The following is a 115,343-nucleotide window of genomic DNA, read 5'->3' on the forward strand; positions in this document are numbered from 1 at the left end:
TTATCAAAGATTGATGGGGTTGCCCAACATTCCCGATATTGCATTGATGGGATATTCTTTAGGTGGGGATGTTATCCTGCGATTTTTGCAGGAATTTCCTCAATACATTGCCCGAACGAAAGGGTTGGTGCTGGTTGATCCCTCCCCACCGCAGACCGGACGACGCAAGATGGTTCCGGAATTGGCCCGGTTGATGGATCATGCGACACTGTATGGAATGATGAATGAAGAAGGACTGCCCGGTGAATTTGCCGAAATTGCTAAAATGAGGCTCAAGCTCAACCCCGAACTGGTCCAGTGTCAATATCATGGAGAGGTGCCATCGGTGGTGCTGAATCTTGTGTGTGATCAACTCAACCAGCTTTTCTCTGCCTGAATCTCCATGTTTTATCTGGATCATGCCGCGACAACTCCTGTATTTCCAGAAGTGTTGACAGCGGCCCTTCCTTATCTGAATACTGAGTTTTTCAATCCTTCATCCTTGTATTCCCCGGGAGTCAAGGTTTCAAGATTCGTGAAAACGGCCCGGGAACGGATAGCCCATTATTTTGGAGTTTCCCCTGGAAATGTCGTTTTTTGTTCAGGCGCAACAGAAAGTAATTTCATGGCGTTCATGAGCACGGCTTTCTCGTCCAGGCTTTCAGGTCAGGAAATTGTGATTTCTGCCATAGAACACCCTTCTGTCACCAAAGCCGCAGAATTTCTGAAATCACGGGGCTTTGAAATCAAAATTTTACCAATTGATCATTCGGGAACCGTTGATCTGAGCCAATTATTGTCGGTTCTTTCCAGCGAAACACGTTTGGTGTCCTGCATGGCTGTGAATAATGAAATCGGGACATTGCAACCGTTGGAGCTGTTGGGGAAAGCGATTAAACAATACAATCCCAAAATAATGTTTCATGTCGACGCGACTCAGGCTGTCGGGAAAATACCGCTATCAATACGACTGGCTGAAATTGATATGCTGTCACTCAGTGGGCATAAACTGGGTGCGCCCAAAGGAATTGGCGCATTGATCATGCGTCGGGATTTGCCTGTGCAACCGCTCATGGAAGGTGGTGGTCAGGAAAATGGCTGGCGTGGCGGAACAGAAAATGTTTTTGGCATTGTCGCTCTGGAAAAAGCGCTGACAATCATGGAGCAAAACAGGCAAAAAACAAGCACTCAAATGATTCATTACAAACAGAAATGGCTGGATTTTCTGGGAGAACAACATCCGGACTTGTATATCTATACCACGGACTATGTTCAACCGTTCTATCTCAATTTTGGAATTCCACAGGTTCCCGCGGAAGTGTTTCTGCATCACCTTGAAGCAAAAGGAATCTTTGTTTCAACGGGTTCAGCCTGTTCCTCACGAAAATCCAAAGTGTCTCCCGTTTGGGAATTAGTGGGAGTTCCACAGAAAAAAGCCAAAACCATGATCAGACTGAGCTTCGGCTATGAAAATCTGGAAGAGGATCAGGAACTTTTGTTTAAAATATTTTCAGAAGTGATTCGGGATTTGCGCACTTAACACAGTGCAGGATACTATCAGGCGTCTTGCTTGATATACAATGGCTGAATGGCTGAAAGTGGTGGCGCTCCTGAAATTTCATACTGCTGTTTCCCCAATAGTGACAGCATATACGCATCAGGCACAGGATATTGGAGCATCGCTGAAACAGGAGGATTTTTTATTGTAAGGCTGTTGGTTGCAATACTGTAAAAAATGGCAGGATATTCCTCAGATTCAGACACAGCATCCAGGCTTTTCAGGCCAATGTCTGTCTGTTGCGTCAGTTGACCGTTGTCCCTGATAAAACGCGCATGAAACACTTCTTTGGCATGGCAATTCAGAAATGCATCACAGGTTGGTGACGACATCAGCGATGCCAGTACCTGCAAGGAGTTTATGCCAATCAACGGTTTGTGGTTGACCATTGCCAGTGTTTTGGCGGCAGTCATGCCGATGCGAACGCCAGTGTATGAACCCGGACCTGTGGCTGTAACAATCAGATCCATCTGTTGAATAGCCATTTTCAGATTCTGAAACAGCTCATCCAATGCCTGAAAAATAATTTTTGAACTTCTTTTTTTGCATTTGGAATAATAGTTTGCCAGAAGCATGTCATCGCTGACAATACAGATCCCCAGATAATCAAACGCCGTATTAATTGCCAGAATATTCATCAGAACCGTTGTCCGAGGGGGTTGTGTCTTGTCGTAATGACTGAAAAATTTCGCCAAATCCGGCATGACTGCTTTCAAGTGTGAGTTGACGTCCGTGTCCATGGAATGAAAAATTGAGCCAAAGTACAGGGTCATCCATCAGAAATGGAAATAACAGATCAGGCCATTCTACAAGAGTGATTCCGTCTGACGCGATCAGATCTTCCCGGTCAAAATCATCCAGTTGAGGATGAGGTGAAGACGATAATCGGTAGAGATCCACATGAAACACAGGATATCGGCCTGAGTACACATTGACAATGGTGTAGGTGGGTGAAATCACCACATCCGGATTCACAGACAAAGTTTGACAGATACTTTTACATATTGTTGTTTTTCCAGAACCCATCTCCCCCTTTAGCAAAAGCACATCGCCAGGTTTGAGACATGAGCCGATACATTGTCCAGCCTGCCACGTCTCTTCAGGGGTTTTCAATAACATTGTATAGCTTTCCATGAACCGATGCCTCAAGGATTATTAACTTTTCATAATGTTTCACATGGTCTGGATGATCAATGGGATATCCGGAATCTGACATGGGAAATCGGGCGGGGTGACAGGATCAAAATCATTTGTGACCAGCCTGAACAAGCACGCGTATTATGGAAATTGCTTGAACTAAAGCTCAAGCCAAAAGACGGTTGGATTGAGGCCTCGTCTTCGTTCTCTATTTATTCAGATCAACTCTTGATCTCTCGGGTAAATTTTGAAAAAAACATGTATCAGAACCTGGAATCTCGTCGCTTTTCAGATCAGGTATGGGTTCATGATCGTCGACACCACGTGCATGGAATGCTGGAATTTATGGAGATTGAAATCCCCTACAGAAGATGTCCGTTAGCCGAAGTGCCTGAACAGGTTTTATGGAGATTCATCGCGGTGTTGTTCATTGTGACATCCACAAAAATACTGCTTGGGCAAACCCTTGTCACACGAACTGACCCGCTGATTATGACGCTTCTGGAACAATGGAGTCCGCATTTTCAGGGAAGTCTGGTGTTTTTTGGAAATTCAGGGACAGTGCTTCCTTTTTGCAAAACAGTCCTGAAAATTTCCGCATCCGGTTTGCCGCACATCGAATCCGTATGAGAAATTTTGTCACTTCCCCTTGGAAAAATTTTTCTAAAATGTAACAAACAAACTGGAAGGTAAATCCATACCGGACATACATGCCTTCATGCCCCTGACTGGCTCATGAAATTATACTGTTTTCCGGAATATGAATGTGATCCGGAAAATTTTAACAATTAGAGACTTAGGCCTGAAATGTTTCAGTTTTTTCGTATTCTCGTGAGTTTTCTTCTGTTTACAGGAATTGTGGGAAACCTTGTAATGGCGAATTCTCTCGCCAATAGTACCTTGGCCTCCCAGGGAGTTCTTGATTTGACCGGATATGATTTTGATCAGTCGGGCTTACTGAAATTCAAGGGCGAATGGGAGTTTTACTGGAATCAACTTCTGTCACCTGAAGATTTCCTAAACTCATCGCCTGTAAAAACAGGATGGATGCATCTTCCCGGAATCTGGAATGATTACGAACTGGACGGAAAAAAGCTTTCCGGACTGGGATACGCAACCTACCGATTGAAAATCAAAGTATCCTCGACAGAGCCTGTTTATGCTGTGAAAATGCTATCTGTGGCAACCGCCTATAAATTATGGGTCAATGGAAAACTCATGGCTTCGGCCGGAGAAACCGGCATCTCCAAAGAAACAATGAAGCCCAAATATCTCCCGCAATCCAAAGCCTTTGCGACGGATACGAATGAGATCGAACTGGTATTGCAGGTATCCAATTTTTACCATCTGAAAGGTGGGGTTTGGGAAACTGTCAGTTTTGGACTGGCATCGCATATTGAAAAATTCAAATTCGGTCAACTCACCACAGATCTATTTTTGTTTGGCAGCATCTTTGTCATGTCCCTGTACCATTTCGGGTTGTACGCTTTGCGCAGAAAAGAGCTGTCAACCCTGTATTTTGGCTTGTTCTGCTTAATGATTTCAATTCGTACCATTATCATGGGTGAGCGATTTCTGGTTATTTCCCTGCCTGATCTTTCCTGGTTTATCACCGCCAAACTTGAGTATGTGTCATTTTTTCTGGCTGTTCCTCTTTTTTCTATGTTTATTCAGTTTTTATATCCAGAGGATTTCCCCCAAAAAATATTAAGGGTTATTCAGGGAATCGGTTTTCTGGCATCATTCCTTGTTTTGGTAACCCCGCCGATTCTCTTCACGCAACTCACTATATCGTATCAGATATTCACTCTGGTTACCTGTCTGATCAGTATTTATGTGCTGGTCCGTGCTGTGACTAAAAAACGTGAGGGTGCGCGTATTTTTGTAGGTGGATTTCTGATCATGTTCTGCGCGATCATCAATGATATTCTGCATCACAATCAGATCATTTCATCCGATGACATGACACCTCTCGGATTGTTCGTTTTCATATTTTCCCAGTCTTTCCTGCTTTCACTGAGGTTTTCCCAGGCATTTTTCACCGTGGAAGAGCAATCCCAACGATTGATGGTTCTGGATAAATTGAAAGATGACTTTCTGGCCAACACATCCCATGAATTACGAACTCCGCTCAATGGTATCATTGGTTTGGGGGAGTCGATTCTGGATGGAGCCAAAGGCCCTGTTTCTCCGGGGCTGGCTCATGACATCCATATCATTGTCCAGAGCGGCAAAAGATTGTCCAATCTGGTCAATGACATTCTGGATTTTTCCAAAATGAAACATTCGGAACTTCAACTTCAACTGAAACCTGAAAATATCAAACAAACCATTGAACTGGTACTGACCATTTCCAAGACGCTGGTGGGAACCAAACCCCTACGACTCTCCAGCAAAATGCCTGAAGATATGCCGTTGGTTCTGGCTGATCATAATCGGTTGCAGCAAATTTTGTACAATTTGATTGGGAACGCAATCAAGTTCACCCACGAAGGGCAGGTCGAAGTGAATGTCAGAGTAGAACAACAGTTTGTTCATATTGATATTGTGGACTCGGGAATTGGAATTCCCGCAAATAAACTGGACCAGATCTTTATCTCCTTTGAACAGGTAGATGGTTCAACCGCGCGCGAATATGGCGGCACAGGACTGGGACTTTCCATCACTAAACAACTGGTTGAAGCCCATGGTGGAAAAATTTCTGTAACCAGCAAAATGGGTGAAGGTTCAGTTTTTTCGTTTTACCTGCCTGTCACCTCAGAACAGGAAGTCCAGGATACATCCTATTCGGATCTCACCAGGGAAAAGTATCAGATGCCTGATACCGTCTTGATTGATGAAATGGATGAGATTCCGAATGCATCCGGTTTGAAACAAAAAACGATCCTGGTTGTTGATGATGAGCCTGTGAACCTGCAAGTGCTCAAAAATTTGCTGACCCTCAGGAATTTCAGGGTGCTCACGGCACAGGATGGTTTTAGCGCACTTGAACTCATTGAAAAACAACTCCCGGATCTGGTCATACTTGATGTCATGATGCCACGGATGAGCGGTTATGAAGTGTGTGAGAAAATCAGGGAAACACATCAATCCTCAACACTGCCAATCGTCATGCTCACTGCCAAGAATCAGGTCAATGATCTGGTTCAGGGATTAAACAGCGGTGCGAATGATTATCTCAACAAACCTTTTTTTAAGGAAGAATTGCTTGCAAGGGTGGACACACATCTGGAGTTATCAGAAATCAACACTGCCTTTTTGCAGGCCAACCACCGGTTGAAATTGCTGTTGCAGGGCACTCGAGAAATCGCTGAAGCCAATGATAAATTTCACACAATGATCAATGCCGCGAATTCCATATTGTCTGAATTGCCTGTTTTGGAGAACGCCACAGCCCATCTTTATTTTGGAGAGAATAATCTTTCTTCCGGGAATCAATATACTTATTTCGGGTTTCCATTGAATTATGAACCATTCCCTCATGTAAAAATGGATTCTATTAAAGAAACAAAGCACCTGAATTGTTCTGCCATGCCGGCATTAATTCAGGAATCTTTTGATTCGGGAAACACACAAACATTTCTGCATGAACAAACACTGTATATTCCGCTAGGACATCGGGACCATCATCTGGGTGCGATCATGATTGAAGGCATTGATCATCACCTTATCCATGACGACTTGAAGGAATTTATTGACACCTTGGCCTATTCGCTGTCTGTCGCATTGGAAGACCTGAGTTTTGTGGTTGAACTGGAAAAGAAAGTTCTGGATCGAACACGACAACTGAATGAATCGCTCCATCAGGTTGAACAGCAAAATACGACGCTGTTGGCGAGCAACCGCAAACTTGAAGACCTCAACCAGACCAAGGAACAACTTCTCAAGCGTCTGAGTGAACTTTACAACACACAATTGGCTGATTTAACCGATGTTTTGGACCTGATTCAGATTGGTAACGGGGATCTCAAAGCCATGGTCCGTCAGGCCATCAGGGATGCGCATGAAATCAAGCAGTCATTGCGTCCTGTCACGTCACTGTATGTGTCAGAACAGGCGATCAGGAGTAAAAAAGTGCTCCTGGCTGAAACAGATAAAAAACAACAGATGCTTGCGAAAATGGCATTGGGTGGCACCGGAGTGGAACTGGATATAGTTTCAACGATTGAGCAGGGCAAAGAACAACTGGAGGCTTCCGTCTATGATATTCTGTGTATTAATTCAGAACTGATTGAACTGTCTGAAATCGCGCATCAATGTTCTCCAAATACAAAATCAGTGTTCATGACATCAGAAAGCGCCTCCACTTATTTACAGATATTGGATCGGTATCCGTTTCTTTCCAATATCGTATCTCGCAACGAGGAGGACCGAACCTTCACGCTGAAAAACATTTTCACAACGGTTAGCAAACTGATCAGTCAAGATCTGTTTGGCTTTGAAAAATATCTGAGTTGGGGTGTGGATGCCCAGCAGTATCCTGTGATCAACAGTGATTCACGACATAAACTTACAGATGGAATGGAAGACTATTTTAACCATTTGGGTGTGCGCAAAATGATCCTTAACAAATGCGTCATGGTGGCAGAAGAACTGTTGATGAACGCAATCTATGACGCACCTTCCGATGCTATGGGCAAAGCCCTGTATAATCATTTGCCGAGAACAGTGCCTGTCGAATTGAAACCGGAAGAACAAGGCCTGTTTCGGTATGCCTGTGATGGTTTGCTGCTTTCCGTCTCTGTTGAGGATCCCTTTGGCGGACTGGGCCGACAAACGATTCTGGAATATCTGAAAAGCTGTTATGAAGGTCGTGCGGGCTCACTCAACAAAGATAAAGGCGGAGCAGGAAGAGGTCTGTTTCAGATCATTGAAGCGTCTGATCTCGTTGTGATCAATGTCAAACAAGGTGTCAAAACTGAAGTGATTTCAATTTTTAATCTGGATCCCGGAAAATCAAAGAATGAAAAAAATACATCCCTTCATTATTTCTATGCGTAATGAAATCAATGTGAATAACTGTTCTTTTTAAGCCATTTCAGCGGATTCAAGGCGATTCCATCTACATGAAGTTCAAAATGTATCTGAAACTGCCGGGTTACAGAGTCCTCACCAGCCTGCCCCAGCAAATCGGCCTCATCGACAAAAGAACCTTTAACCACATCGGTATTTTTAAGTCCGCCATAAATGGAATAGGTTTCTTTGCCGTGATCAATAATGACCAGTTTACCAGGCTCCGAGACAACGTCAGCAAATACCACTTTGCCCGGTGCGACCGCAAAGACCGGGGCATCTGCCGCTGTCAAAACCATGATTCCATGGGATTGATTCATTCGGGCCTGAGGGTGTTTTCCGGCAGTGCCATACAATTGAATCAAACGACCTTCAACTGGTGGCGGAAGACGGCCCTTCAAGGGATAAAGTCCTTTGGTTTTGTTCAGGTTTTTTGCGAGTTTAATCTGTTTTTCAAGATATTCCGTGTCACGCTGGAGTTGAGACAGATTGGAAAGAATGTCTTTCAGGTATTCTTCATAAATCTGTGAATCTTCTTGCAAAACTTGCAATTGCTGAGAGCTCCAGAGTTTGGTGTTCAATCCTGCGGTATTCTGCTTCAGAATGGATTCAATGCGTTGGATTTCTGCTTTGAAAAGCTCCCGGATTGCATGATTCAATGCTGGATTAGGCGAAAAGACAATGCTTCCCGGTTTTGAAAGAATCTGATAATTCAGAGACAATTGTGCGGAACGTGTAGGTGGATCAAGAGACAAGGAGAGACCGGGAATAATCACTGCGCCCGAAGAAAGGGCGTTTATCTGGGCCTGCCCGGTTTTATATAAGTCATGGTTTTGGTTGAGATGATTTTCAATCTCCTGTTTTCGGAGAATCATTGTCTGAATTGTTTCTTTCTTGATTTTCAATTGTGAGCGCAACTCTTTCGTTACATCATCACTTGCCGCGGAACAATTCATGGTTGTGACTGAAAACAACAGGTAGAGAATCAGCAACGGATGACATTTTTTAATCAGGAATAAAGAATATTTCATGAAAGTTGACCGTCATCAGGTTCGCGAAATCGTGGACCAAACAGATATTTTGCAATTGATCCAGGACAAAGGTGTTGCTTTAAAAAGATCAGGCAGCAGTTTCATGGGCTTATGTCCGTTTCATTCTGAAAAAAGCCCCTCCTTTTCGGTTCATCCTCAAAAGGGGTTTTTCCATTGCTTTGGCTGTAGTGCCAGTGGCGATGCCATTGAGTTTCTCAAAAAACACGATCGTCTGACCTTTATGGAGGCCGTCAAGGAACTGGCTGACCGTGCGGGAATTACCCTTGAACTGTCGCAGGAGGCTTCCAGCAACCAGGATCATGGTTTCAGGTGTTTAGGTCTGACCGCTGAATTTTATCGCAATCAGCTTCAACTCCCTCAAGGTGACAATGCCCGACAATATCTGCAATCACGGCAGGTATCTGAAGCACTTCAACAGCACTTTATGTTGGGGTACGCGCCCTCCGGATGGCAGACGTTGATTCAGCATCTTCAAGCAAACAAAATTCAGCCACAGGATATGCTCCAGACAGGAATTGCAAAAACTTCTCCCAAGGGCGGTGGCAATTATGATTATTTCCGGGACCGACTGATATTCCCCATCCGTGATATCAAGGGACGTTGTATTGGATTTGGTGGCAGAATCATGGTGCAGGACCCTAAACAGGCCAAATACCTGAACTCGCCCGACAGTCGCTATTATAATAAAAGTCAGGTGCTGTATGGTGTGTTTGAAGGTCTGGAAAGTATCCGCAGGAAAAAAGAAATGATTTTTGTAGAAGGCTACATGGACGTCATTCGCATGCATGCGTTTGGCTACACCCACGCCGTTGGTATCTGCGGAACCGCCCTGACCTCTGATCACCTGCGTATGATACAACGTTATGTGGATCAGATCATCGTGTTGTTAGATGGAGATCAGGCCGGAAAAAACGCGGCATTACGGAGTATGCCTCTTCTGCTGGCATCGCCCTTGAGAACCAGAGTCGTGGTATTGCCTGAGAAAGAAGATCCTGACAGTTTTTTATTGAAATATGACAAATCCGCTCTGGAGCGTTTATTGGACCAGGCTGAACCCGCTTTGGATTTTTTAGTGCAACAAACGCTTGCCAAACATGGCATGGATGTGCAAGGACGTACTAGAGCTCTTGAAGAACTGGTGCCCGTAATGAACCAGATTCCGCATGAACTGGCGAGGCAGAATGCCCTGGTAGGGCTGGCGGAGCGATTGAAGATTTCTGTACAAAGTATCATGAAACGATCTGAACCTTTGCAATCGGAAAAAAATTATGGTATCGTTCTCGGTTTATCTTCGCAGGAAGAGGATTTGACAGAAAAAAGGCTGTTGCACGCGTTGTTGTCAGAACGTTCATTGATCCATGTGGCTCGACAACACTTAAAGCCTTCCGAATTCCAGACCACTATTTTTCAGTCAATTTATACAGAATTACTCAATCTACCGGAACAACAATTTCTGGAGCAATCTATTCAATCATTTGAAAAAATGATTCCCAAACTGTATTCCAAATTGTTAGAAGTGTATTTAGAAAATTTTTTGAAAGAAAATCCTGAAGCGCAATTCAGAAAAGATCTACGCAACATGAAGGAACGTCCATTGCGAAAATTGTATGATATCAGAATCAATTCTGCTGATGTCGTTGAACGTTTGAGCGCACGTAAGGATCTGGAAGAACAATTACAAAAACTCAATGAGTTATTTCCATCACGCTAAGTTTGTTAACATAGGATTTCTGTTATGAAACCAATTATCGTAGAACAGACTGAGGTCACTCAAGATCAGGCACGGCTGATTAAAGAGCTCATCGCTGAAGGCCGTGAAAAAGGCTTTGTAACCCTGGATGACATCAATTCCTATCTCAGCAATGAAATTCCTTCTCAGGAAAAACTGGAACGAATTTTCAGTATCTTAGCCGAGATTGATATTGAAATTGTTGATTCCAATAAAAAGATCAACCTGGGAAACATGGACAGCCCCGTAGATCAAGAAACGGATCTGATTGAGAAGGAAGAACTCGATCTGGCCCCCGGTATTGACACGTCAACCGATGATCCTGTGCGGATGTACCTTCGCGAAATGGGCAGTATTGAGCTGTTGACCCGAGAAGGTGAAGTCGAGGTTGCGCAGGAAATTGAGGAAGGACAATACGAGCTGATTAAAATATTCGCACGTTCCAACCTTATCCTGAATTATCTGTTCGATTTATGCAAAAAACTTAAGCACAATCAGGTGAAAGCACGTCACATTGTTTCTGGTCTTGATGAAGAGGACAATCTGATTGAGGACGAAGAAGCCGCAACAGTGCGTGTGATTGAATTGCTCGATAAGTGTCAGGAAGAATATGACAACATTCAGAAAATTCTTGCCAAAGTTACCGCCAGAGGCGTGTCGGAAAAACAAAAAGCCGAAATTGATCAATTATACCGGCAGATCGAGGAGATCATCAGAAACATCAATTTTAATTCCCGGCAGATTGAGAGCATGTGCAATGTCATGTTCAAACATAAAGATAAAATTGATCTGACCATCAAACAGCTCAATAAGTACATTCACGACCTGAAAATTCCGCTGGAGGAAGCGGACGAGCTTTTTTCACAGTGGAAAAACGCCAAAGGTGTCAAAAACAAGGAAAAAATCGCCCTCGACATACAAGAGGTTGCCAAAAGGCGATTTAATATTGTGCGCCGTACTTATGAAAAAATTGAAGCATGCCGTAACCGGAAAAGTTTTATGATGGAACGGACAGCGTTGACCTGGGAAGCGTTCCAAAAGGAAGTGGCCTTTCTGCGAAGGGCAGAGCGACGTGTTAAAATCGCGAAAAGCAAGCTGGTTGAAGCCAATTTGAGGTTGGTGATCAGTATCGCCAAAAAATACACAAACCGGGGGCTTCAATTTCTGGATCTGATTCAGGAAGGGAACATTGGTCTGATGAAAGCCGTGGACAAATTTGAATATCGTCGTGGATATAAATTTTCCACCTACGCGACCTGGTGGATTCGACAATCCATCACTAGGGCCATTGCGGATCAGGCTCGAACCATCCGGATTCCTGTCCACATGATTGAGACCATCAATAAATTATCCAGAACATCACGGGCACTGATTCAGGAATTTGGACGTGAAGCAACACCGGAAGAATTGGCTGAACACATGCAAATGCCGCTGAACAAAGTACGAAAAGTGCTTAAAATCGCCAAAGAACCCATTTCGCTGGACACACCGATCGGAGATGATGATGATTCACAGTTGAAGGATTTTATCGCTGATGAAAAAGCTACAAATCCCGGTGATGTGGCCGCTTATGGAAACTTGAGCGAATTGACGCGCTTCGCCTTGGGAACGCTCACGCCTCGTGAAGAAAAAGTGTTGCGGATGCGCTTTGGGATTGATGAAAACAAAGATCACACGCTGGAAGAAGTCGGGCAGGATTTTGATGTCACCCGGGAGCGAATTCGGCAGATTGAAGCAAAGGCACTTCGTAAACTCAGACACCCCACAAGAAGCAAATTGCTTCGTTCTTTCTATGATGGGAATTAACAGACGGGCCCCAAGGCCCGTTTTTCAAATTACCATTCCTTAACAGCCCACCCAATTGGTGATCCTTCGGGAGAAAATTCAAACGCCGCGGTTTGATATTTTTTCTGCATGATTTCTTTTTTCAGATTTTTCAGAGTATTCATCGGCATTTCAACCAGCAGCGCATTCACCAGACTGGTTGGAATACTGCCGCCGGGGACAGTATGCAGTCTCCATGTGATTTCAGTTTGTCCATCACCAACATCCAGGATTCGATAATACCCTTGAGAAAAGGGCACACGAACATTATCGCTGTCAGAAGAGGGGTATTCGTACTTGGCATCAGCCTCTGTTGAGACAATAATCGCTTTGGTTTCCGCTTCCTGTGTAATCACCGAATGAATCACAACATCCCTGTCATCCACAGGCCAAGGCAAATCACTCACCTGATAAATATAACGCTCGGTAAAGCTGAGCAATTTGATCAGTTTTGCTTCCGCGCATTTATCAATCCATTTTGTATAAGAAGGTGTGTCATCCAGCATGGCGAGAACGCTCGCAACCGAGGTTTTCAAAGTAACAACCCCCTTAAACTCGTCATAATCAGACCCCGGAACCTTTTGCACAAAGACCTTGATTCCATCTTTCTCATCTTTCAACTCCCATTCCGCACGAACAACCTGCCCCCACAATCCGCTTAACAGCAGACTGATCAACAAGACCAGCAACCCGGTCCGCACATGCTGTTTCAATGGATGAGTCAAACTAATGGCTTTTGCTTTCATACTCCCCCTTCTGAAAGGATTAAAAAATCTGTTTTTTGGGATACAAATTGTTTGTTAGCGTTTTCCTCTCTGTTTGACAAGATAGAGAATGTTGAAAACGTCACAAAATCTGGAACTTGATAGTGCTTGTGGATTTTTCATCAGAAAACAGATTTTTATGGATGAGGACTTTCCATTTTCCAGATCTGAAGTTCTTGTCTCACTGTCAGAAAATCTGCATCACGACCAACCACCAGTATCTGGTTGTATCCGGAGTTGAGATGGATTCGGGTGGAAAAGGGTAGGGTTTTAACAGCGGATTGCGCCGCGGAATAATAAATTTTCTTTGAGTTGACCAAAACATACACATCCTTGACCGCAGAATCATCCTCAAGCTGTCCCTTGAGCACAACTGTTGCCTCATCGGTGGCAGGCAGCAGCAATTCCTCCTGACGATCTGTCATCAACTGACCGGAAATCACAGGTGATTCAAAACCATGAGCATCAGGGAGTTTCTCCCCGAAAGCATATTCAACACGCATCTGATTGCCGACAGACGATGCTGTCGCAACTTCTATCTGTAGTTTATGTTGCACAGGCACATGGGGGGGGAGCTTTATCAATAGGGCTTGAGCTTCACCATGTGAAAGATGCTCCAATCGTTTTTCCAGCGTCTCATCCGCAGACCCGGTTGATCTAAGAAAGAGGCTGACATTTACATTGTCCGCATCGGCGCCTTTATTCATTATTTTAAATTCCAAAGCTGTCGTTTCATCAGCCTGAATGATGCCATCACTGTTTCCCTGACTGTTTAGTGTGCCATCATCGAAACCGGTGAGGGTTATTTGATAATGGGGCTTTCCCGGGATATTGAATTTCAAGAAATGTTGTGTTTCTGATAGTTCTTTCAAATCATGATTCAATAACATGAAACGGATTGATTCAAAATGATGAATCAGTTCAGGATCTACAGAAAATGTATATTGCCGCTTGAGGGTTTGTTGCGGTCCAATCAAACCCACTGGAAATTCAAGTTGATCAAACGCCGGATTACGGCTTTCAGTTTTAACCAGTAACCGATGAATCGGAGTGGTCTCCTTGTTGGTTACCGATACCGACACTTGTAACACTGATTGCCTGGAAATGATTTTATCAATAGATTGCCATTCCTGTTCAGGGGAATCAGGTCGCCACTTCAGTTCTGTTGCGAATGAAACAGCAGGCCTTGAGACAGGTTCTGATGCGATTGACCAGTCCGTATCCTTTGAAGAAAGGGATTGAATAATCAAATCCTGTTGCCGTTGTTGCTCATCCCCCGCAACCTCTAGCGATGTTTCCAGCAAGGATTTCTGAGGATCATGCAATTTGATGGCGGCAGCCAATATTCTTTCAGCCAGTTGCACATAAGCATCGTTTTCAAGCTCGTCAATAGAAAGTCGGATTGTGTCCGAATTGGCAGGTGTTGCATCATAACTGCTGTCAATGTATTGCAGAACCATGTCTGGCATGACTGGTTTTAATTCCGGAATCACAGAGGCGTTGGCTGGTGTGCGGGGCGTCAGTCGAAGGGGTGTGAATGTTACTGGCGACATTAAAATATGGGGTGTGACACCAATGGTTTGTATCGAAAGATTCCCGGGGGTCAGATAATGGGCAATTGTCAGTTTCAAGGCTGCTTCAGGGGTTAGTTCCCACACCGACTGCACAGAGCCCTTGCCAAAAGTGGTATCACCGATCAGCACCGCACGATGATTATTTTTCAATGCCGCTGATACAATTTCAGAGGCTGAGGCACTGCCATGATTGATGAGGATCACCAATGGTAAACGGGTTAACTCCTTATGAACAATGGGGCGATGCGCATAATAAATCTGGGGATCAGCATTACGACTGTTGACAGAGACAATCATCATTTTTTCAGGCAAGAACATATCACTTACCTGTATGGCCTGCTCCAACAAGCCTCCGGGATTGTTCCTCAGATCCAGTATGATTCCACGGATGTCTGGATTTTCTGACAAATGCTTTTTAAGCTCATGAGCAGTGCTGTCCTGAAAATTTTTGATTCGGGCATAGCTTAAATCTCCCGCAGGAGTGGGAATTGTCAATGCGTCAACACTGTTCAGTTTGATGGTTTCCCGTTTCAACTCAAAAACCAGAGCTTGGGGATGCCCCTTCCGCAGTATGTCCAGAACAATCGTGCTTTCTGGTGGACCACGGAGCAACTCAATCACTCTTGCCATACTCATATTGTCGGTATGCTCTCCGTTGATCCGGATAATATGGTCATAAGGCAATATGCCGGCTCGTGCGGCAGGACTCCGGGCAATTGGAGTGGTCACAATGAGGTGATTCTCTCTTAATTCCAGAACAATCCCAATACCCGCAAATTCGCCATCCGTATTGATTTTGAATTCCTGATAAATATCGTTAACCAACAGTGCTGAATAAGGATCCAGCGACTGAAGAATACCATTGATCAGCATGGACTCCACATCTGCCTGCTCCGCTCCCCAGGATTGTAATAATCCAAGAACCTGCTGTGCAAGGCGATGCACATCTTCCAGCGTCCGCAATGGGGTTGGCGGAAAAACATGCTGGTTGTTGCCAAAACGGAGAACCAGTGAATGTTGCTCCTGTTCCCCGGTCCATTCAAACAGCAATTCAGGAATCGTTCGTTCCAATTGCATGAGCCCTCCCTGAAGCATCACCGCAGGCATCAATTTTTGTGGTGACACATAATCAAGCTGTGTCCGCAATAGGGTTTCAGACAGAAGTTCTGAAGTGATATGCGATGATGATGGTTCTTGCGGGAGTTTAGAGGGGGCCGGTGTCAGGCATCCCTGATGCATGAAAATCACCAGTAAAAAAAAGAACAAACGGTACATATTATCTGATTTCAGGCAACAGGATTGATATTGAGTGAACCTGGAATGGTCTGATTCCGGCCTTTTGATTTTGCTTCATAAAGAGCTGTATCTGCGCTTTTGAGCAAACTATCGATCGTGAGATCCGAAGCTATATCATCTTGTACGGACGTCAGGCCAATGCTTGTGGTTATTTTTATTTGTTCCCGTTCAAAAATAAAAGTTGTGGACTCAACATCGCGGCGGATACGCTCCGCAATCACAAAAGACTCCAAAGGATTCATGTTTTGTATCAGAATCACAAACTCTTCACCTCCATAACGGGCCACGATGTCATGCTGTCGCAAATTTTTTCTAAGAATGGAGGCAAACAGTGTAAGAACATAATCACCACATTGATGGCCATACTTATCGTTGATGTGTTTAAAATGATCAATATCCAGCATCAACAAACTCAGTGATTTGGGATTACGTTTGATATAGGATACTTCCTGTATCAAGCGGTCTGTCAGATACCGTCTGTTGTAAATTCCGGTCAATGGATCTGTGATGGCCTGTTCCTGTAAAGCCAGCCTGGTCTGTTCCAAATCATGGTTTGCCCGGGTCAAGGTCTCATTCAGTCTTACCAGTTCCATATTTTTTTCCGCCAGTGAATCAAAGGCACGTTTCAACCGGATCATAACATGAACTTTGGCACGAAGTTCTGTATTGCTAAAAGGCTTGACAATATAGTCTTCTCCACCAATTGCTAGCCCTGTTGCCAGTGCTTCATCCGTTTTGAATTTTGCGGTCACAAACACAACAGGAATATAAGGAATATCGTTTCGCTGTTTGATGATACGGCAGACCTCAAATCCATCCATTTCGGGTATCTGGACATCCAGAAGGATCACATCGGGGTTCAGAATCGCAAGTTGATCCAATGCCTTACGCGGTTTTTGGAAGGTTATGATTTCATGATGATCTCGTGCCAGGATTTGAGATGCGACAAACAAATTGTCTTCTGAGTCATCAATAATAAGAACTTTACCCATAAGTGGCTCACAATTTATGCAACAAGATAAAATAGCATTTTTTCGTCCTGATTCAGTCAGAAGAATTCCAGACAAAATAATTACCCAACTAGAAGACAAACAATCAAACCTAATGAATGTTCGTTATGATGAATTGAGAGATATCTATAAAAAAAGACGATTCTGGCTACTGGTCTCTGTAGTTTTGAGCGCCTGGCTGTTTTTTCCTGTACTTTTCTGGTTCTGGTATCGTCGCCGTCTCAAGGAATGGAAGGCTGTTAAGTCGTTGGAGAAGCAGATGAAAAACTTTAAACAACAACGTACCTCCAAATTTTTCTGGCAAAAATGGATTCATAAAAAAAACAGGGTTCGGTCCTCCAGTTTTGAAGAACTGATCCGTTTTTACAAAACACTCATTGAAACAGCTCGCCAGTATAATTTAAGAATCGATTTGTTTGATTACCTGTTAGATCGTAAAAACAGGCAGTTGGATCCACCCTTCAGGGTAGAAGAACTGGAACAAATTGAGTTGACTTTTCAAAGGATCTACGATGAGTTGCGTAGTGCCCTGAATTTGCTGGATATTGCTGAGAGAAATCCTGACGTTGATTTGGTTTCATTGCTGAAAGACAAGTATGAATCCAGCCATGAATCTGCGGATTATATCGCCCAAACTGCTGATTTAGCAGGTTCTGGAGAACTGATTCAGGAATTACTGCTATTAGAGACAGAATTACATCGAGAAATGAAAAATCTGGCACAATGATTTTAAGCTGAGATATTCTCGTCATCGCCACCATGTCTGCTTATCTTTCTGAGTTGATTCCAGCATCTGAATTGTCTTCTGAAACAATACGCTAGAATTCCATAGAACATTTAGGCAAGGATATTTTTCTTGACTCGTCCTTTTTGTGATGTTAATCAAGTTAGCACTCTCACTCAGTGAGTGCTATCACCCTTCTTGAGGGGAAGTTTCAGTGAAATTGATCAAAGAGGCACATGGCAAAGGGGATGGCATCTGACATTGATGAGCGAACGGAAAAAGTACTACGGGGGCTTGTTGACAGTTATATCCTGACATCAGAACCTGTTGGTTCCCGGACATTGTCAAAAAGCCTGGATATAGCGCTTTCACCGGCAACAATCCGAAATATCATGGCTGATCTGTCAGAGTTAGGGTATTTGAAGCAACATCACACTTCCGGTGGTAGAATTCCCACAGACAAGGCCTATCGGTTGTATGTGGATTCAATGATTGTCGCGAATGACCTTCCCAGAGGGATTCAGGATCGTATTAGGGATTTATCCTTGCAGGGGTCTGCCAAGGTTGAGGATCTGCTGGTCAGCACCACCAGAATTCTTGCGGGGTTGACGCAGTTTGTGTGTGTTATTTCCGCGCCAAAAGCAGAATCCAGCTTGTTACAGCGGATCGAGTTCATCAAGATCAGTTCACAGAAAATTCTGGTCATATTGATCACAAAGTCAGGAATTATTCGTAATAAAATTATTGATTCGCCAGATGCCCTGTCGCAGGATTTTCTTAATTCAGTTGCGATGTTTCTCAATGAGCAGTTCCATAACAAATCTCTGGTTCAGATACGTAACAGTATTCTGGAAAAAATGATTGAGGATAAGGAACGTTATGACCGCTTGTTGGCCCAGGCTGTCCGTCTGGGAAAGAAAGCCTTTGAGGTGGAAGACAGTCCTCAGGTTTTTCTGGAAGGACAGATGAACTTGCTTCTCAATGAAAAATTACAGCGTCGCGAAACCATAAAATCGGTGCTCGACGCATTCGACCACCAGACCGTCGTGATGGATTTGCTCGAATCGACATTACATGCGGATGGTATCCAGATTTATATTGGTATGGAAAACCATTTTGAGGAATTCAAGGATTACTCATTGATCACTGCCGGATATGGTGGTGACAATAACGTGCTTGGATTTGTGGGAGTTGTAGGACCTACATGCATGGATTATCAACGGATTATTCCAGTAGTGGATTATACCGCGAAAATCCTGTCTCGTACTATTTCAGAACGATCATACGAATAAAGGAGGTATGAAAGAAAATACTGAAAATGAGAACAACAGGGATTCTATGGAATCCGGTGATGTTTCCGTGGAATCACCTAAGGAGCGCACAGAAGACTTGCTGGATGACGAAGAAGCACAGGTTTCCGTGGAAAAACCTGAAAGCGTTTCAACAGTGGAAGAACCCTTGATTTCCATGGTAGAAAGACTACAGGATGCTGAAATGCGTGCCAATGACATGCAGGATCGATATTTGAGGCTTAATGCAGAATTTGAAAACTTCAAAAAACGCATTGCAAAAGAAAATGCTGACAAGCTTAAATATTATCATTCCAGCCTGATCAAGGATTTGTTGCCATCCATCGACAGCCTTGAACATGCGATTGAACATGCCAAAAAGAATGATACCAATGCTACGGCTATCCTGGAAGGCATACAAATGGTTTATAACATGATTCAGGATGTTCTGGGGAAGTTTGGTGTTTCCCGTGTAGAAGCCAAAGGGGAACTGTTTGATCCCAACAGGCACCAGGCGATTGGAATGGTGGAGACAGAGGAAGTGCCGGACAATCATGTGCTCGATATGTATCAACTTGGATATTTTTTGCATGACAGAATTGTTCGACCAGCCATGGTTCGCGTTGCTAAAAAAGTTGAAAAAACCTCAAATGAATAAAAACCTCAATTAATATAAGGAGTATGAAATGGGACGAGTAATTGGAATTGATCTGGGAACAACAAACTCATGTGTGGCTGTTATGGAAGGTGGCGACCCTAAAGTAATCCAAAACGCTGAAGGCATGCGAACCACACCATCCATGGTGGCGTTCAATGATTCCGGAGACCGTCTGGTTGGCCAGGTTGCAAAACGTCAGGCCATCACAAACCCTGAACGTACCATTTTTTCCGTCAAACGATTGATGGGACAGGTGATCCAGACAGAGCAGGTTCAGCGCATGAAAAAAATCGCACCCTATAAAATTGTGGGTGGTGCTCATGATCAGGCCTGCGTGGAATCTGACGGTAAAAAATATTCACCTCCTGAAATTTCAGCATTTATCCTGCAAAAAATGAAACAAACGGCAGAAGATTACCTGGGTGAAACAGTAACAGACGCTGTAGTTACCGTCCCAGCTTACTTCAACGACAGCCAGCGACAAGCAACCAAAGACGCCGGCAAGATTGCCGGACTGAATGTTTTAAGAATCATCAACGAGCCAACCGCTGCGGCCTTGGCCTATGGACTGGATAAAAAACGTGATGAAAAAATTGCCGTTTTTGACTTGGGCGGTGGAACTTTTGATATCTCTATTTTAGAGATAGGCGATGGCGTGTTCGAAGTAAAATCAACCAATGGAGATACATTCCTTGGAGGAGATGATTTCGACACAACAATCATTGAGTTTCTTGCCAGCGAATTCAAAAAAGACCAGGGGATTGATCTGCGCCAGGACAAGATGGCCCTACAACGCCTCAAGGAAGCTGCAGAAAAAGCCAAACATGAATTATCTGCCAGCATGGAAACAGAGATCAACCTGCCATTCATCACCGCAGATGCTTCCGGCCCCAAACACCTTAACATAAAATTAAGCCGGGCTAAATATGAGCAGATGGTGGACAGTCTGGTACAGCGATGCCTTGAGCCTTGCCGTAACGCTCTCAAAGACGCTGGATGCACCGCAAATGATATCGATGAAGTGATTCTTGTGGGTGGTATGACCCGTATGCCAAAAATTCAGCAGATTGTTAAAGAGTTCTTTGGTAAAGAGCCTCACAAGGGTGTTAATCCCGATGAGGTTGTGGCTATCGGAGCAGCAATACAGGGTGGTGTTCTGAAAGGCGAAGTTAAAGATGTCCTGCTGCTGGATGTAACGCCTCTGTCTCTTGGTATTGAAACGCTGGGTGGTGTCATGACCCGACTGATTGAACGAAACACCACAATACCGACAAGGAAAAGTCAGACATTTTCAACAGCAACTGACAATCAACCAGCAGTCAGCATTCACGTGCTTCAGGGCGAACGTGAAATGGCCGCAGACAATAAAACGCTTGGCAGATTTGAGTTGGTGGGTATTCCTCCCGCACCACGCGGTATGCCTCAAATTGAAGTTACCTTTGATATTGATGCCAACGGAATTGTGAGCGTCAGTGCCAAAGACCTGGGGACCGGGAAAGAGCAACAAATACGCATTACAGCATCCAGCGGATTGACTGACGAAGAAGTCAAACGAATGGTAGATGAGGCGGAACGCTTTGCCGATGACGATAAAAAACGTCGTGAATCTGTCGAGACAAGAAACCAGGCAGAATCGCTCATTTATGGAACAGAAAAATCATTAAAAGATGTCGAAGATAAAGTATCATCTGAGGATAAAAATAAAATCACAGCAGCCATTGCGCAGCTCAAAAAGAGCCTTGAAGGTGGTGATATCGAGGTAATCAAAGCGGATATGGACGCCTTAACTCAAGCTTCCCATAAACTTGCGGAAATCCTCTATAGTCAGGCATCCAGTTCAGCAGAAAATACAGGGCCGGGAGCGGGTGCAGGTCCTTCCTCATCGTCAGGATCTGGTAAACAAGATGATGACATCATTGATGCTGATTTTGAAGAAGTGAAAAAATAAATCAGACATACTTCAGCGAATTTCCCCGTGTTTTTTGTGAGCAGTGCATTTAATTATGCATCATGCACTGAAAAACGTGGGGTTTTCTGTTTTTATAGTGTGGAAGTTATAAGGAGCAATATTGTCTGAAGTATTTTTGCGGAAGAATACTACAATTTCTTTTGCTAAGAGAGGATTGTAAATTATAAAAACGAGATATATAGTGCAACCTTTGTTGTGCAGTCCTGAAAATATGAATGTTTTTACAAGGAGATGGGTTTGGCAAAGCGAGATTATTATGAAATCTTGGGTGTTTCTCGTACTACATCTCAGGAAGAATTAAAAAAAGCATATCGAAAAATCGCGCTGAAATACCATCCCGATCGAAATCCGGGAGACAAAGCCGCGGAAGATAAGTTCAAGGAAGCCACAGAAGCTTATGAAGTGTTAAGCAATCAGGAAAAACGGGCTCGATATGATAAATTCGGTCACGCAGCCGAAGGCATGGGCGAAGGCTTCGCTGGTGCGGGTGGTGGCTTTGGCGATATTTTTGGTGATATATTCAGCGAATTTTTCGGAGGTACAGGCGGTCGTGGTCGTCGTGGCTCAACCCGTGGTGAACGTGGCTCTGACCTGCAATACAATATGGAGGTCAGTTTTGAAGAGGCTGCTTTTGGCCATTCCACCGAGATTGAGGTTCCACGCCTTGAAACCTGTGATTCATGCGGTGGACTTGGCGCACGATCTGAAAGGGATATTGAAGTCTGCTCAGTGTGTCATGGAACCGGACAACAGCGAATCCAGCAAGGATTTTTCAGTGTTTCCACGACATGCAGTCGTTGCGGCGGCAATGGCCGAATCGTCAAAAACCCCTGTCCCAAATGTTATGGAAAAACGAGGATCACAAAAACCAAGCGGATTCGAGTCAATATTCCGGCTGGAATAGATACTGGATCCAGAATCAAGTTATCCGGTGAGGGTGAACATGGTGTAAATGGCGGACCTCCAGGAGATTTGTACATTGTGATCCATGTCAAGGCTCATTCAATTTTTGAACGAGAAGGTGCCGATCTATTTTGTGAAGTTCCAGTCAGTTTTGCCCAAGCCGCATTAGGCACTGAAATTGATGTCCCAACGCTGGAAGGCAAAGCCCGCTTAAAAATCCCATCCGGCACCCAAACTCACAAAGTTTTCCGAATGAGAGGAAAAGGCGTGGCTTACCTTAGAGGAAATGGTCGAGGAGATCTGCATGTAAGAGTGGTTATTGAAACGCCCTCCACTCTGACCTCCCGACAAAGAGAACTGCTGGAAGAATTTGAAAAAGAAAGCATGGATGGAAACCATCCATTGAGAGATAAATTCCTCAACAAAATAAAAGGTTTGTTTATGTGACCCTGCATTTCATCGTTTTTCTTTCCTCCCCTGTTTCACTTTCTGATTTTCCTGTTTTTGAACAATCCCCTCAAAAACAGGAAAATACATGAATACTGAAATTAAATCTTGCCTCTCAACAGGATGTATCCTATTTTACCCCCTTATTTCCATAGGGTAAATGCTGTATTTTTTAATTGATGGGCATTTTTATGCTTGTTGATAATATGATGCGGATTTTTCAACCCCCTATTATGCTCGGATTCATCACGATTGTATGATAATCCGTTTTTCAGGCAGTTTTTCATCATGTTTTTATGAAAAACTGGTTGTCAGTAGAACAGAAATGACCACGTCAACTTAGTCAGTTAACCATTTGAATGGAGGTTGCCTTGAATATTCTTGTTTTGATCAAGCAGGTAATTGATGTTGAGTTAAGTATCCGTGTTAAAGATGGATCCATCGTTGAAGATGGTCTGCAATATGTAATCGGAGGATGGGACGAAATAGCTGTAGAAGCAGCGTTACAAATATCCGAATCTGCTGGTGGCGAAGTGACATTACTCACAATTGGTCCAGAACGCGCGGCTGAAGCATTGAGAAAAGGACTGGCGATGGGCGCCCACCAGGCGATTCATATTAAGGATGACGCATTTAACGGATCCGATTCTTTTGTCTATGCCCAGGCAATAAAGAAAGCCATTAGTGGCAAATCATACGATCTGATTATTGCTGGAAAGCAGTCTCAAGATACAGATTCCGGATTAACTGGCGGCATGCTGGCTGAGTTTCTCGGATTGCCTCAAGTGACCAACGTTGCCAAAATCGACAAAATCTCTTCAGACAAGCTTGAACTTCGCCGCACTGGTGATAACGGTCAGGAAGTTATTGAACTGACATTGCCTGCGGTGATCACAGTAAGTGATAGTCTGTATGAGCCAAGGTTGGCATCGATGCGCGGAATTATGCAGGCCAGAAAAAAACCTTTAGAGGAACTGACTGCAGCGGCAATCGGTTTATCGGCTGGAGAGTGTGGAAAAGCTGGTGCCCAAACAATCGTTATCAGTTTTATGGAACCGGAGTCACGTAAGGAAGGCAAAAAATTTGAAGGTGATGAAGCTGATACTGTTAAACAGGTCGTGAATTTACTGGTCAATGAAGTAAAGATGTTTTCCTGAAACCATTGTTGTTATAAAACAAACATTGCATAGCGGTTTATTTGGAGGTCAATATTATGGCAAAAATATTAGTTGTTGCAGAAGTAAAAGGTGGCCAGGTTAAAAAACCTTCCCTGGAATTGCTATCGTTTGCAAAATCCAAAGGTTTGGAAGTTGATGCGGTAGTGATGGGTAGTGGTGTGGCAAAACTGGCAGACACACTTGCGGGTCAGGGAGCTAACAAAGTTTATGTGGCGGATGATGCGTCTTTAGCGTTATACAGCACATTGCCCTATACAAGTGCTGTTGTTGACGCAGTGAAACAATCTGGTGCTACACAAGTTTGGCTGACATCTTCAGAATCAGGAAAGGATCTAACGCCTCGTGTGGCTGCAAGATTAGGAGTTGGGGCTTTGCCTGATGTGAAAAAACTTGAAATCAATGGTGATGATGTTGTTGCGTATCGCCCTGCTATGGCAACAAAAGTGATCCAAAAGGTAACATTTTCCAAACCAGGAATACGTGTAATCAGTGTTCGAGGCGGGTCGTTTGATGTGGCTCCTGCTGAAAGTAAGGCAGCAACTGTTGTTAATTTGAGCATCCCTCAGGCAGACAACCGTGTTCGTGTTAAGGAAGTTGTGACTGAAAGTGGCGGCCAGGTTGAATTAACAGAGGCGAATGTGATTGTGTCTGTTGGCCGTGGCGTAAAAGGAACTGAAGGTGTTGAGTTTGTGAAACCTCTCTCCAGTCTGTTAGGTGCCGCATTTGGCGCATCACGAGCTGTTTGTGACGCAGGTTGGATGCCCCATTCAGCCCAGGTTGGCCAAACCGGTAAAGTAGTCGCTCCGTCTGTATATTTTGCGGTTGGAATTTCAGGAGCCATTCAACATCTTGCTGGTATGAGTGGATCCAAGGTCATTGTTGCGGTGAACAAAGATCCTGAAGCCCCAATTTTTAAAGTGGCTGATTACGGTATCGTTGGAGATTTGTTCAAGGCTGTCCCTGTACTCATTGAAGAAATCAAAAAAGCTAAAGGATAATTAATTCAGCCAATTAAAACCATAGAGGGCCTATGAATCCTGTTTTAATAAGTTTAATGCTGTTGTTGTCAGTAGCAGTAACTTTATATGCTATTTATATGAAGATGGCTGTGCTAAAAGCGGCTCAACCTGAAAATCGTTTTGACCAGATTCCTTTAAGAATCAAAGAATTGGTGAAAATTGGTTTTGCTCAGCAACGATTGATTGGACGTAAACATGAGCGTTCCTCAGGAGCAATGCATACCTTCATTTTCTGGGGGTTTCTTGTTCTTGGAACACGATCATTGTCATTGCTAGGAGAAGGATTTGTTCATGGATTTCAGGATTATATGCCCTTGCTTGGTTCTGATTGGCTATTAGGTTATGTCTATACTTTTATAAAGGATGTCTTTGAAGGTATTGTTTTTTTAATGATCCTTTTTGCTTTTTACCGAAGATTTATTTTAAGGCCTGCACGGTTGCATAATAGTTTCGAAGCAATTCTTGTTTTATGCTTTATCGGCAGTTTGATGATAACAGATCTCCTGTATGATGGAGCTAAATTCAATCTGATTCAGCATTATGGACAGCACAGCATCCATTACCTCCAAAGTCCAATATACGGAACAGAAGCTGACTGGGCCCCCGTTGCCCGTTTATTTGGTTCATTAATTTCCGGTTGGGGAGAAACCATCAATGCTGGAATTTACTTTTTCTCCTACTGGATCCATGTTGGAGTATTGCTGATATTTTTGCCATTTTTGCCTGGTTCAAAGCACATGCATGTGATCAGTGCATTGCCTAATGTTTTTTTCCGCTCTCTGGGCTATCCTCATACCCCTGTTAAATTACTTGATTGTGAAGATGAATCGGCTTGGGAAAATCAATCGTTGGGAATGACCCGAATCGAGCAGTTGAGCTGGAAACAGGTACTCGATCTTTATACTTGTACGGAATGCGGACGTTGTAAGGATGTTTGCCCAACCTACGTAACGCATAAGCCATTAACACTCAAAGACATGAATGATAGCCTGAAACATCATCTTGTGGATGAAGCAGAACACATCGTGTCCCATGGGAAAAGCAGTGATGCAAAAGAGTTGGTCGGCGACGTGATTCATCCTGATACATTATGGGCCTGCACCACTTGCAGAGCTTGTGAGGAGGTTTGCCCTGTAATGATTGAGCATGTACCAAGAATCATTGCAATGAGACAGGCTCAAACATTGCTATTTGAAGCTCAACCTGCTGAGATCAACACAGCCTACAAGGGCCTCGAAAGAAACTATAATCCTTGGGGAATTGGTTATGACAAACGCGCAAAATGGGCTGAAGGTTTGGATATTCCCTTAATGTCTCAGACCAAAGCTGAAGATATTGATATCCTGATGTGGGTAGGTTGTGCAGGTTCATTTGATGACCGAAACCAGAAAATCGCCCAGGCTACCGCAAAATTACTGAAACATGCGGGGCTGAAATTTGCGATTCTGGGAAGCGAGGAAAAATGTACTGGTGACTTGGCACGACGCTCTGGCAATGAAATGCTGTATCAAATGCTTGCTGGAGAAAACATTGAAGTATTGAATCAGTATAAGATCAAAAAAATCGTGACTTCTTGCCCTCACTGTTTAAATGCTTTGAAAAATGAATACCCCCAGTTAGGTGGCACTTACGAAGTGTACCATCATTCTCAATTGATAGCACAATTGATCGAGGAGAAAAAACTGAAGGTTCAATTTCATATGAGTGAAAAAATAACATACCATGATCCCTGTTACCTGGGACGTTACAATCAGGAATATGACGCACCAAGAAACATTCTGAAAGCCGTAACAAAGGCAGCACCCATTGAGATGAGACGCAGTCGGAATGAAAGTTTCTGTTGTGGTGCAGGGGGCGCACGTATGTGGTTGGAAGAAACAATTGGAACCCGAGTGAATGAAGAACGTGTAATGCAAGTTGCGGAAACTGGTGCGACAACTGTAGCTACTGGTTGTCCGTTTTGTATGACCATGATCAAAGATGGCATTGCCTCAACTGGACATGAGGAGAAAATAAATGTCCAGGATATCGCTGAGTTGGTACTTGCTTCTGTAGAAGAATAATAGCTCCTCATTAAAGGGTCATTCAGGAAAAAACGAGTCCTATTGGAGGTATCGAACAGATCTTCCGATGGGGACCCTTTCATCAAATTCCTGCCGTGTTTCCCCCTGATCAGGATTATCCGTTGAGTGAAGTGACTTCACAATTTTTGATACCTTTATTGAAAGTCTATGTCCAAACTAGTCGATTCAGTTGAACAATTGATAAAACCAGCAATTGAACAGGCCGGTTTTGAACTAATCGAAATTGAGTACAAAAAGGAAGGAAGTCAGTGGTTTCTCAGAATTTATATTGATCATCCTGAGGGTATCAGCCTGGATCATTGTGTTTCAGTGACTAGCATCTGCGGAAACCTGATGGATACGATGGATAGCATTCCAGATGAATATATTATGGAGGTTTCTTCGCCGGGGTTATTCCGTGTGTTGAACAAACCTTCTCATTATGAAAGTGTGTCAGGACAAAGGATAAAAATTAAGCTTTTCCAGCCGATTGATGGGAAAAAACAATATTTAGGGAAATTGTTGTTTGTTGATGGGGATGGAGTCAAAATTCATGATGAACAAAGCGACAAAGATCTTGTTATTCCTTATCGTTGTATCTCCAGATCCAATCTGGAACCTGAATTAAAGTTCTAAAAACATTTGATTAAAGAGGTTTGCTTTGAAAGACAATTTAATTGAAATCATTAATGATGTTTCAAAGGAAAAAGGTTTGGACCGTGATAAACTCATCCACTTGGTTGAGGAAGCAATTGTTCAGGCTGCGAAGAAAAAATTACCTTATCAAGTTATCGAAGGTCATCTGAATCCGAAAACTGGTCAAATTGAATTATTTCAGTATAAAGAAGTGGTTGATGACTTGGATGATCCAAACAATGAAATTTCACTGGAAGAAGCCTTGGAAATGGATCCCTCAGCCGTTTTGGGGGACGAAGTTGAATATGAAATTGAAGAAAAAGAATTTTTAAGGATTGCACAATCTGCAAGACAGTTGATTTTCAAAAGAATCAAAGAAGCGGAACGAGAGAACATTGTTGAAACTTTTCTGAGTAAAAAAGGTGAAATTCTGACGGGAACTGTTGTTCGGACAGAATCGAACGGTCGGGTTGCCATTAATTTCATGAACAAAACAGAAGCTTATCTGTTTCCTAAAGAACAAATTCCTGGTGAAGTTTTTCGATATGGAGATCATATCCGTGTTTACTTAATGGATATCAACAATGATCCACAAAAAACATCTCAACTCTCCATTTCAAGAACACATCCAGGACTGCTTATCAAACTTTTTGAAATGGAAGTTCCAGAAATTTTTGATGGTATAGTCAAAATAGTGACCGCTGCCAGAGAACCAGGAAAACGGGCCAAAATATCTGTTTATACGAATGATCCTGATGTAGATCCTGTCGGAGCGTGTGTTGGAATGAAAGGAAATCGGGTTCAAGTGATTGTCAATGAACTACAGGGAGAAAAAATTGACATCATCCGTTGGAGTGATGATTTAAACGAATATCTACAAAATGCGTTGAATCCAGCAGAAATCACTAAAATGGAAATGAAGGAAAACGGAGATATCAATGTATGGGTCGAAGCGGATCAATTATCTCTGGCCATTGGAAAGCAAGGACAAAATGTTCGCTTGGCATCAAAACTTATTGGCAAAAAAATTAATGTATCGTCTGTGAATGACCATCAAGGAGCTTCGATTGAAGAACAACTAGCTTATGAACTGGTAAAGCAGAAGGAAATGAATGAGTTGGCTGCTGAGATGAAAAGTGAAGAAAAATTGTCAGAAATTTCTGCAGAATCAGGAAAATAATATCCTGCATTTTTACTTAATTAAAGATAGCAAATCGTTGATCAGACATGATTAACATCACATTTATGAGGAAAAGTTTATGACAAAGATGAGAGTGTTTGAACTGGCTAAGGAACTTAATCTGCCAGCCAAACAGCTACTCCTGCGAATTCAGAAAATGGGGTATGACGTTTCAAGTAACTTTAACGTATTGTCTGAGGAACATATTCAGGAAATTCAGGACAGGTTACAAAAAAAATCACAGGCCTCCGGGGGCGCAACCACACCAACTTCAAGTGGGGGAAGGATTACATCTTCTCGTAGCAGTGAATCGTCAAACAGCGACACTTTGGCAAAACATCCAAGAAGAATCAGAAAATCGTCACGTACTGATGAAGAATCTCATGAAACTGATTCTCAGAATACTGAGGAATTGCTGGGTGTGGCTGTTGAAACTAGTGAACCCTTCATCGAAGATACCACCACAAAAACAGAAGAACCGGTTTCTCCTACTGAATCGTCTGAAGCAATAGTTCCTGTTGAGAAAAATCCTCCACCAGAGCAAGCGACGCCAGTTTCAGAACTATCCCCTGTAGACAATACTATTGAAATAGTTCAAGAAGTAGTTCAGCCTGAAACGATTTCTGTTAGCAAAATACAAGAAATCGATAGTACAAAATCCCTTGATGAACAGAAAAAAAAGAAACCTAAGGGAAAAACACTCATTGAAGAAGAATTATTAGACAATGAACTTCTTGACAGTAAAAAGAACAAAATTCTTCCCAAAGAATTTAAAAAAGATAAAAAACCAGCATTTATTGATCCCAGAGCAAAAGACATACGCATTAAAACTTTTCAGGAAGAAGAAGAGTTTGTTGTAAGGCGTAAAGCAAACAAGTTTGATCGTAAGAGACAGAAGGAGGTTATCGAGCCTGAAGTCACCAAACATGTTTTCAATCCAAGAAAAAAGAATGTTAAGGTTGGAAACAATATTGTGGTGTCTGAATTTGCGGGAATGATTGGTATTAAAGTTCAGGAAATCATAAAAAAACTTTTTTTAATGGGAATTCCAGCGACTATCAACCAGAGTATTCCCGGAGAAACAGCCGCTTTGATTGCCACCGAGTTTAACATTGATGTAGAAGTTGAAACGTTCAATCTGGAAGATGCCCTGGAAGATCCCTCACAGGAAAATTTGGTAGAATGTCCTCGAGCACCCATTGTTACAGTGATGGGACATGTGGATCATGGGAAAACATCATTGCTTGATAAAATCAGATCCAGTCGCGTGACGCTGGGTGAAGCCGGCGGCATCACTCAACACATTGGAGCATATCACGTAGCCACAGAAGTTGGAAATATCACTTTTCTGGATACACCTGGACACGAGGCTTTCACAGCAATGCGGGCACGGGGAGCCAATGTTACAGATATTGTTATTCTTGTTGTTGCCGCGGATGATGGCGTTCAACCTCAAACAATTGAAGCCATTCATCATGCTCAAGCTGCTGAAGTACCAATCATTGTTGCTGTGAATAAGATTGATCGCCCGCAGGCTAATCCTGCAAGAATTCGGCAGGAATTGCTGGAACATGGCTTGATCGCTGAGGAATTAGGTGGAGAAACAATTTTTGTTCATGTCTCTGCAAAAAGCGGTGAAGGCATGGATCATCTACTGGAAATGATCCAGATTCAGGCGGAAGTCCTGGAACTGAAAGCACCAATAGATGGAGATGCACGAGGAATTATTGTTGAATCAAAAGTCAGCAAGGGACGTGGTCCTGTTGGAACAGTGCTTGTTACATCCGGTACACTCAAGGTGGGTGATTATTTTGTGGTGGGGCAAACCTTTGGCCGGATACGCGCAATGTTCAATGATCAGGGAAAATCACTGAAAAATGCAGTGCCGGCAATACCCGTTGAAATTGTCGGTTTTAATGAAGTGCCAGAAACCGGTGAAAAATTCTTTGTGTTAACCGACGAAAAAAGAACACGTCAAATTGCTGAGGAAAGGGCAAAGAAAACCAAGGAAAGTGTCGCCGTTCAACAACAAAAAATGCATTTAGACACCTTGTTTAGCAAAATAGGTGCTGACGCACATGTTGAACTGAAAATCCTGATAAAAGCCGATGTTCAAGGCTCCTCTGAAGCTTTGCAAAGTTCCTTGAAACAATTGGGGAATGAGCATGTTTCGGTAAGATTTATTCACAGCGCGGTTGGAAGCATCACTGAAACAGATGTTGTCCTGGCCGCAGCTTCGGATGCCATTATCATTGGCTTCAATGTCCGGCCTGACAGTAAAGCCAGAGAAGTGATCTCCCGGGAAGGTGTTGATGTAAGGCTTTATAGTATTATCTATGATGCCATTGATGAGATCAAAGCCGCACTCGAAGGTTTACTAAAACCCATTATCCGGGAAGAAGTTATTGGTCATTGTGTTGTCAGAAAAGTATACACGCTTGCCAAACAGAATATTATTTTGGGATGCTATGTGACTGATGGAAAAGTGATCCGTGGTGCTCATGCAAGGTTGATTCGAAATAATATAATTTTGCACGATGGAGCAATCAACTCGCTAAGACGTTTCAAGGATGAAGTGAAAGAAGTTCTGAATAATTATGAATGCGGTATGACCTTTTCCTATGAAGACGTAAAAGAAGAAGATACTTTCGAAATCTATCAAAAAGTAGAAGAAGCCGCAAAATTATAGTTCTGAGTTGAAAGGCCAATCATGAGAAGTCATCGCGTTGGAAGTATGAGCGCTATGGTTCATAAAAAGCTTTCGGAAATATTATTTCGAAAAAGCAAAGATCCGCGTTTTCAGCGAGTGACCATCAGCAGAGTTGAAATGGATATGGACAGCACTTATGCCAAAATCTATATTGCGATGTTTCCGCCCGAACATGTTGAGGATGTTGTTATATCCTTAAATAAAGCAGCAGGATTTTTCAGTTCTCATTTGGGAAAGACACTCCATACCAGACACACACCCAAACTGGTATTTGTTTATGACCATGGTTTTGATGATTCAATGCAAATTGATTCGATCCTCAGGGAAAATCACTTGAATGACCAGGGAAAATCACAGGAAAATCAGGAGCAAGAATAGCTTTGCTGATTATTAATATTGATAAACCGGTAGGTTGGACATCCACGGATGTTGTACGTTTTTCAAAAAAGCAATTGAATGAAAAAAAAGCAGGTCATTTAGGAACACTCGACCCGATGGCGAGTGGTGTATTGCCTGTTTTTTTAGGAAAATCAACTAAACTGATTCATTTGTTTGAAAATATTGGAAAAACATACGAGGCTACATTTCGTTTGGGTATCAGGACAGATACTTTTGATGCTACAGGGATAACAGTAGAAGAAAAAGATCCTTCACACATAACACTTGAACAGTTGAAAACTGTTATCAAGAAATATGAGGGAATCAATGCGCAATTGACCCCAATTTATTCAGCCGTCAAATTTCAAGGCGTTCCAGCATATCGGCTGGCTCGAGCTGGAAAAGAAGTTCACAGGAAACAGCGTCAAATCATCATTGATGAATTAACACTTCTCGATACTGGTATGTTTCCAGAAATACGGTTACGAATACAGTGTTCTAAAGGAACATATATTCGTACTCTGGCAGATGATATGGGACTGGATCTTGGTGTTGGTGCACATATGACACAATTGCGGAGAATCGCATGTGGCTCAGTGTTTACCATGGAAAATATCAGCAGTATTGACGCATTGCGTGATAAACAAAATTTATTGCGGCTTGATCCGCTAGATCTTCTTTCTCATTTACCAACCTTGTCTGTAAATGAGGATGAAATCGCTTGTTTAAGTCATGGCCAAGCCATCTCTGCGCATGAAATCCAATCGGATCTCATGACAGAGAATCAACAGGTCAAGGTGATTGATAAAAATAAGCGTCTGGTTGCTATTGGATGTATCACAATTAGTGAAGGCATAAAATTTAATCCTTTCAAAGTTTTCATATAGGAGCAACATGCTGACCAATGAAGAAAAAAAACTTATAGTTCAAAAATATGGCAAAGATGAAAAAGACACAGGCTCACCTGAAGTACAGATTGCTATCTTGACAGCCCGTATCAATTATTTGACAGGCCATTTTAAACAACAACCTAAAGATTTTGATTCAAGACGAGGCCTGCTCAAATTGGTTGGGCAGCGAAGAAGTTTGCTTGAATATCTGAAAAAAGGCAGTGTTGATCGTTACAGTACCCTGATTGAACAATTAGGGATTCGTAAATAAACAGCACTGTGCGGTAATCTCCGTAAAGTGTTTTGGTTTTGCTGATAAGTCCGGATCAGCGTTTATCTCAAGGAGTATGATTTCATGAATATTATTGAAACGGAATTTGCGGGAACAACCTTGTCTCTGGAAACGGGGAGAATGGCAAAGCAAACCAATGGTTCAGTATTGGTTAAATATGGTGAGACAACAGTACTGGTAACAGCGACTGCTGAAAAAGGAAATGGTTCCCAATCTGATTTCTTCCCACTATCGGTACATTTTGTTCAAAAAATGTATGCAGCAGGTAGAATTCCCGGGGGGTTCTTTAAAAGAGAAGGGCGCTTGTCCGATCAAGAAACGTTAACCTCACGTTTTATTGATCGACCCTTGAGACCGTTATTTGATCCAGCTTTTTTTGCGGAAACAGTCGTGGTTGCGACTGTCTTAAGCTATGATGATCAGAACGCTCCTGATGTTGCCGCATTGGTTGGTGCCTCTGCCGCCCTACTGATTTCAGATATTCCTTATTATAAACCAGTGGCAGGTATTCGGGTTGGATATGTTGAAGGTAACTTTGTCGCCAATCCAACATCAGAGCAATTATTCATCAGTGAGTTGGATATTTTTATGGCAGGCTCTCGTGATGCGATTATCATGGTAGAAGGGGATGCCAAGCAAGTGAGTGAATCATTGGTGCTGGATGCCATATTATTTGGCCACGCACAAATACAACCACTGATTGACGCTCAGATGGAGCTTGCAAAGATCTGTGGAAAACAAAAACGAGTGCTTGAGCCTAAATCTGTAGATGTCGGTTTAAAGACAACCGTTACAGAGTTTGCGATTGAAAAGATCCGCAATGCACTTGCCATTAAAGAAAAACAGGAACGTTATGCCGCAGTAGATGCTGTTGTTGCAGAAACACTGACTCATGTGCTCGGCGAATCAAGAGACGATGCCTCTGTTAAAAACATCAAAGGTTTGATTGAAGATCTGAAAAGCCAAGAAATGCGTGGTAAAATTTTGCATGAGCAAATTCGCATTGACGGACGAGGCCCCAGAGACATCAGAAAAATCACATGTGAAACCGGTGTCTTGCCACGAGTCCATGGATCCGCATTGTTTACGCGAGGAGAAACACAGGCTCTGGTTGTCACTACGTTGGGAACAAAAGAAGATGAACAGATGATCGACAGTTTGTCTGGGGTTACATATAAAAATTTTATGCTGCATTATAATTTTCCGGGTTTTTCAGTTGGTGAAGCAAAAGCACCAAGAGGCCCAGGAAGACGCGAAATTGGCCATGGCTTTTTGGCAGAACGCGGATTGGCAACCTCCATTCCTCCACGTGAAAAATTTCCATATACCATTCGCCTTGTGTCAGAAATTCTTGAATCGAATGGTTCCTCTTCAATGGCCACAGTGTGTGGAGGTTCCTTATCAATGATGGATGCAGGAATCCCCATCTCAGTACCGACAGCCGGGATTGCAATGGGATTGATCAAGGAAGGTGACAATACTGTTGTGCTTTCAGATATCTTGGGGGATGAAGATCATCTGGGTGATATGGACTTTAAAGTCGTAGGAACTGAACAAGGGATCACCGCATTGCAAATGGATATCAAAATTGAAGGACTGGACAAGGCTACAATTTCGTCAGCATTGGAACAAGCCCGTGAAGGTCGACTTCATATTCTTGGTATCATGAATGAGGCTATTCATCAGCCCCGAGCAGGACTTTCCAGTTATGCCCCTCGTTTTGTGACACATAAAATTTCACGAGAACAAATTGGTAGTATCATTGGTCCTGGTGGAAAAATCATCAAAGGCATCGTTGAGAAAACAGGTGCTAAAATATCTGTGGATGATGATGGGGTTGTGCATATCTCCTCCAAAGATCATACAGCGGTAGATTCAGCTCTGGAAGAAGTCTTGGCACTGACGCGTTCAGTAAAAATCGGAGAGGTTTATACTGGACCTGTGAAGCGTGTTACTGATTTTGGTCTTTTCGTTGAGATATTTACTGGCACGGAAGGTCTGGTTCATATTTCAAATCTTGCTGAAGGCAGGGTACGTTCAGCTTCAGACATTGCTAAATTGGGCGACAGCGTTACCGTTAAAGCTATTGGCTTTGATAAACGTGGCAAGCTTCAACTGAGCATGAAAGACGTCTAGTCTTTTAATGGAGAAACTATACCGGTTGTATGGTTTCTCCTTCATACGCTGGATGATAATTCACTTAAAATATCAAAAGTTCTTTCCCAATTTTCATCGCCTTGATTCAGGGCAATCGTTCCATGCAGAATACCATATCGTTTTTGAAATGGATCATGCACATAACGTTCTTTGAAAATCATGATGGAATTTAGAATATCCCCATAATTTTTCCCTGCAAGCAGGCAGTAAAGCATTTTAACATTAAAAGGCGCCTCGCTACGTGCTAATTGTACCAATCCATCAAGGGTTGGTGAAAATTCCAGGTCACTTCCATTGCTGATATTCTTAAGCAGTAAAACCATATCTACATTAGTGGTATAACCTTCCTGCAACATCCTGGTAGCATTGATTTTGAATTTTTCAGCCAGATCAGCAGAGTTTTCATTATAGATCTCCCACAACAATTTGTTACACCCCATGGTTTCCAGTTGCTGATCATCCAAAGTCTTGACCCACTTTACTTTAAGCCAGTTGCCAAACAGTTGATAGGATCCATTGGTATTTTGCTTGAACTGCATAATGCCATTGTTGTATTGCTGTGCATAGGTTTGTGCCATTTTCTCAGAGACACTGACTATGACACGGATTGGCACATCAAAATCGACTCGGCCCTTTAAAACCAGCATTGCGCCATTTTCATCCAGTGAATGAGGAGAAAATTGTTCATATGTGGCGCCAACCCCCCGCATTGTTCGGACAGTCATGGTGACACCAGGAATCATTTCAATGGAGTTTCTTGTGCGAACACTCATGCTCACCATCTGATAAGGTGGATTAAAAAGATAGCTTTCCAGGAACAACGTAAAAAAAGCAGATCTGATATATTGAGGATGTCTTTGGATTCAACGACATGAGGGATCAGGATATTTTTCAAATTCATGATAAACCTGTGTTTTTCATCCATTGAGGGTCGTGGATGAATTAACGGATTGAATCATTTGGTTCGTGTTCCAACCTTACAAACATCAAAATCATGTCAAATACAGGTATTCCGAAAAATCAGACCGAGACTACACTGAACGAGAGGAGATGCAAGAAATTTATTATTTTTCTAAATTCAGGCATCCTGATGTTTCCTTGGCTGGAATCGCAAAAAATCGTATTTTATATTTCTGCTTTGAAAAATTTGTCATGAATAACGGACATCCCTAAAAAAGATTGGAAAAGATGTACCGGAATTGTTATTGAATTTTATAAGGCATCTCGCTTCATGTTTTTTGTGCATAATTGAACTATCCGGTTGAATCAGTCCCTCAAGGAGAACAATGAATTCTGCTCTAATAAAAAGAAGATGGATGGCACTCATCCTGGGATTACAGATCCTCATATTACCTGGATGTGCTGAAGACGAAGGCAGCACAACATGTAAGGACAGACTCAACCAAAAACAGTATTCCAGTGTTGCGAACGACAGGCGTTGTTCTAATTATGAACGGGCAAGCGGATACCTGGGCATGGCTGGTTTTGGATTTGCCCCTTTTCTGGATGCTCGTGGAAACCAGAATTTTAGCAGGATCATGGGCTTGAGTGAATACGATGGTGTCCACAAGGATCTGGATGGATGGAAAAGCGATACTGGCGTGTTAAGACCGTATGAAGAAGCCATGTGTCTGGTCGGTCCTCAAAAACTGGTTGATTCCTTGGTAGATCAGGAAAAATGTTCTGTTTCAGGATATCGAAAAAATGAGACATCTCGATCCAGGTTAGATATTGAAATTTTTATTTTTGGAATTCTGGGGGAACTGGCCTTAAGAACTTTTGGTGAACTGGATAGAGATCGCAACGGTGAAATATCATCCACTGAACTTGGCATCTTCCGTGAGGCTACCGCTAATATTGACCTGGAAACCGCTAATACGGCCGTTTTCAGTTCGGATACAACCATATTTCAGGCACTAACAGACAGCTCTGTTTATATGGTTAAACTGGGAGCCTCCTTTTTTGGATTACTGCCCAAATGCCAGGATATGAACAATAGTTTTTCCGGGATTTTACCATCAAATTTTGACAAGGACGGGTCTTCCTTCACATGCCTTAATCTATTGTTAAGCGAATTGGTTCCAATTGTTAAAATTGATGAAGTCACCCGGATTTTCACTCAAGAATCCGGTCAAAAACTTTCCAGTGTATTTGCCCTGACCTCAACATACGCAGAAAGAGCCGCACTGATGCGCGAAGATCTCATTACTCTGGGATTCACACCTGAAAAAGACTTCCTGGATTTGATGGATTCTGTCGTCAGTGATATGGATAATGGTGGAGAATGCCTTAGCGAAGATAACCTGGGGATTTTCAGTGTGCTTTCAGAAATGGGCAAGACCGCGGCAACAGGCAGTGATGCTTTGAAAGAAAAGAATCTTCTGAAACTTACAACGCTAAAAGGGTTACGTAGTGTGATCGATGTCCAGCAACTTATAGACAATAGCTGTCCTAAGCTGTTTCAAAATTTTTGTGACACGATCACACACGTTCGAATGATTTATAAAAAAAGTGATGGAAGTTATACTGATTTCTATCCTGACGCCATTGAAGACCGCATACGTATTCCGCTCAATGTATTTGGAAAACTTTCAAAGGGCGAACCTGTAAAAGACGATGAGATCATCACGTTCCAGGAATTGATGTGTTTCGATTCAGATGCATTCTTAAATAATCTTGAATAATCTCGCACAGGTCAGTCTGTCGCTTTTTTCATTCGGGCTGCCGCACTTTGCCGCTCCGTAATAGGAAGAATCCTCTTCCGTAGACGAATGTTTTTAGGCGTGACTTCAACCATTTCGTCTTCCTTGATGAATTCAATCGCCCATTCCAGCGTTATGGGCAGCACAGGGGTCAGAATCACATGTTCATCTTTTCCAGTGGCTCGCATGTTGGTGAGTTTTTTGCCTTTGCAAGGATTGACATTCAAATCTGAATCGCGGTTATGCTCTCCAATAATCATGCCCTCATACACAAGCTCACCCGGTGTCACAAACAGAATTCCCCGTGGCTCCAGATTGAATAACGCATAGGCAATCGCCTCGCCCTGACGGTCTGAAATGATAGAGCCAGCAATCCTGGTGGTAAAATTCCCTCGAAATGGTTCATATCCGACAAACATGGTATTCAACAAGCCAGTACCTCGGGTATCTGTCAGAAATTCATTTCTAAATCCAATCAATCCTCTGGCGGGAATATTAAACTGAGCCCGGATGCGTCCTGTGCCATGATTGACCAGATTTACCATGCGTCCTTTGCGGAAAGCCAATTTTTCGGTAATAACCCCGAGATAGGCATCATCACAATCAATATATACTTCTTCAATAGGCTCTAGTATTTGTCCATTTTCTTTTCGATAAATCACCTCAGGACGTCCGACAGTCAGTTCATAACCTTCACGACGCATGGTTTCGATCAGAATAGCCATTTGCAGTTCACCACGCCCTTTTACCAGAAAGGCTTCCGCGTTTTCCGTTTCTTCAATTTCCAGTGACACATTCTTGAGGGTTTCTTTATGAAGTCGATCCCTGATGCGGGTGATTTGGGTATATTTGCCTTCACGACCTGCAAATGGCGACGTATTGATGGTAAACCTCATGGAAACAGTTGGCTTGTCAACTGTGATTCGTGGCAACGCTTTTGGTTGTTCTGCCGTACAAACGGTGTCGCCGATATGAATATCTTCAATCCCGGATAAAATTAAAATGTCTCCAGGTTGAACGTCTTCGACCTCAGCCATTTTAATACCTTCATATGTTTGTAATTTCGACACTCTCAAAGAGATCTGTTTTTTTTCTGAAATGCACACCATGGATTCATTTTTATGGATGTGTCCATTGATTACCCGACCGATAGCCAATCGGCCCAAATATTCAGAATAACCCAAATCGGATACCAACATCTGGAATGGTGCCTCTGAATCATAGGAGGGCGGAGGAATCCTCTGGCAAATGGTTTCAAAGAGCGGGATCAAATTATTTGAGTCATCTTCCATCCGGTGTTTGGCCATGCCATCGCGTCCTATGGCATAGAGGACAGGGAAATCAATCTGATCTTCACGTGCATCGAGATCAATAAACAAATCATAAACTTCATCCAGGACTTCCTGAATTCTGGCATCTTTCCGATCAACCTTATTTATGATCGTGATCAGACTCAAATTGAGTTCCAAGGCTTTTTTCAGAACAAATCGAGTCTGGGGTAACGGTCCTTCTGAAGCATCAACCAACAAAATAGCGCCGTCTACCATACGGAGAGCACGTTCCACTTCTCCACCGAAATCCGCATGCCCGGGAGTATCCAGAATATTGATTTTAATATCATTCCACCAGACCGAACAGTTCTTTGCGGAAATAGTAATGCCCCGTTCCCGTTCCAGATCCATATTATCCATCACACGTTCATTGACTTCCTGGTTGTCTCGAAAGGTACCACTTTGTTTGAATATCTGGTCGACCAGTGTGGTTTTTCCATGGTCTACGTGGGCAATGATTGCGATATTTCTTAATTTTTCATTTCGGGTGATCATATATCCTTAGCTTTAAGTTTTGGAAAAAACGTATGTATCTTGGCCAAATTATTCTGAAACATTCCAGTTGAGACCAGTTTTCACAAACGTGCAGGCGCATCATATGACCAAAGGCAAATCATCGTCAAGGCCACATCCCTGTAAAATCATGAATTATCGATTCTGAAGCATAAAATTGAGGGAGGAAATGAGAATACTCTGGAGCAAAATTTTGAGACACTGAACAGGATGGTAAGAAGAAAAATCGGGGTAAAACGACACTGAATTACTGAACCGGCACCAACAAGACTTCATCGTTGCTGGTGCCGTCACCTATCTGCCAATTAGGCTGTCAGATGCTGTTCTATCCAGTCTTTCAGATTCTGGTCCTTCTCCAGTTCTTTCTGCAGAAGTTCCGCCAGGGATTGATGCTGTTCATTCATGCTGTTGATGAATGATTGCGTCAAATAGGAAAGTTGCTTTTCATCAATCTTTCCTTGTGAATATTGGACGGCTTCCAGGATCATCAGACGAAAATGCTTGGTATGATGATGTTTGTAATGCTCAAGCGACATCTGCCCATCCACCATAGTGAAACTAACTGGATATTCCTTGGGATGCAGCATGACAAAAAAGAAATGCCACACCACAATGGCCAGTGTTGCCAGAATCGCTTCATAGAAATGAACAATTTCGCTGATTTTTATGACCCATGAATAGGGAATCCATTGGCTGAACAAGGTCGGATTCCACAGAATGATACCGGTCAATCCCATGATCATCGTTCCCCAAATGAGTGCCCAATATTCTGCTTTTTCCATATAATCAAAGTTGCCATACTCCGGCGGTTTCTTTTTCAAATGCAAGTAATACAACATATTATTCAGAAAATCGGTCATATCACTCACAAGGGGGAGCAACTGACGAAGTCCTTGTCTTCCGCGTGGTGTAAACAGCATATAAGCAATATGGTAAAATCCCAGCAAGAGCATGACGACACCCGCAATGCGGTGTACCTCCTTGCGAATCGGTTCAGCCAACCCAAACCATTGAAAGATCCAGTTTTCTGGAAATTTCAGTGTAAACCCGGTGAAGACCAGGACAAAGAAAGACAGCACCAGGAGCAGATGCTGAATAATTTCATTTCGATTAAAACGGGCAATTCTAATTTTGAGTTTGTCCCGTTTGCGTTTTTCTCTGATTTCATGAATAAAAATAATCATATTGTGCAACAGCATCCCGCCAATGACCACAAAGATCATCGAAACATAGAGTTGCCTCACCCAGTATTCAAGTGTCTCCGAGGCCGGTGATTCAGTTTTGTGAGAATAATTTCTGGAAAATTCCACGGTGGCGTCCTTGTGGCAATTTTGACATGTCTGCGTGACATTCATAGGACTGACACTGGAATCCTTATGCTCTTTGGGTAAAATTTTATGTGGATTGTGGCAATCAATACAATAAGCCGCGGATTTGTCGCCTCGTGTTGTGGCCAAGCCATGGTAACTGTCCTGATATTGAACAGCGGTACTGTTGAGCCCATATCTTGACAACAGTTGCGGATTTTTATGACAGTTGATACAGGTCTCTTCCTGAATTTTTTTCACTTCCGCCCCTCGTGAAGCGGTATTGAGTTCCTGTATCTCGTGCTCATTGTGGCAATCATTACAGACTGGAGCATGACGGTCTCCTTTTTTTGCTCTGATCCAGTGAATCGAGGCCTGATACTCTTCCGTAATTTTCTGATGACATTCCCCGCAAGTATCGGGAACATTAACGCTGGCAATTGAAGAACCTGGTTGAACGCGGTTTTTGATATCATGGACACCATGACATTTCACACAGGTAGGTGCTTTCAACTCGCCTTTGTCATTCAGATCCGCTTTTGCCATCAACATGCCGTGGATCGATTGGTCATAGTTTTTACAGCATGCTTTGGACAGCGAATAGCGTTGAATGATAGCGGGATCCTCATGGCATTTGCTGCAAGTCCGGGCAAGATGATTTGGCGAAACAGGGCTTTCAGGATTCTTTACATCCAGAATTTTATGGACACCATGGCAACTGGTGCAGAGAGCAGCATCACCGATGCCCTCCATCAATGAAATTCCATGAACACTGTCTTTATGTTCCAGCGCGGCATTTTTGTGGCACATATCACAGTTGGATTTTTGTAAAAAGGTCAGATCCTTTTCATGTTCCTTCAGATTTTCAGTGATATAGATATGACAATCCACACAGGCTAATTTACTGTGTGGTGTATCTGCCAACTCGGCATGATAATCCTTTTTGTCATGGCACTCAGTACATTTCTCATCAGGAATATAGGGCAACGAATGATAGTTCTGCGTCAACATCATATTCTCGTGACAGGACGAGCAGTAATTCTCGAAATGATCCTCTACCTCTTCGTTGAGCTCAATGTCATGTGCGTTATGGCACGTAGCGCAGTTAGGAATATCTTCATCCGTAAAAGAAGCCATGCGCCGATGAATGTCAGTCTGGGTTTGTGTCACCTCATCTTCATGACATTCCTCACAATTCGCAGGTTCCAGAGGGGTATCTTCATCGTGGTCCGTGTCACCATCCAAGTGACATTCCAGACAAGCAACATCTTCATGAACCGCCGAAATCTTCTCAATTTTTTCATGACATTCCATGCATTTATGAGATTCCCCCTTCAGATCTTCTGCCCAAAGGACGGCTGGAGACAAACACAAAAACACAAACAGGATCACAAAATTTTTCTTGGACACAAAACTTCTCAGCGGATGTTAGAACCTATAAAATACGATAAACAGGATTTCAGGACCGGAAATAACAAAACAGAAGGGGAAGAGCAAGAGTTGTATTTGGCGCAGATGGATCGTTGCGATCTCTATGCTTTATCTTCGTAGGCCTGCTGCTATGTAGAGAAAAGGTCGGATTATTATTATCTTGATATGTCACCTATTCCCTAATAGGTGAGCCTCACCTTCATTTATCACTTATCATCTGTAGCTCTTTATTACTCGACAGTGGTAAGTTCTCAGCTTTCCGTTCTCAGTTTTTTGAAATGATTGAAATTATTATGATTTTTATATAAGTCTAAAAGTTTCTTTGAAAGTTTGATGTTTAGGAAATTTTTAATTTCAATGACTTACAAAAAGCTGAAGGCTGATAACTGAAAATTTACAACTCTTGAGTTTATTAGCAAGTCCTGAAAAAAGGCCATTCCTTTTAAATTGACTCAAATTATACAAAAATATGAAATACTGTAAATTTATTGTAAGTGTTGGAATTATACTGTTGATGCTGTCATCAACGGTGTGGGCTTCAGACAACCAGGTCTGCCTTGACTGTCATGAAGGTGATGACTCCGATGTTTTTCTCCTGCCCTTTGAACGACCTGCCGCGGCGGCAATGAACAAAGAGAAGACCGATGATGAAGAAGCACCTGAAATTATTCTCTCAAAATTCACCGAATCGGTTCATGGCAAAAAACAATGTATCGATTGCCATACAGACGCCACCGAAGATCATGAGGAAAATGATGAACCGCTGAAAAAAGTGGATTGTGCGGAATGTCATAAAAAAGAACTGGTAAAATTTAAAGAGAGTGTTCATGGCGAAGCGGCACTCAAACGCAAAGATCGATTCGCACCAACCTGTTATTCTTGTCACGGAAATCATTACACCCTTCCCAGCACCTCTCCACGATCATCAACCTATGTCATGAACATTCCAGCGACGTGTGGAAACTGTCACAAGGAAGGGACTCCCATGACAGAATCGCATGAGTTTGAACAAAGCAACGTGTTCGAAAATTACTCCATGTCACTTCATGGGACGGGATTGTTCAAACGTGGATTAACGATTACAGCGGTTTGTACCAATTGTCATGGCACCCATGACATCATGAATCACAAGGATCCCAAATCGAAAATCGGTAAAAAGAACATTGTCGCGACCTGCCTGCAATGTCATGGACAGATTGAAAAGGTTCACGACAAGATTATTAAGGGACAACTATGGGAACATGAACCTGGCAAAATTCCAGTGTGTGTGGAGTGCCATTCGCCTCACAAAGTCCGTAATGTTGTCTATGAAGATCCCATTACTGATAAAACATGTCTGTCCTGTCACTCCGATCCTAACCTTCAAATGACTAGAAGTGGTCGGACTATATCTCTGTATACCGATGAATCCCAGTTAAAGAAATCCGTCCATTTCGAGCAGTCGTGTGTGAAGTGCCATTTCGATGTCAATCCTGCCCGTGATCCGGTCTGCAAAGAATCAAAATCTGTGGATTGTTCCGTTTGTCATGCTGAACCTGTGAAGAATTATTCTGAAGGAATTCACGGAAAGCTTTTGGCAGATAAGGATAAGGATGCCCCCTATTGTACCGACTGTCATGGTACTCATGGGGTTCTATCGAAACATAACCCGAATTCACCCACTTTTCCCGAGAAGGTTCCTGAATTATGTGGTGGATGTCATAAGATGGGACAAAAGGCCGCTAATAGAAATCATTCCACTGAGACAGATATACTTGGAAACTACACGGCCAGTATTCACGGAAAGGGATTGTTTGAAAGCGGGCTGCTCGTAACAGCTACGTGTCAGAGTTGTCATACTTCCCACAAAGAACTTCCGGCGGATGATCCTCAATCGACGGTTAATCCGAAAAACGTGGCTGCAACTTGCGCGAATTGCCATTACAGAATCAATGAACGACTCAAGGATAGTGTGCATAGTCCGGATGTCACTAAAACAGACGCCCAATTGCCTACCTGCAATGACTGTCACTCTTCACATACGATCAAGCGAACGAATCTTGATGATTTCAGGCTTGGAATCATGAATGAATGTGGTCAGTGTCATGAAGCTCTGACAAAGAGTTATCTGGAATCTTATCATGGCAAAGTTTCAAAACTGGGAATCGGGAGAGCCGCCAAATGTAATGATTGTCACGGTTCCCATAACATGTATCCGAAGTCAGATCCGCGTTCAACGCTTCATCGTGATAATATCGTGGTAACTTGTCAGAAATGTCATCCACACGCTAACGAAAATTTTGCCAGTTATCTCCCTCACGCAACCCATGATGATAAGGAAAAACATCCGGAACTCTATTATTCCTATTGGTTTATGACGATTCTTCTGGGTGGAACAATGATCTTCTTTGGTCTCCATACCTTGCTTTGGGGAATTCGGTCAGTAATTCATGGCGCAACACATCGTCGAAGAAAAGAAGACCACGATCCAAAAATGAAAGGGAAATTCGTTCGTAGATTCAAACCAATACAAATGGTGCTGCATTTATTAATAATCATCAGTTTCCTGAGTCTCGCAGTCACAGGAATGACGTTGAAATTTTATGATATCCCGTTTTTCGCAAGTATATCACACATGCTTGGCGGACCAATTACGACTGGGATCATTCACAGAATCGGAGCCTTCATCACTCTGATCTACGCGGCTATCCATCTGTATATGATTATCAGAGGTTTTATTCGCCGTGAATTTACCGTGAAAGGTCTTCTCAAAGAGGAATACACGATGGTGCCGTTGATGCGTGACTTGCGAGAGATGAAAGCAAACATCCTCTGGTTCATTGGCCTCGGCAAGAAACCAGAGTTTGGGCATTGGACCTATTGGGAAAAATTTGATTACCTTGCCGTATTCTGGGGAATCGCCGTCATTGGTTCAACCGGTTTGGTATTGTGGTTTCCAGAAGTGGCAACCATCCTTCTTCCTGGCTGGATGATCAATGTCGCGACGATCATTCACAGTGATGAAGCGTTACTCGCCAGTGCGTTTATATTCACCATTCATTTCTTTAACTCCCATTTCCGACCAGGAAAATTCCCAATGGATCCTGTTATTTTTACAGGAGTTGTGCCTCTGGAAGAGTTTATAGAGGAACGTCCACGTGAATACCAACAAATGGTTGAAAAGGGTGAACTGGATAAAAATATCACTGGCTCATTGCCAAAATGGTATTTAAATATGGCCCATGTTGCGGGGCTTACGTTCCTGACAATCGGCATTGTTACGGTTATAGCTATTATCTATTCTTTGTTGCATTGATTGAGGGAAGAAATCCCGGTTTGACCGCAATGGCGTCGAACAGGCGATCTCCATGAAATAATATTCCAAGGAACGGCAAAAGAATAAGTTGTAAAAAGGTGCAGGCGAACAAAACGTTCGCCTCTACAGTATGGGCGTTGGCAGTGGTGAATCTTGAGTTCGTTCGACGCAATGGGATAGAATGTTGCGGAAACGTTCAAATGATAGGCTGTGGGGTATAATTGCGGGCGTGGGGGTATTGATTCATCAATTGTTCAACCTGATCAGCAAAGTGCATGACCTGTTGAGAAGAGGAAGCTACAAAATTCCGGGGATTATTCAAAATAGCCTGAATTTCACCCAGCGATAGCGGAAGTCGCGGGTCATTTGCCAGGCGTTCCGGCAAAGGATTATGCGTCATTTCACCGCGTCGCAGGGCATCAACCACCGCAATCGCGTTTTCTTTGATGGCTTCATGCGCTAATTCGCGTCCGCATCCTTTCTGCACGCAGGCCATCAAAATAGATGTTGTGGCCAGAAATGGCAAATGATAGGCCAGTTCCTGGGCAATGACCTGTTCATAAAAACCCATTTCCTTGAGAATGGTCATGAATGTTTCCAACTCTCCATCCATCGCAAACATGGCCCCGGGGAGCGCGACCCGACGTACCACAGAACAGGAAACATCGCCTTCGTTCCATTGATCGCCACTCAGCCCCATCAGCATGTTGACATAACCATTCAAAATACTGTGGAAACCATTGATGCGTTCAGAACTGCGTGAATTCATTTTATGCGGCATGGCGGAAGATCCCACCTGACCTTTCTGGAACCCTTCGGTAGCCAGACTTTGCCCGGCCATCAACCTGAGTGTTTTTGCAAAACTGGAAATTCCGCTACTGAGATGAAACAAACCGTGAACCGTTGCTTCATCCAGACTGCGTGGATAAACCTGCCCAACCGCGTTAAAACTGTTCTGAAATCCCAGATGCTTGCGAATATCCGATTCCAACTGGCGCAAGGCTGTTTCATTATCCTGAAGCAGAATGCGCTGGTCCAGTTGGGAACCCACCGCACCCTGGATGCCTCTTAACGGATACTGGGCCATCAGGCTTTCCAGTTGCCGAAAGGCCACCAGCATTTCCTCACCGAACATCGCCAGCCGTTTCCCCAGGGTGATGGGTTGAGCTGGTACATTGTGGGTGCGTCCCACCATCATCAGGTCACGGGTTTTCTTGCTCCACTCTGCCAGCATTCCCAACGCCGCAATATATTTGACACGGATAATTTCAAGAGACCGGAAAACCTGCAACTGCTCCACATTATCGGTCAAATCACGGCTCGTCATGCCTTTGTGAATGTGCTCATATCCCGCCAATTCACAAAATTCTTCAATCCGGGATTTGACATCATGCCGCAGAACTCGTTCTCGTTCGTTGATCCGGTCAATACGAATGTCATGCTTCACCCGTTCATAGGCCTCAATGGCTTCCTGTGGAATATCAATTCCCAACGATTTCTGAGCTTTCATCACCGCGATCCAGAGCTCCCGTTCCAGCAAAACACGACCTTCCTGTGACCAGATGTGGCACATTTGAGGACTGGCATAACGAGAAGCAAGAATATCAGGAATCACAGGTTTGGCAGAAGACATGGCTAAAACCCCACTCGATTGCGCGCCCGGTCAAGAACAATTCTGGCCACTTGACGTGCCTTGTCTCTTCCTTGTTCGAGAATACCGTCCAGACGCGACTGGTTGTTGATTAAATTGAAATAAATATCACGGGCCGGTCCCAACTCCCGATTGATGACTTCAAAACAAGCCTGTTTGGCTTCGCCGTATCCCATGTTGCCGTTGCGATAGCGTTGTGCGAGCGCTTCCTGTTCTGATTTATCAGCAAACAGTTTGAACAGGCCAAACACATTACAGGTTTCAGGATCTTTGGGTTCTTCGACTGATTTTGAATCGGTCACAATTTTCATGACCGTTTTCCGTAATTGTTTTTCTGTGGAAAACAGAGGAATCGTGTTGTCGTATGATTTGCTCATCTTGCGGCCATCCAGGCCGGGAATCGTGGCGACATTGTCTTCAATCAGCGGTTCAGGGATCACAAAGGTTTCGCCGAAAATATGATTGAAACGCAGGGCAATATCACGCGTGATTTCCAGATGCTGTTTCTGGTCTTTTCCCACAGGCACCAGTTGTGACTCATACAGAAGAATATCTGCGGCCATCAATACCGGATAAGAAAACAGGCCATGTGTTGCTTCTTTGTTGTTGGCAATCGAATCTTTATAGGCATGGGATCGTTCCAGCAACCCCATCGACGTCACACAAGACAGCAACCAGGTCAGTTCCGTCACTTCCGGCACATCCGACTGACGAAAAAGTACATGCGTGTCAATGTCCATTCCCAATGCGGTGAAAACCGCCACCAGTTCATAGGTGTGAGCCTTCATCTTGACTGGATCATGCAAACTTGTCAGCGCATGGTAATCTGCGATGAAATAAAAAGCTTCGTGGGATTGTTGGAGTTTGAGAGCGGGCTTGAGCATACCCAGGTAATTCCCCAGATGAGGATTACCTGTGGGTTTGATGCCCGTGAGCGCACGGTGACGTTTCATCAGGAGGCAGGAATGATGTTGATGAATTTGCGGTCATTTTGTTTACGGGTGAATTCTACCACACCGTCTGCCAGTGCAAACAAGGTAAAATCACGTCCGGTTCCTACATTTTTACCAGCATGGAACGTAGATCCCACCTGTCGAACAAGAATGGTTCCCGCTTTCACGGTTTGTCCTCCAAAACGTTTTATTCCACGGCGTTTGCCGGCGGTGTCGCGTCCGTTACGACTGCTTCCACCTGCTTTTTTATGAGCCATAACACCTCTATTTACTCGATTGAATTATGCTTGAATAGATTCAACTTTAACGATTGTTTTTTGCTGGCGATGTCCACCGTGTTTACGATATCTTTTACGGCGTCTTCGTTTAAAGATCCGTATTTTGTCGTCCTGTGTGTGTTCTACGATAGTTCCTTTAACAGACACGCCGTCCAACACTGGGTGTCCGACTTTAATGGCACCGCTGTCATTGAGCAGAAGAACCTGGTTGTTTTCATAGGCACTTCCCGGCTCGGCCTGAATTCTGTCCACTTCGACAGTTACTCCGGCTTCAACCTGAACCTGACGTCCCCCTGCATGAATAATTGCGTACATGATGTGACTCCTGAACCTTGAACAAAAGTAAGAAAAGGAGTTGATAAGATCAACTTACCTGATATGAGAAACCAAGCTTGATACACTGACAAACTGGACATGACAAGTTTTTTGTTCACTATTTTTTAAAGATGATTTTATGAAATTTTCCAGAATGAATTCCTTCCTGGCTCCCTTAAAAAATCCCGATGAAGATTATTTGCATCCCTGGATTTCCACGCTCGCTTATGAGCAGATCCAGCAGGTTCGCAAGGAACGGATACCGTGGCTCAAACGCAAAAGTTCTGAACTTTTTTCTGAAGCACTCGAAAGTCTGCCATCTCTTCAAACACAACATTTTTCCATGAATCAGGATGTGGTCACAATTGGACATTCAGCGGAACTTTCCGCCTATGAAAAGGATGTAGTGATTCAGGCGTTAAAAACAATGATGCCATGGAGAAAGGGGCCTTTTGAAATTTTTGGTACTTATATTGATTCAGAATGGCAGAGTTACCGTAAATGGAACAGGGTTTTACCCCATATTGGCGATTTGAAGGATAAAATCATTGCGGATATCGGCTGTAACAATGGCTATTACATGTTCCGTATGCTGGAACACCAGCCGAGGCTTGTGATAGGGATGGACCCCAACGCCCGGTATTGGTTCATGTTTCACCTTCTTCAGCACTTTGCCAGGCAGGACACCCTGCGTTTTGAATTGCTCGGAATTGAACACATGGGATTGTTCCCGGAATTTTTTGACGTTGTTTTTTGCATGGGGATTCTTTACCACCACCCAGACCCCATTGGCATGCTTCAGCGTATTTTGTCCTCACTCAAACCCGGAGGCCTTTTGATCGTTGAGTCACAGGGGATTCCTGGAACAGAAACCATCGCGCTGTTTCCTGAAAACCGTTACGCCAAGGTTCCCGGAACCTGGTTTGTTCCGACAGCTTCCTGCCTGAAAAACTGGATTCACCGGGCAGGATTTCGACATGTAGAACTGTTTGATCAGCACGACATGACTGCGGAAGAACAACGTAAAACCGAATGGGCGCCCTATGAAAGCCTGGAAGATTTTCTGGACCCGGAAAATCCCTTGCAAACGGTTGAAGGTTATCCGGCTCCACTGAGATTTTATGTCAAAGCCATAAAACCGATGCGGCCCTAAACCGATCTTCCTGAAAAAAGACCAATAGTTTTGGGCTTTGTCGGCTCAAAGCTCAAAGCGCTGAAAGAACTCTGAGATCATCACCATGCTTTTTTGTCACCCATTTGTAAAGACCACCTGATGAGGTATTGTCTCTTTGCACTTTTGTGTTAAAACTCTCATAAACAAATTCCGGTTCCTGACAGGCAACGTCAGAATAACGCAACATCTGGAATCTTCCGCCAACTTTTTCAATCAATTTTGTGCAATACAAGCCTCTTGATCTGACACAACAGTTGATACGGCTCAACACCATCAATCCTCCGGGCAAAGAGCGGGAATGCGCTCGCTTTCTGGGGGAGTTGCTGGGCAAGAATGGATTCCGCGTCAGGTATTATGAATATGAAGATTCCAGAACTTCTCTGGTCGCTTCTCTGGACGGAGAAGATGAAACTCCGCCGATTTGTTTTACCGGCCATCTGGACACGGTTCCTCTCGGAGAAAAAATCTGGCAGAAACATGCCTTGAGTGCTGAAACTGATGGTGACCGGGTCTTTGGACGCGGTACTACCGATATGAAAGGTGGCATAGCCGCCATGACTCTGGCCGCGTTACGACTTGCAAGGAACAAACAGCTCAGATCCGGCATGATGCTGGTATTCACCGCCAGTGAGGAAACAGGATGTGAAGGCGCTGACTATCTGGCAAACAAGCTTAGAGTGTTGGAAGAACCTGGAGCGATTGTGGTGGGCGAACCTACAGGTAATCTGCCGTTGATCGGTCACAAAGGCGGACTCTGGATTGAAGTCTGCGCTACCGGGGTGACAGCCCATGCGTCTATCCCACACCACGGGGTCAATGCCATCTATAAAGCCGCCGAAGCCATTCGTCAGCTCCAGCAATTTGATTTTGAGGTTCCAGCCCATCCGGTGCTTGGGGCGCCTACGCTGAATGTGGGTACGATCTCAGGGGGGCTCAATATGAACTCTGTGCCTGATCGGGCTACTTTGGGCATCGACATCCGGACTATTCCTGGGCAAACGCCGGAGAGTATTCTTGAAAAATTAAGAGCAACTCTGGGACCGGATATCATGATTCGGAAATTGCATCATGCCGATAGTATTTACACAGAACCTCAACAGGAATGGATGCAGTCCGTGTTTTCCATCATGAAAAACTATCTCCCTGCCGTTGATGAAACCAAAGCCGCGCCTTATGTGACAGATGCTTCCATTTTTAAACCCGCCCTGGCCTATCCTCCCACTGTGATTTTGGGACCGGGAGAAATTGAGATGGCCCACAAAACCGATGAATACTGCCATATCTCCAAAATTGAGATGGCTGTGGATGCCTATTTTGATATTCTTCGTGACTGGTGCCTCTAAGTCTCTGTCCCATAATGATAGCTTGAATTTATGACTATTCCGCGATACTTTCCGGAAAAGTCATGACTATTTCGGAATTTTTGTCGAAATAGTCACATCCACATTTCGTCCACTGTTTGGAACAATCATTATGGAAAGAGCACTGACGCCATATCTTAAAGAATACATGGACCGCAAAATCATTCTGTTAACGGGACCACGCCAATCCGGTAAAACCACCATTTCTAAAATGATCACTCCAGACTATGACTACTTGAACCATGACAATCATGAGCATCGATTGCTGATCCGTGAAAAGGCCTGGGATCGTAGCAAGGAACTGATCATCCTGGATGAACTGCACAAGATGAAAGATTGGAAAAGCTGGTTGAAGGGGATTTATGATACGGAAGGACTGACTCCCAAAATTCTGGTGACCGGTAGTGCTAAACTGGATACCTACCGAAAAATGGGAGATTCGTTGGCGGGACGTTATTTTCAATATCGTCTTCATCCCCTGGATATTCGGGAGATCAGTCAGATTGAAGGGAAGCAGGACCGAACCCTGACTCAGCAAATGATTCGCACGGGAGGTTTTCCTGAGCCCTTTCTTGAAGGCACTGAAACTTTTTACAATCGCTGGAAGCGATCCCATTCGGATATCATCCTGCGTCAGGATATGCTGGAACTGGAAAGTCTGCAAAATATCAGCACCATTGAAACCCTGATCCAGTTGTTGCGACAAAGGGTGGGGTCTCCTGTTTCATGGAATTCCCTGGCCAGAGATTTGGGGTGCAGTGACAAGTCTGTCAAAAAATGGGTCCAGATTCTGGAGGAAATGTATGTCATTTTTCAGATCCATCCCTTCCATCGCAATGTGGCGCGCGCATTGCTGAAATCACCCAAAATCTATTTTTATGATACCGGTCAGGTCTTGGGGGATTCTGGCAGTCAACTGGAAAATATGGTGGCATGTTCCCTGTTGAAGGAAATTCACTTCAGGCAGGACTGTTTAGGGCAGAACTACGATTTGAATTATGTACGCACAAAAAATGGACAGGAAATCGATTTTTTGATCACCCATGATGAAGAACCGGATACCCTGATTGAGGTCAAGTGGGCGGATGATCAACCTTCCCGACATTTTAAATTTTTCAGCCAATACCTTCCAATTCAGAGGCAGATTCAACTGGTTGAAGAATTGAACCGAGAAAAAACATATCCGGAAGGTCTTGAAATCCGCAAAGTCAACCACTGGTTGTCTGAAATGCCGTTTTAAAGAAGAGCTATGGTCATGAATTGCATTGGAGATCCGAGTTGCATGTTTCAATATTTGAGATCATATCGGCAGAAATGTGTAATTCATTTTAACTGAACCATGAGTGAACTATGGACTATATTAATGGTATTGGAATTGCGGCCGGAGTTTGTACGACAGTAGCCTTTGTGCCACAGGTTGTTCATGTGTGGAAGACGCGTTCCACACATGATATATCACTGGGAATGTTTGTTATTCTGTGTACCGGAATTGTTTTATGGCTGGTTTATGGTCTGCTGTTGATGGCCTGGCCCATCATTTGTGCGAATGGTATTACTTTGGTGCTGGCAGGGTGTATTTTATGGTTTAAATTGCGTTATGGCTGAACATCACAAGTTTTTCTGTTGCCAGGTCAGAAACAGCTTCATCAACAGTAAACTCCAGGGAAAGGCGTGAAAGAACAGATCAAACCAGTCGAGCGGTTTCACAAGTTCACCTCTGAACAGCATTTGTAATTTTTCCACAATATGTGGTGGAGTGAACGGAGCCAACCCAAGGGTCAGGCTGAAGATCACAAACATACTCAATGGAGTTTTGTTCATCCATTCCAAAAAATTTGCCATCATTAATACCTCTTTATGAAAAATTCTGAATCAAACTATCCTCAGTCTGTTTTGTGTTATTGTCCGCGTTGCGGAAGTTCATCCTTTGTATTTCAGAAGGATGATTCTTTCCTGTGCAATTCATGCCAGTTTCATTTTTATCCCGGCGCCTCCGCGGCTGTGGCGGCCATTATCCGGAACAACGAAGGAAAGATACTTTTCACGCTCAGGGCTAAAGATCCAGCCAAAGGAACTCTGGATCTACCCGGAGGATTTGTTTCGCTCATGGAAACCGCAGAAACGGCTTTATCCCGTGAGATCCTGGAGGAATTGCACCTCAAAGTGACACACCTTGATTATTTGGGGTCCTTTCCCAATCGATATCTCTTCAGCGGCATGATTTACTTTACCCTGGACCTTGTCTTTCTCTGTGAGGTTGAAGACTTGAAGCCACTTCAGGCGGCTGATGATGTGGCAGGAATCGTCTTTGAGGATCCACACCAATTATCCCTGGAACGTATCGGCCTGGAATCTATCAGAAATATTGTCAAATTTCTGAGCCAAACATCCTGATGTCATTCGTATTTTGAAATTTTTTGTTGCTCTGAACAAAAATAATAACCATCTGGAAGACGGCTGTAGTAGTGATTGACAGGCTGAGGCTCCCCATTCTTTCTGCTTCTCAGAACAATTTGGCGATTTTCTACCAGAAAATGTGTGACTGCCAATCGTTTGCACAGTAAATCAAGATCCACACTGATTTGTTTGTTATAGCCCTGATATATCAGGGGGTTTCCGGAGGATTCGCATCCTGCGGATATTCCTGCCAGCAAACAGATTACCACGACATATTTGATTATAGTCACTTTCATACCCTGACCATGAAAAGAAGTAAGTCCCATGAATATTTTGTGCGGTTGCACAAAATATATGGACAACACCCCCACAAGTCCAGTTCTCTTTGAAATGGTTGATCACTATTTTTTAGAAATTTTATCAACGGAAACAGCATGAAATGTGAAATTAATCCATGCTTTTGATCAGGGATTCACTGACGTCCCATAGCAATTTTGAGACATTGTCATTTTGTGACAATCGTCGAGGCGTCGCAACTTTTTTTCGTTTGAAATATTTTCCGCTCACACCGTCAACTTCTGGTGATGAAGCCAAATAAATCGATGTTTCCGCACCTTTTTCAGGGGTGATTAAGAAAGGGCCGGCAAGTTTAACCAGCCACTTGAATAGGCCTGATGTGTTGAGACCAAATCCTGTACGGATAACGCCAGGATGCAGGCAATTCACAGTAACCTCTGTCCCTTGCAGTCTTTTGGACAGTTCGTGGGTGAACAGTATATTGGCCAGTTTGGACCGGCCATAAGCCTCAAAATAGTTATAATATTTTTCACCCTGCAGATTGTCAAAATCCATGTTTCCCCGATGATGAGCCTCGGAGCTGACATTCACAATTCGGGCCGGAGCACTTTGTTTTAATAGATCCAACAGCAATGTAGTCAGCAGAAAATAGCCCATGTGGTTGGTGGCAAAGGTCATTTCCAGGCCATCTTCGGTCAATTGGCGTTCCGTCATGATCAGTCCGGCATTGTTGACCAGCAGATGCAGTTGGGAATGTTTTTGTTTGAACGATTCAACCATTTCTCTGATGGAACGCTGTGATGACAAATCTGCCAGCATCAACTCCACATCCTTGTTGCGACTCTGTCGGATGATCTCCAGTCGCGCCTGTTCGCCTTTTTCCGGGTTACGGCACACCATCACCAAATGTGCCCCCAGTTTGGCCAGTTCCAAGGCGGTGATTTGGCCGATACCAGAGCTGGCTCCGGTTACAATACAGATTTTTCCTTTCATGGATGTGTCCATAAATACTCCTGAGGGGTGGTAGGAAGTAGCCAGACTGCTGGCTTGAACTCAATTGTCTTCGTATAGTTCCCTGAGTTGATAAAACACCTGAATGGCCTCATTCAGCTCACGATCCAGTTTTTTCCATTCGTTGGAAGTGATTGTTTCGCCACCTTCACTCAGTTCATCCGTGACTTCAAGAAAGGCCCGGGAAATATCGCCAAATTCCTTGCCGGCCCGTATCATCAACCGGGCGGCATTCTCATGAGTCGCGTTCACTTCGGGTTTTCGGACCAGGATATAATTGAAATAGGTGGTAATCCATTCCAGTACCAACTGATTGTCCACTTTTTCCAGAATTTCAAAAAATGTCATTAATCCCAGTTTGTGCCGATCGTCAATCGGATTCAACTCTCCCATCAAGGTAGGATATGATTTATCCAGATAATCGGCGATGTTCTTGGGACCTGCGTCTTTTACCGCCTTATGAAGTAATGAGAATAATTCCTTTTGATCCTGATATTTCATAACGTTTTACTCAAATGATGATTTCAATACTTGATCAAATACACCACGTTGATGTTGAGCGGCCGGGTTTCATTGCCTCCACCTGTAATAGCGTCCGCCCAATTCCCCCACGTACCATCATAGCCTTTTTCGTCAGCTATGGGATTCAGCGCAATCCGTGTATGCGAACTAGCCCCTGTACCCGTTGTACCAAATGACAGAATCTTTTGCTTGACATAGACCGATTGTGGGGTCACAGCCTCTGGTTGCTTAGTGCCCACAACATCACCGGTGATCCCGTCCCCACGATCCGTGCGGGTCGCCCGGTCAGGATCCTTGGTCTGTCCGTCGGCCATGCCTCGCAAAAAATACCCTCGATAATCCGGTAAATTGAATGTAGTAGAACCATCACCGGAACCGTAAGTTGTGCCGATGGCAGTAAATAAATCCGCATAGGTCGTTCGACTGACAGCGCTACCTTCACAATAGAGCCAACCTGTGGGAGGTGTGGTGTTATGCCCAGGAACAGCGGATGGCATGATCAGGCCTGGAGGAAGACTTACATCTACTGCATGAACTTTTTTCCATTTGACACTGGAAGATCCTAATTCATAGGAATTGTCCGTAGCCGCAACGATATCCTGTGACTGGATTTTTCCCTGCATGTTGGAAGTGCCAACCACATCAAGTTTATACGCAGGTGATGTGGTACCGATACCCACGTTGCCGGACTTCACCTGAATCTGTGCCAGAAGCTCATTAATCGCGGTGAAGACAGCCGTGAAATTTGCATTGATTTTGGAAGAACTGATGACTGTTCCTGAGGTAAAACTATTCGCTGTGACACTGGTTGGTGTATCGGCATCGGTCCAGATTGCAAGAGTGAACGATGCTACCAGGATCCCGATGATGGTTGACGGAATATGGAAAAACCGTCTTGTTTTATGACTTTGTTCCAGATTGGAGAGTTTGGCCTCTAATTGTTCAAATTTGTTGGCAATTTCCCTGTTTTCCATAAATCCCCCTTTTTAGAAAATTCGTTAATCTCTTAGAAACTTCTCCCATCCACCGGAACCCGATTCAAGGTGGTAAGTTCAAGGCCTTCAAGACAACGGACATTGATGGCGGCAGTTTTGTTGCCTTTTTTGTCGGTTCCCAGCCCAAAGGGCGCACAGCCACATTTTGGACAGAACTGATGCTGGATCACATGTTTGTTGAAGGTGTAGGTGGACATGTCGCTTTCAGGTGTCATGATTTTGAGCTGATCCCGTGCGACAAACCACAGCAGATACCCTTTACGACTGCAATGAGAACAATTGCATTCCATGACTTTCTCAAAGTCGCCTTCTACCTCAAATACAATACCACCGCAGTGGCAACTTCCCTTGTGAGCCATCATACTCCTTGTATCAGACAGGTTTGTTTCATTTAGAAATAAGTCAGATGTCCCTGCAACAGTTTATGAAAAATTTTGTTGACCGGAGACTGATTGACAACGTTTTCACGGTAATGCTCGGCATCATCCACCAGTTTTTCAATCGTATGCTGAATGTCCAATGTTTTTTGTTGAATTTTTTCTTCTGTGTTCAATTCCTCCTGTGTCAGATGAATGGGTTTTCCGATCTTGAACACAATTTTTGTGGGGCGGAACACAGGAAGCTTGGGAATGAGCATGAAATCGAAAGTGGGGTCCACAGGTTTCATGATTTTTTCCACCAGCCATTTGTTGTGGGAGACAAACCAGGGAATGGATTGATCCACTCCATAAAATCCGATTGGGATGATGGGGACAGGATGTCCCTGAACCATTCGTAGAAATCCAGTATGAAAGTGATTGAAACGGTTTCTGACGTCTGTCGCGCCTACACCTTCCGGCATGATCAACACACTGTTCCCGGATTTCAGCAGATCAATACCGTTCTGGATTTTGGCGGGTTTGCATTGCAAGGCTCTGAACCACATTCCTGCCGGACCATTGGTAAACCCGGACCAGACGAGCGTTTTCAGTTTCTGGTCAGGATCAACAGTCAGCAGATACGATGCCCACAGATAAACCTCCAACCCGAAAAACGCGGTATGATTCATGACAAACATGCAATTGCTTTCAGCGCTATTGATCAGGTTTTCTTCACCGGTGACTTCCATCTGAAAATATTTGCGGGAAAATTCATGAAGGTATCGAGGCACACCAGCCTGAACCATTTTGTCCATGATCGACATAGTTCTCCTTAAAGTTAAAAAAAATCAATTTCACCAGCAAGTATTGAATCAATATCAATGGCTTCAGGTTCCTTGAATTCTTCAGGCGCCCAATGGAGATGAAACACAAATCGTTGATAAATAGAAATCGGCTCAAACTCATCTTTGGCATCATGGATCACATAACGGAAACAGAGTTGAGGGTTTTTGGAACCAAAAGAAATATATTTGCTTTCCTGATCCACAATGATGGGCACTTGTGACAACATCTGGCTGTAATCATGATCATGCGTAAAAAATTTTGATTTGAAGCGCCCCCAGATCATGTTGGTGACTTCTCCCAGCAAATTGTTCAGAATGGTCGAGCTGGTATCATTGGCTGGAAATGGAGTGCGTTCATTACGAATGAGTGAAGACAGTTTTTCTTTTTCGACTTGCAACAGCATGGACCCCCGACACCAATTGCTTTCAAGCGGAATCATGCTGAGAAGTTCGCCAAAAATCACACTGTCCTTGATGAGATAAGGCGCACAGGTAAATACTTCCACATCCTGAAACAGCATTTTCAAGGTTTCTTCAGAGATTTCTTCAATGCCTCGAATCAGTGCTTCCGGAAAAAAAATACTGAATAAATGTGTTTCAACCAGTTGCTTCAATTCCCCGGTGTCATTTCCTGAATAAAACGCGGATACGGCATTACGGGTTTTCGTATTGATCGCATCCAGCGTGTCAGCACCATTTTCATAAACGATGATCGGCAATTCAGGCCTGAGATTATGAATCAGTGTCAATGTGGCATAAAACACCTCCTGTTCTATGCCTATCGGCGATAACAGGAGCATACCGACATCCACATTGGATTTAACCACTTCAACAATGGTGGAAAAAGTTCGGACTTTCCATCCGGTCAAATTATTTTCTTCAAAAAAAGTTTTGAGTGGCTGGATATGAGTGGGATCATCATCAAAAAAGAGAATTTTTCCCCGGAGCATATTTTCTGACATAAGCAATCGCTGTAAGAAATTAACATTCAAGCATGAAGAAATCGGATTCAAGATGCGCCAAACAGCAAAATTTATATGAAATCCACGCTGTTCAAGGCATGAAAATTATCCAAAAAAGTAGTGAAAAGAAGTATGGCTGTCATTGCTGATTTTCGGGTCGACATTCAAGATCGCGATCACTTCTGTGCGGACCTGAGGTTTGACATTGATCACCATGAGATCTGACGAAACCATGATCTGGAACAGACCTCTGCCGGCACCACCTTTTTCTGTATTGAGCGATCCGGCTTTTCCCGCATAGCAGCTTTCCAGATAATCCAGAATCGTTTGCCGTGTCAAAGCGCCAAAGGGATCTTCAACAGAAATACCAATGAGAATGCCATCGCAGGCAAAACGGAATCTGGCATATTCAGCAGGTTTCAACTGGATTTGCTGGGTGCGGGGCAGGTGGTTATAGCGCATGCTTCCATCGGCATTGACCGGTGCGTCATAAACCGAATTCATGAGCAATTCTTCAGCAATCAGAACACATTTATCGGTAATACTCCGACGGATGCCCAATTGTTTGAGGTTGGCTTCCATCTGATTGGTAAGCTTGACACGTTCTTTGCTTCCGGTGATTTCAAATTCGCTGACATCCACGCCCCAACTTACATATTTTTCCAGGCCGAACAGATCGCCACTGATGAGTTTACTGACAGTTGTGATGATATTTTTGATGGTGAATGTTCGATCCGCATTATTTCTTGTGACGATATTGGAAAGAAAAGGATACTGTTTCAATATGGAAAGATAGACTGAAACATCTTCTGAGGTCATCAACAACGACAGTATTTCAGGGTCTTTTTTCATGGCAACGGGAATCAGATCCAGAAGCTCGGCATTGGTGCAAATGATATCATATTTTTGCTCATGAATCAGTTTTTCACCTTCTTCCATGCAAGACACAACATCCAGTTCCATGCCGGTGCCACGCAAGGCCATCTGTGCGAGAATCTGCTCCTTTTTATCAGATTCCGCAATCAACACCCGTTTGTTTCTAACCGCTTTCTCTGTCAGATATAAACTGTGAAAGGGCCGCAGGGACTCTTCCATTTCATACATTTGCCGCTGGATTTCGTGTCGAAGTTCCTGTGACTCTTGTGGTATCTGTTCGGACAGTGTGATGATATTCTGTTTCAGTGACGGGAACTGAATATCGCTCAATTTGTACATTTTCTGCAGAAATTGCTCTTTGGTCTGGTTCAGGTCTTCCAGTTTTCTATTGCTGGCAAGCAACTCCATATTCTGCTGTTCCAGACGTTGCCGGGAGACATTCAAATCCTGAGTTTTGGACAGAAGCGAGTCACTGATTTGTGCCTGAATATCAAGAGTCATTTTGAGGTCGATGGTTCGTTCATCAATAATCTTTTCAAGCAGAACCACAAAATTAATTTTTTCCAGTGACGTCGCCAGAGAATGAGCCAGCGTATGAATAAATTCTTCATCTTCCCTGGTCAGCGATACGTGTTCCTGAAAGTCAACAACAAGCAATCCCAGCAAAATCTGTTCATGCCAGATTTGCAGGCTGAAAGTTTTGTCAATGGCTTTGAACGAGCTTTGGGTGGCAATATTATCCGGTTCAGATAATCCGGACGGAGTGGTTTCTGTGAAAACATGCAGAATGTCTTTGATCGAATCCAGTTTGGGCAGAAAAATCTGTTTGTGATTCGGATATGTATTGAACTGAAAATAAGAATATCCCTGGTGTTTACGTGATTTTCTTCCCTGAAAATAAAGTCTGACATGATTTGCTGAAAATTGAGGAAGCCCCAATAAAATCGCATTGACCGCATTGACCATAGCATGGTACTTGTCATGGGCTTCAGCAATGTTTTTTGTGCCTTCCACCAGCAATTCCAGTCTGGTTTTGGCATGTTCAAGCTGATGGAGACTTGTTTGAAGCGCTGTTTGTGTACGAAAGAGTTTGTGGTGACTGACCTGAGCTTCCTGTTCCAGAAACTCGTTGTAGACCATCAGATAGGCACGATTGACATGCTCAAGGAGTTCTTCGGGATTTTTACCTTTTTCAACAAAGGCAAACGCACCCTGATTGAGGGAACTCATGGCAACTTCCAGCGAGGAGAAACCTGTATGGATTATAATGCGAATATTGGGGTTTTTCTGTTTGAGAATATTCAGAATATCCAGCCCTGTCATGTCAGGCAGACGAAGGTCCAGAATAACAAGCGTAATCTCATTGTCCTGACAGATTTGCAGGGCTTCTCCACCCGTGGTACAACTGATATGCTTGATGTTTTCCGTTTCGAGAACACCTGCCAGCGTGGTGATGTGCGCTGGATTATCATCCACAATCAACACTGGGTATCTGGCTTTGATTTCAGAAAGTCCACTCATATCCAACCTGTCACATGAAACACATCACGAAGAAACGGCCATTTCCATTAATTCATTAGGTTCGAGAATCAAAACAATCTGTCCGTCGCCCATGATGGTTGAGCCTTTGAGTCCCGGGATGGATGCCAGATAATCCTCCAGAGGCTTCACCACAATTTCCTGCTGGTTGTATAACTGATCGACGGCGATACCAATTTCAATATTGTTGGACTGAAGCACAACGATGGCGATATTTTTTTCGGTGACTTCATCATCCCATTCCTCTTCATTCTGTGCCGCCGGAGGAAGGTTCAGCAATTTGGTCAGCGGAGTGACGCCCAGAATTTCACCACGAAGTTCCAGGGCAAGCTTTTCATTCAGATGCTTGATGGATTTTTCATTGATCTGAACGGTTTCCTTGATGGACTCCAGCGGAATGGCATACTGAGACCCATTGGCGCCCACAATCAGTGCTTCAATCACAGCCAGCGTCAATGGAAGTTTCAACCGGACGGTTGTGCCTTCACCAACTCTGGATTTGACATCTACGGTTCCCTGAATGTTGCGGATGTTGGTCATCACCACATCCATACCAACTCCTCGTCCGGAGATATCCGTGATTGCGGCGGCTGTGGAAAATCCCGGAGCAAAAATCAGATTGACCGCCTGTTCATCGGTCATGGCATCGGATTCCGCTTGGCTGATAACCCCTTTTTTCACAGCGATAGGTTTGATTATTTTCGGATCAATACCGCGACCATCGTCAATAATATCAATTGCGATGAAACTCCCCATGTGCCCGGCCTTGAGAATGATGTTTCCCTGTTCATCCTTCCCACAGGCTTTACGGGTGTCTGGTGGTTCGATGCCATGGTCACAACTGTTCCTGATAATATGGACCAGTGGATCGCCAATTTCCTCAACAATACTTTTATCAACCTCAGTGTATTCTCCAACCATTTGAAGAGAGATTTTCTTGTCTGTTTTTCTGGCAATATCCCTGACAATCCGTGGCATTCGCTGAAACACGGTCTTCACCTGAACCAGACGCATTTCCATCAGATTGTCCTGCAGATTGTCCGAAATACGACTGATATTGTTTTCAATCTGTTTAATATCCCGGATCACATCCGCAATGTTCTGGTTGGAGTCCAGACTGTCAGCCAGATGCTTGAACGTGTTTCGCGCGATGATCAATTCGCCGATCAGGTTCATGAAGCGATCAAGGCGACTTGCATCCACCCGCATCGTTTTGGCTTCCGCAGCTTTGGCCCCCCCTTTATCGTCTTTGTCAGCGCCTTTTTTAGGGCTATCTTCGTCCTGATCTTCGGCTTTTGCTGCTTTTTTCGGTTTCTCTACGGGTGGTGGTGGCGGTGCTTTTTCAACTTTTGCCGGTGGCGGTGGCGGTGTTTCTTTGGGTTTTTCCGGAGTTTTGACTACAGGTTTGGGTGGCGCAGGTTGTTTTGCGGGCGTCACTGTGCCACCTGTTTGAAGGCTTGCGATGTCATTCGCGATTTGATCATGAATTGGAAAAACCTGATCCTTCAACACAATTTCGCTTTGCTCAATTTCGCCACCAAGCATTTTCAGCAGGATTTCTTCATAGACGCCAATTTTTTGTTCAAGAGCTTTCTGCCCACAGTAACCGGCGCCACTACCCAGCGTTTTCAGCGAACGATGCAGGGTAATCAGCGAGTGTTCATCCAGAATGCCTTTATTCATTTCCTGACGATAGGCTTTCAGAACTTCGAGTTGCTGTTTGGCTCCATCCAGAAATACGGCTAAGGGATCCTTTGCTTTTTCAGGTTTGGGTGTGGTGGGCACTTCTGCCGGTGCGGCCTGTGCATTCGACTCCATCACATTGTCCAATAGTGTCGCGACTTCCGCAATTTCAATGACTTGAGCATAGTCTTCAATTTTAACATAAAAGACCATGGTCCGGAGAATATCAATGCTACGAAAAACGATATCGCCAATATCCTTGGTATAAGGCAATTTGCCTTTTCGCAGATGATCGAACACATTTTCCACACGGTGACTGAGCAGTTCAATCTGTTTCAACTGCACATAGGCCGCGGTTCCCTTGATGGAATGGATCGCACGGAAAAACGAATTGATCGGTTCTGACGCACCGGGACTTTCCTCCAGTGCCAGCAAACTTTCCTCAATCGTTTCGAGATGTTCTTCTGCTTCAAGGACAAACTGACCAAGCAACTCATTGGAAACCTGTGACAGGAGTGCTGGATCGACCAGCGGTGAGAGCGGATATTTCGCCAGACTTTCTTCACGAGACACTGCACTCACCGCAACCGGAGTTGGGGCTACAGGTTCAGACACCGGTTCAGGAGGGGTCTGTCCATAGGTGCTCATGAGTTCGTCAAAATCCAGTTGGGGCTTGATGTGCGCTGGAATTGAAACATTTTCTGTTACTTCCTCAACGATTTCTGCCTCCGCTTCGATGGCACCACCCGAACGAAGAACCGCATCAGAACCAGTTTCCACGATTTTCACAAGAATTTTGACAATTTCGGTCACATCCGGTGATTCCCCTTCGCCAACCAGCGCAAACACCAGTTCCTTGAGTTTGTCAATGGCAGGCAGCAGGAAGTCCAGCAACACAGGGGTCATTTCCATTTTATTCTGACGCACCAGGTCAAAAACGGATTCCAGTTTGTGCGATAGCGAACTGATTTCTGTCAGGCCCATGAAGCCTGCGGTCCCCTTGAGGGTGTGCATCACCCGAAACAGATTGTTCAGGATGGAAGGATCTTCTGTGGAATCCTCCATTGCCATCAAGTCTTCTTCCATGGAGTCAAAAGCTTCGCGACTGTCCTCAACAAAGCCTTCTATCATTTCTTTTAAATCATCATCCATGGTCATCCTCTCCTGAAAGTATCCTGCATCACCTGATGCCAGCGTTGTGCCCTTGCTTCTGCCTCAAGAACTGCGGTTTGCAGCAAAGTGATATCTGTGAAGGGTTTGGTGAAATAATCACAGGCACCGTTTCCAAGACAATCGACAACAAAATCCAGACTTGAATAACCGGTCATCATAATGATCTGCGTCAGAGGGTTTATTTTTTTTAAATGAACCAACAGTTCATTGCCCAGCATTCCAGGCATTTGAATATCCAGCAGTACCAGATGGAACAATTCATCACGCATCAGTCTGATCGCATCCTGAGGATCTCCACAGCATTTGATAAACAGACTGGAGGATTCAAAAATCATGGAAAGCGTTTTGAGAATGACGGGTTCATCATCCACAATCAGCAGTTTTATTCCAGACGGTGCGATGGCCATCTTTATTCTCCGACCAGCATTTTTGCGTTCTGGACCAGTTCTTCAGATTTAACCGGTTTGATCACATATAAATTTGCTCCGGCTTTGAATCCTTTCAATTTGTCTTCAGCTTCAGACTCGGTCGAAATGATAATGATGGGTGTCTGGGTATATTGGGATTCTTTACGAATTGCCTCACACAACGCATAGCCATCCATCTTGGGCATATTCACGTCGGTCACAATCAGATCAAATTGTGATTCCAGGAGTTTTTCCATAGCTTCGTACCCATTGCTGGCCTCCACCACCTCAAAACCTCCGGATTTTAGCATAAATGAATGAATATTTCTTACGATTGCTGAGTCATCAACAACTAATACTCGCTTTGCCATGTCTGATTCCTTCCTTAAATAAATGAATCAATACCAATAAAATAGGCCCCCTTGAGGTATCTTCTAGGGATATAACAAAAATAACGGGGATTCCAAAGAAATACTTTCAATTAATCACAACAAATTCAAAAAGCGTTCAGCCGTCAGCTATCAGTTTTCAGGAATTCTCAAGGCATGGAAGCCAAACGATATTTTCTGCTATTGAGTCATAATGCTTCTGAGACGCATAAACACTGAAAGCTTACCAAATTCAAACTTCAGTGCCCCGGTTATTTCTGGTACGACAATGATTTTTTGAATTTGACCAGACGAAACGCGGCGCTGAGGCGTCCTACTGATTCGGAATGGCCCAGAAAAATAAAACCATTCTTGTTCAGTGCGTCGTATAAAAAATTAATTACCATTTTTCGAGACGCGTCATCGAAATAAATCAGAACATTACGGCAGAAAATGAAATCCTTTTGCCGTTCCTGCCTCATGGCAAAACGATCCACCAGATTCATCCTGCGAAACTCTACCATTGAAACAATTTCGCGATGCAGTTGATACAAGCCATTGTTCAATGGTTTGAAATAACGGGACAAAATATTTCTCGGCACATCCTTGATGGACCGACTGTCATAAATGCCTTCCTGAGCTTTAGCCAGCACCTTGCGATCGAGATCTGTTGCCAGTAAATTGATCTTCCAGCGTGCCAGATCAGGAATGTTTTCTTTCAACATGATCGCAATGGTGTAGATTTCTTCGCCAGAGGAACATGCCGCACTCCAGAGGTTGAGCTGATAGTCCCCGGCTTTCCGTTTTTCCTGAAGGATCAGCGGCAAGGCCTCTTCCACGAAAGATTCCATTTGGGGAATATGCCGGTAAAAATACGTTTCATTGGTAGTCAGTGATTCAACGAGTGCCCAGAACTCATTGGGATCACTCTCAAATTTGAGTGCCCGATAATAATCCTGAAATGAGTTGTATCCTCCTTCCAGCATTCTTTTCTCGGCACGTTTTTCGACAAAATACAGTTTTTTCTCATCAAAAAATAATCCTGATTTACTGTAAATAATGTCACGTAGCCTGTAAAATTCCTCCAATTCCAGTTTTTCCATGGATTTCCGTTACATAGTTCTGGCGACTGAAGCATTTTCAGAAACTGTGCGCATGATACAGTTCCACAAGTTTGCTGGCAATTTTATGAGACGGCAGCACAAATTCAGCACCACCGCGTTCAATGGCACGTTTGGGCATACCAAATACAGTGCAGGTTTCTTCCGCTTCGACAACGCTGTGTCCTCCCAGTTTTCTAAGGCGAACGACACCATCGGCACCATCCGATCCCATACCAGTCAAAATCACACCCAACCAGTTTTTTCCAAGGTGATCGCACAGGGACTGGAATAAAACATTGACCGACGGACAGTTGATATCCGATTGACTTCCATGCCGTATGTTAATGAACCGGACCAGTTCATTACGCACAGAGATTTCCATATGTCGTCCGCCGGGAGCGATATAAATGGTTCCCCGTTCAATGATTTCCATGTTCTCGGCCTCTTTCACGGTCATGGGACAGACATCGTTGAGATGAGCCGCAAGTTTGGCTGTAAATTTTTCCGGCATGTGTTGCACGATCAGGATGCTCAGATTCAGTTCCGCCGGAATCTGCGGAAGAATTTGATAGAGCGTCCCCGGACCGCCAGTAGAAACCCCCAGACCAATGATCCGTGAACCATCTGTTTTTCCAGGCAACACCCGATGATGCACTTTCTGGACAGACTCATGATAAACAGGCTTGAATTTGAATTTCTGTCGTTTGCCTTCAGTCGCGGCCAGATGAATTTTTTCCAGCAGATGATACGTTTCCCGGTCAATGTCCAGCGATATTGACCCGGAAGGCTTATGAATGAAATCAAACGCTCCCTGCGAGAGAGCCTGAATTGTTTCTTCTGCGCCTTCATCTGTCAGCGCGCTGACCATGATTACCGGCAAGGGACATTCCCGCATGATGTGTCCCAGGGCTTCAAGCCCATCCATGACAGGCATGTTGATGTCCAGTGTCATGACATCCGGTTTCAAGGCCTTGACCTTATCAACCGCTTCCTGTCCATCAGAGGCCGTGCCAATCACATGAATGGCCGGATCTGTTTCCAGCATTTTTTTAATTTCACTCCGCATCAACGCGGAATCATCTACAACCAATACTCGTATCATGCTTATTAATTTTCATTACAGGCCTTTTCCTGTGGAATTGGCCAAAATTCTTGGTTTCAGGGGGATTCCAGCAATGCGGGTTCAATATCGCCATCGTAAAATTCGGCCTGACTCAAAGTTTCCGGAGTGTCAATCAGAATGACGATTTCACCTTTTTCAGAAGTTCTTCCGATGCCTTCAACAAATTCATTGTATTGACGATTGATGCCTACCGGTTTTTCAAAAAGGTTGTAGGGAACATGATCTATCCCCAGAATCTGATCCACTTGAAATCCTGCTTTCTGATCATTCACTTCAATAATGATAATGCGTGTTTTTTCAGAGACAGGCAATGGTTGATTTCCAAAAAAAGTAGCCATTTCAATGATGGTGATCACATCGCCCCGGAGATTGATCACGCCTTTCACAAACGGTGGCGCCTTGGGAACCCTGACCATTTTCTGGATCGTTGTGATTTCATTGATTTCCAACACGCGAACCGCGAATGTTTCTTCTCCGACTTTGAATTTCAGAATGGAAATTATTTCGGAATGGGTTTCCTCTTCGGATGTTTCATCTTCAATGTCATTGAGTTCATCTCTAAGCTGCTGAAGATGTGCCTGTTCGTCTTCTGTAAGCAGGCTTGGCAGGTTCAACGCCATGATGACTTCAGTATGATCATTGCGTTTGATTTTGATAATACCATCCAGTTGTTCAGCACTGCGTCCACTGATATTGGGCGGAGGTGGCACAATATCATTTTCCAGGACATGAAAGACTTCTGTGATTTGATCCACAATCAATCCCATCATCAATCGGTCATCATTGACAATCAGGACCGATGTGTCTTCCGTGTAAGCGATATCAGGGAGTAAAAAACGACGCCCAAGCCGGAGAATAGGCAATGCCTGGTCCCGTTGATAAAAAATGCCTTCAATTTTATCGGCCATTTCCGGCACCAGTGTGATTTTGGGCATTTCAATGATTTCTTCGACATAATTGATATCCAGCGCATAATAGTCCTGATTCAGTCTGAAACCGATCAGAATGCGTTCCCGATACGTTTTTGAAACCTGAAGCGGATGAGCCAGGTTTGTTTTCTTGTCATCTTTGGGAATATGATTGTGCAGCACAAGTTCGGCAGGGTCGATCAGCAGATCAGTGTCAATCAGCAGAAGGACTCCTTCGTTCTGGCGAACTGATCCGAAAATGTAACTGGACTCTGAACGGCTGACAATGGCGGGTGGCGGTCGAACATCTTTGCTGTTGATGGGCAACACCCGGGTCACAGCATCCACAATCATCCCTACTTTAACACCATTGACCGAGACAATCAGAATCCGTGTCATATTGGTGGGAACCGCGGCTGGCATATGAAACCGGTTACGCAGATCAATCACGGAAATCACCTCACCACGAAGATTGATCATTCCTGAAAAATAGTAGGGAGCCCGGGGAACAGGGGTTATTTTGTCCGGTAAGGTAATAATCTCTTCCACAGCATGAATCAGAACACCAAAAATTTCCTGATTTACCATGAAGGTCACAAACTGTGAAATATCTGAACGTGGATCCAGTTTCATAGATTAACTTTGATGGTCAGAGATTGGCAATAGACAGTCCTTATTTTCAGAAACATAGTATGACACAAACTGTCATGTCTATTTGGATATATAAATTCTTGAGTCCTTTGTGAATAGTAAAAATCAGTTTGATCACAAAACTTTATTTTTTATGCTTCGTCCAGGTCGCCATCGTCCCCGTCTTCTCCATCAATTTTATACTCATTGAGCTTGTTTCTTAAGGTGCGAATACTGATTCCCAAAATTTTTGCGGCATGAGTCCGATTGCCTTCTGTTTTTTTCAAAGTTTCCAGAATGAGTGTTTTTTCAGCTTCCTTCATGGACATCCCTACTTCGATTCCCAGCGATTCGCTACCGGCAGGAATTCTGGTGGAGGCCGTTGCCGTTGCCGTCGCGGCGACGATCGTCGATGCGGCGACAGACTGTGCTTCGGCATAGGCGTTATCTTGCAGGGCTGAAGAAAATTTTGCGTGATTGTGCATCAACAGATGTTGTGGCATAATCTCTTTGCCATTACACAACAGCATGGAGCGTTCAATCACATTTTCCAGTTCCCGCACATTTCCACGCCAATTGTAATTCATCAGCACTTCCAGGGTTCCCTGTACCAGTATGGGTTGTTCACGGTTGTTGAGACGGGAATGTTTTTCCAGAAAATGACCCACCAATACCGGAATGTCATCTTTTCGTTCCCGCAAGGGAGGAAGTTCCAGTGGAATCACATTCAACCGGAAATAAAGATCTTCACGGAATTTGCCTTCTTCCACCAGTTTGAGCATATCCCGGTTGGTGGTGGCGATAACTCGCACATCGACCAGAAGCGGTTCTTTTCCGCCGACTTTGTCAATTTCATGTTCCTGAAGCACCCTGAGCAGTTTGGCCTGAAGGGGAACGGCCATTTCACTGATTTCGTCCAGCAGGATGGTTCCACCATGGGCTTGCTCAAATTTTCCACGATGATCCTGATTGGCTCCGGTGAAGGCGCCTTTTTTGTATCCAAACAACTCGCTTTCCAGCAGTGTATCGGGCAGAGCCGCACAATTCACCGCGACAAACGGTTTGCCTGCCCTGTCTGATTGCTGGTGAATATAGCGGGCCAGCAATTCTTTTCCGGTTCCACTCTCGCTCTGAATCAGGACCGTCGCTTTACTCATGGCCACATTTCTGACCACATGCAGCAATGCCAGCATGTGTCTGTTTTGTGTGACAATGTCTTTGAACAGATCCGGAGATGTTGCCTTTTTCAAAGGTTCATTACGGGATTGTGCCTGTGGTGCCCGTTCCTTGAATGCCAATGCCCGTTCAACGACGAAATTGAATGTTTCAAAATTGAAGGGCTTCAGGATATAATCAAACGCACCATGTTTCATGGCTTCCACAGCCGTTTCAATGGTGCCATAAGCTGTGACCATGATGATCGGCATGACTGGATCCAGTGCTTTGATATCCTTGAGCAGTTCCAGACCACTCCGTTTGGGCATGGTCATGTCGGTGATCACCATTGAATATTTTTTGTCCTTGAATTTTTTCAGTGCGTCAATGGCGTTATGGGAAAGTTCAACTTCGTATCCGCAGTGCTTGAGAGTTTCGGACATGGCAATACGCATTTCCACTTCATCATCTACAATGAGTATAGGATACTCTGTCATAACCGTGATTCCTTTCAATTAGTTCCTGGTTTAATACGTTCAGAAAGAATCTTCATCCAATATTGGAAAAAGCAACGTCACATTGGTGCCCTGGCCTGCTTCACTTTCCACATCAATCACCGCACTGTGAGACTCAATGATGTTGTGAACAATGGAAAGTCCGAGGCCGGTTCCCCGCTCCTTGGTCGAGAAAAACGGATCAAATATTTTCTTTTTCACATCAGGTGTCATCCCCATTCCCGTATCTCGTACCGTAATTTCAACCAATTTCAAACTTTTCCTCCGGTATCCGGGAAGATGCTGAAACCGCTTGAGCAGTTTTTTATTTTTCGTCTGTAAATTTCTGGTACTCAGAATCAATGTTCCGGGTTCCAGCATGGACTGAATGGAATTCATGATCAGATTATGGAACACCTGTTTCAGCAATTCAGTTTCTCCCAGAATGGTGGTCATCTGTGCTGAAAAATTTGTTTCGAGCTGAATATCATTATGCTCAATCAGATACTTGCAGAAATCCAGCATTTCGTACAAGAAGGCATGGACATCCAGTCTTTCCTTCCGGACATGGCGCGGTTTGGTAAATTCCAGCAGATTTGAAATGATATGATTCATGCTTTTGATCGCAGAGGAAATATGCTCAATCAATGTTTGCTGCTGAGTGCCCGGAGGAAGTTCTTTTTTTAACAGGGACGAAAACAATTCAATGCTTCCCAGCGGATTTCTGATTTCATGAGCAATGGTGGCCGCCATTTCACCCATGACCGTGAACCGGTTCTTGCGGTCGGCTTCCGCTTCCAGTTTTTTCAGGTCCGTAATGTCCTGCACATTGATGATCAATCCCAGCACATCGTTTTTTTCGCTGTACATCAACGAAATATAAAGTCTGAATTTAAGCCGGGTGTCATCATTTTTAATATACTCAATTTCCTGTTCATCCACCTGTTTATAGGGTTCCAGCAACGCCATGGTCATTTGCGGCGGCAGGACTTCTACTTTCAGCAGTTCATTCAGATGTTTGCCATGAAACTCTTCGGCCATCGCACTGGTCATACGGAGAACCGTCTGATTGATCGAGGTGATGATTCCATCAAGATCTGTCACAATAATGCCAATGGCAGAGCTTTCAAAAATATTGGACAGGTAGTTTTTTACCCGTTCCTTTTCCAGCAGATTCTGTTCAAGTTCCTTGTTTTTTCTGGCCAGTTCATGATTCAGTTCATCAACTTTTTCCTCAATCCCTCGATAATATTCCCTGAGTTTGACTGTGGCCTGATTGAATGCCTCGAATCCCTGCATTAATAATTGAGAGTTGATCGGGTCTTTTTCCGTGATCTCAATAGCCAGGGGCTCCAGTTCCGGTTTTTGCGTCATAATTCGGATAAGAAAAAGGTGATAAAGACAAATCAAAATGATTCAATGCCCTCATGCACAAAATGTACATTTTTTTCATGATGACAAAAGTTAACTGATTTATCCCGCTGAAAACCCGCATGAATACGGCCATTGCGGGAAAAACCAAATGATCTGACGAACAGCTTGAATTTTTAATTTATATAAGGAAGGTTAACCTAGTTTCCGGCGAAAGCCGTCATCAATTGATCAACCATCCATTCAGGAGAACACATGGCATCTCAAGAGCAATTTGAAGACGCGGCAAAACAGGTTCAAAATCTACCAAGCCGCCCGGGCAATGATGAACTGCTTCAACTTTATGCACTTTACAAGCAGGGTTCCGAAGGCGATGTCAAAGGTGACAGGCCAGGTTTCGCAGATTTTGCCGGACGAGCTAAATATGACGCATGGGCCAAGCAAAAAGGCAAAACCCAGGATCAGGCAAAACAGGCTTATGTGGACATGGTCGAAGGTCTGAAGAAAAAATACGCGGGTTGATCATTACCGTTAAAAGCACCTCCATCAGCAGGGCGCGTTTTATTCCAGACGTGTCCCTGACTTGCCAGTTTCTTCCTGAAATTCATTCCATTTTTGCCTTAACCCGAGCCGATTGTCATTATGCTGTTTGATACCCCTTTTGTTTCTCTTGTAAGCCAGATTGAACGTCAAACGATTCAGGCTACCGCGCTGGTCAATGCGGTTTATGATCATATTGAAAAATTCAATCAGGAATTGAATGTCTATCTGTCTTACCTGCCCCGCAGCAAGGCACTGGAACAGGCCCACCGTATTGATGAAAAAGCAAAATCAGGACAACCGCTGGGAAAACTCGCAGGCATCCCCTTCTCGGTCAAAGCGAATATTTGTGTGGCGCAGAAAGAACTGACCAATCATTGTGCTTCAAGAATTCTGGAGAATTTCAATTCACCATACAATGCGACGGTCATCCAGAAACTGCTGGATGAAGACGCGATTCTGATTGGCATCACGAACATGGATGAATTCGCCATGGGCTCTTCCACAGAAAATTCCGCGTTTGGTGTGACAAAAAATCCCTGGGACCTCTCTCGTGTACCCGGCGGCAGCAGCGGCGGTGCGGCAGCATCGGTAGCCACAAGGATGGCGTTTTTCGCTCTGGGCTCTGACACCGGCGGCTCTGTAAGGCAACCGGCTTCGTTCTGCGGTGTTACCGGACTCAAACCCACTTATGGGGCCTTGTCTCGATATGGCTTGATTGCCTATGGATCATCACTGGATCAGATTGGCTGTATCACCCAGCGTGCTGAAGACAGCCACACCATTTTTTCAATCATCCATGGCTATGATTCCCATGACAGCACTTCCTCCACTTATGATTGGACAGACTCACCGGCTGTTGATCTTTCAGCCTTACGTTTCTGCCTTCCTGAAGAATACATGGATCCTGAAGCGATTGAACCTGAAGTGATTGAAAGCGTCAACGCGATGGTTGAAACTTTGAAAAACAACGGTGCCACGGTTGAAACACGGTCACTGGATTTTCTGATACACGGAGTTCCCGCATATTATATTCTCGCTTTTGCGGAAGCCAGTTCCAATCTCGGACGGTTTGACGGAATCCGCTATGGAGTACGAGGTGATGAATCATCATTGGAAACGGTGTATCGTTCTTCACGGGGAAATGGATTTGGCAAGGAAGTCAAACGGAGAATCATGCTGGGTACCTTTGTGCTGAGTTCGGGATATTACGATCAGTATTACGGCAAAGCAAACCGGGTACGGCAATGGATCGGCAAGGAAATGGACAAGGTTCTGGGCGAATTTGATTTCATTCTGGGGCCTACAGCGCCGCATCCTGCTTTCAAACTGGGAGAAAAAACCGAAAATCCGCTGACGATGTATCTGGCAGACATCTGCACAGTCGTCTCTAACCTGGCACAGACTCCATCCATCTCTATTCCCGGAAAACCGACAGCTTCCGGATTACCGGTAGGAATCCAGTTCATGGGCAAACGCCATGATGATTTCAGAATGCTGAAGACTGTGCAGGCCCTTCAAGCGGTGACGACGCATCATCAACGCATGCCGGATCTCATTTCCTGAAATGGTTCCGTAGGATGGGTAGAGCGTTAGCGAAACCCATTGAGTTTTGTTGGGTTTCACTTCGTTCTCCCCAACCTACCCACCATGCCAAACCGAAAATTAAACAGCCCTGCTATCAACAGGAGTCGTTATGAATAAAAAAATATTGCGAATCTACGTGGATACATCTGTTTTCGGGGGAATGTTTGATGAAGAGTTTTCCGACATTAGCCAACGGTTTTTTAAGCAGGTGAGTGAAGGTCGATTCAAATTGGTTACTTCAGCAGTAGTTCAACAAGAACTGGAACCTGCTCCTGAAAAAGTGAAACAGCTATTTCAGAAAATGTTGCCATTAGCAGACATTGTCAGCATCGAACGAGAAGCGTTAGAATTGCAGCAAGCATACATTACAGAAGGAGTCGTCACTGCAACATCTGCTCTGGACGCGCTTCATGTTGCTTTAGCGACGGTGAACGGTTGTGATCTGATAATTAGTTGGAACTTCAAACATATTGTACATTTTGACAAGATTCCGATGTATAATGCCGTCAATACACTGAAAAACTTTGGGCACATTGACATATATTCGCCAAGGGAGGTGATTCACTATGAAGAAGATATTTGATTGCGTGGAAATGAAACGGGAAGGAGCTAAAAAAATTCTGGAACAATTACAAGGGATAACGATTGAACAGCAATTAGACTACTGGAAATTGATAGAAAAAAAAATAAAGGAAAAGGCGAATCCACAATATTCCATAAACTGAAAATGTGAATCACTATTCTGAGTCACACGCCTCAATCCCAACCATGGTGAGATCGTCGTTCAACTCGGTATTTCCAGAAAATTCCATCGCATGAGTCAGCAGGGTCTCCATGATGTCTGTGATGGAGCGATCATAAGCGGTGCTCAGCAGGTTCTTGCAGCGTTTTAAGCCAAAAATTTCATGTTTTTCATTTTCTATTTCCAGTAACCCATCCGTAAACAGCACCAACTTGTCTCCCGGATAAAAAGGGATTTGGGCATCCTCGAAACGGGCCAGATCTGAAGGAATAATTCCCAGGAGTGCGCCATGACGATCCAGAAGTTCCACATCAGGTTGTCTGGATCTGATGTATACGCCAGGAGGGTGGCCTGCCGACGCATAGAACAATGATTGCCGGTGGGGATCATAGATGGCATAGAATAGTGTCGCGAACTTTTCATCCGGAATTTTTTGATACAGCGCGTCATTGAGGCGCTGTAAGGTTCTGGCGGGTGAACTATTTTCAAAAGCAAACGTTTTGAACAATCCATATATCATGAAAGACAGCATGGCAGCCGAAACCCCATGACCTGTTACATCAGCGATCATGATTCCAATTTTATCTTCAGGCAATAACAGCACATCATAAAAATCACCACCAACCTTTTCTACCGGAATGAATCGGGTGGCAACAGTCGCGCGGGGAAATTGAATGAAGGAATGAGGTAATATGGCCTGTTGCAGGGAGCGTGCTTGTTCAAGATCCGCCATCATTTTGAGATTGACCGCATACAACTCGCGCTGGTGATCCTCAATTTTTCGTAACATGGTTGATTTTTCGATGGCATTCAGCATGGCACGATACAGAGATGCGGATGTGATCTGCCCTTTGATCAGATAGTCCTGAACTCCCATCTTCATGGCATTGACCGCAATGGATTCATCGCCCTGTCCTGTAAGAAAAATAACAGGTTTATCATAGTCGTTGGCCAGCATGGCCTGGAAAAGTTCTATTCCGGTGCGGGAACCTAATTGATAATCAATCAGGCAGATGTCATGCGGAGCCTGACAGGATGTTACGAGAGCCTGCTCGAACGTGGCACACCATTGAAGTTCTATCAGCGTCTCATGAATATCCTCAACAAGCATCCGGGTGATGAAACAGTCATCTTCGGAATCATCAACCAGCAGAACTCGAATTACCGTTTGTTGTTCCATGTTGCGGCCTCAGGTGCGGGTAGGGAGTTTGACAAATGTCAGCCAGAAATTCTCAATACTTTTGATCACCTTGATGAACTGTTCAAAATCTACCGGTTTGACGATGTAGCTGTTGACATGCAGTTTATACATCCGGTGGATGTCATCGGCACTTTCTGAGGTTGTCAGGACAATAACCGGCAATTCTGTAAACCTTGGATCTTCACGTATCTGTTTGAGTACCTGACGGCCGTCAATTCCCGGAAGATTGAGATCAAGCAATACCAGATCAGGCAAAACGGCATCCTGGTATGGATTTTCTTTTCTTAAAAATCTGAGAGCGCTTTCACCATCGTTCACCACATGCAGGTTATTTTTAATTTTGCCTTCCTTGAGTGCTTCCTGAGCCAGAAACACATCATCCGGGTTGTCTTCCACCAGCAGCAGTTCGACAGGTTGACCCATAGATTCTGTATGCATAAATTCTCCATTAAATTAATTGGATTGTTAAGGATTGATCGGATCAGAACCTAATGATTTCACCATCAGGTTTCAATCTTTAATTACGGTAAACGCGACATGCGTCAGGAAATCCTCAAGTTCGTCAATCATTCCGGTAAAGATTTCCACATCGTCTGACGGACAGTTTTCCAGAGACCGTCCCTGCGCATTCACCTTGTCCAGATTATGAGAGCCTCTGATTTTGTGTCCCAGTTTGCGGATGGCCTCAAAATCTTTTTGCTCCAGCGCGTTCCTGAGTTCCTGACACTGATTGCGTTTACTCTCGAGGATTTTGGGCATGATGGGTGCCAGCATCCTTGGGATTGCGACTTGATATACAGTCACGTCTTCGGCTATTGCGGACGTAGAGGTCCCTGTTTTCGGAGGCGTATGTCGCCCCAATGCGGATAGAATAATGCTCTTTGCGGTTTCATACGTCAGCGGTTTGATCAAATAGCTGTCACAACCGGCATCCAGACATTTTTGTAATTCCTCTTTAAATGCATGGGCGGTCAACGCCAGAATCGTTGTCGGTGTTTTTTTCTGTGACTGTTCCCATTGCCGGATCTGTCGGGTTGCTGAATATCCATCCAGCACAGGCATTTGCATGTCTATCAGCACCAGATCATAATGATTTTTCTGAAATAAGGTCACTCCTTCCTGACCATTTTCTGCCAGATCCACGGTTCCTCCCATGATTTCCAGAAAACGTTCAATGATGATTCTGTTATCGAGTGAATCGTCTACAATCAGGGTATGAAATGGATGGGCTGTGTGGATTGCTTCGGGGTGTGTGAGGTGGTTCACATGCACCGACGATTTTTGTGTGCTTGACGGAGAGGCCTCTTTATCGACCTTGAATTTCAATGAAAAGAAAAACTCACTTCCTGTCCCCGGAGTACTTTTAAAATCAATGGTTCCTCCCATCAGTGTGACCAGACGTTTGCAAATGGCTAAGCCCAGGCCTGAACCACCATATTGTCGGGTAATCGCGGAATCCGCCTGGTAGAAATTCTGGAATATTTTCGACTGCTTATCAGGTGAAATACCAATGCCGGTATCCATGACACGAAAGTGGAGTTGACACCATTCTGATTCAGATGAAATTTTTTCATCAATCAACTCAATCAACAGTTTCACCTCGCCAGTAGCGGTAAATTTTACGGCATTTCCCAGCAGATTGAACAGAATCTGGCGCAGACGTGTGGGATCACCGATAATCCGGGAAGGAATGCCGGAATCCATAGCGCAGGTTAAATCCAGGCTTTTTTTATCCGTTTCCGGAGCTCTTCAGCGATATCCACAATGATGCCATGCACATGACCGTCTATTTCATAAATCATGGGGGGCAACGCATGATTTCCCAGAAACAGAAGGGGATGTTCCGGAATTGCTGTGTGGCCGTCAGACTCCGCAAACAAGCGCGATTCCTGAAGCATCAGGAATAAAATCAATAGCAAAAAAATGTGTTTGAAATTTTTCATAAATGATTACCGCCTTAATAATTGGTAAGCGTTCAACTTTCAGTGTTTATGCGCTTCAGAAGCATTATAACTCAATAGCAGAAAATATTGTTTGGCTTCCAGGCCTTGAGAATTCCTGAAAACTGATAACTGACGGCTGAACGCTTTGTTTCATGCCACCTGAGTCAGTGGAATAGTCCAGAAAATGGTTGTGCCTTCTCCCACCCTTGATTCAGCCCAGATGCGCCCTCCATGCGCGACAACAATCCTTTTGGCGATGGTCAGGCCGACTCCTGAACCTTCATACCGGGTACGGGGATGAAGGCGTTTGAACATCTGAAACACTGTTTCCAGGTACTCCTGAGGAATCCCGATTCCATTGTCAGCAATAGAAAACTGCCATTCGTGAGACTCCAGAAATATTGCGGAAATGCGAATTTCCGGAGACTGGTCACTCCGGAATTTGATGGTGTTGTCGAGCAGATTCAGCAGCAGTTGCCGCCATTGTTCGCGATTTCCGCTGATCCGGGGTAACAGATCCTGTTGAATGTGAGCCTGGTGTTGTTCAATCAGTGGTTTGATTTCATCGGTGATTTCTTTCAGCAACTCATTGACAGAAAAACTTTCAAAGCGCGAATCATCCTCCGATGAGATGGATGCTGTTTTTAACAGGTCGTTGACCAGCCGTTTCATCCGTTCGCCAGCCTTGACCGCCCGTGAAATCAATTCTTTTGAGCCTTCATCCATTCGCGATTCATTACGGCGCTGAAGAATCTGGATGAATCCTGTCATGGAGCGTATGGGTTCCTGAATATCATGAGCAATCAAAAACGCGTACTCACTCAGTTCCTCATTTTTCTGCACCACCTGCCGTGCGTATTCTTCAGCCCGCTGTTCCGCCACTGTATGTGCCTGAATCTCATCCTGCAAGGATTCACGGACAGTCCTCAACTGAAACGTCATCTGGTTGAAATCGTTGGCGAGGTTGCCCAGTTCATCATGGCTTTCCAGCCTGATCCGATGATCCAGATCTCCCTTGCCGATGATCCGGACACCCTGCTGAAAACCGGTAATGGCTTTCAGCAGATAACGATTGAATTTAATGACCACCATGATCAGAATACCTCCGCCGACCATAAAAGAAATCAGCAGGGTGTTGTGAATCTGATTCTTACGTGTCAAAAGACGATTTTGAATGACGCCGGACAAGTGCTGGATGCTGGACATCAATTGCAAGGCGCGGATGGACAACCGGGAAGTCATGATCTTTACCCGATCAGAATGGCTGAAATGTTCATGGTCTGAGTTCGGTTGCCGCTCAAATTCCACCAGTTCCGTGAAGGTTCGAAGTACCTCCTCGAAGGACGAACGTGTGCTGTTGATCAGATATCGCTCTTCTTCATTTCCCGCTTCAATGGTGTCAATCAACAGTATAATTGAGTCATAACGCTGATGCCACTGCTGAAATGCCCGTTCCACCGGATTATCCAGATAGTCACGGGACAGCAGATTCAATTCCAGAATTCCTCGTGTCAACTGGTGCATGGTGCCTTGGTGGCGTATGATTTTGTTGGACTGCTCAAAAGACAAAGAGAACAATCCAAACGAAAAGATACAAAAAAGCACGATAAACAAAGCGTTGAGCCAGGATCTGAGTTTGATGGTCATAGTCGTTATCGAATGAGAGTGATGGCTTCCGGTTTAACTTGCTGCATGGCATCCAGAGAGATCATTTTCAGATAATTGGGAAGAACCATTCCCGCATCCGGATTGCTTTCCATCAGCCACTGTGCCTCATCTTCCATGGCCAGAATCAATGCTTGCGGCATATCCAATGTGTACTGGGACCTTCCACTCAAATCGGTGATATAATCATCGGTGAGTTCAAACTGTCGTGCCAGAATTTTCCTGAATTCATCGGGGTGCAGTCTTATAAAATTTTCTGCGTCATTCAGTGCATACAATACCCGGTGCAGTTCTTCAACATGCTTAACAATCCAGTCTTGACGGGCGACCAATACAAAATAAAATTCCTGTTCATTGGTGCCTTTCATGACACTTACCTGATCACCCATTTTTTGCAAAATCTGGTAACCAACGGGTTGCCATGTCATCACAGCATCCATTTCTCCGGTTTCCAGTTTGTGTTCCAACTGTGAGGCTGGCAGATCAATCAAATCAAGATCGTTGCCTGATAATCCATTACGGATTAAAAAACGGTTCAGTCCGAATTCTCCGCCAGTCCCCTTGATCAAACCAATTTTTTTTCCTTTAAGATCTGATGGCTGCTGAATATTCCGGTCATTACGAACAATCAGATTATGCGTCCTGAAAGTGGCAATATTGCCCACAATTTGTAAATCAGTCGGCGTTAAGGTTTGATTGACAAACACAAATTCAGAACTGGTTGCCAAGTCCAGTTGTCCTGTCTGCACATCACTCAATGTCCGTTTGCCAGTCGTATAAGACTGAAAATCCACACTGACCTGATGTTTGACAAAATATCCCTGATCCTGTGCTACCCAGGCCAATGCACCAGCATCCCCTCTAAAAACACCAAAGCGCAGGGGTTGTTCCTGAATGATTTCGGTGTGTTCCGGTTCAGAATGTTTTTGATTCCACAGGAAAACAGCCAATAACATTCCTGTCATGATTCCAGCGATGAGCAGACTTTTAGATTTTGACATGAACTCTCCTTATCAATTCAGATTGTTTTTGGGCAGTGTCCAGTAAAACGTAGTCCCTTGCCCCGCTTGGGATTCCACTTTGATTGTTCCGCCATGACGTTCAACGATTTTTTTACAAACACTCAGGCCGATGCCGCTGCCTTCATATTCCGTGCGGCCATGAAGGCGTTTGAACATTCCAAAAATGGTTTCAAAATGCTCCGGCGCAATTCCGATTCCATTATCCGCAATGGAAAATATCCAGTGGTCTTCATGTTCCTGAACGCCCAGATGAATTTGGGGTGTTGTTTCTCCATGAAATTTAACGGCATTTCCCAGCAGATTCTGGAGAAGCTGTTCCCATTGCTGGGCGTCCACCTGAACTGAAGGCAAGGCATCATGGGTGATCTTTGCCTGATGTTCCTGAATCAGCAACTGGAGCGATGACAAAACATTTTTCAGGGTTTTATTCAGGTCTGTAAGCCGAAAGGGTTGCTGCTGAGTGTCTATCCGTGAATACGTCAGCAAGGAATTAATCAGATCCATCATCCTCAACCCCGCGGCATCCGCCCGTTTCAGGATCTCAATGGCGTTAGGCTCCAGTGCCGACTGATAACGCTGAAGAAATAACTGAAGTAAATTCATCATGACTCTCACTGGTTCCTTGAGATCATGAGAAGCAATGTAGGCAAATTCTGTCAGTGCCTTGTTGCTTTGCTCCAGTCTGTTGGCGTAATGAGCCATTTGAGTCTCTGCTGTTTTACGTTCGGTGATATCTTCAGAAATGCCCAGTAGCAGTTTCGGATTGCCTGCTTCATCAGGAATGGTCACTTTCCTGGTGTGCAGAATACGGAGTCCCTTGTGTCTGGTTTGAATGGGTTCTTCGGCAATATCCAGAAGCTCGCCTTTTTCCAGAATTTCACGATCTTTTGCTGTGAAAAAATCCGCCTGTTCCTTCGGGAAAAAATCATAATCGTTTTTTCCGATCAGTTCTTCCCGGTTATAGCCCAGAAGATATTCCCCCTCCTTGTTGAAATGGACAAACCTGAGCGATTGGGCTTCCTTGACAAATACCATGGACGGGATGTTCGCCAGAATGGATTCGAGATAAATATTCTGTTCCCGCAGTTTCTTATCGGCAATTTGCACATCTGTTCTGGCCTCAAACAATTCCCGTGTCCGTTTTTCAATGCCCTGTTCCAACTGCTGATTCAGAATTTCCAGATCCTGTTTGAGAAGACTCTGTTTGTGTTCTTCCTGAACAAGCTGATCCAGCATGCGGTTAAAACCTGACGCAAGAATGCCCAGTTCATCCTGTTGTCCCGTATCCGCTCTGGTGTCTCTTCTGCCTGAAAATGTGGCTTCGACCACATGCACCAGGTGGTGTAACCGTTGAGTCAGCGATCTTGAAAGCCCATAGGCACAGAACACCCCCACCAGAATGGCAACCAGCGAAAACACAAGACCATCCACTAAAATATCATTCAGAGCCTGTTGATACTGATCCCTGTTTCTGCGCACACGGGCCCATCCGATGATGTCGGTATCTCTCAAAATGGGGAACCCCATTTCAATAAAATGCTCGTCATCGCGGATCACGGTGAGTTCTTTTCCATGCTGAATCAAATCCAGACTGACCTGATCACTCAAATATTTACCGATCAATGCCGTTTCAGAATGGGCCATAATTTTTCCATCCATGTCCGTCAGTATGATAAAACTGATATCCTTGTAAAACTGATAGGATTGCACAATTTCTGACAATCCTGCCAGATCGCTGGATAACACCCACGGAACACTGCTTGCGGCCAATGAACGGCATAAACTGAGGGTGCGTTCCACACTTTGATGATACAGAAACGCTTTTTGCCGGAAAAAAAGATCCTGCACAAAAAAACTCATGAGCACCGCATGAACCAGTGCGACACTGAGCACCAGTTTCTTTTTGATGGTCATGTTCAGCCACCATGTTCTGATTCCTGTCATTCTGAACCTCTTGAAAATAATTCCTGCTGTAAATAATTTGGTGATGAAATCCTGTGGCTTGCCACGATGTCATCCCCGTGAAAACGGGGATCCAGGAGTGCGCCGATGGATTCCGTGTCAAGCACGGAATGACACCGTGCGATGGCTTGAATCAGTTGCCGTCACCAGAAAATTTACAGCAACAAATAATTTTGTTTCAGGTCACACCTGAAATTCTGCCGACACCTCTTATACTTTGAATGGGTGAAACTTTGATTTTTTGTCATGCTGAATGCAGTGAAGGATCTTGTGCCACAGGTCAAGATTCCTCGCTACACTCGGAATGACAAACTTCCAGATTTCACCCATCCCAAGTATTAATCAAGAGGTCGGACATGAGTACTGAAATTCTGCAGGAAATCATGGACAATCTGATAGGACTCGTCTGTCGCGGCTTCAAACTGACTGATTTCCATGGGGTGCAGAATTGCTCGTCCGGCCTCATGATCCTGCAAATGAAACATAAGGTTTCCCATTTTTTGAACCACGTCCAGAGGGACATCCTCACGAAACACCAGACCGTTATTGATCAGGGGGGAGGTTTCCCATGAAACCACGAGTTCCGCCGCTTTATCCGGAAATTTCCGTTGAAACGCCATCCAGGGAATCGGCCATGTCGCTGCGGCATCACTGTTTTTCAGCAGCACATTCATGATCGAAGACTCCTGAGAACCAACATAGGCATTGGTAATGTCCTGTTGGATATTGAGGCCATTCTCCCACAAAAAGTATTGGGGCATCATGGTGGCGGCCAAAGCAGTCGGCGCAGGATAGCTGACGGTTTTTCCCTTCAAATCGGTGACCTGCCGGATGTTTGCGTCTTTTCTGGTCAGAATGATCCCCCGGAAATTGAAATCATCTCCCATTTTACCAAAAACATGATAGCCGTTCTGGAGTGCCTGAATGGTCTGATAGGGATTAGGCAGCGCCAGATGGTATTTTTTCGCATTTAAACGCTGGTCAAACGTCGCGTAATCTTTCGAGGCTTCCAGAGAGATTGTTACTTCAGGTATCTGCTCATTCAGAAATTTGATGAGAGGTGAAAAGTCCTCAAACAGTCGGGCGGGATTATGCAGAGGATGAACCGCAAATATTAATTTGGTAGTTTTGAGCGGAGACTGGTCGGAATAGGTGGGGTTGTAATCAGATCGGGACCTCGAATCACAGGCAATCAGTATCAATAAGACCGGCAGATAGAACACAGGGGTCTTCATGTGCCGTAATACGTTTATTCTCAAGGGCATTCTGTCCCGCTAGAATTTGAATGAATCAGAAGAAGACAGTTTGTCAAATTCCTCCAGATATTCCAGTCCGGTTTTGCTTCGGAAAAGTTCCCGGAGCTGATGCTATTTTTTCCAGAAGGAGGGATAAAACAGAATCATGACGGTAAAAATATCGAGACGACCCAGCATCATGCTGAAGGATAAAAACCATTTTCCGGCCATGGATATATGGCTGAAATTTTCTGCGGGTCCCACTCTGCCAAAGCCGGGACCAATGTTCCAGAAGGTTGCCATCACCGCTGTCCAGGAACTCCACCAGTCCATATCGCTTAAAAATGTCAACAGCGCTCCGCCCCAGAGCACATAAAACAGATTGATGATGAAGAAGGCCAGCACGTTATTGAGGGTGGCGTCATCCAGCGTGGTGCCATTGACTCTTATTTTGTGGATAATCATGGGTTGCAGGAGTTTTTTGATACGATTGCGGATGTGTTTGACTATGATGACAAACTGGATGATCCGGATGCCGCTGGTGGTGGAACCGGAACAAGCCCCGATGAAGATGGATACCAGAATGATCATTCGTGCCGGATCGGGCCAGAAATCATAATTGGCAGTGGCAAAACCTGTGGTGGTGAGAATGGAAATGACCTGGAAGGAACCGTATCGCAACGCGTCCCACCAGGAAGGATAAGTTCTATCTTGCCAGAGGGCTATGGCAATGATCAAACACAGGATAACCACCACCCCGATGTAATAGCGGATCTCCGTGTCAGATTTCAGATAATCCCAGTTGCGGGTCAGCAATGTGTAGTGAATGATGAAATTGGTTCCGCCCAGTAGCATGAATATGGAAACCACCCAATCCAGATAGGCGCTGTTATAGGCCGCCATACTGGCATTTTTGGTAGAATAACCTCCGGTCGCGATGGTGCCGAACGCATGGCACAACGCGTCAAACAGGCTCATGCCGCCAGCCATCATCAACAGAGTCAGAGCCAGATTGAGTGCGATGTAGATCACCCACAGCCAGATAATTTTCTGCCGCAGGCGTGAAAATAACTGAATATTTTCCTGCCCTGGATCCGATTCCACCTTGTACAGTTGATGGTTGCCAATACCAAGTAGCGGAACCACCAGCAAAGTCAGAATAATAATGCCCATGCCACCGATGAAATGCGTCATGCTTCGCCAGAAAAGGAGGCCCTGCGGCAGTGATTCAATGTCCTTGAGAATGCTGGCCCCGGTCGTGGTATAGCCACTCATGACTTCAAAAAAACTATCAGTGAAGGATGGAATGGAACCATGGATCATGAAGGGTAAAGCGGATACTGAGGAGATAAGGATCCAGCCCAGAATGACAATCAAAAAACCATCTTTGAGAAAAAACTGACGATGTTTCCGAAATTTCCACCACAACGGAAATCCTGAAAATAATGCGATCTGGCTGGTGATCAGAAAGGCACGAACGTCATCGCCCCCATAATAAACAGCACATCCCAGCGGAAACAGTAGCATACCGGCAATCACGATAAGCAACATGCCCAAAATATGAAGAATGGTGAAAGGATTCATGAAATGGTCAGCTCGTCAGGAGGTCATTGAAGAAGCATCAGGAGGTTGCGTCAGTCTCATGATCGGTTTTCGCGGCAAGCTGTTTTTCCAGTTGCTCCACCCGTTTCCGTAGCAAGGCAATTTCCTTTTCCATGCGTGTTTCCATCATCCGTAATTTGTCATACAGTGAAAATTCCGCCTGATTTCCCCGGGATCGAATAATGCGATACAGCGTCATGGCAATGAGCAGAATCGCCAGAATAACCAGCAGGGTTTGGCTGTTTTGATTCATCATATCATTCATGAAACCTCTTCAGTTTTGTTGGAATAGCGTTGTGGCGCAACAGGATAAACCGCATCAATCGGTTTTTCACAATGCCAGCGACACCACAGTTTGTCATCTGAACCAAGTGAAATTTCCATAAAATTGCGGGATCGGATGATTCCCTGCGCACCAAAAGGTGTGAGTAGTCGGGTGGTGACAGATTGGTATTCCGTGTCGTTTTCAGGCTCTTTTGTAACAGCCAGCAAGCCATTCCATTGCAACAGGGACGGCGGAGGATGAACAATTCCTGAAGAAATAATCTGGGTGATTTGCTGTCCGGTTTCCTGATCCTTGATCTGGCCCAGGCCACCAACATGTACATCGCCTGAAAGAATAACGGTGTGGCGACTGTTGAGATGACGGGAATAACGCAGAAGGTTGTGAATGAGTTTCATCCGTTCCCCCTGATGTGGTGCTGCACTCCAGTGATCAAACACATCGTCTTCCAGTTCTTCCAGCCAGGGGGTTGCTTCAAAATATTTTTCAATCAACGCAAACGATCGATAGACAACGGGCACGGATGACAAAACGAGGAAGTGTTGAGCCGGGGTTTGCTGATTCAGCCAGGATTTGACTTCCTGCCAATGTTGGAGATTCATCACCTGCTTCCGGGTACGTTGAGTTCTGAGATCCAGCCCCAAAATCAGGAAGTCCCGAAAGCGCAAGCCCCACGAAAGTCCATCGCCATTGTGGTGAAGCATGGTTTTATTGTGCAAGGATCTGAGTTGAAACAAGATGAAATGTTCACGGGCCACAGAAAAAATCTGTTTGAAAACCGGACACTGTTGCAAGGGGTCAGGATAAGAACCCCAACCATCAAAAATATCATGGTCGTCCCACATCATCACACTGGGAATAGAGGCCAGCATTTCGCTCATGGCGTCATCCGCCGACCATGCACTGATGTAAAGCTGTTCATAAAATCGTTGCAGTTCCCGGATCATCCGGGCCGGTGGTTTTCCGGCAATTTGCCGGGACATGGCTTGCCGGCTCCAGTTTTCCAGTGCGGGAATGCGAATCCACAAGTCATCCGCATAAACCTGGTCGCCCCCCATCATCAACAAACTCAGCGGATGTTCCTGATGGAGTTTTCTGAGTTGATGCCATAATTCCCAGGGACTGGTTGTTTTTTTGACGAGCGACGCCGAGGAAAAACCATTGCAGGACGCATAGGCCAGGCGGGGTGTTTCCTTGAGTCCGGGAATATAAAACCGCCATTGGCTACGACCAAACCGGTCAGCAACAGGCTTGTTTTGTTCAAGAATCCGGTAGGTTTCCCAACGGCCATCAGCTTGTGGTTCCAGCATGATTTCTGTTCGGAAGAACAAACCCTGAGGTGTGGACGTGACAGGAATGGCACGTTGGCTCTGGCTTCCTGCTGCAACGTGCCATTGTTCGGTAGATGTGTTTTTTGGGGCGAGAAAACAGAAGGTATATCGTGAATCGTTTTCAATTCCTAATAAAGGCCCCAGCAATAGTTTTTCAGGCATGGAACACTCTCGTGACGAACAGGAAATCAGGATGCAGTCAGCAGTTTTTCACGAAAGAACGCCAAAACCTGATCGAGTGCCTGTCGAGTCGGGTGTCCTTCCTGATCCACATTGTCATAGACCAGTACCGAATGGGCAACAGGCGAAATGCCATGGGGATTTCCCAGCGAGGAATCAATATCGACCGCGATAAAATTGTCGCCAAGTTCGTCCTTCAGTCGTTTGAAACGTTCATCAGGAACCATGAAATCTTTGGAAAAACGTAAGCCGAGCACACATAAGTTTTCATCCCTGACACGTGCCTTGACCTGCGCCAAACTTTCCTCATCGAGGCCGATATCGGATTTTAATTTTTTGTTCAAAGCAAATGGCATGGAGGGTTGACTGAGAACCGGGGCCAGCATGTGTTTGTCCACACTCATGCCCAGGGCGAAGCCTCCGGAAAAACACATTCCCACAGCGCCAACGCCCGGCCCCCCACATTCTTCATGAGCGTAACGGGCGAGTGCCCGTAACCATTCAATCACAGGACTGGTTTTGTTGGTGGCAAACACGGTAAACTCTTTCATGACACAAAGTCGGGCAATGGTGTTCAGGGAATATCCAACACCAATCTCTTTTCCCGGTGTTCCCATCAGCGAAGGCATGAATACGGTGAACCCCTGTGCGATGACTTTTCGGGCAAACTCAACAACGCCCGGATAAATCCCCGGCACTTCATGCATGACGATCACCGCGGGCCCCTGGCCGCCACGATAGAAAATTTTGGTTTCGTTGTTATGGGTGAACGAGTGTTCCGTGAATCCATGGAATACTTCATCAATTGAAGATGACATCCATTCTCCTGTGGTATGAGGTGACAGTCGTTGATTGTTGATTCCTGGCGCACCATATTCTGAATCCCCCGAATAAAACAAGTAAAAATAGGCACCTTTCATTTTCCCGGTTACAGTTTGTCATCTCGACTAAGGAGCGATCCTATGCGGAATGACACCTTCAAGCTGTCACAGTTTCTGAAAGGTGCCTGAATGTATTCCTGTTTTAAAAAATTTAATGCGCAGCACTGGAATATATCCAGAGATTGATATAGGTTGTGAACCTTTTTGTCTCGTTCTTATTCAAAAACCAGGATACGAAGTCACGGTTTAAAACCAACAGATATCAACGATGAACATGGAGAAACACATGAATTCAATTAGATGGATTCGTCAGGAATCAGTGGCTGAAAAATCAGTGACAGAAGATTATCTGCTGATGCAAACCATTTGGGAAAACACCCCGAAAAAATTCAAAAAAGACCTGCTGGTTCAGAAACATTTTGCTGACTTCGCAGAACTTGAACCCTTGAATACGGCAGAAGAGGAAGAGGACGAAGAGGGGCATGGTGGCTGTGGCGGAAACTGTGGAGGACATTGCCAGCACTGACGTCCAAACGAGCGAACCCGCATAATAAATAAAAATCACCATAGTTTTCTGGAACCAACCGATAAAAACTACTACATCCCCTGAAACACTGCTCATAGAGGTTAGGTATGCATAGTTTTCTCAAGGCCTTGGCTGACGTAATGAGTCATCGGAATATTTCGAAAATACCGGAACGTCTTGCTCCTTTATCCGAAGACAATTTCATTGCTTTTCTGGAGGAAATGCACCTTAGAGAACCGCTGGATACCAGTTTTCTTGAAAAATCGGGAGTGAGTCAGGAAGACGTTGATCAGTTGTTGGAACGAATCAATCACGATATGAGTGAAGTCCTCTCACGAACATCCAACACATCCCATGTAATTCGAGTCGAAAATCGAAATTTTGTCGGCATGGGAGGACTGAACTCCATGGGAAATCAAAACCTACTTGCAGTGAGTGGCTGTGCCGCAATTGTCTATTTTGGGGATGCGGTTTATAAGTACCCTCTGAACGAAATTTTTGAATTGATGATGGATCCAGAGTTGAAAAACCATCGCAGGGCTGAAGATTTATTGGAAGAGTGGGAAGCCTGTGACATCCCTGAAAAATTTAGAAATAAATTTGGTATTCCTGAACTACAACACAAGGATGGGATTTATCGGATGCAGTATGTGGGACGATCGCTGGATATTGTCGCACTGCAAAAAATCATCACAGCCATTGATCCTGATATCAATACCCGCCTTCAGCATTACAATCCCTACCTCGATTCGTTGGAGCACATTCCTCCGGTACAAGTGATTCGTTTGATGAAAGAAATCATTTTTCACAATATGCCTCAACTGAGGGATGATTCCATTGATTATGGAGAAATGCTGGCTATAATTTTGAATTCTGAAAATCCCTGTATCAGTCAGGATCACTATGATGCCTTCAATTCTTTCCTCGATTTTGCCTGGAATCATGGCTTTGTGTACAGAGACAAAATTGTTGACAACCTGACCTTGCTCAATGGAAAAATCTATTTGATCGATTTTGGAATGGCAAATTCCTTCCCTCCTGACAGACCGCCTGATCGTGAGCGATATCTCATCAACCGGGAAAACCTGATCAATCGGCAACTGCGCCAATTCATCATCAAATAAAATCTCTCCAATCAGTCATGTTGCGTTGGCATTAATTCTACTTTGTTAACCCTTAATTTTTACCACAGAGACACAGGGAAACAGGGGTGTATGGGGGCATGAGGACAATGTAGTCAACTTAAGGCGTTCTTCGTCGGGGAATCCCCCTTTCAAAGGGGGCATGGGGGATTTAACGCTCAGAATTACATCCCCCTAACCCCCTTGAACCAAGGGGGAATTAATACTCAGCACCATTCATAATGCTTAAGTTGATGACATTGGGCATGAGGAGGGCACAAATTGTAGGGGCGAACCTGTGTGTTCGCCCTGATCCCGGGCTGGCACACAGATCTGCTCCTACCGGACAAAGCCCAAACCGGGTGGAAAATCACAGACCGATTTTTTGACACATGGTTGAGAAGGTGACCAATCCCGGGCGAAGGTCATGTTCGCCTAGCAATTACTTTTTTTCTATGACTTCAGCATCAATCTTGAGCGTGATTTCCTCACCCACGGCCCAGCCACCAAAATCCATTTGTTTATTCCAGCTCACACCGAAATCCATTCGGTTGATTTTTCCTTCAGCTCTAAAACCAGCACGGGATCCAACATATTGGGATTGAATCATACCGATCAATTCACCTTCCAGAGTTACCGCTTTGGTGACGCCACGAATGGTTAAATCACCGATAACCTGGTATTTGTTGCCTTCCAGTTTTTTGACAGAAGTGCTTTTGAAGGTGATTTTCGGATTTTTTTCAGCATCAAAAAAATCTCCGCTCCTTAAGTGCTCATCGCGTTTCTGATTTGCTGTATCAATGGAGGTCACATCAATTTCAGCCTGAATGTTGCTGATATTTTTATCAGCGTCAATCTCCACACTGCCACTGAACGAATTGAATTTCCCTGACACATTTGAAATGACAAGGTGGGTTGCTGAAAAACCAACAGTCGTGTGTGTGGTGTCAACCTCATAAACAGCCGCGGAAACCTGTCCCGACAGCAATGCGACAAACGCGAACAAACCCAGACAGAGGGTCGATATTTTTTTCATACTCACTCCCGTAAAATATGTTGATTCATTAAAGCGGTATCTCCTCAGACCATCTGATTAAATACCAAGGAAACATCCTTAATTGAGAATTTTTGAAAATGAAAGCGGAAAATTAGACTATTTTAGTCCTGATTGGCGATTGCCTTTAATTCCCGTTTATAAGCCAGGCGAACATCGAGAAAAAACGGGTGCCAGGTGTTTTCCTTCAAGTCGGGAAATGTCCAGCGGAAGGTTTCAAAGCCCTGTCGGTTTTTCATCAGGGTCATGTCGGCCCAGACGCCATCAGCCAGATACACTTTATGGGATCCCGGTTTGCTGGACAGTAAAACAAGTTTGTGCAGATCGATATAGCCCGGGTCAAGGTTGACCTGTCGTTGCCCGTTTATGGAAAATTGCTGTTCAATTTGACTGGTATGCTGTTTCCAGCGATGGATCTGTTCCAACGAAACAATCCCGGCGAAACTCACAAATTTCCGGAACAAGGCCGACCCCATTTCCGGAGCGTAATAATCCGTCTTGTCGAAGGGAATGCTGACGGATGTTTGCTGGAGGGTCATACGGGTCAGTTCACACAACGACAACAGCGCTTCAGTGGCCAGAGATTCCTGCTGAAAAATCAGTCCTGTGATTATTTTAACATGGAGGGACATGGAATGGATACCTTTCAGGGCTGATTGAGCTTGAGCTTTAGGGTTGACTTTATGTACCACAGACCCCGAAGTTTACAATGCAACTTTTATGAGTTTCTATGGACGCCTTACTTGAAATAAAAAATCTGCGGGTGCAATTTCCTGTGAAACATGGTCTCTGGGGCCATACCACTACAGCTTCCATCATCAACAGTCTGTCACTGGCTGTGAAACCCGGTGAGATTCTGGGGATTGTCGGAGAATCAGGATGCGGAAAATCGACGCTGGTGCGGACTATCATGAAAATCAATCCCATCACTTCCGGTCAGATTGCTTATCAGAGAACGCCTGTCGGCCAAATCAAAAACAGAGACTATTATCATCATATCCAGATGATTTTTCAGGATCCGTTTTCTTCGTTGAATCCCAAAATGAAAATTGGCGCGCTGTTGGCAGAAATGCTGGAATTGCATCAACCGCAAGTAAACGTGCGTGAAGCTTCAGCCTTGTTGATGGATGAAGTGGGCTTGCCGGCAACCGCACTGGATCGCTACCCCCATGAATTCAGTGGTGGTCAGCGTCAACGGATCGCAATCGCACGGGCACTGGCGGCAAAACCTTCGTTGCTGATTGCGGATGAGGCGGTATCAGCCCTGGATGTTTCCATACAAGCCCAGATTTTGAATTTGTTGAAAGCCCTGCAGGAACGCTACCAACTCAGTTTGATTTTTATTTCGCACGATTTGAACATTGTGAACGCGTTTTGTGACAGAATTCTGGTGATGTATCTGGGGAAATTTGTAGAACACCTCCCCGGAAAATCACTGCACAGTGCGAAACATCCCTACAGCAAGGCACTGCTGAACAGTCTGCCAAACTGGCAGAAAAAAAATCAGCATCTGGAGTTGCTGTCAGGAGAGCCGCCCTCAGTGCTGGATATTCCTCCCGGGTGCCCGTTTTATTCCAGATGCAATGAGTCAATGGAATCCTGCACCGCGGAATTTCCATCCCGGACTGAACTTGGGGCTCAGCATTGGGTTCACTGTCAACTCTATCAATCATCACACTGCAATTGATTTCGAACCATGGCTCATATTCTCCTTGTTGATGATGACCCCCTCAGTATTCAATATTTGAAACTCACGCTCAGGGAATTGGGGCATACCTTCAATGCCACCCTCAAGCCCCGAAATGTGCTGTCCATGCTTTATCAGGAACATTTTGATCTGATTCTGATGGATATCCACATGCCGGAAATGAATGGTCCCGAGTTGCTGAAAGCTTTACATAAAACTCCAGGATTCCACCGAATTCCCGTAATCATGATGACGGGAGACATGGAAGATCAGCTCATGGTGGATTGCTTTGAAAATGGAGCGGTGGATTATTTGACCAAGCCTGTCAGCAATCTGGTCATGAGCGCACGTATCAAAGTGGCGATCAATACCAGCAAATACAAACTGCTTCTCGAAAACAATGTTCTGAAAAGCCATGAACAACTGCATTCCACTGAAACAGAGCTGAAACGGTTGCGTCAAGTGATCACCCAATGGGAAATGTTGCCGCATGAGGTACAGGATTCGATGGAAAATCTGTTGCTACGGTTTGGCAACAATCTTGATTATCTGGATGAAGACCTGAAACAAACACTGGTCCGAATCACTGTCCGGTACGGGGAGATGTTGACACAGTTCATCAACATCGCACGCACGCATCAACCTGAGAATGTTCAAATCAGGCAACACCGGGTCAGCCTGCTCAAGGATCTGCCCATTTTCAAACAACTCAGTAATTTTGATCTGATCACCCTCACAGAAAAAATGGAGGTGTTGACACTGCCCGCAGACACGATGCTGTTGCAACAGGATGAACCTGCGGAAGCTGTGTTTTTCATTGAGAATGGCACCGTTGAAATTCTGGTCAATGATGAACTGGTTGCCCATCGACATGCGGGGAGTTCTATTGGTGAGATGTCCTGCCTGAGAGGCGAACTCAAGGCCTCGGCGACTGTTCGGACATTGACGTCCTGCGTTGTGTTGAGAATCTCGCGGGAGGCGTTTATGGAGATTGTCAATCGGCTTCCCCAGTTGTGGCAAAACGTATTTCAGGACATGACCAACCGGTTCAATGCGGTCAATCAACGCTTGAGCGAAGTCTTTCAGCACACACCTCAAGGTATGGTCAAAGTGGATCAGAAGGGCTTGATGACCAACGAATTTTCAACCAGAGCGACCGATTATCTGGGTTCCAGACACCTGATGGGAAAACCTGCAACGGCCTCCTTGTTTCCTGACAATAAACAGTTACAAGAATTGTGGAAGGATGCGTATCATCTGTTTTTTGAAGATACCCGTATGGAGTTTGATATGCTGACTGAGGTTCTGCCCAGAGAAACGACGATCCAATCCAGTCATGGAACCACACGGGAAATCAAACTTTCCTATTATCCCTGCCGGGATGCGAATGCTCAACTGGTAGCGATTGATATTGCGCTGGAAGATGTGAGCCGTGCCAATCAGATGTCACGTCAAAGCAAACAACTGATGATAGAAAAACAGGTTGTGGCCAGGATTTATGATGACCCTGAGTCTTATCTCACCATGCTTGATCTTGCGGATTCTGTTTTACAAAGTGTGAATCACTTTGAACAGATCATAGATCAGGTAAAACCTCTGGAAATTCAGGAAACAGGGACTGAAACCATGAGAGTTCTGCACACGTTGAAGGGCATGAGCGGATTATTCCTGCTGGATGAATTGAAAGACGCGGTGCATGTTATGGAAACCGAAATCATGTTGATTCGTGAGGAGGAAAATCCGGAATCCATTGACAAACAGGAAGGATGGGACCGCAAAAAAGCAAATCTGGAATATCAGATCCGTCATGCGCATGAACTGTTTGACAATATCAATCCCGAGCTACGCGAACGCCTCATGGGCGTGGTGCTGGTCAGGGAGAACTTTGAACAATTGAAACATTGCCTGCTCAGTGGGGATACTGAAACCATGCGGAAAATCCTGTTTGCGGCAGAACAAGTTCCCGCATTGCGACTGGCCCAGCACTGGCCTAAAGAAATATGCCGTTTGGGAAAACAGACAGGAAAACAGATCAAATTCAAACTGGAAGGTGAACGACTGCTGATTCGCCGAAACCTGTTTGATGAACTGGAGGGACCGCTGGTTCATTTGCTGAGAAATAGCGTGGATCATGGAATTGAACTCCCGGAAGAACGGTTACAGAAGGGAAAAAATGAATGGGGTTACATTCTGTTCAAGGTCAGCCGTGAGCAGAATAATATGGTTCTGGAAGTGCAGGATGACGGACGTGGCATTGAGCTGGATAAAATTGTCGAAAAAGCCCGAAAAACAAGAGCACTGGATCAGTCAGTCATTGAACAGTTTATTCTGGAAAATACGGCCTGGAAGATATTGTTTCTCCCGGGATTCAGCACAGCCTCCACCCTGACGGAGGTTTCCGGACGCGGTGTGGGTTTAAGCAGCGTTGAGGACATGGTGGCAAGGAATAACGGCATTCTGCAAATGGAAACTGAACCAGGTCAGGGAACCAAATTCCGCTTGGTAATTCCACTGACCTGAGGTCAGGTACCGGACATCTTTTTTTCAGAGTTTGATCTCTGAGTTTTCCTGTTTTTTGAAGGTATGATTATGGGCGTCTCTGCATCTTCAATAAAAATTTCATCAAAAACTGACTCGATCGCGTCAGGACTACAGCCTTCATATCAGGTCATTCCTGAGATCAAACCAGAAGATTTTCCTCCGATTGACAGAGTAAAAGCCGAGGTTGGTGCTGAACTCAGAGGGGTTTATGAGGAAGTCTCCAATTTTTTTATCACGCTCACAATGCTCGACGCGCCTGATGAACAAATGCTCACGATCCTTGAACTTTCCGGGATTGTTACTCTGAACCCCTGCTATCTGTCATTGCTGTATACCATACAGAGCACATGCAAAGACAGAATACCCAAAAGCAGTGGGGCTTTTCAAAAAATTCTGTTTCAGGGAATGTATCTGTTCGTCAATGCTGAACTGCAAAAAAATGAAGAAAAAATCAGGGAAACTCACAAAAAATTGACGTATCTGAATTCAAAAGTTTCTTCGATTCGAGCTTTTATCGGACAAAGCAAAGACATGCTGATACGGTATTTCAACGATACGACTGTGATTTCGAGTGAAAATCTTCAGCAAGGAAAACAGCGCATTGAGGTGCTGAATCAATTGCTGAAAACGTTACCGAACTATCAGAAAGTTCTGGATAAAGTGAATACACTCGAATCCAAAGCACGGAAAGTCACGGTCATCAGTGAACTCCTGATTTCCTTCCTCACTGTTGAGGAAACCATGCTGCATAAAGGCCAGACAGGACATATCAATGACTACACCGTTCAAAGTATGGACCGGATAACCAGCATGCTTCGTATTCTAAAAACCTATCACTCGTCAGCGTCATCTGTTAATTGACAATCATCGTAAGGTATCAGAACTATGATCCACCATCAGATCACTGTTACGGGAATTGTACAGGGTGTGTCTTTTCGCTATTACACGCAATTGGAAGCGGTGAGACTGGGCATTCTGGGATATGTCAAAAACCAGGCCGATGGCAGTGTTTTTATTGAAGCGGAAGGTTCTGAAGAAGCGATGCGTTTTTTTGAGGATTGGTGTCACCTGGGTTCCCCCATGTCTCAGGTGAAAAATGTGATCGTGAAAAAAGGGAACGTGAAAAATTATTCTGATTTTCAAATACGCTACTGATTGGAGTCGCGTGTTCCCCCTGAGGTCTATGAGTGCTTCAGGGGGAAATGAACTCAATCGTTTTGTTCATCCTGACGCTCTTTGGCATATTGGAGCAATTTCCAGGTCAACCGAACAAAATCAGCTTCAGTGATGATGCCCAACAATTTTTTGCCATCCAGCACAGGCAGACAGCCATATTTATGGTCAAACATGAGTTTGGCGGCGTCTTGCAGATCCGTGTCTGGTGTGACCGTTGCAATTTCTTCCCGCATGACCTCAACCACAGGAATACCCTTGAGAATATCGGCTTCCTGTTCCTCATCCAGATCGGCCAGTGTGGAAATATTCATGGCAAGAAGATCGCGTTGAGTGATTAATCCGATAAATTCATGACGATGATTGATCACAGGCATGTGTCGGATTTTTTTATTTTCCATGAGAAATTTGGAAATATTGAGATTGTCGTTTTCTTTTAATGTGAACAGCTCTGTTGTCATTAAATCTTTGACTTTCAACATCACATTATTTTTGATCATCTCATGGATAGCTAGCATGTGGCCCCTTTATCAGTTTGGAGGTTTGCAATAAAAAAACAAACGTGCTTCAATGAATTTGAACAATCGTTGGTCGTTGTCAGGTGCATCAAAGATGATAAACAAACATGTTTACGGAAATCAGGTTTCATGACTACCCTACATTAGGATGTCTAGCAAAATCGTCTGAGTATGTATAGGAAAAAGACAATTTAAAAACAGGAGGAACCAATGGCTCGTCATATTGAAAAATCAGAGCAGGAATGGAAACAGATTTTGACACCTGAACAGTTTCAGATCTGTCGCAAAAAAGGAACAGAGCGAGCCTTTACCGGCCAATACCATGCTCACAAACATGCCGGGATCTACCAATGTGTGTGTTGTGGAACGTCTCTGTTTGACTCAAACGCAAAATTTGATTCCGGGACCGGGTGGCCCAGTTTCTGGAAGCCGTATAATTCAACAAATGTCGAAACCGAAACAGACCGAAGCTGGTTCATGGTCAGGACGGAGGTCCTGTGCGCTGTTTGTGGAGCGCATCTGGGACACGTCTTTGAGGATGGTCCAGCGCCTACTGGAAAACGTTATTGCATCAATTCAGTTTCACTTAATTTTGTTTCAGAGGGAAATTCATGAGCCAAACTCAATCAAAAATTCTGCTGGTAACCCAGGATCAGGAAGCCATTAAACTACTAACCAGTACCTTTAAGGCCATTAGAACATTTCAGGTTCTTACCGCCTCCAATCCGGAAAAAGGCATAGAATTCATGAAGGCCCATGAATCTTCCATTGTACTGCTGATTGTCGATGAATTTGGCGGATTGCAGTTCAACATGCTGATTGAAAAATGGGTTGAGCACAAACAATGGTTTAAAATCCCACTGATTTTGCTCACCGAAGAAGTCACTTTTGCCAAACTCAAGCAATGTAAGGAGCATTACATTCATCATGTGTTGGTCAAGCCTCTGGAAAAACAGAACACCTTTGAAAAACTGAAAGCGGTTTTGAAGGTAGAACAAAATCTTTCCAATGAATTTATTGAAAAAATCAGAAACGCTGAATTTTTCATGAATTTCAAACTGGATGAAATCAAAAAACTGATGGAACTGGGATTTGTAAAAAAGTTTGAAGCAGGTCAAGTGTTGATCAGAGAAGAGGGAACCATTGACAAACTGGGCATTATTCTCGAAGGAGAAGTTGGCGTTTACCGTATTCATCCGTCTTATGAACCCCTGTTGCTGACAGAGTTGAAGGCCTGCGCACTGCTGGGCGAAACAACCCTGCTGTCACGCGAACGCTCCCGTACCAGAGTGGTGAGCCACACCCCTTCGCTGGTGTTCATGCTCCCCTATTTTGCGATTCAGTTGTTTCCCGATGAATTGAGAGAGAGGCTGTTGAGAGTGATAATCCGGACACTCACCCAGAAATTACGAGCGCTCAGTCAGGATATGGCGCCATTCCCTGACGAATCATGAATTATATTCCGTTCGTTGCTCACGATGGATTGGACCGGGTGGAAGTCACTTCAAAATGTTTTTGAAAGGAATATTGATCAACAGGAACCATCAACCCTTCAAAAAAACCGGCAAACGCGATCAGATCCTCTCCTTCCAGAGGATTGACCAGTTTAGGCCCGGTCATCCTTAAAATCCCCAGACCCGCATGAATTGCCATATCCACCAGTTTGTGACCGAAAGCACCGACCCGCATCAGATTCAACGGTTCAATGGCAAAATGGTTGAGCGATATTCTGGTGATTTCTACGGCCGCATTGACGGTTTGGTCTGTATGGATATGTTTGACGGGGTTTTTTCTGATTTTACGAACTACCTCAAAGACCATCTCAGCATCACCGGGACCCACAGGGCAGGCCAGCATATAGCGTCCACTTTGTTCGATCACAATGGTATCTTCCACCCATTGCGCAAACTTCAACAATTGTGTTGAATCCATCTGACGCAATAATCTACCGGATGTTGTTCGGGTCAATCCGACTGAAGTCTGAATTCCCATCGTGACCAGACGTTGTCCGAAATTTCCGGCATGAATCAGATCCAGTGGTCTCAGAAAATAATAATTCAGGGTCACTTCAGAAATTTCACACAGCAGACGGACAATGGCGTCAGCATGTTGCATGATGTCCGGATTATTTCTGATCTCGCTTACTTTTTCAAAAACACGAATCCCCAGTGCTTCGGGAATCGGGCTTGCCAATACATAGGCCATATTCGTCCCATGGGTTCATTGTTTTAAGAATCAGCGTTCTAACATCGGGATTTTGACGCCCAGGTGATCCTGTAGTTTATGGAACATGAGGAGTTCGCTGGAATCAATGGTGCCGTCAGACAGTGCCACAGGAAAAATGTTCTCCAGCAAAATCTTTCTGGCTTCCGGCGATTCTGGGTATTCCAGTGAATGAAGCAGGGACTCAAAATCGGGTGGTTCCATGAAATCTGTCTGAATCAACTGGTTATCACTGTCTGACAGATTCAGAATTTCAGACATTTTAAGGAAATAATCTGCTTCAGAAGGATGCAGAATCCCATCGGCCTGAATCATTGCGACCAACAATCGCAAATAGGTGACCGGTGAAATATTCCATTGTTCCATTTTCTGACGAAGTTGCTGATCAATCAGTGATGAAGGTAATTTAGGCGAGGAGGTCATACGGATTCCATATTTCAAACAGTGGATCAATGAAGGGTTTTACGACACAGGATATATTTTATTAAACATATTCAGAAAGGGAACACCATATCTTTTTTATGTCCGTTGTAATAATGTCTGAACAGCCCATGAATACCGTATCGAAGAATCATCTGCGGATACAGGCGTGAAGGTCTACCAGTTAATGATGGTTGGTACTGTTGGCAATGAAAGGCAACCATTTGACTGACCGGGAATCAAGGAATAAATGAGTGTAATGTCCTGCCACGCATCCTACGACAAAAATCCAGTATTGTTTGAGAAACGCCAGGACATTATGCCACGAAAACGATGCAAACCAAGCCTCCTGAACTCTGAAATATTCATACACAATGGCCAGAAAAACTGAAACCAGCCATGGTGTGATTTTCCAGTGAGTCCAACCGCGATGCTTGTGGATGACTGGCAACAACACACTGAACGCCACAAGCGCAAACAGATCCATCTGGCGTTTCACATATAAAATTCCCAGTATGATCAGCATGATTCTGAAAAACCATCGTTGTGGAACCGATGCGGTATCCAGGTCAGGAAAGAGTGACATGAACCAGGTTATCGCAAAGATAGACAGCAAAATTGAAACAGGATTCATGTGCTGTAGGGGTGCGTTCATGATTTGCTTCAACAATTCGGGAGTGACAGGAATCACGCCAGAAAAAACCGCAAGGCCTGCGACTCCAATTCCGGTAATCCCCCCCCCAAACGCATGTCCTTTGAAATTCATCTTTTGTTTCTCGGAAAGACGGTTGATACTGCCCAAATAATATTTTGAACTCGACAGTGGTAAGTTCTCAGCTTTCAGTTCTCAGTTTTTATTTTTTGAACCGACTGAAATTATTATTATTTTTACAGGCATAAAGGTTTCTTTGAAAGTTTTATATTTATAAAAATATTAATTTCAATGACTTACTAAAAACTGAAGGCTGATAACTGAAAACTTATAACTCTTGAGTTTGAAAGCGAACATCCGAAACCTATACCAATATTTATTTTCAGACCAGACATTTATGACTTATCAGATCATCTCGGCAATTCTTGAAATTTTCGCAATGTTTGCAGTGGGTTGGCTGTCACGGCACTGGCGATATCTGACTCAGGACACCATCGCGAACTGGTCCAGATTTGTGCTGGATATCATGATGCCCTTCCTCATTCTTCACACCATTGTCGGCCATTTTCATGCAAACCAATGGGTTGAGTTCTGGGTCCTGCCAGTGCTGGGGCTTGGAATCATTGTTTTGGGCACACTCATGGGATTGATGCTCAAATCGGGAATGAAAAGTCAGGATCCACAGATCCGGAAGACCTTTCTCCATCTGTGCGCAACCAATAATTTCGCGTTTCTTCCCATCATTATCCTACAAAATCTATGGGGCGATTCTGCAGTTGCCATGCTGTTTATCTTGCATCTGGGAACTTTGGTCGGATTCTGGTCGATTGGAGTGGGGGTTTTGGGTGAATTCAACTGGAAGGCGGCCGGAAAAAACATGCTAACTCCGTCGTTGATAACTTTAATCGTTGCTATTGTGATTGTTTTTCTTGATTTACAACGATGGATTCCATCCATTTTTCTCAAAATTTCAGGTGAAATCGGAGATGCGTCTGTTCCTTTGATTTTAATTCTGATTGGAGCCTCCCTGTATCAGATAAAAATTCGGGATGATCTGAGAGATCTGATCTACATGACAGTGGTCCGCCTGATTCTGATTCCGTTGGTGACCATTGGAATTTTGAGAATTTTGCCGATTTCCCGTGAAATTTATAACGTCGCCACTATTTTAGCGTTAATGCCGGTTGCTTCCACATCGGTCATCCTCACACATCGTTATGGCGGAGCACCCGGGTTTGCGGCGGGGGCCAACATTGTTTCAACCTTATGTTCCATTGTGACCATTCCCCTCTGGAGCGCATGGGTTTTGAAATGAATGAGATGGATCTCTCCATATTTAAAACAAAACCTGTTTTTTCAGGCTATCTGGCACCGGAAGGTTTTATACAGCAGGTTTTAGGAGAACTTGAACAGGTATTTGCGGTTTATGACCGGTTGATATTCGCGGAAGGACCACCTCAGCAAACATTCTGGTCACAAAATGTCTGGAAAAATCCGAGGGTGCTTCAGATTGCGTCCATCAATGAGGCCGCAAAGCAATTGAGGCAGATCCAACGGAACTGGTGTCTGTATTCAATCTGTGCACATCGCAGGGCGCATCTCATTCAGGAAAAACTTCCTCATTTGTCCTTAAAACCAATCACGTTTCCCGCATCATTACCGCAACTGCCAATGGGTTCATGGACCTTGCTGGCTCCGGATTTCCTGATTGCTTCGTCTGATTGTTCGAGTTTGTTTCAGCATGGACAACTTCATTTTGAAGAAAACAGAACTGGGCCTCCGAGCAGAGCCTATCTGAAATTATGGGAAGCATTGACTCTTGCTGGAAAATATCCGGTGCAGGGAGAGCGTTGTCTGGAAATCGGGGCAAGTCCTGGCGGATGGAGTTGGGTGCTTGAAAAAACAGGATCGGATGTGCTGTGTGTGGATCGTTCTGAATTGATTCCAGAATTGATGCGGTCTCCTCGTGTGACATTCCGTAAGGGAGACGCGTTTGCGATTCGCCCTGAAAAAGAAGAAGGGTTTGACTGGATATTCAGCGATGTGATCTGTTATCCGGAAAAATTACTTTCATGGCTCCACACATGGCTGGATACCGGGGCACCTATTCAATTTGTCTGCACGATCAAATTTCAGGGGCAGGAACATTATGAAATTCTACATGAATTTTCCAAAATTCCACACAGCAGAATCCTGCATTTGTCACACAACAAACATGAACTCACCTGGATTAGAACTGTTCCTGCCACTAAAAATTGAGGCAACGTCCTGGTTGGGTCAGGCCTCAATTCCGATTGCTTGCGTGATGGAAGAAAACCCGTCATTTTCGAGGCATTTTACCAGGCCCTGTTTGATCTGTTTGACGATTCCCGGCCCTTGATAAATCATTCCTGTGTAAATTTGAACAATAGTCGCTCCGGCTTTTATCTTTTCATAGGCATCTTCGGCTGTGAAAATTCCGCCAACGCCAATAATCGGAATGTTGGGGCCCAGGTGCTGATACAGGCTTTTAATGATGTCTGTCGATTTTTTCTGGACAGGGCGTCCACTGAGTCCGCCTTGTTCCTGCGTATGACTGGAACTCTTCAAATGATTTCTGGATAGGGTTGTATTTGTGGCAATGATGCCATCCAGCGACAACTCCTTAACCACCTGGATTATATCCATCAGGTCACTCTGTTCCAGATCCGGAGCAATTTTCACAAAGATGGGTTTGAGGGGAAGTTGCATGGTAACCCGCAACTCCAGCAATTCGCTGAGCAATCTGGCCAAGGAGGATTTTTCCTGTAATGTCCGCAGGTTTTGGGTGTTAGGCGAGCTGATGTTCACGGCAATGTAATTTGCATAAGGATACGCTGTTTTCATGGCGGTTTTATAATCATCAATAGCCTGATCCAGCGGAGTATCCTTGTTTTTACCGATGTTGATTCCCAGGCATCGTTGTGGGGGATTCTGCCGGATACGCGCAATCATTGCCTCAACACCTTCGTTATTGAAGCCCATGCGATTGATCACGCCCTCATCTTCCACAAGCCGGAATAATCGTGGTTTGGGATTTCCCGGTTGAGGCTTTGGTGTGACCGTGCCGACTTCCACAGAACCATACCCTAGGACAAACAATGGATTGTAAACCTGTGCATCCTTGTCAAATCCTGCGGCCAGTCCAAGGGGATTATCCAGTTCCAGCGAACCCAGTTTGCATTTCAGTGCAGGGTGTTCATAACCGAATACCTGGTTCAGGGTCCATTGTGCTCCTGGAAGAGCGCAATAATTATTCAAGGAATGGACAGTCTTGTGATGGGCTTGTTCAGGATCCAGTTGAAACAGCACAGGACGAATCAGATTGTAAAAAGATGACATGGTTACTGTCCTCATTAAAAATGGTTTTATAAAGTCTTGAACTTACAGACTGCTCATGTATTTTCTCGGCAAGACTCACTGAAAATAAATGTAAAAATTTAAAACAAAAGCTGAAAGCATTTGTGTTAGATGCTTCCAGTACAAAATTGATAACCCTCAAATCCAGGAGAAAAATGACAGAGCAAACACAAAACATTGCTGAAACGCATGAGTATCAGGCAGAAATGAAGCAATTGTTGAACATCCTCATCCATTCACTTTATACGGACAGAGAGGTGTTTTTGCGGGAGTTGGTTTCAAACTCGTCGGATGCTATGAGCAAATATCAGTTTCTGGCACTGACAAGCACTGATGCCATTGATAAGGAAGCACCGCTTGAAATCACTATCACCCATGATGAAAAAGAAAATTCAATCACTATTGAAGATTCCGGAATTGGGATGAACAAGGAAGAACTCATCAAGAATATTGGAACTATCGCCAATTCGGGTACGCTGAATTTTCTTAAGGAAGCCAACGCAGGTGATCAGAAACCTCAAAATCTGATTGGCCAATTCGGAGTTGGATTTTATGCGGTTTTCATGGTGGCCCAGAAAGTTGTGGTATCCACACGATCCTGGAAACAGAATGAGCAGGGTTGGGAATGGTCCTCTGACGGATCTGGACAATATCAGCTTAGAGCTATTGAAAAAAATACCAGAGGAACTTCTATTACAGTCTTTCTCAAGGAAGATGCCAAGGAATTCTGCAGCAAATATAAACTGGAATCCATTATCAAAAAATATTCCAACTATATTTCGTTCCCTATCAAGGTGGATGGCAACACCGCAAATAAGGTCCTAGCACTTTGGACACAACCAAAGTCCAGCGTAAAAACAGAAGATTATGAGGCTTTTTACAAAGAATTGACCTTTGATAACAAGACGCCCCTACTCAATCTGCATTTATCCGTGGATGCGCCGATTCAATACAGCACACTGCTCTATATTCCCAGTGAAATCACCAACGACATCCTGTATTCACGGGAAGGCAAGGGCTTGAATTTGTATGCTCAACGTGTGTTGATTCAACATGATAACCATCACTTACTGCCGGCTTACCTCCGCTTTGTCAGAGGGGTGGTTGATTCGGAGGATCTGCCCTTGAATGTTTCTCGTGAAAATATTCAAAAAAACGCATTGCTTGACAAAATTAAAAAAAGTCTGACAACACGTTTGCTCAAGGAATTACAGGAACTTTCACAATCCAATTCAGAAAAATATAACGACTTCTGGAAGCAGTATGGTGTGTTGATCAAGGAAGGAATCACTTCTGATTTTGCCAACAAAGATAAATTAGTTGAATTGTTGCGTTTTAATTCTTCCGTGCAAGATGATAATTCAGTGACGGTTTCACTGAAAGATTATGTAGGGCGTATGCGTGACGACCAAAAAGAGATTTACTTTGGGATTGGACCTTCCAGAGAAAGTATCATGCATAATCCCAATCTGGAATACTTCAAAAAACACAATTTGGAAGTCCTGTTTCTCTATGATCATATTGATGATTTTCTGATGTCGGATCTCCGGGAATATGAGGGCAAGAAATTCAAAAGCATTTCTCAAAAAGATATTGAAACCGTCGATTCTGATAAAAACGCGGATCAACTGTCTAAGGATGATACCAAAACACTGATTGAATTTATCAAAAAACAATTGGCGGAACGTGTTGCGGATGTGATTGAATCCAAACGTCTGGTAGAAAGTCCTTGTTCTCTAATATCCCAAGGTGAGAGCATGAGTTCTCACATGGAAAAAATGATGAAAATGGTCAACAAAGAATTTCAGATGAGCAAAAAAACCATTGAAATCAACACGTCTCATCCAATTATTAAAAATCTGAGTGAATTGATTAAAAAAGATGCTGAGTCATTTTTTCTTAAGGAAATTGTAGAACAGTTATTCAGCAATGCCCTCCTGATTGAAGGCCTGCTGGATGATCCTCTGGAAGGCTTACCTCGAATTTATCGCTTCATGGAAGCCGCATCAGCACATCAATTGTCAAAGTCCTGATATTTTTTGACGCTCTTCGCAAGAAGAGCGTTTTCCCACCTTCGGCTCTCCTGTTTTTATGAAAAATTTTTTTCAATCCACCTTCATATTAATCTGGAAAGATCTGATCATTGATCTGCGCAAAAAAGAACAATTCATTTCCATGTTTTTCTTTGCATTCCTCACGTTGCTTATTTTCTATTTTGCCTCTGCGGACAATCCGGGTTTATTCAAAAAAAGTATTTCGGGCATTATCTGGGTGGTTTTTCTCCTTTCGGGCATTCTGGGCCTGAACAAATCATTTGGTCAGGAAGTTGATAACGATTGTATAGGAGGTTTGCTGTTAACCCCTGTAGACCGTAGTGCATTGTTTCTGGGAAAACTGCTGTCAAACGCGATTTTCATGCTTATGATTCAGGCGATGATCATTCCATTGTGCATTGTTTTTTTCGGGACTACTCCGCAACTCATAGGCGAACTGATTCTGGTGCTGATGGCTGGAACATTAGGATTTTGCTCACTGGGAACATTATTGGCGGCAATGTCCGCATCATTAAAAGGCAAAGAAATATTACTGCCTATTCTGTTATTTCCTCTCATGATCCCCAACTTGATGTGTGTAGTTAAAATCACAACATACGTTTTTTCCCCTGAAATGGCGGAGTTCCCGATGGCCTGGTGGAAACTGCTGATCATCTTTGACGTTTTATTCAGCGTTGTATCACTTCTGGGTTTTGAGTTTATTAGCGAATCCTGATTGTGCACTCGCACAAATATTTTGAGAATACAGGCACTTGCCATCTTTTTTGTGCAGTTGCACAAAAAAGATTTGACATTCTTTCAAGATCCACGCATTTTATTTTCTGTTGAGTTCAATCATTCAAAACTGATGAGTTTGGAGAACATATGACTAATAAGATCAAAGACATGGGGCAAGAATATCAGGATGCTGTACTGAAAGGTATTGAGGCATTGTTCACATTACAGAAGCAACTGATTGAAAGCACCTTTGAAATTTATGAAAAGGGTTTAAAAGCTCGTGAAACAGGTTACGAGAAGACCAAAAATAAAGCAGAAGATTTGACCACACTCGTGGAAAAGCAACTTTCATCAGGCCAGGAAAAGATCAAAACCACCATGAATAAGTTTGCTGACAAATTTTTGCCTGATTCCAAAGAAACTCTGGAAAAGATCGAACAGGTTGTCCAGGAAAATCTGGAAAAAGTAACTGAACAACTTAAAAAAATTCTGAACACCACCATTGATCAGAATATTCAGAAAACTTTTAATTCAGAAAAAGAACTTCTGAATAAAATTAAAGAAATTTACGATAAAAATATCAGCAATTATCATTCACAGGTTCAAAAACTTCTGGGTGGCGTACCTGAAAAAAAATCAGCAACTTCAGAGCAAGCTCCTAAAGCAGAAGTAAAAAAAGCTCCTGTTGCTAAAAAGAAGGTTAAAAAACCTGTTGCAAAATCCCCTGCTCCTTCAAAATCTTAATATCAGGAGAATGAAATGGCTGGAAAATTTGCTGAAAAAGTGACCCGCGAAGAGCTTGAAGAAGCGATGAGAATGTTCTTCGATAAAGGCGGCAAAATTACGAAAGTTCAAGGTGCCAAGCCTGCAGGTGATCATTATGATCCCAATGAGGCATTTGAAGATAGCAGTTCATTCGAGCTGAATCACATCGTTGGTTTAAGCCTTGAACCCTAAGAGTCTCCCCTGCCCATCATTGATGGGTAAATTCCTCGCTCAGACTACTCCCCTGGTTTGAGCGAGCATTATTTCCTTCAAACCGTGTGAAAGGCTTTTACTTAAGTTATTTTCCCCTGGCTTGAGTATATCAAAGGCCTACGCGGACGTTCTTCACTCAGGTTGTTCTCCCCTGGGCCTGAGTGAAGAACTATCTATCTTCTTCATCCCCCGATAAATCTTGGAAAATTTGTAAAAACAGATGCCATGTACGTTGTTGCCTGTGTCAATAACCATGGAAACAGCAGCGCAATGATCCCTAGGATAATTCCCATTTTTGGAATGATCGAGAGGGTTTGTTCCTGAATCTGGGTCACAGCCTGAAATATTGAAATCAGAATTCCTATTACAAGAGCTCCTGCCAACATTGGCGCAGAAAGAAGCACCGCCATTCGAATTGATTCCATCGCAAATGAAATCACAAAAGATTGAGTCATAAACCACCTCCATACATACGGTTATTTATCATTATTTTGTTGTTTCTTGAAATTCTGAATGGATTGAATGGTTCCTTGAGGAACTTTGTCAGAAACATGATCTTTGCTGAAAAATAAAAGTATGAGTCTTCGCTGGTTTTCAGAAATAAGGTATGTCGATAAAAATTTGTTGAGATCGTCCATTGATATTTGTTCCAATGCCCTGATATCTTTGCTGAGATAATCAAAATCAGCATGCTTTTCAAAGGCGGTATCGAAGAGCCAGGAGGCTTGCCCCATCACGGAGTTTGCTTTTTGGAGCCTGGAATTAATCAAGGATTTTTTCAAGAGTTCAAATTGCTCAGGTGGTAAAGACGGAAGTTGTTCAATAAACGCTTCCAAAAATTTATTAATGCGCTGCAAGAGTAAATCTGGAGCATAATTTCCGGATTGAATAATAAATAATAATCCAAGCAGTTTGTTATTATTTGTCATTCCACCATCCAGCAAATACCCCAGTTGTTGCTTTGTCCTCATTTCATTATAAAATTCCGGCCCCAGGATCTGGCCGGTTAAGGCAACGGCGGCATTCAGTTCCGGGGTTTCCATATCGGTCTGTATATCCATAATAATGGCTGAATTGTTGTTGGACACCTGATGCACAAAATCCTGAGATCCTTTTGAAACCCTGAGGATTTCCTCTTCAAACAGATTCTCTTTAGGAAGTGGTTCACCTTGAAGATATTGAATAATTTTTTCTGTTGCCTGCCTGACTTCTGTTTTTGACAGATTACCATAGGCCAGTTCCTGGATAAAATATGCTTTGAACAGGTTCTCAGCCACATATTTTTTTAGATCATTCAGCGTCAGGTCAGGTAATATTTTTTCATAATCAAACAAGGAAAATTTTTCTTTTTCAAGCAACAGGCTCCGGTAATAAAAGGCCTGCTGATAGGTTGCCTGAAATTGAAAATTCTGATATTCGCGAAGCAATTTTTCTTTGATGCTCTGGAAGGTTGATTCATCAATGGTGATATCCTTCAATTTTTGAGAAATAGTTACCAGCAAATCGGGTAGTTTGTCTGAATAACCGCCCACTGAGAGCAGAACACCTTTTTTGTCGGTGCTTAAGCTAAAATCAAGTCCGGCCATTCTTACAGGATAACTGAACTCATTCAATCCCTCCATCATAGATTTTGCATAAAGCTGAGAGAGTACCGCATGTCTTGGTGTCTCATAAACCTGTGGTGTGTTGAAGAGAATAAATACCTGCCCCTTGGGACTCTCAAAGTGAATATCCTGTTGAAACCATACTTCCGCAAAAGGAGTTTCAATTATTTTTTCAGGAACATCCATCACATGCTTGATCAGAAGTTTTTTTAACAAAGGCGCACTGGTGGTATCCAGTTTCAGTCCAGTTTGTAATTCAGACCAGTTTTTCCAGATGTTTCCAAGTTGTGACATTGCCGAGGCAATCAGTCCTTCCTCCAATCCTTCCTGTTTTAATCCTGCGATACTTTGATATGTCAGTTGAAATTTTGCTTCATCTGTCAGAATCGCCAGGGATTGAGGAATGAAGGGATTTTTTTTTGGCAGAAACAGTTCGGTGGGTATGGACAAGGAATTCCAGGTTTTCATTAAATCAATGTCAGATGTTTCAACGGCATAATGGGCGTTATAGTATGGAGTAACCATGCCTGTCGGCTGATTGTTACTGGAAATAACGACCAGCATATTATCCGGAGTGAACCTGTGTAACAATTGTTTAAACACTTCAGGTTCAAACTCAGAATAGACAAACGGGGCCTCCAGCAGATCTGTCAACGGAATGGTCTGCATCAGTGCTGAAAACATGGACACCAGCGAGGAACCTTCCTGTTTTTCCGCAAATTTGTAATCCAGTTCTGACATTGTCCGGACGTCATTATACATATATTCCGGTAATTCTGTTTCTCGTAAGAGTTTCAGATAACGAAACACCTCTATGATGATCTCCTGATAATGTTCCATACCATCAGGAGACAATGAGATAGAAATCGTAAATGCAGCATAGGAATTGGTTGACAGGCTTGTTCCCGCAGATAATTCTGTGGCCAGATTCTTCTTTTTCAGTAAAGATAACAAACTTCCTTTGCCCTCATGTCCAATTAGATATCCCAGAATCTGGAGGGGTTTGCTTTTGTACCACTGTTCCACCGCAGGAAGTGGGAACATCAACTGTAACGTTCTTTTGTCTTTAATAGTCTGGATTCGTAACAATCGAAACCGTGATTCTTTTTTTAAAAACTCAGAGGGAAACGTGAAGGTTTCCATATGGTGATTGGCAATTTGAGAAAAACGACTGCGTACAAAACGTTCAAGAGTATCCAGATCTTCTTTTCCAGAAATCGCTAAAGTCATTAAGTTACTGGAATAATGCTGTTTGTAAAACGTAACTAATTCCTCCTGAGTAACCCCGTTCAAGGTTTCCAGATTTCCTGTCGAAAACAATCGTGCAGGGTGTTTTTCGTCAAAAACTTGCTGAATGACATGTTGCATTCTCCAATAATCATTGGGGATATTTTTTGAATGTTCCGAATCAACCGCATGGATTTCACGCTCAACAAATTGAGGATTGAACAAGGGGGCGACAAAAAATTGCGCAAATCGGTCTAAAGCATCTTCCAGATAATCAGAGGCGATTTCAAAGTGATAATTGGTATGATCATCCGCAGTATAGGCATTTGTATAGCCATCATGGTCTGAAACAAATTTCTGGTAACTCCCGGCTTCAGGATATTTTTCTGTACCCAGAAACAGCATGTGTTCAAGAAAATGAGCCAAACCCGGACGCGTCACAGGATTGTTGAGTGAACCAACCGCAACGTTGAGTGAGGCTGAAGACTTCTGAATGGTGGGATCAGAAATGAGGAGGACTTTGACCTGATTGTCCAGAATGAACCGCCGATAACTTCTTTGGTCATAACGGGCATCCTGCTGGTCTGCGATTTTTGTGTCCGCATGAGCCGTTAATGAAAACAGGATTGACCACGCAAATAAAAACGAACTCATTCGGTGTAACATTTTTTTCCATATAAAAAGGGAGAATTATTCATGTTTTTCGGGATACATTTCGACGAACCAACTGATTTCCATGCAAATCGGTAACCGTTTCAATTTGATGATCAAACAACGCATTAAGCATCATCACATAAGCTTTTCGATCATTTTCTACTGTTTTCCCACCAAAAGGCCGACGCCACAAGCTTCCATGAGGTGCGTCAGGTATTGAAATTTGACAGACCCCCAGGGTTTCAATGGATTTTATATGGTGGCTAAAGTCATGAATCCACAGATCCCAGTCTTTACCGCCAAAGGTCCTAAAATAGGATTCTGCCTGATGTGTGATTTGTTGCCAATAATGTTTTTCAAGTATATTAGATCGATGCTGCAGATGCCAGTTGAGATCAAATCCTTTTTTGAACCAGTGGGGATTGCGTTGGCATATTTTTAATACAACTTCAAAAAATTGTGCTTCATCCACAGTATTTGACGGAGGTGGATTTTCAACGGCTGGTGGGGGGTTTGTTTCCGCACGGGAATTGATGGAGGAAACGTGAGAAATGAGGATTTGATAGGCGACAGTGATTTCTTTTGTTTTTTCCGAGGCTTTTGCCTGTCTTCTGGGATTGTCCACATATCGGTCAGGATGCCAGACATGCAGAAGATCACGATAATTTTGTTTAATTTCTTCAACAGAAGCCTGTGGACTTACTTCCAGAATTTCACACGCCTCTTCCAGCGTCATAGAAGAACCTCGGAATAAAAAAGGAAGGGGAATCCCCTTCCCTGAGAATTAACCATTCTGACGTTCAAACTCTTTCATAAAATCAGCAAGAGCATTGACACCCGCAACTGGCATGGCGTTATAGATTGAAGCACGAACACCACCGGCATTGCGATGTCCTTTTAAGGCATATAAACCTTGTTTCAGTGCGTCTTTCAAGAATTTTGCCAACAGATCTTCAGAGGGAAGATTGAACGTCACTGTCATGATAGACCGATGATCTGGATGAGACACCGCTTTATAAAATCCTGAATTGTCCAAAAGATCATAGAGAATGTTTGCTTTTTGGACATTGATTTTTTCAAGGGCGGCAATTCCACCCAATTCTTTAAACCATTCCAGCACAAGCTTCATCATGTAAATCGCAAAAGTGTTGATGGTGTTGGTCATGGAGTGATCTTTTTCATATTGGGCATAGTCAAGCAACGTGGGTGTTTCCGGGATCGCATGTCCAAGCAGATCCTCGCGGATTACCACCACAGCCACTCCTGAAGGCCCGAGGTTTTTCTGAAGGCCAGCGTAAGCAATGCCAAATTTAGAAAAATCCACCACTCTTGACAGCATTTCAGAGGTAAAATCGGCTACCAGAGGTACGTTTCCTGTTTCTGGAAATTGCTGCCATCGTGTGCCATAAATGGTATTGTTTCCAGTGATATGGAAATACGCGGCATCCTGATCAATTTTCGAAACATCAAAGGCTGGAATACGATCATATTTTGTGTCGGCACTGGAAGCAATGACATCTATTTTCCCATATCGTTCCGCTTCTTTACGGGCAATTTTGGCAAAATCCCCTGACTCCACATAAATTGCTTTCCGTGAAGGTGATCGCGCAATAAGGTTCATGGGAATAGCTGAAAACTGCATACGGGCGCCACCATGAACATACAGGATCCTGTAGTTTTCCGGTAAAGATGTCAGTTCCTTGAATAAAGTATCTGTTTCAGCGAGAAGTGCTTCAAATTCCTTGGATCTATGGCTGATTTCAATCACAGACGCACCCATTCCATTGAAATCCAGAAACTCTGCCTGTGCTTTTTCCATGACAGAAATGGGTAACATTGCAGGGCCAGCCCCAAAATTATAAACACGATTTGTCATAGGTTCCTTATGAAAAAAGATTATCATTATAAACTTCGAACATTGATTACACCCTCAATTTCTTTCAGAATGGATATTAATTCTTCCGATGGCTTTGTCTCAATATCAATCAGATTGTAGGCGATATCATTACGACTTTTATTAATCATATCAATGACGTTGATATTTTTATCGGCCAAAATCGCAAGAATTTTGCTCAGCATTTTAGGGATATTTTTGTTGGTCAGTGCCAAACGGTAGCCACTGCTACGTTCCATATTCAACGCGGGAAAATTCACTGAATTCCGAATGTTTCCATGTTCCAGAAAATCCTTGAGTTGTGATGCGGCCATAACAGCGCAATTGTCTTCGGCTTCCTCTGTGCTTGCGCCGATATGCGGCATCATAATGATTTGTGGAATTTCGATAAATTCTGGAACTGGGAAATCAGTCACATAATGATTCAATCTTTTATCAGCAATAGCCTGAAGAACAGCCCCGGTTTCCACAATTTCCGCCCGTGAAAAATTCAGTAAGCAACCACCTTTTTTCAAGGTTTTGATATTGTTGGTATTGATCAATTTGATTGTACTTTCCATCACCGGCAAATGAAGTGTTACATAGTCTGAACGAGATAACAGCGATGGAATGTTTTCTGCCTGCTGAACTTCATTGGAAAGACGCCATGCGGCTTCAACTGACAGGGCCGGATCATAACCATACACTTTCATGCCCAGTTTGAGTCCCATCTCCGCTACCATAGATCCGATTGCGCCCAAACCAATCACGCCCAGTGTTTTGCCCGCGATTTCATTTCCGCCAAAATTTTTCTTTTCTTTTTCTACCAGTTTATTCATTTCATCATAAGCCATGTTTTTATTCAGATTTCGACTGAAATGAATGCCCTCAATGATCCCTCTGGAAGATAACAGCAAGCCGCTGAGCACCAGTTCCTTGACCGCGTTGGCATTGGCTCCAGGTGTGTTGAACACAACAATTCCTTTTTCTGTGCAATGATCAACCGGAATGTTATTCACTCCGGCCCCGGCTCGAGCAATGGCCTTGACAGAATCAGTAAGAGCCTCCAACGCAAGTTTGTGACTGCGCAGAAGCATTGCATCTGGATGACCAATCTCACTGGCTACTTCATAAGAGTCTCTCGGGAATTGGTCTAACCCCTTGATGGATATTTGGTTAAGCGTCAATATTCGAAACATATCTCTCCAAATAGTAAAATGAAACATGTGTTTTGCACACCATCGAAGCCGCAGGTTAATCACTCAGCGGAGTGCCAAACTAAGGAATGAACCTCAAAATTACAAGTCTTTGTTCTGTGATGTGCAATGGAATTTCCTCTGGTAAACATGCTTGTATAGTGTTTCAGAAAAATAAATTGGCATCCTTCAAGAAGACGGTTATCTTTGATTTTGTTGAGAAATCAAAGAAAATAACCTCTATCACCTTAAGGACACCATGTTAAATTTTCGATTTGAGTTATCCCGTTTTCAGCCCAAATCGCTCATGAACAATCTCAAAAAAACGACTCATTCCGATCAACTGACATTGGTCAATCGTATCCGTGGCATTTTAGCTGTGTCCGATGGACACTGATTCTCCACGATCGCTCAAATTCTTCAGGTCAGTGAAGAAACTATTCGTCAATGGGTGGTCAAATATCTATGCGGAGGTTTGAAATCTCTATTGACGCTCCGCAAGAAGCCTGGACGTCCTCCAAAATTGAACAAGGGATTTTTCATGCTGAAAGTTCTGCTCCGCCATCTGCTATGTTCATGGTGCCTTCCCCGGAAAATAAAAATAGATAATGAATTGTTACGTTTGAGACTTAACAAACAAAAGCTGGAATGGGAAGAAAAAATCAGGGAGCGTCTGAGTTTTTTCATTTCAAATCCGCTATCCGCATAAAACACAGGAAATTACGTTGAAAAATAAATTCAGGTGGTATAGTAGACAGCTTGTATACTTTTCTGATCCTTTTTTGGAGGTTGTCTGTATGAAAAATCCGATGAAACACATTAAAATTCCACAAACGCCCATGGGGGTGGGCCTGCGTATGCTGAACCAGTTTTCAGGATCACAACTGGCAAATCAGTTCGGCTTGAGGGAATACGCTGAAAAACTGATGTATCACGGAATGAAAACCGTGGTGAAAACTGGAACCATCGCCCAATCCCAATTTCAATCCCTGAAAAAAATTCTGCCGAAACAGGAACTTTCACATGCGACTCCAGCCAATGTGTTTGATCTGACCTTAAGCGATGAACAGCAGATGATTTGCGAAACCATCCATGAATTCGCGGATCAGCAGATAAAAAAGGTAGCTCGACAGGCCGATGAAGAGCGAACCGTTCCTGAAGGATTTTTCAAGCAATGCCAGGACGTCGGACTCAACCTGCTGGCGATTCCTGAAGCACTGGATGGAGCTGGCACCAGCCGTTCCCCTGTGACCAGTGTGTTGATGGCTGAAGAACTGGCGAAGGGGGATATGTCGCTAGCGTTGGCGGCTCTTGCACCGCTGGGAGTGATCAACGCCCTCAATGAATTTGGTAGCTTGAACCAGCAATCCCATTATCTTCCCAATTTTGCCGGCGAAGAATTCGTTGCGGCCGCGATCGCGCTCATGGAACCCAAAGCCCGCTTTAATCCGGATCGACTTGAAACCAAAGCGGTCAAAACACCACAGGGATATGTTATCACTGGTGAAAAATGCATGGTTCCGCTGGGGGCGCAATGCAAACTGCTGCTGGTTGTGGCGAATCTTTCCGGAGAGGGACCCAAAGCTTTTCTGGTAGAAACCCATGCGGAAGGAAT

The 115,343-nt window shown here is 44.0% G+C and carries 102 protein-coding genes (2 of these 102 cut by a window edge); 48 read left to right on the forward strand and 54 right to left on the reverse strand.

Annotated elements, in window-relative coordinates; translation table 11 throughout:
• Together HQM11_05915 and HQM11_05920 are read left to right on the forward strand one after the other, a co-directional pair.
• Positions 1-376, forward strand: partial view of an alpha/beta hydrolase gene (locus HQM11_05915; protein MBF0350546.1) — the 3' portion only. It extends 374 nt beyond the left edge of the window; only the last 376 of its 750 coding nucleotides appear in the window; its start codon lies beyond the left edge, outside the window; its stop codon occupies positions 374-376.
• 6 nt (positions 377-382) lie between these two features.
• Complete coding sequence (locus tag HQM11_05920) at positions 383-1,519, forward strand: cysteine desulfurase (protein ID MBF0350547.1); 1,137 nt, start codon at positions 383-385, stop codon at positions 1,517-1,519.
• Positions 1,520-1,536: 17 nt separating this feature from the next.
• On the opposite strand, the gene tsaB is transcribed toward HQM11_05920, so the two are convergent.
• Positions 1,537-2,175 (reverse strand): tRNA (adenosine(37)-N6)-threonylcarbamoyltransferase complex dimerization subunit type 1 TsaB, encoded by a 639-nt coding sequence (tsaB, locus tag HQM11_05925; protein MBF0350548.1) that lies wholly within the window; start codon positions 2,173-2,175, stop codon positions 1,537-1,539.
• Complete coding sequence (gene tsaE / locus HQM11_05930) at positions 2,156-2,671, reverse strand: tRNA (adenosine(37)-N6)-threonylcarbamoyltransferase complex ATPase subunit type 1 TsaE (GenBank protein ID MBF0350549.1); 516 nt, start codon at positions 2,669-2,671, stop codon at positions 2,156-2,158. Before tsaE ends, tsaB begins: the two co-directional genes overlap by 20 nt.
• Before the next feature lie 6 nt (positions 2,672-2,677).
• Here tsaE and HQM11_05935 point away from each other — a divergent pair, with 6 nt between their 5' ends.
• Positions 2,678-3,304 (forward strand): hypothetical protein, encoded by a 627-nt coding sequence (locus HQM11_05935; protein ID MBF0350550.1) that lies wholly within the window; start codon positions 2,678-2,680, stop codon positions 3,302-3,304.
• Between the two features lie 243 nt (positions 3,305-3,547).
• Entirely contained in the window at positions 3,548-7,675 is a 4,128-nt protein-coding gene (locus tag HQM11_05940; GenBank protein MBF0350551.1) for a response regulator, read from the forward strand.
• Positions 7,676-7,680: 5 nt separating this feature from the next.
• Here HQM11_05940 and HQM11_05945 read toward each other — a convergent pair whose 3' ends face one another.
• Positions 7,681-8,718 carry a peptidoglycan DD-metalloendopeptidase family protein gene (locus HQM11_05945; GenBank protein MBF0350552.1) on the reverse strand — a complete coding sequence of 346 codons (1,038 nt, stop codon included), beginning with the start codon at positions 8,716-8,718 and terminating at the stop codon, positions 7,681-7,683.
• On the opposite strand from HQM11_05945, the gene dnaG reads away from it, so the two are divergent.
• Together dnaG and rpoD are read left to right on the forward strand one after the other, a co-directional pair.
• Positions 8,717-10,450 carry a DNA primase gene (gene dnaG / locus HQM11_05950; protein ID MBF0350553.1) on the forward strand — a complete coding sequence of 578 codons (1,734 nt, stop codon included), beginning with the start codon at positions 8,717-8,719 and terminating at the stop codon, positions 10,448-10,450. The genes HQM11_05945 and dnaG overlap by 2 nt on opposite strands.
• A 24-nt stretch (positions 10,451-10,474) precedes the next feature.
• Positions 10,475-12,274, forward strand: coding sequence for an RNA polymerase sigma factor RpoD (gene rpoD, locus HQM11_05955; GenBank protein ID MBF0350554.1), 1,800 nt, complete (start codon positions 10,475-10,477; stop codon positions 12,272-12,274).
• Positions 12,275-12,303: 29 nt separating this feature from the next.
• On the opposite strand, the gene HQM11_05960 is transcribed toward rpoD, so the two are convergent.
• From HQM11_05960 to HQM11_05970, 3 genes are all read right to left on the reverse strand, one after another.
• Positions 12,304-13,038 (reverse strand): START domain-containing protein, encoded by a 735-nt coding sequence (locus HQM11_05960; GenBank protein ID MBF0350555.1) that lies wholly within the window; start codon positions 13,036-13,038, stop codon positions 12,304-12,306.
• A 155-nt stretch (positions 13,039-13,193) separates the two neighbouring features.
• On the reverse strand, positions 13,194-15,905 hold the full coding sequence (locus HQM11_05965; GenBank protein MBF0350556.1) for a PDZ domain-containing protein: 2,712 nt from the start codon (positions 15,903-15,905) through the stop codon (positions 13,194-13,196).
• An 11-nt stretch (positions 15,906-15,916) separates the two neighbouring features.
• On the reverse strand, positions 15,917-16,918 hold the full coding sequence (locus tag HQM11_05970; protein MBF0350557.1) for a diguanylate cyclase: 1,002 nt from the start codon (positions 16,916-16,918) through the stop codon (positions 15,917-15,919).
• Between the two features lie 112 nt (positions 16,919-17,030).
• On the opposite strand from HQM11_05970, the gene HQM11_05975 reads away from it, so the two are divergent.
• From HQM11_05975 to pnp, 15 genes are all read left to right on the forward strand, one after another.
• On the forward strand, positions 17,031-17,663 hold the full coding sequence (locus tag HQM11_05975; GenBank protein MBF0350558.1) for a hypothetical protein: 633 nt from the start codon (positions 17,031-17,033) through the stop codon (positions 17,661-17,663).
• 233 nt (positions 17,664-17,896) lie between these two features.
• A complete protein-coding gene (gene hrcA / locus HQM11_05980; protein ID MBF0350559.1) occupies positions 17,897-18,952 on the forward strand; it encodes a heat-inducible transcription repressor HrcA in 1,056 nt (351 codons plus the stop codon).
• A gap of 7 nt (positions 18,953-18,959) precedes the next feature.
• Positions 18,960-19,607 (forward strand): nucleotide exchange factor GrpE, encoded by a 648-nt coding sequence (gene grpE, locus HQM11_05985; protein ID MBF0350560.1) that lies wholly within the window; start codon positions 18,960-18,962, stop codon positions 19,605-19,607.
• A 28-nt stretch (positions 19,608-19,635) separates the two neighbouring features.
• Positions 19,636-21,555 carry a molecular chaperone DnaK gene (gene dnaK / locus HQM11_05990; protein MBF0350561.1) on the forward strand — a complete coding sequence of 640 codons (1,920 nt, stop codon included), beginning with the start codon at positions 19,636-19,638 and terminating at the stop codon, positions 21,553-21,555.
• A gap of 252 nt (positions 21,556-21,807) precedes the next feature.
• On the forward strand, positions 21,808-22,926 hold the full coding sequence (gene dnaJ, locus HQM11_05995; protein MBF0350562.1) for a molecular chaperone DnaJ: 1,119 nt from the start codon (positions 21,808-21,810) through the stop codon (positions 22,924-22,926).
• A 371-nt stretch (positions 22,927-23,297) separates the two neighbouring features.
• On the forward strand, positions 23,298-24,083 hold the full coding sequence (locus HQM11_06000) for an electron transfer flavoprotein subunit beta/FixA family protein (protein MBF0350563.1): 786 nt from the start codon (positions 23,298-23,300) through the stop codon (positions 24,081-24,083).
• Positions 24,084-24,139: 56 nt separating this feature from the next.
• The gene (locus HQM11_06005) at positions 24,140-25,102 is read left to right on the forward strand and encodes an electron transfer flavoprotein subunit alpha/FixB family protein (protein ID MBF0350564.1); all 963 of its coding nucleotides are present in this window, start codon (positions 24,140-24,142) and stop codon (positions 25,100-25,102) included.
• Between the two features lie 32 nt (positions 25,103-25,134).
• Entirely contained in the window at positions 25,135-27,186 is a 2,052-nt protein-coding gene (locus HQM11_06010) for a (Fe-S)-binding protein (protein ID MBF0350565.1), read from the forward strand.
• Positions 27,187-27,354: 168 nt separating this feature from the next.
• A complete protein-coding gene (locus HQM11_06015; protein ID MBF0350566.1) occupies positions 27,355-27,822 on the forward strand; it encodes a ribosome maturation factor RimP in 468 nt (155 codons plus the stop codon).
• Between the two features lie 25 nt (positions 27,823-27,847).
• Positions 27,848-29,002, forward strand: a complete 1,155-nt coding sequence (gene nusA, locus HQM11_06020; protein MBF0350567.1) for a transcription termination factor NusA — start codon at positions 27,848-27,850, stop codon at positions 29,000-29,002.
• A gap of 79 nt (positions 29,003-29,081) precedes the next feature.
• Positions 29,082-31,691, forward strand: coding sequence for a translation initiation factor IF-2 (gene infB, locus HQM11_06025; GenBank protein ID MBF0350568.1), 2,610 nt, complete (start codon positions 29,082-29,084; stop codon positions 31,689-31,691).
• 45 nt (positions 31,692-31,736) lie between these two features.
• A complete protein-coding gene (gene rbfA, locus HQM11_06030; GenBank protein MBF0350569.1) occupies positions 31,737-32,090 on the forward strand; it encodes a 30S ribosome-binding factor RbfA in 354 nt (117 codons plus the stop codon).
• 2 nt (positions 32,091-32,092) lie between these two features.
• Positions 32,093-32,977, forward strand: coding sequence for a tRNA pseudouridine(55) synthase TruB (truB, locus tag HQM11_06035; protein MBF0350570.1), 885 nt, complete (start codon positions 32,093-32,095; stop codon positions 32,975-32,977).
• Between the two features lie 7 nt (positions 32,978-32,984).
• Positions 32,985-33,251 (forward strand): 30S ribosomal protein S15, encoded by a 267-nt coding sequence (rpsO, locus tag HQM11_06040; protein MBF0350571.1) that lies wholly within the window; start codon positions 32,985-32,987, stop codon positions 33,249-33,251.
• 84 nt (positions 33,252-33,335) lie between these two features.
• Positions 33,336-35,408, forward strand: coding sequence for a polyribonucleotide nucleotidyltransferase (pnp, locus tag HQM11_06045; GenBank protein ID MBF0350572.1), 2,073 nt, complete (start codon positions 33,336-33,338; stop codon positions 35,406-35,408).
• 41 nt (positions 35,409-35,449) lie between these two features.
• Here pnp and HQM11_06050 read toward each other — a convergent pair whose 3' ends face one another.
• The gene (locus HQM11_06050) at positions 35,450-36,202 is read right to left on the reverse strand and encodes a hypothetical protein (GenBank protein ID MBF0350573.1); all 753 of its coding nucleotides are present in this window, start codon (positions 36,200-36,202) and stop codon (positions 35,450-35,452) included.
• Between the two features lie 543 nt (positions 36,203-36,745).
• Between HQM11_06050 and HQM11_06055 the strand changes: the two genes are divergently transcribed.
• Positions 36,746-38,113, forward strand: coding sequence for a hypothetical protein (locus HQM11_06055; GenBank protein ID MBF0350574.1), 1,368 nt, complete (start codon positions 36,746-36,748; stop codon positions 38,111-38,113).
• Between the two features lie 11 nt (positions 38,114-38,124).
• Here HQM11_06055 and typA read toward each other — a convergent pair whose 3' ends face one another.
• Together typA and HQM11_06065 are read right to left on the reverse strand one after the other, a co-directional pair.
• On the reverse strand, positions 38,125-39,957 hold the full coding sequence (gene typA / locus HQM11_06060) for a translational GTPase TypA (GenBank protein MBF0350575.1): 1,833 nt from the start codon (positions 39,955-39,957) through the stop codon (positions 38,125-38,127).
• A 323-nt stretch (positions 39,958-40,280) separates the two neighbouring features.
• The gene (locus HQM11_06065) at positions 40,281-42,692 is read right to left on the reverse strand and encodes a cytochrome c3 family protein (GenBank protein MBF0350576.1); all 2,412 of its coding nucleotides are present in this window, start codon (positions 42,690-42,692) and stop codon (positions 40,281-40,283) included.
• Positions 42,693-43,182: 490 nt separating this feature from the next.
• Between HQM11_06065 and HQM11_06070 the strand changes: the two genes are divergently transcribed.
• Entirely contained in the window at positions 43,183-46,008 is a 2,826-nt protein-coding gene (locus HQM11_06070; protein MBF0350577.1) for a cytochrome b/b6 domain-containing protein, read from the forward strand.
• Positions 46,009-46,204: 196 nt separating this feature from the next.
• On the opposite strand, the gene HQM11_06075 is transcribed toward HQM11_06070, so the two are convergent.
• From HQM11_06075 to rplU, 4 genes are read right to left on the reverse strand one after another with little or no spacing between them, the layout of a single operon-like run.
• A complete protein-coding gene (locus tag HQM11_06075) occupies positions 46,205-47,641 on the reverse strand; it encodes an adenylosuccinate lyase (protein ID MBF0350578.1) in 1,437 nt (478 codons plus the stop codon).
• A 2-nt stretch (positions 47,642-47,643) separates the two neighbouring features.
• Positions 47,644-48,612 carry a tryptophan--tRNA ligase gene (trpS, locus tag HQM11_06080; GenBank protein MBF0350579.1) on the reverse strand — a complete coding sequence of 323 codons (969 nt, stop codon included), beginning with the start codon at positions 48,610-48,612 and terminating at the stop codon, positions 47,644-47,646.
• The gene (gene rpmA, locus HQM11_06085) at positions 48,612-48,869 is read right to left on the reverse strand and encodes a 50S ribosomal protein L27 (protein MBF0350580.1); all 258 of its coding nucleotides are present in this window, start codon (positions 48,867-48,869) and stop codon (positions 48,612-48,614) included. The genes trpS and rpmA overlap by 1 nt, the downstream gene beginning before the upstream one ends.
• Before the next feature lie 24 nt (positions 48,870-48,893).
• Positions 48,894-49,205, reverse strand: coding sequence for a 50S ribosomal protein L21 (gene rplU / locus HQM11_06090; protein ID MBF0350581.1), 312 nt, complete (start codon positions 49,203-49,205; stop codon positions 48,894-48,896).
• Positions 49,206-49,359: 154 nt separating this feature from the next.
• Between rplU and cmoB the strand changes: the two genes are divergently transcribed.
• The 4 genes from cmoB to HQM11_06110 all read left to right on the forward strand — a co-directional run bounded on the left by cmoB (position 49,360) and on the right by HQM11_06110 (position 53,345).
• Positions 49,360-50,358, forward strand: coding sequence for a tRNA 5-methoxyuridine(34)/uridine 5-oxyacetic acid(34) synthase CmoB (cmoB, locus tag HQM11_06095; protein ID MBF0350582.1), 999 nt, complete (start codon positions 49,360-49,362; stop codon positions 50,356-50,358).
• A gap of 242 nt (positions 50,359-50,600) precedes the next feature.
• On the forward strand, positions 50,601-51,722 hold the full coding sequence (locus HQM11_06100; GenBank protein ID MBF0350583.1) for a M20 family metallopeptidase: 1,122 nt from the start codon (positions 50,601-50,603) through the stop codon (positions 51,720-51,722).
• 130 nt (positions 51,723-51,852) lie between these two features.
• Positions 51,853-52,980, forward strand: coding sequence for an ATP-binding protein (locus HQM11_06105; protein ID MBF0350584.1), 1,128 nt, complete (start codon positions 51,853-51,855; stop codon positions 52,978-52,980).
• Between the two features lie 110 nt (positions 52,981-53,090).
• Positions 53,091-53,345: a SemiSWEET transporter gene (locus HQM11_06110; protein ID MBF0350585.1), complete on the forward strand. Its 255-nt coding sequence runs from the start codon at positions 53,091-53,093 to the stop codon at positions 53,343-53,345.
• 3 nt (positions 53,346-53,348) lie between these two features.
• Here HQM11_06110 and HQM11_06115 read toward each other — a convergent pair whose 3' ends face one another.
• Complete coding sequence (locus HQM11_06115; protein MBF0350586.1) at positions 53,349-53,582, reverse strand: RND transporter; 234 nt, start codon at positions 53,580-53,582, stop codon at positions 53,349-53,351.
• A gap of 15 nt (positions 53,583-53,597) precedes the next feature.
• On the opposite strand from HQM11_06115, the gene HQM11_06120 reads away from it, so the two are divergent.
• Positions 53,598-54,134, forward strand: a complete 537-nt coding sequence (locus HQM11_06120; GenBank protein MBF0350587.1) for an NUDIX domain-containing protein — start codon at positions 53,598-53,600, stop codon at positions 54,132-54,134.
• Positions 54,135-54,136: 2 nt separating this feature from the next.
• Here the strand turns inward: HQM11_06120 and HQM11_06125 are convergent, their stop codons facing one another.
• The 16 genes from HQM11_06125 to HQM11_06200 all read right to left on the reverse strand — a co-directional run bounded on the left by HQM11_06125 (position 54,137) and on the right by HQM11_06200 (position 71,961).
• On the reverse strand, positions 54,137-54,433 hold the full coding sequence (locus HQM11_06125; protein MBF0350588.1) for a hypothetical protein: 297 nt from the start codon (positions 54,431-54,433) through the stop codon (positions 54,137-54,139).
• A gap of 151 nt (positions 54,434-54,584) precedes the next feature.
• A complete protein-coding gene (locus tag HQM11_06130) occupies positions 54,585-55,427 on the reverse strand; it encodes an SDR family oxidoreductase (protein ID MBF0350589.1) in 843 nt (280 codons plus the stop codon).
• A 60-nt stretch (positions 55,428-55,487) separates the two neighbouring features.
• On the reverse strand, positions 55,488-55,946 hold the full coding sequence (locus HQM11_06135) for a hypothetical protein (protein MBF0350590.1): 459 nt from the start codon (positions 55,944-55,946) through the stop codon (positions 55,488-55,490).
• A 23-nt stretch (positions 55,947-55,969) separates the two neighbouring features.
• Positions 55,970-56,941: a tail fiber protein gene (locus HQM11_06140; protein ID MBF0350591.1), complete on the reverse strand. Its 972-nt coding sequence runs from the start codon at positions 56,939-56,941 to the stop codon at positions 55,970-55,972.
• 32 nt (positions 56,942-56,973) lie between these two features.
• Complete coding sequence (locus HQM11_06145; GenBank protein MBF0350592.1) at positions 56,974-57,321, reverse strand: GFA family protein; 348 nt, start codon at positions 57,319-57,321, stop codon at positions 56,974-56,976.
• A gap of 32 nt (positions 57,322-57,353) precedes the next feature.
• Positions 57,354-58,145 carry a 1-acyl-sn-glycerol-3-phosphate acyltransferase gene (locus tag HQM11_06150; GenBank protein ID MBF0350593.1) on the reverse strand — a complete coding sequence of 264 codons (792 nt, stop codon included), beginning with the start codon at positions 58,143-58,145 and terminating at the stop codon, positions 57,354-57,356.
• Positions 58,146-58,159: 14 nt separating this feature from the next.
• Complete coding sequence (locus tag HQM11_06155; GenBank protein MBF0350594.1) at positions 58,160-59,128, reverse strand: chemotaxis protein CheX; 969 nt, start codon at positions 59,126-59,128, stop codon at positions 58,160-58,162.
• 105 nt (positions 59,129-59,233) lie between these two features.
• Positions 59,234-61,525: a response regulator gene (locus HQM11_06160; GenBank protein ID MBF0350595.1), complete on the reverse strand. Its 2,292-nt coding sequence runs from the start codon at positions 61,523-61,525 to the stop codon at positions 59,234-59,236.
• 24 nt (positions 61,526-61,549) lie between these two features.
• Positions 61,550-64,378: a chemotaxis protein CheA gene (locus HQM11_06165; protein MBF0350596.1), complete on the reverse strand. Its 2,829-nt coding sequence runs from the start codon at positions 64,376-64,378 to the stop codon at positions 61,550-61,552.
• Positions 64,379-64,380: 2 nt separating this feature from the next.
• Entirely contained in the window at positions 64,381-64,806 is a 426-nt protein-coding gene (locus HQM11_06170) for a response regulator (GenBank protein MBF0350597.1), read from the reverse strand.
• A 2-nt stretch (positions 64,807-64,808) separates the two neighbouring features.
• Positions 64,809-65,177, reverse strand: coding sequence for a response regulator (locus HQM11_06175; protein ID MBF0350598.1), 369 nt, complete (start codon positions 65,175-65,177; stop codon positions 64,809-64,811).
• 269 nt (positions 65,178-65,446) lie between these two features.
• Positions 65,447-66,277 carry a protein-glutamate O-methyltransferase CheR gene (locus HQM11_06180; GenBank protein MBF0350599.1) on the reverse strand — a complete coding sequence of 277 codons (831 nt, stop codon included), beginning with the start codon at positions 66,275-66,277 and terminating at the stop codon, positions 65,447-65,449.
• A gap of 37 nt (positions 66,278-66,314) precedes the next feature.
• Positions 66,315-67,379 carry a chemotaxis response regulator protein-glutamate methylesterase gene (locus HQM11_06185; protein MBF0350600.1) on the reverse strand — a complete coding sequence of 355 codons (1,065 nt, stop codon included), beginning with the start codon at positions 67,377-67,379 and terminating at the stop codon, positions 66,315-66,317.
• Between the two features lie 56 nt (positions 67,380-67,435).
• Entirely contained in the window at positions 67,436-68,941 is a 1,506-nt protein-coding gene (locus HQM11_06190; protein ID MBF0350601.1) for a chemotaxis protein CheW, read from the reverse strand.
• A 149-nt stretch (positions 68,942-69,090) separates the two neighbouring features.
• On the reverse strand, positions 69,091-70,590 hold the full coding sequence (locus HQM11_06195; protein MBF0350602.1) for a sigma-54-dependent Fis family transcriptional regulator: 1,500 nt from the start codon (positions 70,588-70,590) through the stop codon (positions 69,091-69,093).
• Between the two features lie 39 nt (positions 70,591-70,629).
• The gene (locus HQM11_06200; protein ID MBF0350603.1) at positions 70,630-71,961 is read right to left on the reverse strand and encodes a PAS domain S-box protein; all 1,332 of its coding nucleotides are present in this window, start codon (positions 71,959-71,961) and stop codon (positions 70,630-70,632) included.
• A 252-nt stretch (positions 71,962-72,213) separates the two neighbouring features.
• Here HQM11_06200 and HQM11_06205 point away from each other — a divergent pair, with 252 nt between their 5' ends.
• The 4 genes from HQM11_06205 (at position 72,214) to HQM11_06220 (ending at position 74,810) form a co-directional block, all read left to right on the forward strand.
• Entirely contained in the window at positions 72,214-72,480 is a 267-nt protein-coding gene (locus tag HQM11_06205; GenBank protein MBF0350604.1) for an acyl-CoA-binding protein, read from the forward strand.
• Between the two features lie 120 nt (positions 72,481-72,600).
• Positions 72,601-74,064 carry an Asp-tRNA(Asn)/Glu-tRNA(Gln) amidotransferase subunit GatA gene (gene gatA, locus HQM11_06210; protein MBF0350605.1) on the forward strand — a complete coding sequence of 488 codons (1,464 nt, stop codon included), beginning with the start codon at positions 72,601-72,603 and terminating at the stop codon, positions 74,062-74,064.
• A gap of 142 nt (positions 74,065-74,206) precedes the next feature.
• Positions 74,207-74,668, forward strand: coding sequence for a type II toxin-antitoxin system VapC family toxin (locus HQM11_06215; protein MBF0350606.1), 462 nt, complete (start codon positions 74,207-74,209; stop codon positions 74,666-74,668).
• Positions 74,652-74,810, forward strand: coding sequence for a hypothetical protein (locus tag HQM11_06220; protein MBF0350607.1), 159 nt, complete (start codon positions 74,652-74,654; stop codon positions 74,808-74,810). Before HQM11_06215 ends, HQM11_06220 begins: the two co-directional genes overlap by 17 nt.
• 12 nt (positions 74,811-74,822) lie before the next feature.
• On the opposite strand, the gene HQM11_06225 is transcribed toward HQM11_06220, so the two are convergent.
• From HQM11_06225 to HQM11_06280, 12 genes are all read right to left on the reverse strand, one after another.
• A complete protein-coding gene (locus tag HQM11_06225) occupies positions 74,823-76,007 on the reverse strand; it encodes a fused response regulator/phosphatase (GenBank protein MBF0350608.1) in 1,185 nt (394 codons plus the stop codon).
• A 9-nt stretch (positions 76,008-76,016) separates the two neighbouring features.
• Complete coding sequence (locus HQM11_06230; protein ID MBF0350609.1) at positions 76,017-76,466, reverse strand: response regulator; 450 nt, start codon at positions 76,464-76,466, stop codon at positions 76,017-76,019.
• A 72-nt stretch (positions 76,467-76,538) separates the two neighbouring features.
• On the reverse strand, positions 76,539-77,732 hold the full coding sequence (locus tag HQM11_06235) for a response regulator (GenBank protein ID MBF0350610.1): 1,194 nt from the start codon (positions 77,730-77,732) through the stop codon (positions 76,539-76,541).
• A gap of 8 nt (positions 77,733-77,740) precedes the next feature.
• Positions 77,741-77,971, reverse strand: coding sequence for a hypothetical protein (locus tag HQM11_06240; GenBank protein ID MBF0350611.1), 231 nt, complete (start codon positions 77,969-77,971; stop codon positions 77,741-77,743).
• A gap of 150 nt (positions 77,972-78,121) precedes the next feature.
• Positions 78,122-79,618, reverse strand: coding sequence for a HAMP domain-containing protein (locus HQM11_06245; protein ID MBF0350612.1), 1,497 nt, complete (start codon positions 79,616-79,618; stop codon positions 78,122-78,124).
• 5 nt (positions 79,619-79,623) lie between these two features.
• Positions 79,624-80,637, reverse strand: a complete 1,014-nt coding sequence (locus tag HQM11_06250) for an NrtA/SsuA/CpmA family ABC transporter substrate-binding protein (GenBank protein MBF0350613.1) — start codon at positions 80,635-80,637, stop codon at positions 79,624-79,626.
• Between the two features lie 12 nt (positions 80,638-80,649).
• A complete protein-coding gene (locus tag HQM11_06255) occupies positions 80,650-82,602 on the reverse strand; it encodes a PAS domain-containing protein (GenBank protein ID MBF0350614.1) in 1,953 nt (650 codons plus the stop codon).
• Between the two features lie 356 nt (positions 82,603-82,958).
• Positions 82,959-83,855 (reverse strand): phosphate/phosphite/phosphonate ABC transporter substrate-binding protein, encoded by an 897-nt coding sequence (locus HQM11_06260; protein MBF0350615.1) that lies wholly within the window; start codon positions 83,853-83,855, stop codon positions 82,959-82,961.
• A gap of 132 nt (positions 83,856-83,987) precedes the next feature.
• Entirely contained in the window at positions 83,988-85,439 is a 1,452-nt protein-coding gene (locus HQM11_06265) for a TrkH family potassium uptake protein (protein ID MBF0350616.1), read from the reverse strand.
• A gap of 37 nt (positions 85,440-85,476) precedes the next feature.
• Complete coding sequence (locus tag HQM11_06270) at positions 85,477-85,722, reverse strand: hypothetical protein (GenBank protein ID MBF0350617.1); 246 nt, start codon at positions 85,720-85,722, stop codon at positions 85,477-85,479.
• Positions 85,719-87,233, reverse strand: coding sequence for an alkaline phosphatase family protein (locus HQM11_06275; protein ID MBF0350618.1), 1,515 nt, complete (start codon positions 87,231-87,233; stop codon positions 85,719-85,721). Before HQM11_06275 ends, HQM11_06270 begins: the two co-directional genes overlap by 4 nt.
• A gap of 26 nt (positions 87,234-87,259) precedes the next feature.
• On the reverse strand, positions 87,260-88,069 hold the full coding sequence (locus HQM11_06280; protein MBF0350619.1) for a dienelactone hydrolase family protein: 810 nt from the start codon (positions 88,067-88,069) through the stop codon (positions 87,260-87,262).
• A 349-nt stretch (positions 88,070-88,418) separates the two neighbouring features.
• Between HQM11_06280 and HQM11_06285 the strand changes: the two genes are divergently transcribed.
• Both HQM11_06285 and HQM11_06290 read left to right on the forward strand, forming a co-directional pair.
• Positions 88,419-88,658 (forward strand): hypothetical protein, encoded by a 240-nt coding sequence (locus tag HQM11_06285; protein MBF0350620.1) that lies wholly within the window; start codon positions 88,419-88,421, stop codon positions 88,656-88,658.
• Positions 88,659-88,765: 107 nt separating this feature from the next.
• A complete protein-coding gene (locus HQM11_06290) occupies positions 88,766-89,782 on the forward strand; it encodes a hypothetical protein (GenBank protein MBF0350621.1) in 1,017 nt (338 codons plus the stop codon).
• A 439-nt stretch (positions 89,783-90,221) separates the two neighbouring features.
• Here HQM11_06290 and HQM11_06295 read toward each other — a convergent pair whose 3' ends face one another.
• Positions 90,222-90,815 (reverse strand): YceI family protein, encoded by a 594-nt coding sequence (locus tag HQM11_06295; protein ID MBF0350622.1) that lies wholly within the window; start codon positions 90,813-90,815, stop codon positions 90,222-90,224.
• Between the two features lie 122 nt (positions 90,816-90,937).
• Complete coding sequence (locus tag HQM11_06300) at positions 90,938-91,525, reverse strand: DUF4416 family protein (GenBank protein MBF0350623.1); 588 nt, start codon at positions 91,523-91,525, stop codon at positions 90,938-90,940.
• A 38-nt stretch (positions 91,526-91,563) separates the two neighbouring features.
• Here HQM11_06300 and HQM11_06305 point away from each other — a divergent pair, with 38 nt between their 5' ends.
• The 4 genes from HQM11_06305 to HQM11_06320 all read left to right on the forward strand — a co-directional run bounded on the left by HQM11_06305 (position 91,564) and on the right by HQM11_06320 (position 96,216).
• Entirely contained in the window at positions 91,564-92,520 is a 957-nt protein-coding gene (locus HQM11_06305) for an ABC transporter ATP-binding protein (GenBank protein ID MBF0350624.1), read from the forward strand.
• A gap of 9 nt (positions 92,521-92,529) precedes the next feature.
• Positions 92,530-95,040 carry a response regulator gene (locus HQM11_06310; protein ID MBF0350625.1) on the forward strand — a complete coding sequence of 837 codons (2,511 nt, stop codon included), beginning with the start codon at positions 92,530-92,532 and terminating at the stop codon, positions 95,038-95,040.
• A 69-nt stretch (positions 95,041-95,109) separates the two neighbouring features.
• The gene (locus HQM11_06315) at positions 95,110-95,922 is read left to right on the forward strand and encodes a hypothetical protein (protein MBF0350626.1); all 813 of its coding nucleotides are present in this window, start codon (positions 95,110-95,112) and stop codon (positions 95,920-95,922) included.
• A gap of 24 nt (positions 95,923-95,946) precedes the next feature.
• A complete protein-coding gene (locus HQM11_06320; GenBank protein MBF0350627.1) occupies positions 95,947-96,216 on the forward strand; it encodes an acylphosphatase in 270 nt (89 codons plus the stop codon).
• Between the two features lie 53 nt (positions 96,217-96,269).
• Here the strand turns inward: HQM11_06320 and HQM11_06325 are convergent, their stop codons facing one another.
• Positions 96,270-96,716: a CBS domain-containing protein gene (locus tag HQM11_06325; protein ID MBF0350628.1), complete on the reverse strand. Its 447-nt coding sequence runs from the start codon at positions 96,714-96,716 to the stop codon at positions 96,270-96,272.
• Between the two features lie 246 nt (positions 96,717-96,962).
• Between HQM11_06325 and msrB the strand changes: the two genes are divergently transcribed.
• Both msrB and HQM11_06335 read left to right on the forward strand, forming a co-directional pair.
• Positions 96,963-97,367, forward strand: coding sequence for a peptide-methionine (R)-S-oxide reductase MsrB (gene msrB, locus HQM11_06330; protein ID MBF0350629.1), 405 nt, complete (start codon positions 96,963-96,965; stop codon positions 97,365-97,367).
• On the forward strand, positions 97,364-98,206 hold the full coding sequence (locus HQM11_06335) for a cyclic nucleotide-binding domain-containing protein (protein ID MBF0350630.1): 843 nt from the start codon (positions 97,364-97,366) through the stop codon (positions 98,204-98,206). The genes msrB and HQM11_06335 overlap by 4 nt, the downstream gene beginning before the upstream one ends.
• Before the next feature lie 19 nt (positions 98,207-98,225).
• Here the strand turns inward: HQM11_06335 and HQM11_06340 are convergent, their stop codons facing one another.
• From HQM11_06340 to HQM11_06350, 3 genes are all read right to left on the reverse strand, one after another.
• Positions 98,226-98,957: a hypothetical protein gene (locus HQM11_06340; GenBank protein MBF0350631.1), complete on the reverse strand. Its 732-nt coding sequence runs from the start codon at positions 98,955-98,957 to the stop codon at positions 98,226-98,228.
• Between the two features lie 30 nt (positions 98,958-98,987).
• Positions 98,988-99,398, reverse strand: coding sequence for a TerB family tellurite resistance protein (locus tag HQM11_06345; protein MBF0350632.1), 411 nt, complete (start codon positions 99,396-99,398; stop codon positions 98,988-98,990).
• A 181-nt stretch (positions 99,399-99,579) separates the two neighbouring features.
• Positions 99,580-100,161, reverse strand: a complete 582-nt coding sequence (locus HQM11_06350; GenBank protein MBF0350633.1) for a metal-dependent hydrolase — start codon at positions 100,159-100,161, stop codon at positions 99,580-99,582.
• A gap of 283 nt (positions 100,162-100,444) precedes the next feature.
• Here HQM11_06350 and HQM11_06355 point away from each other — a divergent pair, with 283 nt between their 5' ends.
• Both HQM11_06355 and HQM11_06360 read left to right on the forward strand, forming a co-directional pair.
• Positions 100,445-101,362: an AEC family transporter gene (locus HQM11_06355; protein ID MBF0350634.1), complete on the forward strand. Its 918-nt coding sequence runs from the start codon at positions 100,445-100,447 to the stop codon at positions 101,360-101,362.
• 5 nt (positions 101,363-101,367) lie between these two features.
• The gene (locus HQM11_06360; GenBank protein ID MBF0350635.1) at positions 101,368-102,306 is read left to right on the forward strand and encodes a hypothetical protein; all 939 of its coding nucleotides are present in this window, start codon (positions 101,368-101,370) and stop codon (positions 102,304-102,306) included.
• Positions 102,307-102,324: 18 nt separating this feature from the next.
• Here HQM11_06360 and HQM11_06365 read toward each other — a convergent pair whose 3' ends face one another.
• Complete coding sequence (locus tag HQM11_06365; protein MBF0350636.1) at positions 102,325-103,407, reverse strand: quinone-dependent dihydroorotate dehydrogenase; 1,083 nt, start codon at positions 103,405-103,407, stop codon at positions 102,325-102,327.
• A gap of 173 nt (positions 103,408-103,580) precedes the next feature.
• Here HQM11_06365 and htpG point away from each other — a divergent pair, with 173 nt between their 5' ends.
• From htpG to HQM11_06385, 4 genes are all read left to right on the forward strand, one after another.
• Positions 103,581-105,458 (forward strand): molecular chaperone HtpG, encoded by a 1,878-nt coding sequence (htpG, locus tag HQM11_06370; GenBank protein ID MBF0350637.1) that lies wholly within the window; start codon positions 103,581-103,583, stop codon positions 105,456-105,458.
• Between the two features lie 58 nt (positions 105,459-105,516).
• Positions 105,517-106,194, forward strand: coding sequence for a heme exporter protein CcmB (locus HQM11_06375; GenBank protein ID MBF0350638.1), 678 nt, complete (start codon positions 105,517-105,519; stop codon positions 106,192-106,194).
• Between the two features lie 149 nt (positions 106,195-106,343).
• Entirely contained in the window at positions 106,344-106,940 is a 597-nt protein-coding gene (locus HQM11_06380) for a hypothetical protein (GenBank protein MBF0350639.1), read from the forward strand.
• Between the two features lie 15 nt (positions 106,941-106,955).
• A complete protein-coding gene (locus HQM11_06385) occupies positions 106,956-107,153 on the forward strand; it encodes a hypothetical protein (protein MBF0350640.1) in 198 nt (65 codons plus the stop codon).
• Positions 107,154-107,356: 203 nt separating this feature from the next.
• Here the strand turns inward: HQM11_06385 and fliQ are convergent, their stop codons facing one another.
• From fliQ to HQM11_06410, 5 genes are read right to left on the reverse strand one after another with little or no spacing between them, the layout of a single operon-like run.
• A complete protein-coding gene (gene fliQ, locus HQM11_06390; GenBank protein ID MBF0350641.1) occupies positions 107,357-107,629 on the reverse strand; it encodes a flagellar biosynthesis protein FliQ in 273 nt (90 codons plus the stop codon).
• Between the two features lie 21 nt (positions 107,630-107,650).
• Positions 107,651-110,671, reverse strand: a complete 3,021-nt coding sequence (locus tag HQM11_06395; protein MBF0350642.1) for an insulinase family protein — start codon at positions 110,669-110,671, stop codon at positions 107,651-107,653.
• A 28-nt stretch (positions 110,672-110,699) separates the two neighbouring features.
• Positions 110,700-111,395, reverse strand: coding sequence for a DnaJ domain-containing protein (locus HQM11_06400; protein MBF0350643.1), 696 nt, complete (start codon positions 111,393-111,395; stop codon positions 110,700-110,702).
• Between the two features lie 48 nt (positions 111,396-111,443).
• Positions 111,444-112,535, reverse strand: a complete 1,092-nt coding sequence (serC, locus tag HQM11_06405; GenBank protein ID MBF0350644.1) for a 3-phosphoserine/phosphohydroxythreonine transaminase — start codon at positions 112,533-112,535, stop codon at positions 111,444-111,446.
• Positions 112,536-112,561: 26 nt separating this feature from the next.
• Positions 112,562-113,731 (reverse strand): phosphoglycerate dehydrogenase, encoded by a 1,170-nt coding sequence (locus HQM11_06410; protein MBF0350645.1) that lies wholly within the window; start codon positions 113,729-113,731, stop codon positions 112,562-112,564.
• Between the two features lie 256 nt (positions 113,732-113,987).
• Here HQM11_06410 and HQM11_06415 point away from each other — a divergent pair, with 256 nt between their 5' ends.
• Entirely contained in the window at positions 113,988-114,125 is a 138-nt protein-coding gene (locus HQM11_06415) for a hypothetical protein (GenBank protein ID MBF0350646.1), read from the forward strand.
• Positions 114,126-114,525: 400 nt separating this feature from the next.
• A protein-coding gene (locus HQM11_06420; protein ID MBF0350647.1) for an acyl-CoA dehydrogenase family protein crosses the window boundary here: on the forward strand, positions 114,526-115,343 show its 5' portion. It continues 523 nt past the right edge of the window; the window shows 818 of its 1,341 coding nt (coding positions 1-818); the start codon lies at positions 114,526-114,528; its stop codon lies beyond the right edge, outside the window.

This window comes from SAR324 cluster bacterium, from assembly GCA_015232315.1.
In the GTDB taxonomy this organism is placed as follows: Bacteria; SAR324; SAR324; order SAR324; family NAC60-12; genus JADFZZ01.

Excerpts from the sequence above, each read along its gene's own strand:
- HQM11_06195 (MBF0350602.1), bottom strand. The coding sequence starts at position 70,590 with ATGACAGAGTATCCTATACTCATTGTAGATGATGAAGTGGAAATGCGT.
- HQM11_06230 (MBF0350609.1), bottom strand. The coding sequence starts at position 76,466 with ATGCATACAGAATCTATGGGTCAACCTGTCGAACTGCTGCTGGTGGAA.
- HQM11_05975 (MBF0350558.1), top strand. The coding sequence starts at position 17,031 with ATGAATGTTCGTTATGATGAATTGAGAGATATCTATAAAAAAAGACGA.
- HQM11_06150 (MBF0350593.1), bottom strand. The coding sequence starts at position 58,145 with ATGTCGATCATGGACAAAATGGTTCAGGCTGGTGTGCCTCGATACCTT.
- HQM11_05940 (MBF0350551.1), top strand. The coding sequence starts at position 3,548 with ATGGCGAATTCTCTCGCCAATAGTACCTTGGCCTCCCAGGGAGTTCTT.
- HQM11_06270 (MBF0350617.1), bottom strand. The coding sequence starts at position 85,722 with ATGAATGATATGATGAATCAAAACAGCCAAACCCTGCTGGTTATTCTG.
- HQM11_06250 (MBF0350613.1), bottom strand. The coding sequence starts at position 80,637 with ATGTCAAAATCTAAAAGTCTGCTCATCGCTGGAATCATGACAGGAATG.
- HQM11_06140 (MBF0350591.1), bottom strand. The coding sequence starts at position 56,941 with ATGGAAAACAGGGAAATTGCCAACAAATTTGAACAATTAGAGGCCAAA.
- HQM11_06165 (MBF0350596.1), bottom strand. The coding sequence starts at position 64,378 with ATGGATGATGATTTAAAAGAAATGATAGAAGGCTTTGTTGAGGACAGT.
- rpsO (MBF0350571.1), top strand. The coding sequence starts at position 32,985 with ATGCTGACCAATGAAGAAAAAAAACTTATAGTTCAAAAATATGGCAAA.
- dnaJ (MBF0350562.1), top strand. The coding sequence starts at position 21,808 with ATGGGTTTGGCAAAGCGAGATTATTATGAAATCTTGGGTGTTTCTCGT.
- HQM11_06145 (MBF0350592.1), bottom strand. The coding sequence starts at position 57,321 with ATGGCTCACAAGGGAAGTTGCCACTGCGGTGGTATTGTATTTGAGGTA.
- HQM11_06310 (MBF0350625.1), top strand. The coding sequence starts at position 92,530 with ATGGCTCATATTCTCCTTGTTGATGATGACCCCCTCAGTATTCAATAT.
- HQM11_06335 (MBF0350630.1), top strand. The coding sequence starts at position 97,364 with ATGAGCCAAACTCAATCAAAAATTCTGCTGGTAACCCAGGATCAGGAA.
- HQM11_05945 (MBF0350552.1), bottom strand. The coding sequence starts at position 8,718 with ATGAAATATTCTTTATTCCTGATTAAAAAATGTCATCCGTTGCTGATT.
- gatA (MBF0350605.1), top strand. The coding sequence starts at position 72,601 with ATGCTGTTTGATACCCCTTTTGTTTCTCTTGTAAGCCAGATTGAACGT.
- HQM11_06180 (MBF0350599.1), bottom strand. The coding sequence starts at position 66,277 with ATGGAAAAACTGGAATTGGAGGAATTTTACAGGCTACGTGACATTATT.
- serC (MBF0350644.1), bottom strand. The coding sequence starts at position 112,535 with ATGACAAATCGTGTTTATAATTTTGGGGCTGGCCCTGCAATGTTACCC.
- hrcA (MBF0350559.1), top strand. The coding sequence starts at position 17,897 with ATGGCAAAGGGGATGGCATCTGACATTGATGAGCGAACGGAAAAAGTA.
- rpoD (MBF0350554.1), top strand. The coding sequence starts at position 10,475 with ATGAAACCAATTATCGTAGAACAGACTGAGGTCACTCAAGATCAGGCA.
- HQM11_06005 (MBF0350564.1), top strand. The coding sequence starts at position 24,140 with ATGGCAAAAATATTAGTTGTTGCAGAAGTAAAAGGTGGCCAGGTTAAA.
- HQM11_06010 (MBF0350565.1), top strand. The coding sequence starts at position 25,135 with ATGAATCCTGTTTTAATAAGTTTAATGCTGTTGTTGTCAGTAGCAGTA.
- HQM11_06075 (MBF0350578.1), bottom strand. The coding sequence starts at position 47,641 with ATGTCTTCTGCCAAACCTGTGATTCCTGATATTCTTGCTTCTCGTTAT.
- HQM11_06155 (MBF0350594.1), bottom strand. The coding sequence starts at position 59,128 with ATGTCAGAAAATATGCTCCGGGGAAAAATTCTCTTTTTTGATGATGAT.
- HQM11_06305 (MBF0350624.1), top strand. The coding sequence starts at position 91,564 with ATGGACGCCTTACTTGAAATAAAAAATCTGCGGGTGCAATTTCCTGTG.
- HQM11_06110 (MBF0350585.1), top strand. The coding sequence starts at position 53,091 with ATGGACTATATTAATGGTATTGGAATTGCGGCCGGAGTTTGTACGACA.
- cmoB (MBF0350582.1), top strand. The coding sequence starts at position 49,360 with ATGAATTCCTTCCTGGCTCCCTTAAAAAATCCCGATGAAGATTATTTG.
- msrB (MBF0350629.1), top strand. The coding sequence starts at position 96,963 with ATGGCTCGTCATATTGAAAAATCAGAGCAGGAATGGAAACAGATTTTG.
- typA (MBF0350575.1), bottom strand. The coding sequence starts at position 39,957 with ATGATCACCCGAAATGAAAAATTAAGAAATATCGCAATCATTGCCCAC.
- HQM11_05965 (MBF0350556.1), bottom strand. The coding sequence starts at position 15,905 with ATGTACCGTTTGTTCTTTTTTTTACTGGTGATTTTCATGCATCAGGGA.
- tsaB (MBF0350548.1), bottom strand. The coding sequence starts at position 2,175 with ATGAATATTCTGGCAATTAATACGGCGTTTGATTATCTGGGGATCTGT.
- HQM11_06380 (MBF0350639.1), top strand. The coding sequence starts at position 106,344 with ATGACTAATAAGATCAAAGACATGGGGCAAGAATATCAGGATGCTGTA.
- HQM11_06345 (MBF0350632.1), bottom strand. The coding sequence starts at position 99,398 with ATGACCTCCTCGCCTAAATTACCTTCATCACTGATTGATCAGCAACTT.
- HQM11_06175 (MBF0350598.1), bottom strand. The coding sequence starts at position 65,177 with ATGGCAAAGCGAGTATTAGTTGTTGATGACTCAGCAATCGTAAGAAAT.
- HQM11_06050 (MBF0350573.1), bottom strand. The coding sequence starts at position 36,202 with ATGAGTGTTCGCACAAGAAACTCCATTGAAATGATTCCTGGTGTCACC.
- htpG (MBF0350637.1), top strand. The coding sequence starts at position 103,581 with ATGACAGAGCAAACACAAAACATTGCTGAAACGCATGAGTATCAGGCA.
- HQM11_06280 (MBF0350619.1), bottom strand. The coding sequence starts at position 88,069 with ATGTCATCTTCAATTGATGAAGTATTCCATGGATTCACGGAACACTCG.
- HQM11_06015 (MBF0350566.1), top strand. The coding sequence starts at position 27,355 with ATGTCCAAACTAGTCGATTCAGTTGAACAATTGATAAAACCAGCAATT.
- HQM11_06415 (MBF0350646.1), top strand. The coding sequence starts at position 113,988 with ATGTTAAATTTTCGATTTGAGTTATCCCGTTTTCAGCCCAAATCGCTC.
- HQM11_06355 (MBF0350634.1), top strand. The coding sequence starts at position 100,445 with ATGACTTATCAGATCATCTCGGCAATTCTTGAAATTTTCGCAATGTTT.
- HQM11_06290 (MBF0350621.1), top strand. The coding sequence starts at position 88,766 with ATGCATAGTTTTCTCAAGGCCTTGGCTGACGTAATGAGTCATCGGAAT.
- HQM11_06255 (MBF0350614.1), bottom strand. The coding sequence starts at position 82,602 with ATGACAGGAATCAGAACATGGTGGCTGAACATGACCATCAAAAAGAAA.
- HQM11_06325 (MBF0350628.1), bottom strand. The coding sequence starts at position 96,716 with ATGTTGAAAGTCAAAGATTTAATGACAACAGAGCTGTTCACATTAAAA.
- HQM11_06340 (MBF0350631.1), bottom strand. The coding sequence starts at position 98,957 with ATGGCCTATGTATTGGCAAGCCCGATTCCCGAAGCACTGGGGATTCGT.
- HQM11_06185 (MBF0350600.1), bottom strand. The coding sequence starts at position 67,379 with ATGATACGAGTATTGGTTGTAGATGATTCCGCGTTGATGCGGAGTGAA.
- HQM11_06360 (MBF0350635.1), top strand. The coding sequence starts at position 101,368 with ATGGATCTCTCCATATTTAAAACAAAACCTGTTTTTTCAGGCTATCTG.
- HQM11_06190 (MBF0350601.1), bottom strand. The coding sequence starts at position 68,941 with ATGAAACTGGATCCACGTTCAGATATTTCACAGTTTGTGACCTTCATG.
- HQM11_06105 (MBF0350584.1), top strand. The coding sequence starts at position 51,853 with ATGGAAAGAGCACTGACGCCATATCTTAAAGAATACATGGACCGCAAA.
- HQM11_06260 (MBF0350615.1), bottom strand. The coding sequence starts at position 83,855 with ATGAAGACCCCTGTGTTCTATCTGCCGGTCTTATTGATACTGATTGCC.
- HQM11_06240 (MBF0350611.1), bottom strand. The coding sequence starts at position 77,971 with ATGAAAAATTTCAAACACATTTTTTTGCTATTGATTTTATTCCTGATG.
- HQM11_06055 (MBF0350574.1), top strand. The coding sequence starts at position 36,746 with ATGGCACTCATCCTGGGATTACAGATCCTCATATTACCTGGATGTGCT.
- HQM11_06350 (MBF0350633.1), bottom strand. The coding sequence starts at position 100,161 with ATGAATTTCAAAGGACATGCGTTTGGGGGGGGGATTACCGGAATTGGA.
- HQM11_06160 (MBF0350595.1), bottom strand. The coding sequence starts at position 61,525 with ATGAGTGGACTTTCTGAAATCAAAGCCAGATACCCAGTGTTGATTGTG.
- HQM11_06220 (MBF0350607.1), top strand. The coding sequence starts at position 74,652 with ATGAAGAAGATATTTGATTGCGTGGAAATGAAACGGGAAGGAGCTAAA.
- grpE (MBF0350560.1), top strand. The coding sequence starts at position 18,960 with ATGAAAGAAAATACTGAAAATGAGAACAACAGGGATTCTATGGAATCC.
- HQM11_06365 (MBF0350636.1), bottom strand. The coding sequence starts at position 103,407 with ATGTCATCTTTTTACAATCTGATTCGTCCTGTGCTGTTTCAACTGGAT.
- HQM11_06170 (MBF0350597.1), bottom strand. The coding sequence starts at position 64,806 with ATGGCCATCGCACCGTCTGGAATAAAACTGCTGATTGTGGATGATGAA.
- infB (MBF0350568.1), top strand. The coding sequence starts at position 29,082 with ATGACAAAGATGAGAGTGTTTGAACTGGCTAAGGAACTTAATCTGCCA.
- HQM11_06375 (MBF0350638.1), top strand. The coding sequence starts at position 105,517 with ATGAAAAATTTTTTTCAATCCACCTTCATATTAATCTGGAAAGATCTG.
- HQM11_06115 (MBF0350586.1), bottom strand. The coding sequence starts at position 53,582 with ATGGCAAATTTTTTGGAATGGATGAACAAAACTCCATTGAGTATGTTT.
- HQM11_06275 (MBF0350618.1), bottom strand. The coding sequence starts at position 87,233 with ATGCCTGAAAAACTATTGCTGGGGCCTTTATTAGGAATTGAAAACGAT.
- HQM11_06265 (MBF0350616.1), bottom strand. The coding sequence starts at position 85,439 with ATGAATCCTTTCACCATTCTTCATATTTTGGGCATGTTGCTTATCGTG.
- HQM11_06120 (MBF0350587.1), top strand. The coding sequence starts at position 53,598 with ATGAAAAATTCTGAATCAAACTATCCTCAGTCTGTTTTGTGTTATTGT.
- dnaK (MBF0350561.1), top strand. The coding sequence starts at position 19,636 with ATGGGACGAGTAATTGGAATTGATCTGGGAACAACAAACTCATGTGTG.
- dnaG (MBF0350553.1), top strand. The coding sequence starts at position 8,717 with ATGAAAGTTGACCGTCATCAGGTTCGCGAAATCGTGGACCAAACAGAT.
- HQM11_06315 (MBF0350626.1), top strand. The coding sequence starts at position 95,110 with ATGGGCGTCTCTGCATCTTCAATAAAAATTTCATCAAAAACTGACTCG.
- HQM11_05960 (MBF0350555.1), bottom strand. The coding sequence starts at position 13,038 with ATGAAAGCAAAAGCCATTAGTTTGACTCATCCATTGAAACAGCATGTG.
- HQM11_06130 (MBF0350589.1), bottom strand. The coding sequence starts at position 55,427 with ATGAAAGGAAAAATCTGTATTGTAACCGGAGCCAGCTCTGGTATCGGC.
- HQM11_06410 (MBF0350645.1), bottom strand. The coding sequence starts at position 113,731 with ATGTTTCGAATATTGACGCTTAACCAAATATCCATCAAGGGGTTAGAC.
- HQM11_06385 (MBF0350640.1), top strand. The coding sequence starts at position 106,956 with ATGGCTGGAAAATTTGCTGAAAAAGTGACCCGCGAAGAGCTTGAAGAA.
- HQM11_06225 (MBF0350608.1), bottom strand. The coding sequence starts at position 76,007 with ATGGAACAACAAACGGTAATTCGAGTTCTGCTGGTTGATGATTCCGAA.
- HQM11_06400 (MBF0350643.1), bottom strand. The coding sequence starts at position 111,395 with ATGACGCTGGAAGAGGCGTGTGAAATTCTGGAAGTAAGTCCACAGGCT.
- HQM11_06235 (MBF0350610.1), bottom strand. The coding sequence starts at position 77,732 with ATGGATTCCGGCATTCCTTCCCGGATTATCGGTGATCCCACACGTCTG.
- rbfA (MBF0350569.1), top strand. The coding sequence starts at position 31,737 with ATGAGCGCTATGGTTCATAAAAAGCTTTCGGAAATATTATTTCGAAAA.
- rplU (MBF0350581.1), bottom strand. The coding sequence starts at position 49,205 with ATGTACGCAATTATTCATGCAGGGGGACGTCAGGTTCAGGTTGAAGCC.
- HQM11_06200 (MBF0350603.1), bottom strand. The coding sequence starts at position 71,961 with ATGACGCAAAAACCGGAACTGGAGCCCCTGGCTATTGAGATCACGGAA.
- HQM11_06320 (MBF0350627.1), top strand. The coding sequence starts at position 95,947 with ATGATCCACCATCAGATCACTGTTACGGGAATTGTACAGGGTGTGTCT.
- HQM11_05935 (MBF0350550.1), top strand. The coding sequence starts at position 2,678 with ATGCCTCAAGGATTATTAACTTTTCATAATGTTTCACATGGTCTGGAT.
- trpS (MBF0350579.1), bottom strand. The coding sequence starts at position 48,612 with ATGAAACGTCACCGTGCGCTCACGGGCATCAAACCCACAGGTAATCCT.
- HQM11_05970 (MBF0350557.1), bottom strand. The coding sequence starts at position 16,918 with ATGGGTAAAGTTCTTATTATTGATGACTCAGAAGACAATTTGTTTGTC.
- HQM11_05920 (MBF0350547.1), top strand. The coding sequence starts at position 383 with ATGTTTTATCTGGATCATGCCGCGACAACTCCTGTATTTCCAGAAGTG.
- rpmA (MBF0350580.1), bottom strand. The coding sequence starts at position 48,869 with ATGGCTCATAAAAAAGCAGGTGGAAGCAGTCGTAACGGACGCGACACC.
- HQM11_06125 (MBF0350588.1), bottom strand. The coding sequence starts at position 54,433 with ATGAAAGTGACTATAATCAAATATGTCGTGGTAATCTGTTTGCTGGCA.
- HQM11_06205 (MBF0350604.1), top strand. The coding sequence starts at position 72,214 with ATGGCATCTCAAGAGCAATTTGAAGACGCGGCAAAACAGGTTCAAAAT.
- HQM11_06245 (MBF0350612.1), bottom strand. The coding sequence starts at position 79,618 with ATGACCATCAAACTCAGATCCTGGCTCAACGCTTTGTTTATCGTGCTT.
- tsaE (MBF0350549.1), bottom strand. The coding sequence starts at position 2,671 with ATGGAAAGCTATACAATGTTATTGAAAACCCCTGAAGAGACGTGGCAG.
- HQM11_06070 (MBF0350577.1), top strand. The coding sequence starts at position 43,183 with ATGAAATACTGTAAATTTATTGTAAGTGTTGGAATTATACTGTTGATG.
- HQM11_06135 (MBF0350590.1), bottom strand. The coding sequence starts at position 55,946 with ATGAAATATCAGGATCAAAAGGAATTATTCTCATTACTTCATAAGGCG.
- fliQ (MBF0350641.1), bottom strand. The coding sequence starts at position 107,629 with ATGACTCAATCTTTTGTGATTTCATTTGCGATGGAATCAATTCGAATG.
- HQM11_06285 (MBF0350620.1), top strand. The coding sequence starts at position 88,419 with ATGAATTCAATTAGATGGATTCGTCAGGAATCAGTGGCTGAAAAATCA.
- pnp (MBF0350572.1), top strand. The coding sequence starts at position 33,336 with ATGAATATTATTGAAACGGAATTTGCGGGAACAACCTTGTCTCTGGAA.
- HQM11_06395 (MBF0350642.1), bottom strand. The coding sequence starts at position 110,671 with ATGTTACACCGAATGAGTTCGTTTTTATTTGCGTGGTCAATCCTGTTT.
- HQM11_06295 (MBF0350622.1), bottom strand. The coding sequence starts at position 90,815 with ATGAAAAAAATATCGACCCTCTGTCTGGGTTTGTTCGCGTTTGTCGCA.